The following is a 115,343-nucleotide window of genomic DNA, read 5'->3' on the forward strand; positions in this document are numbered from 1 at the left end:
CAAAAGACTTGAACGAGAAGAAAAACGAAGGCGAAAAAGTTTGGGTTATTGGTGTAGACCGTGACCAAGTTGATGAAGGTAAATACACTTCAAAAGATGGTAAAGAATCTAACTTCGTATTGGCTTCTACTTTGAAACAAGTTGGTAAAACTGTTCAAGAAATCGCAACTCAAACTGCTGACGGTAAATTCCCAGGTGGAAAAGTGATTACATTTGGTTTGAAAGATGGTGGTGTTGATTTGACAACTTCTAATCTTTCAGAAGATGCTAAAAAAGCAGTAGAAGATGCTAAAAAACAAATTATTGATGGTAGCGTAAAAGCACCTGAGAAATAAGAACCTTCGGGAAGCGATCCATCCTTCTTGGGTCGCTTTTTTTCGAGGTGTTGAGACATTTTGTCTCAATAGAACTTACTAACTTGTTTAGCAGGTCCTACTGAAATAAAATATAGTTTTCTAGAAAGGAATATTCGAATGGCACACGAAAACGTCATTGAGATGCGTGAAATTACCAAAATTTTTGGTGAATTTGTCGCAAACGACAAAATCAACCTCGAATTGCGTAAAGGTGAAATTCATGCACTTCTTGGTGAAAATGGAGCTGGGAAATCAACCCTGATGAATATGTTGGCTGGTCTTTTGGAACCAACGAGCGGAGAAATTGTGGTCAATGGGAAGTCTGAAAAATTAGATTCTCCTTCAAAGGCTGCTTCTCTAGGGATCGGGATGGTTCACCAGCACTTCATGTTGGTAGAAGCTTTCACTGTTGCAGAAAATATCATTCTTGGTAGCGAAGTAACGAATAAAGGTGTATTAGATTTGAAAAAGGCTAATGCAGATATCCTTGAGTTGTCAGAACGCTACGGCTTGGCTGTGGATCCTACAGCAAAAGTTGAAGATATTTCTGTTGGTGCTCAACAACGTGTAGAAATCTTGAAGACACTCTATCGCGGAGCTGATATTCTGATTTTCGACGAGCCCACAGCGGTGCTAACTCCTGCTGAAATTTTGGAGTTGATGGATATCATGAAAGCCCTTGTTAAAGAAGGGAAATCTATCATCCTCATCACCCACAAACTGGACGAAATTCGTGCGGTTGCGGACCGTGTCACAGTTATTCGTCGTGGGAAATCCATTCAAACCGTTAGCATCGAAGGTGCTACCAATAAAGATTTGGCAGAGATGATGGTTGGGCGTTCAGTTTCGTTCGTAACGGAAAAGGAAGAAGCGCAACCGAAAGAAGTGGTTCTTCAAATTTCTGACTTGATCGTGAATGAAAACCGCGGAGTTCCTGCAGTCAAAGAACTATCTCTTGATGTTCGTGCAGGCGAAATTGTAGGGATTGCAGGGATTGATGGTAATGGTCAGAGTGAATTGATTCAGGCTATTACTGGACTACGGAAAGTCAAATCAGGCAGTATTAAAATTAAAGGACAAGAAGTTGTTGGCCTTTCCCCACGTAAGATTACTGAAATGAATGTCAGCCACGTTCCTGAGGATCGTCATCGTGATGGTCTTGTTCTCGAAATGATGCTTTCTGAAAACATCGCACTTCAAACTTACTACAAAGAACCACTTAGCAAAAACGGTGTTTTGAATTACAATCAAATTAATTCATATGCCCGCAAGTTGATGGAAGAATTTGATGTTCGTGCAGCCAATGAGATTGTTCCAGCAAGTGCTCTATCAGGAGGAAATCAACAAAAGGCTATTATTGCTCGTGAAGTTGATCGTAATCCGGATTTGTTAATCGTTAGCCAACCGACACGTGGATTGGACGTTGGTGCGATTGAGTACATCCATAAACGTTTGATTAGTGAACGTGATAAAGGAAAAGCCGTCCTCGTTGTCAGCTTCGAATTAGATGAAATTCTAAACCTATCAGACCGGATTGCTGTTATTCATGATGGAAAAATCCAAGGTATTGTGAAGCCATCTGAGACCAACAAACAAGAGCTTGGTATTCTAATGGCTGGTGGAGAAATCAAGGAGGCTTCAAATGAATAAAAACACAAGACAAATTGCTATTCCTTTTATTTCTGTAATCCTAGGAATCATCCTCGGAGCCATCATCATGTGGATCTTTGGTTATGATGCCCTTTGGGGTTATGAAGAACTCTTCAAGACAGCTTTTGGTTCTATTAAAAATGTGGGTGAAATTTTCCGCGCCATGGGACCACTGGTTTTGATCGCTCTCGGATTTGCAGTAGCTAGCCGAGCTGGATTTTTCAATGTTGGCTTACCAGGACAGGCCTTGGCTGGGTGGATTGCGGCAGTATGGTTCGCTTTATCTTTTCCAGATATCCCTCGTATCTTAATGATTCCTTTAACAGTCCTTGTGGCTGCAATTGCAGGTGGTTTCGTTGGTTTGATTCCAGGTATCTTGCGAGCATTTTTGGGAACGAGTGAAGTCATCGTTACCATTATGATGAACTACATCGTCCTGTTTGCTGGAAATGAAATCATCCGGAACTTCCCTAAAAAGTTCATGGTCGATTCTGAATCTAGTATCACAGTAGGGGCAAATGCAAGTTATCGACTAGGTTTTCTGACTGAATTAACCAAGTCACGGATGAATATTGGTATCTTTATCGCCTTGATTGCTGTTGCAGTAGTTTGGTTCATTATTAAGAAAACAACCCTTGGTTTTGAAATCCGTTCCGTTGGTCTTAACCCGAATGCTTCAGATTATGCAGGGATGTCAGCTAAACGAATCATCATTCTTTCCATGGTGATTTCAGGTGCCCTCTGTGGGATCGGTGGAGCAGTAGAAGGGATCGGTACCTTCCAGAACATTTATGTTCAACCTGGTTCCTTGGCTATTGGATTTAATGGGATGGCGGTGGCCCTCCTTGCTAGCAATTCTCCTATTGGGATTGTCTTTGCGGCCTTCTTGCTTGGAACCTTGCAAACAGGTGCGCCAGGTATGACCACAGCGACCATTCCACCAGAACTTGTCAATATTGTGACAGCTTCGATTATTTTCTTTGTAAGTGCTCATTACATTATCGAAAAATACATCAAGCCTAAAAAACAAATGAAAGGAGTAGAGTAAGGATGAATACTGTTGCTATACTAACGATTCTTGTATCGAATATGCTGGTCTATGCTGCTCCCCTCATTTTCACTAGTATCGGAGGAGCCTACTCCGAACATGCTGGTGTTGTTAACGTTGGTTTGGAAGGTATCATGGTTATGGGAGCTTTCACAGGAGTCGTGTTTAACTTGACTTTTGCTGACTCTCTTGGTGGCATGACCATCTGGTTATCTCTCCTTGCAGGTGGTTTGGTTGGTCTTATTTTCTCTGCTATCCATGCTGTAGCTACTATCAACTTCCGTGCTGATCACGTGGTGAGTGGTACGGTATTGAACTTGTTGGCTCCTGCCTTAGCTGTCTTTTTGGTAAAAGCAATCTACGGAAAAGGTCAAACCAACAATATCGATTTGTCATTTGGTAAATTTGATTTTCCTTTCTTGTCTGATATCCCTGTCATTGGAGATATCTTTTTCAAGAATACAAGCTTAATGGGATATGTCGCGATTGGATTTTCATTTGTAGCATGGTTTATCATGTTTAAAACGAAGTTCGGTCTTCGACTTCGCTCAGTTGGTGAACATCCACAAGCTGCGGATACCCTTGGGATTAATGTATACCTCATGCGTTACTATGGTGTGCTCATCTCTGGATTTTTAGGAGGAGTTGGGGGTGCCTTGTATGCGCAATCTGCTTCTGTTAATTTCTCTGCAACTACCATTGTAGGACCTGGATTTATCGCCCTAGCGGCTATGATCTTTGGTAAATGGAACCCAATCGGTGCCATGTTATCCAGTCTATTCTTTGGTCTTTCACAAGCCTTGGCGGTTGTGTCTACGCAGATTCCTTTCCTTGCCCATATTCCAGGAGTCTACCTCCGTATTGCGCCGTATGTATTGACCATCATCGTCCTAGCAGCCTTCTTTGGTAAGTCGGTTGCACCAAAAGCAGATGGTGTGAACTACATCAAGTCTAAGTAAAAGCCTCCTTTATGGAAAAAGAAAGCACGAGTCGCTCGAACTCGTGCTTTTTGTATGCTTATGGATTGGTTTGCATTTCTGCAAGTAGGTTTTCGGCCGTCGTAGTAGGCAAGATACGCAGACGATTTAGCGAGTAGAGGCCATCATCTAAACTAGCTAGTCCATTGTTGGTCGTCAAGCCCATTTTGTAGCCATTGGTTTTTGCTAGATCCATGGTGACGTCAGAGTAGCGACCAGCGGGGTAGACAATGGTGGTCGTGGTTTGATTGAGTTTCTTGTCTAATACTTGTTTGGAATTGGCTAGTTCAGCTTTTTGAGTGGCAGTATCTGATTGGGCCAAATCTGGGTGGGATACCGTATGGCTCTCAAAAGTAAGGCCTTGTGCTTTCATTTCTTTGATTTGATCAAAGGTTAGAACGCTTGGTTTTTCCTTTTCAGAAAATGAAGTAATGATATTATTGGTTGCGGTCATTTGGTATTTTTTTAGGAGTGGATAGACTATGGTATAAAAGTCTGAAATTCCATCATCGAACGTCAACCAAACGACTTTGCCACCTTCAGGCAGTTCATTTTTTGTAAGTGCGCGATAAGCTTCTTCAGGCGTCAGGGTGTAGTAACCGGCCCCTTTTAAGGCTTTGAGATGACTCTCGAAGGTTTCTGGTGCTACAATGAGGTTGGCATTGGCCTCTTCCGAAGGGGCCATCGTGTGAACAGCGTGGTACATGAGAATTGGGATTTTCACAGGTTGCTCTTGTTTTACCCATTTGGTAGTAGAACCTTGCTGTTTCATCGTCTGACTTGTATTTGTTTCTTGCTTGTCAGCAATAGTCCCCTGTTTCAATAGGAGGAACCCTAAAAAGAATATGCAAGACAGAAGAAAAGCATTTAAAATCAGTAGTAATCGTATTTTCTTTGGGACACGTCTTTTTCGGTGATTCATAGAGACCCCTTTCTTTATCAATATCATTATATCATAGGGTCATGAAATCTCTTAAAGACAAAGTTACAAATGGCTTAAAATTTCAGGAGCTCTAGGCTGTTTTTGAAGGCATGGGTTGCTAGTTAGTTTGAAGAGGAGGTCTAAATCTCAAAAAGTAAAGTTCTTGTAGAGGAAGAAGGGCAAAGAACTAGTCAGAAAGGGCTAATTTTTGATATAATGGAATATATTAGATGTTTAAGGAGACCAACATGTCTGTTAAGATTGCCTTACTAGGATTTGGTACTGTTGCCAGCGGCGTACCATTTTTATTAAAAGAAAACCATGAAAAGATCAGCCAGGCTGCTCAAGATGACATTGAGATTGCTAAGGTCTTGGTTCGCGATGATGCGGAGAAAGAAAGCTTGCAAGCAGCTGGCCATGACTACAATTTTGTAACCAATGTCGATGAGATCATTGAAGACAAAGATATTGCTATCGTGGTTGAGTTGATGGGCCGGATCGAGCCTGCCAAGACCTTTATCACCCGCGCTTTGGAAGCAGGCAAGCACGTGGTCTCTGCCAACAAAGACCTCCTTGCCGTTCATGGAAGTGAGTTACTAGTGATTGCAAAAGAACACCAAGTAGCCCTTTATTATGAAGCTGCCGTAGCGGGTGGAATTCCAATCCTTCGGACCTTGGTGAATTCCTTGGCTTCTGACAAGGTGACCAAGGTTCTTGGTGTGGTCAATGGTACTTCTAACTTCATGATGACCAAAATGGTCGAAGAAGGCTGGACTTATGAGGATGCTTTAGCAGAAGCACAACGCCTTGGTTACGCTGAAAGTGACCCTACCAATGACGTCGAAGGAATCGATGCAGCTTATAAGATGGTGATTTTGAGCCAATTTGCCTTTGGGATGAACATCCAATTTGACCAAGTAGGTCACAAGGGAATCAGCCAGATCACTCCTCAAGATGTCTCAGTAGCCCAAAGCCTTGGTTATGTGATCAAGTTGGTCGGCTCGATTGTTGAAACAGAGTCAGGGATTGCAGCAGAAGTGACACCAACCTTCCTTCCTAAAGAACATCCACTTGCTAGCGTGAACGACGTCATGAATGCGGTCTATGTGGAATCGATCGGGATTGGTGAGTCTATGTACTATGGACCAGGGGCAGGTCAAAAACCAACTGCGACTAGTGTTGTAGCTGACATCGTTCGCATTGTTCGTCGTTTGAATGAAGGAACAATCGGTAAAGCCTTCAACGAATACAGCCGCCCGCTTCAATTGGCTAAGCCTGAAGATGTGAAGAACAATTATTACTTCTCAATCAAGGCACCAGATGCGACTGGTCAAATCTTACGTATTGCGGAAATCTTTAATGCAGAAGGAGCTTCCTTCAAGCAAATCCTTCAAGAAGACTCAGATGGTCAATTTGCAAGTGTGGTTATCATTACCCACCAAGTCAACCAGACGCAATTCAAGAACTTGGTTGAAAAACTGGATTCAGAGCCAAATTTCAAACTTATGAATACCTTTAAAGTATTGGGAGAATAAGATGAGAATTACAGTACCAGCGACTAGTGCCAATGTAGGGCCAGGATTTGATTCTGTTGGGATCGCTGTTTCTAAGTATTTGACCATTGATGTGCTAGAAGCGCAAGAAAACTGGTGGATTGAACATGATTTAGGAGAGGAGATTCCAAGCGATGAAGAGAATCTCTTGCTTCAAACTGCTCTCCAAGTCGCATCCGATTTGCCTCCTCATCGTCTCAAGATGACTAGTGAAGTGCCTTTGGCGCGTGGTCTAGGTTCCTCTAGCTCTGTTATTGTAGCGGGGATTGAGTTGGCTAATCAACTGGGCAACTTATGTCTTAGCGATGAAGATAAACTAGAGATCGCGACAAAAATCGAAGGTCATCCGGACAATGTAGCGCCAGCTATTTTTGGAAATCTGGTCGTAGCAAGCTATGTGGATCAGCAGACCAATCATTTGGTTCTTCCATTTCCTGAGTGTGCACTAGTGGCCTTTGTTCCGAATTACGAACTCAAGACCAGCGATAGCCGAAATGTCCTTCCTAGTGAATGGTCTTATAAGGAAGCTGTGGCAGCTAGTTCCATTGCAAACGTGGCCATCGCTGCCCTTGCTAAGGGGGACTTAAGAGTCGCAGGAAAAGCCATCGAAGCGGATCGCTTCCATGAACGCTACCGTCAACAACTAGTTGCAGAGTTCCCTCAAGTGAAAGAGGTTGCGCATCAACATAAAGCTTATGCGACTTACCTTTCTGGTGCAGGTCCAACCATTATGACCATGCTCCCCGTTGAACATGCAGAAGCCTTTGCCAAAGACTTGGAGTCTAAGGCTTTAAATGGTCAGGTTTTCTCATTAAAGATTGACACAACTGGTGTGAAGGTAGAAGCATAGTGAATCTTGATTCAAAGAAAAAAATGATTAGATAGGCTAAATTAGTCTATCTAATTTTATTTATCTATGATAAAATAGTTTTATAAATCATTTGTCTATCAAATTATTTTAGGATAATAAACATTTATTCAAAAGATAGATAGAAATGTAAAGGAGATTGTAATTCTAATGAAAGACTTTGAACGTCATCAACTTGCTACGGAACTTGGATTCCAGTTTGATCCTCAGACCTCATCTATTTATGGTGAGAACTCTGGGTATTTCTTCTTAATGAGAGAAACAGACACAAAAAATGTCTTCAGCATTGCTCTTTCTGTTTCTCGTGATGATGCGGAAGAAGCAGCGGCTCAATTGCAGCAAATGGTGAAAGAATCTTCTGTTCTGAAGAGTGTGAGCCTCAACCAATATGTCACAACTTTCACTGTAAAAGCTGGGATGACCAAGGCAAAAACGATTGAGAATATTCACCAAGCCTTAACAGAAATCCTGCAATTTTTACAAACCAATGGTTTCTACACTGTATGTGGCTACTCTGGTGAAAAAGGTCCGGTTGGTCTCTACCAGATTGGAGATTCCCTCTTCTTGATGAATGAAGAAAACTATCAAATTGTGAGTTCCCAACTAAAAATTGAAACCGATTCATATAATAGTCAGAAAGAAAATGTCCTTCTTGGATCAGTAGGTGCCTTTATTGGTGCCATTATCGGAGGAGCTGTGACTCTTTTTATTGCCCGTCTCGGCTACGTAGCTTTTTATGCTGGTTTCATCCTTGGGATCTGTGTTGTCAAAGGCTATGAGATCTTAGGGAAGAAATTTAGCAAACTTGGTGCAGTTATTTCTAGTATCCTCTTGTTGGTGACTGTTGTTCTCGTTCACCAATTTGACTATGCCTTAGAAGCAGCTAAACAGCTTGGACTCGACTTTAGTGATGGATTTGATTTGATCAATTCCCTTGTTCTAAATGGTGAAGCACCTGAGAAATACTTCTTTAACTTCTTTATGTTGGCAGTCTTTACCATTATTGGGGGTGGGATTGCCATTGGCTCAGCCTTGTCCACTCAAGAAACACGTGGCATTGCGCGTAAGATTGGCTAATTTAATAAACCCTTGTTTAAAAAAATTAAAACAGAAGTGGTCTTTTGGCTGTTTCTGTTTTTTTACTTCTTAGTCGAAAAGTGGGCTGGTTTTTGTTATAATGGATAAGATAACGTATAGAAGAGAGTTGTGAGATGGAAATTGTAAAGCAAATCAAAGAGGAGTTGGCTGGCATTGAAATTTTGTTCGATGAGCCACTCAAACAATATACCTATACCAAGGTTGGAGGGGCTGCAGACTATTTGGCCTTTCCTCGCAATCAATATGAATTAAAACGAATTGTCACCTTTGCCAATGCTCATGAAATTCCTTGGATGGTCTTGGGGAATTCTTCGAATATTATCGTCCGTGACGGTGGGATTGAAGGCTTTGTGATCATGTTTGATCATTTCCATGATGTCCGAGTCAATGGGTACGTGATTGAAGCAGAGGCAGGTGCTAAGCTGATCGATGTGACTCACGTAGCCCGCTACCATAGCTTGACAGGCTTTGAATTTGCTTGTGGGATTCCTGGTAGCATTGGGGGTGCTGTTTACATGAATGCTGGTGCCTATGGTGGCGAGATTGCCCATATTCTCCAATCGTGTAAGGTCTTGACGCCAGAGGGTGAAATAAAAACCCTATCCGCAAGTGATTTGGCCTTTGGTTATCGCCATTCCAAGATCCAAGAGACAGGGGATGTGGTGATTTCGGCTAAGTTTGCCTTAGCACCTGGCAACTATGATCAGATCAATCAAGAAATGGCGCGCTTGACTCATTTGCGAGAGCTAAAACAACCTCTCGAATACCCGTCTTGTGGCTCTGTTTTCAAACGTCCAGTCGGTCACTTTGCAGGACAGTTGATCAGTGAGGCAGGATTAAAGGGACACCGGATTGGTGGTGTAGAAGTTTCTGAAAAGCATGCTGGCTTTATGATCAATGTCGATTATGGGACTGCCAAAGATTATGAAGACTTGATTGCTCATGTCATCGCGACAGTTGAAAAATCGGCTGGGGTGACCTTAGAGCGGGAAGTCCGTATTATTGGGAGAGATTAACGGTTCGAGATGGAATAGGGGCTACTCTTGGGTAGACCCTTCCTACTTTAGAAGGGGGGTGAGTGCCTATCGATACCGAAAATAGGTGGGGCAGTCTTATAAGTCCCCGAGAGGTGTTGGTGGCCTGACGGGTATTCTCGTCAGCCTATGAGACTAGTGGTTGGTCTCAGATGGAAACGCATGAAAAAGAAGGAATTTATGTGAATTGAAAAAACCAATTATTGAGTTTAGAAATGTCTCAAAAGTATTTGAAGACAGCGATACAGTGGTTCTCAAAGATATCAACTTTGAGTTGGAAGAAGGGAAATTCTATACCCTCCTCGGTGCTTCAGGATCTGGTAAATCGACGATTTTGAACATTATTGCCGGTTTGTTAGACGCTTCGACAGGGGATGTCCTCTTGGATGGTGTTCGGATCAATGATTTACCGACTAACAAACGGGATGTCCATACCGTCTTCCAGTCCTATGCCCTTTTCCCACACATGAATGTGTTTGAGAATGTTGCCTTCCCTCTTCGTTTGAAGAAGCTAGACAAGGCGGAAATTCAAAGACGAGTGACTGAAGTCCTTAAGATGGTGCAATTAGGAGGATTTGAGAAACGCTCCATCCAGAAACTTTCTGGCGGTCAACGCCAGCGGGTGGCCATTGCACGAGCGATTATCAATGAACCGCGAGTGGTCCTTTTGGATGAGCCTTTGTCTGCCCTCGATTTGAAGTTGCGGACAGACATGCAGTATGAACTCCGTGAATTGCAACAACGCCTGGGTATTACCTTTGTTTTTGTTACCCATGACCAGGAAGAAGCGCTTGCTATGAGTGACTGGATCTTCGTCATGAACGAAGGAGAAATTGTCCAATCAGGAACACCAGTCGATATCTACGATGAGCCGATCAACCATTTCGTTGCGACCTTTATCGGTGAGTCCAACATCCTTCCAGGGATCATGATCGAAGACTACCTAGTAGAATTCAACGGTAAACGCTTTGAGTCAGTCGATGGAGGGATGAGACCAAACGAACCGGTCGAAGTCGTTATTCGCCCTGAAGATTTGCAAATCACACTGCCCGAAGAAGGCAAGCTCCAGGTGAAAGTGGATACCCAACTTTTCCGTGGGGTACACTATGAGATCATCGCCTATGATGAATTGGGCAATGAGTGGATGATTCACTCAACGCGTAAGGCAATCGTAGGTGAAGAAATCGGTCTGGACTTTGAACCAGAAGATATCCATGTCATGCGTCTCAATGAAACGGAAGAAGAGTTCGATGCACGGATCGAAGAGTACGTAGAAGTAGAAGAGCAAGAAGCCGGATTGATCAATGCCATCGAGGAGGAAAGAGATGAAGAAAACAACCTCTAACCTCTTTGTGGTTCCCTATTTTCTCTGGATCCTCCTCTTTGTCTTGGCTCCTGTAGCCTTGATTATTTGGCAATCCTTTGTTAATGTCCAGGGACAGGGTTCCTTAGAGAATTACCAAACCTTTTTTACAGCGCAGAATTGGACCTACCTCAAGATGAGCTTCAACTCCATTCTCTATGCTGGGATCGTTACCTTTGTGACGCTCTTGATTTCTTACCCGACAGCTTATTTTTTGACCCAGCTCAAGCATCGTCAGCTCTGGCTCATGCTCATCGTCCTTCCGACCTGGGTTAACCTCTTGCTCAAGGCTTATGCCTTTATCGGGATCTTTGGTCAAGGGGGATCTATTAACCAATTCTTGAGCTTCATCGGAATCGGTCCTCAACAGATCCTCTTTACGGACTTTTCTTTCATCTTTGTCGCTAGTTACATTGAGTTGCCCTTTATGATCCTTCCTATCTTCAATGTTTTGGATGATTTGGATCCAAATCTCATCAATGCTAGCTATGACCTAGGAGCTAATAAGTGGGATACCTTCCGTCGAGTTGTCTTCCCGTTGTCTATGAACGGGGTTCGCTCTGGAGTCCAATCGGTCTTTATTCCAAGTTTGAGTCTCTTCATGTTGACGCGTTTGATCGGAGGAAACCGGGTGATTACTCTGGGGACTGCCATCGAGCAGCATTTCCTCACGACACAAAACTGGGGAATGGGATCAACCATTGGAGTGGTCTTGATCCTTGCTATGCTCTTAGTCATGTGGGTAACGAGAGAAAGGAGTGAACGATGAAAAAGATTTCACGTATCTATTTAGGATTGGTTTTCCTACTCCTTTATCTGCCAATCTTTTACTTGATTGCCTATGCCTTTAATGCTGGTGGGGATATGAATGCTTTTACAGGCTTTACCTTGGAGCATTTCCAAAGTCTCTTTGAGGATACGCGTCTTATGTTGATCCTCTCACAGACCTTCCTCTTGGCCTTCCTGTCAGCCTTGATTGCGACCATTATTGGGACCTTTGGGGCAATTTATATTTACCAATCTAAGAAGAAGTTTGAAGGACCGTTTTTGTCTGTCAATAACATTCTTATGGTGGCACCTGACGTTATGATCGGGGCTAGCTTCCTGATCCTCTTTACGACGATCAAGTTCCAGCTTGGCTTTGCCTCTGTCTTGATGAGTCACGTAGCCTTCTCTATTCCAATCGTAGTCTTGATGGTCTTGCCACGCTTGAAGGAAATGAACCGTGATATGATTAATGCGGCCTATGACCTAGGAGCTACTCAGGTGCAGATGTTGAAAGAAATCATGCTTCCTTATTTGACACCTGCGATCATTGCCGGTTACTTCATGGCCTTTACCTACTCCTTGGATGACTTTGCGGTGACCTTCTTTGTCACAGGAAATGGCTTTACGACCTTGTCTGTTGAGATCTACTCACGGGCTCGCCAAGGGATTTCGTTGAATATCAATGCCCTTTCTGCCCTGGTCTTCCTATTCAGTATCTTACTGGTGGTCGGCTATTACTTCATCACTAGAGAGAAGGAGGAGACAGTATGAAAAAACTCTATTCATTCTTGTTAGGGATTGTGGTGGTAATCCTCGTTTTAGCGGGGCTAAGTGCCCGTCTTGAAGCCAAGACCAATCCAAAAGACAGTGATAAGCTGGTCATCTACAATTGGGGAGATTATATCGATCCAGAATTACTTAAGGAATTTACCAAGGAAACAGGCGTTCAAGTCCAATACAATACCTTTGATTCCAATGAAGCCATGTACACCAAAATCAAGCAAGGGGGGACGGCTTACGATATTGCCATCCCAAGTGAATATATGATCGCTAAGATGATGGACGAAAACTTGCTTGAAAAGTTGGATAAGTCCAAATTGAAAGGCTTAGACAATATCGATCCACGCTTCTTGGACTTGGACTTTGACCCTGACAATCAGTATTCAGTCCCTTACTTCTGGGGTACCCTTGGTATCATCTACAACAGTAAGATGGTTGATAAGGCACCCGAACACTGGGCGGATCTATGGAGACCAGAGTACAAGAATGACATCATGATGTACGATGGGGCGCGTGAGGTCATGGGGATTGGACTCAATAGCTTAGGTTATAGTCTCAACTCCAAGGATCCTCAGCAATTACAAGAGTCTGTTGATAAGCTTTATACCTTGATGCCCAATATTAAGGCCCTTGTAGCCGATGAAATGAAAGGCTACATGATCCAAAATAATGCAGCCATTGGGGTGACTTTCTCCGGTGAAGCTAGTCAAATGCTGGAAGCCAATGAGGACCTCCGCTATGTCGTCCCATCAGAAGCCAGCAACCTTTGGTTTGATAATATCGTTATTCCAAAGACGGTGAAGAATAAAGAAGCAGCCTATGCCTTTATCAACTTTATGCTTCGCCCAGAAAATGCTTATAAGAATGCTCTCTATGTCGGTTATTCTACACCGAACAAAGAAGCTAAGAAGATGCTACCAGAAGAGGTCCAAGAAGACCAAGCCTTCTACCCAAGTGATGACACGCTAAAGAACTTAGAAGTCTACGAACAACTTGGCAAGAAGTGGTTAGGCGTTTATAACGACCTCTACCTACAAGTGAAGATGTATCGCAAGTAGGAGAGCATTTCTATAAAATCTAAAGCAAGTTTCTAACGGTTAAAAACCGGATTGAAACTTGCTTTTTTGTGTGAAAAGAAGAATTGAAAACTATAATATATTTCTCATAGGCCCTTTCAATTATCTCAACTTTCAGAAAGATTATATTTTTATGATGCCTTTTTATTTGATTTGACTATAAAGTTTACAGAGACTACAATGGAATTGTAAACGCTGTCATTTTGTTTGAAGGCTTTCCTTCTCACAAATCTCTTAAATTTAAAGGAGTTTCATTATGAGGAAAAAGAATCTTTCTTTTATCTTGTCTGCTTTATTACTTTCACCTATAGTGATAGCCACTCAAGTTCGGGCTGATGAAGTTTCCGAAAAGGCTACAGGAGCAGATACTGAACTAGTCGGTTCGCCAGAACTTGTCTCTATAGAAAAGCCTCAGATTAATCCCCAACCTGAAGCTTCAGGTCTAGAGTCAGGTGGGAGGGCAGAAGCTGAGAGTGGATACTTACTTGAGGAGGAAGCTAGCAAGTTAACTGAAACAAATGATTCTTTAGGAGACCTACCGAAACCTTTATTGGTATCAGAAACGCCTGATAAACTATCGACTCTGATTGAAAATCCACATGTCGCAAATCAGAATCTGAGTATAGGGGATACAGCAATCGAGTTACTCAAATGGGCAGAGGCCAAACCGGATCAAACTGGTTCAACAGCAGAAGATCGTCTTGAGTTCGCAAAAAGCTTGGGGATGATTCCAAATGGGGTAGGCAAGGATGAGCCCGTCCAGAATCTAAATCATATGATTTCGGTCGCTAAGAAATTAAAAGAGGCCTATCGTGCAGAGAAAAAAGAACCTCTCATCCTTAATGGTAAGACCCAGCCTATTTTTCCTTTTACTCCGGGTGATGTAGAAACTGGCTACTCGAATGAAAAGAGTGATATCGTCCGCTTTGTTGTCTATGTCGAATCAGACTATGATACAGATGGAGACGGAAAAAGGGACCTGATCAAAACTTTTGTTCAACTACCGAAAGCTGTTGCCAATGGGGATTTTAAGGCTTCAACGATCTATGAGGCAAGTCCTTACGTAGCGGGAACGACTAATAAGGAAACCCTTGGCGAAATTGGTCTAAAAGAAGAGGGTGAGTTTGACAACAAGAACCTCTATCGCTATGTAGATCCTCGTCGTCAAACCGGTTCTACCACGACTTTAGAACATGCTAAAAAGGCAGATTCTAAAGACTGGTACTATAAAAATCCAAACGAGAGTGATTCTACCTTCACTCGTTACGATTATGAAAATATTAACTGGTACAACTATTTCTTAGTACGAGGCTATGCCGTCGTTACCACATCTGGATTGGGAAGCTATCAGTCCGAGGGAATCAATACAACAGGAAGTGACCTAGAAGTAGCTGGTTATAAGAGTGTCATTGAGTGGCTAAATGGAAAACGAGTTGCTTATACAGATAAGACATCGAATATCGCTATAAAAGCAGATTGGTCGAATGGAAAAGTCGGTATGACAGGCCTGTCATGGGCAGGAACCACTACTTTTGGAGTCGCTGCGACAGGAGTAGAGGGCTTAAAGACTATCGTCCCTGCAGCTGGTATTGCAAGTTGGTATGATTATTACAACAGTCAAGGAACGACTTTTAATGTCGGTGCTTATAGAGATCTGTCTCATTTGTCTGTCTATGTATCCAACAGGATTCTAGATCCGGCTGATTGGAACAAGATTAAAGAGGACTATGCCCGCTATATCACTCAATTGAATCGCGACCAACATAAGCATGGTTATAATTATAGTGACATTTGGAAAAATCGCGATTATACTCTTCATCCAGAAAAATTCAAGGCCAGCGCTCTAGTTATGCATGGGCTAAATGATGATAATGTCAGAACCAAACACTTTGAGCTGATGTATCAAACCTTGAAAAAAGCTGGGCAGCCTGTGAAGCTCTACCTATATCAAGGGGATCATATTTATCCTGTCAATAAACGCTTCGGAATTAAAGAGGGCCAACAAAGTGTCAGTGACCTTCTCAATCAATGGTTTAGTCACTACCTATATGATGCAGAAAATCAGGTAGAATCTTTACCAGAAGTAACCGTGTCTAATAACTACGACCCATCTAAATGGGAACACTATTCTAGCTGGGAGTCTAGTAATAAATTGACCCTGAAGACTCTTTCTAGACGAGAGGAAGAAACTATCGATAATGATTACTACAGTGCAGGGATGGATTGGACCAATCGTGATTCACATACCACTAAGCAATCTTCAACTGCTAATGCTTTGTTTACAGCAGAAGCGACAGAGGATGTGACTATTAAAGGGCATATTCCTGTCCATTTCCAAGCTGCCTTAGCCAAGCTGACCAATCAAGAACTCAAAGACTACCAAGTTAATGTACAACTGGTCGATCTCTCAGATGAGGAATTTGATGTCGCATCCAATAAGATTACCTACGATGAAGCTGGCTACAAGTACCAAGAAATGCCTCTCAATACGCTTTCTGAAACAGGTTACTGGATGGGAAGCAATCTTAAGAATATCGCCAACAAACAATTTGGAACCATTAAAACCAAGTATAAGGTCATTTCTTCTGGTTGGATCAATCTAGCAAATCCAGATGCAGGCTATGCCTCCTCTAGCTCTAGCAAGAGCATAGATCCCAAGCTAGGAGAGTTTCGAAACTATACGGTTTATCTACAGCCAAATCTTTACACGGTCAAGAAGGGGCATAAGCTAGGCCTAGTCTTTACCACCTTCGATAGTAACTATGTCTGGACTGATGATCCGTATTCCTATCGCTTGAAAACACGGTCCATCGTGGCAGAAATACCAACCGTTCAAAAGAGTAGTCTTCACTATGCTTGGTATGTTCCAAATGAAAAGGATGAAACTTATCAGGTCCTTCCACTCGTTGAAGAGCCCCTACCAGAGTTTCCACTGGACACCCTCGTGCCATCCGTGGATCATAAGGAGCAGATACCAAACAAGGATTATACACCATACAAGCCAGGTTCATTAGCAGTTGAGTCTAGCAAGAAAGACACGCTGGCGCCACTAGCTGTCAACTACCAACAAGAAACATCAGAGACGGTGGATAAAGAATACTCTCAAGTGAGCAGTAGTCATAAGGAAGGCCTTTATTTGCCGCAAACTGGAATGACCACCAGCTTTGAAGTCACTTCCAGCGTGTTAGGAATCGTTCTTTTAGTCGGAATGGGAATCGTCCGACTAAAAGAAAGAGAAAATTAAGAATACCCTTAATACGGAAATTGAGATAGTAGAAAAGCCATAACCATCGTAGAAAGAAGGTTATGGTCTTTTTACTAATAAGTAAGGGAGACGCTTTTGGGCGGTATTGAAAATTTTTGAAAAATATTAACATTTGTGGGATAATGAATGTAATTCATTTAACTGGAGTTGTAAAATGTATCATAAAATATTAGTAACTGGTGGGGCTGGGTTTATCGGTTCTCATACCACCATTGAGTTAGTAAATGCAGGTCATGAAGTTGTCATTGTTGATAATTTAGTAAATAGTAGTGAGAAAAGTATACAAGAAGTAGAAAAAATTCTTGGAAAATCTATTACTTTTTATAATGAAGATATTCGTGATAGATCAAAGCTTTTAGAAATTTTTCTAAAAGAAAAACCGACTGGTGTGATTCATTTTGCTGCATTGAAAGCAGTTGGAGAGTCAGTTCAAATTCCACTTACTTATTATGAAAATAATATTAGTGGAACGTTGACTTTGCTTCAGGTGATGGAAGAGGTGCAGTGTAAAAATATTATCTTCAGTTCATCAGCAACTGTCTATGGAGATCCACATACTGTTCCTATCTTGGAAGATTTTCCTTTATCCGTTACAAATCCATATGGTAGAACGAAACTCATGATAGAAGAGATGCTTCAAGATATATACAAGGCGGACCCTTCATGGAATATTGTATTGTTACGCTATTTCAATCCAATTGGTGCTCATGAAAGTGGGAACATTGGTGAAAATCCAAATGGTATTCCAAATAATCTATTGCCATATGTAACACAAGTAGCAGTTGGAAAATTAGAGTCTGTTAATGTGTTTGGGAACGATTATCCAACTCCAGATGGAACTGGAGTACGCGATTATATCCACGTAGTTGATTTGGCGAAAGGCCACGTTGCTGCATTGAAAAAAATGAACCCTGATTCAGGCTTGAATATCTATAATCTTGGCACCGGTAGAGGTTACTCTGTATTAGAAATTATTTACAATATGGAGAAGGTTGTGGGAAAACCAATTCCATTCAAGATTGTTGATCGACGACCTGGTGACATTGCAACCTGTTATGCAGATCCATCCAAAGCACGTGAAGAACTAGGATGGAGTGCTCAATTTGATATTCATCGGATGTGCCAAGATGCTTGGAGATGGCAGAGTAAACATCCAAATGGATTTGAACAATAACTAATCTTAACGATTCGCTTGATATTTATAACTAATATCAAGCTTTTTTTGCTTTTAATAATAGTAATTGATAGTATTAAGTTTCGAGATTAGTGGATAAAACATTATGGTTATTGTATAATGGTTAAAAAGAATTTTAATGGAGGACAAAGGAGATTGAAATCCTCAGATTTATTGATTATTATACCAGCTTATAACGAGGAAGGTTCTATTCAAGCGGTAGTAGATAATATTATTCAAAATTATTCCCAGTATGATTATGTGATTATCAATGACGGTTCTCGAGACCGAACTTCAGAAATTTGTCATAAAAATGGCTATAATATTATTGATTTACCAGTTAATCTCGGTTTAGCTGGAGCTTTTCAGACAGGATTATTATATGCTTATCAACATGGCTATGAAAAAGCTGTTCAATTTGATGCAGATGGTCAACATCTCCCAGAATATATTGCTGCTTTAGAAGAAGAAATTGATAAAGGCAATAAAATGGTTATAGGTTCTCGTTTTGTTTCGGAGAAAAGACCAAATTCATTTCGTATGTTGGGGAATACACTCATTAGTTTTGCTATTAAATTAACCACTGGGAAAACGATTAATGATCCAACTTCGGGAATGAGAATGTTTTCTAAAGATCTAATACAAGTTTTTGCAAAGAATATTAACTATGGACCTGAACCAGATACTGTTTCCTATCTATTACGTAAAGGTGTTCCAATTTCAGAAGTTCAAGTTCGTATGGAAGAGAGACAAGCAGGAGAAAGCTATTTAACTTTTTCACGTTCTATTAAGTACATGATTCACATGTTCGTGTCTATTTTATTCATTCAGAATTTTAGAGAGAGAGGAGAATAGAATGTCAATCTGGTTTCAAATTGTATTAGTTGTTGTTTCATTGGGAACATGTGGGTTTATCCTTCAGAACATTAGAAAATCTCGTGTGCAGATTAATGATGCCTTGTTTTGGATTTTCTTTTCATTAATTCTATTAGTTTTTAGTATTTTTCCAAAGTTAGCAGAGATTATTGCAGCATCCTTAGGGATTGCATCTGCTGTTAATTTTATTTTTCTTTTCATTATTTTCTTGTTATTAATGAATCAGTTCCAGTTAACCGTACGGTTGTCAAAATTAGATACCAAGTTTAAAAATCTTGTACAAGTTATCGCTTTGAACAAAAATGAGGAGAAAGATGAATAATACTCCTTCCCAAAAAAGTATTTACATTTGGAATCTACTAGGCAATTTAGCAGCTGCAGCAGTTTCAGTTTGTTTTCTTATTATAGTTTCTAGATTTCAAAATTCTACAATTGCGGATCAGTATAGTTTGACTATTTCTATCGGGAATTTATGGGTTATAATAGGACTCTTTCAAGTCAGAAATTATCAAGCAACAGATATTGTTAATAAGTTTTCATTTAAAAATTATTATACAGCTAGGATTATTTCTACTATATTAATGTGGATAACTCTATATCCTTATTTAGTTTATATTCATTATGATTTAAGTTCGAGTTTTGTTATAGGTTTAACTTTTCTTATTTTAGCTTATCGCACATGTGATGTATGGTCTGATCTTTATCAAGGCTTGTTTCAACAGAAATCAAGACTTGATATTGCTGGTAAATCAATGTTTTTTAGGTATCTTATAAGTGTAGTTATCTTATTTGTATCCTTAATGATTCAGAAAAATTTATTGGTTGGCTTTCTTCTGGTGCTCATCTTTAATATTTTGTTTATAGTCGGTTTCGATATTAAATTTTCAAAGTTATTTCATTCTTCGGATAATAAACGAACATTTTCGATAAATGATCTTATACAAGGACTTTTAATTTTAAAAGATTGTTTTTCTTTATTTATATATGGTTTTCTTATTAACCTTATTTTTAACGAACCTAGAATTATCATTTCACAACAACTTCTTAGCCAAAAAATGCAATCAGGTGTACAACGTGATTTTAATATATTATTTATGCCAGTGTTTTTCATGAGTTTGTGTATTCTAGTAATAAGACCTCTGATTACTTCGTTAGCAGAAAAAAGACAAGCCGGTGAAATGGTCCAATTCTATAGTATTATAAAAAGAATATTTGTTTTTTTGATTCTTGTTGGTTTTCTTACTACTTTAGTAAGTTATTTAATCGGTACACCAGTTCTTAGTCTTATTTTCGGAGTTGACTTAAATCGTTACCGACTAGAATTAACCGTTCTAGTATTTTCAGGGATTTTGTATTCAATTGCTTTAGTATTTGAAAATATTTTAACTATTTATAGGAAACACAATTTATTATTGGTAGTTTATATTGTTATGTATATTGCGAGTATCCTATTAAGTAAACCCTTCATAATCTCTCAAGGAATACTTGGTGCATGTTTAAGTTTTATGCTGGTAATGGTAATATATGTTATCGGGGGATTTAGTTTATTTCTTTATGTGAAAAGGAGATTTTAAATGAATTTGAAAGAAATTCATACTTTTGTTATCTGTGCATACGGGAATTCCTCCTATTTAGAAGAATGTATGCTTTCATTAGTTAATCAACATAATCAATCTTCTATTATTTTATATACTTCAACACCTAGTCTTCAAATTGAGGAATTATGTAAAAAATATAATATTGCATATTATCATGGTAGTGGTGGTTCAATAGGAAAAGATTGGAATAATGCATTGTCATTTGTAAAAACAAGATACGCGACAATCGCCCATCAAGATGATTATTATGAGCCTCAATATTCAGAATTAATTATTAAAAAATTCCAATCAAATCCAGATGCTTTAATAGCATATTCGGATTATTTTGAAGAAAAAAATGGAAAGAAAATTGAACGTACACTCAATCTTAAGATAAAGAGATTTATGTTGAGAACTATAAATTTATTTCCAAAAAGTAAATTTTGGAGAACTAGAGTCCTAGCATTCGGGAATGCAATATGTTGCCCTTCTGTTTCATATGATTTATCTGCATTGAATGGGTTTAAGTTTGATGAAAAATTGAAAGGAAATCTGGACTGGATCGCTTGGTATCAGATTGGAAAAATGAAAGGCTCATTTGTATATGTAGACAAACCATTAATGTGTCATCGTATTCATGAAGAATCAGAAACTTCTAAAACAATTTCTAATAATACTCGTAGTCAAGAAGATTTAGAAACATTGGAAATTTTTTGGCCCAAATGGATTGCTAAGTTGCTGATGAGACAATATGTGAAGAGTCAAAATTCGAATAATTAGGAGTAAATGATGAGGTATTTTGTTGATAGTTTTGAGCGGAATAAGAAGTATGTAGTAGCTTTCATCCTTCTGGCCTTTTGTATGACAGTCATTTATACAAAGCGTTTGGTAGATTTTCCTAAAATTGGTGTGCTACTATTTGTAGTATTTGCTCTCCTCATTTTTCTTTTACCGAAGAAAAATGTAGGGACCTTCATTGCTATGCTCATTGGCGGTCTTTCCTTTGCTTTCATTACACCCGTTTTGAATACGCCCGATGAACAAGTTCATCTTTCAAGAACCATTCATATTGTTGAAGGTGATGTAAATATGGGAAATAAGAATATCCATATTACAGAAGATTATTTTGATGTATATAAGAATTTCAAAAAACCATTTACCAAATCTACTTTGTTTGAAGAAGGACAGACGACCAAACAAGTGAAGTTTGGTAAAGAAACGGATTACAGGGCAACCAACTCCTATTGGTTTATCGGCTACATTCCTCAGGCTCTTGGATTCGGGATTGGTAAGTTTTTGAACTTGAGTGTCGGCGTCTCTTATTATCTTGGTCGCATTTTCAATGTCATCGCTTACTGTATTTTAGCTCTCATTGCCATTAAATTAAGTGGTAAAGCGAAGCAGTTGATGACAATGGTAGCAATGTTTCCAATGAATCTGGTCCTTGCTGCTTCTTACAATCAAGATAGTGTAGCTTTAGGGTTGACCTACATCATTATTGGATTGTTCTTGAACTATGTAACAGATGATGAAAAAGTTGTTAAAATAAAAGATTTATTGCTGTATGCTTTGCTTTGTATCATCCTTGTAACAATGAAGCTTCCTTATGTCTTGCTAGTAGGACTATTGCTCTTTATACCGAGAAAGAAAACGCAATGTAAAAACTACTATCTCGTCTCTCTCGCTTTGATTATCGTAGTCTTTCTCTTTACGATTTTTTGGTACGTTCTTACCCAGCAAGTTCGAATTGAGAACTTTAAACTCGAGGGTGCAGATGTCAAAGGTCAAATTATTAGTATCATTTCAAAACCTCATTGGTATCTACCAGTGATTTTGAAGGAGATGTTATTATCAGTCAGTCATTTAAATCAGCTCTATACCTTTGGTTGGTTAGATTTATCGATGTCGGAGGTTCTTATTCCAATCTATGCTCTTTATACCTTGATCACTTTTTCAAATTTTGGGAAGATCAAGCTTCCGAAAGTATCAGTAGTAGGAGCAAGTTTGGTTTCTTTTGCAATTGTTGGGTTAATCACTTTAACCTTGTATCTAACCTGGACACCAGTAGGAAATTTTGAAGTTTTAGGAGTTCAAGGTAGGTATTATCTAGGAGTTGTCGCTCTGTCTCTACCAGTTATTTGCAGTTTGTTTAAGCAAAGAATTTCAGATGAACAAAGGTTCACGGATCATTTTGTAGTAGAAAGTAGTCTTATTATTATAGGTTTAACTATACTACAAACAATCTCTGTTTTATATGCTGTTGTATAATTGAAAGACTAAAATAAGTTATTACTAGGGGAAACCCTAGTTTTTTGTTACAATAGAGAGTGAATAAGTCAAGGAGTAAGATATGGCAATATCAGTTGTAGTCCCATGTTTTAATGAAGAAGAATCAATTCCATTGTTTTATAGGGAGATGGAGCGAGTTCGGATGGAGATGGGAGAAAAGTTTGAATATATTTTTATAAACGACGGTTCGTCAGATCGCACACTATCTGTACTTCGAAAGTTGCATCTTGAAGATTCAAATGTGCACTATCTTTCTTTTTCTCGTAATTTTGGAAAAGAAGCGGCATTGTATGCCGGACTTGAGCGTGCCAAGGGTGAATATGTAACTGTTATGGATGTGGATCTTCAGGACCCTCCAGAACTATTGATCGAAATGAAACAGAAGTTGGATCAACAGCCAGATTTGGACTGCGTCGGTACACGACGAGTAACTCGGGCAGGTGAACCCCTGATTCGCTCTTTCTTTGCACGCATGTTTTATAAATTGATCAATCATATTAGCCAAGTAGAAATGGTAGATGGCGCGCGTGATTTCCGTTTGATGCGACGCCAAATGGTTGATGCCATTATGGAATTATCAGAGTATAATCGTTTTTCAAAAGGAATCTTTGCATGGGTAGGCTTTGAGACGGAATACCTAGAATATAAGAATGTAGAGCGAGTAGCAGGAGAGACTTCTTGGAATTTTTGGTCACTTTTCAAATACTCTATTGAAGGGATTGTAAATTTTTCGGATGCTCCACTAAACATTGCCTTTATCGGTGGACTCCTATCTTGGATTTCAGCTTTTATCATGGTGATTTTGATTGTGATTCGTACCTTAGTCTTTGGGGATCCAACTTCTGGATGGCCTTCATTAATGACTGTGATTCTTTTCTTAGGAGGATTCCAATTACTTACCATAGGGATTCTAGGGAAATATATCGGTAAGATCTTCATGGAAACCAAGAAACGTCCAATCTATGTTATTAAAGAGAAAAGTGAATAATGAAGAATATCATTAGTTTGAAAGTTACTGCCAAGCAAAAAATAGATACACTTTACCAAGGAGTTGATCGAGTCCTAGAAAGAATATATCAGTTGGATATGATAAAAGTGATACGCAGTCATATCGACCAATTTGTCAATACTTTCAATCAAATCAGCAATAAGATAATCTATTTATTATTAACAACGTATTCGGTCATCTTTACCTTTGTATCTTTTAATCTAATCAATTTTCAAAGTCGTTCATATGACTATGTGTTTCATTTAACTCGAATTGTCGGCTTAGCAGAATCGATTGAACACTGGGATTTACTCCCTAATCTGAACTTTTTATTTGCATTTGGAACGGGATACGCATCACCCATGTTTTATGGCAATTGGCAGTTTTATCCTTCTGCCATCGTTTATATGATGACCAACGATGGGAATCTTTCCTATTCTATATTTGCCTTTTTGATTACTCTTTGTACATGCCTATTAAGTTATATTGTAGTTTCAAAAATAGTAAAAAATAAGGTGACTGGTATAGTAGTAGCCTTAACCATTCCATGTTATTACACTTTATTTGGATTTGGAATGACCATGGTAATACCACTCGTCCCTATTCTGATTTATTCTATTTATCGTGTACTCTACTTAAATAAAAAGAACCCTCTCTATTTAGGGATCGTAGTAGCGCTTTTGATTCAAACCCATATTTTATCTACTATCATACTAGCCATTTCTTCTGCAGTGTTTTTATTATTAAATTATAAGAAATTGACACTTGATAAGGTAGTCTCCTTTGTGATTTCTATCTTATTTGCTTTATTTTTGTCAGCAGGCTACATTTTTCAATATCTTGAACAGGTTTCATCGCAAAAGTTTTTCTTCACTTGGGTAGCGAGGAGTTTTCCTGTGAATGTGAAAGATACATTTTTTGCTCCATTCCCATTTCAGGCAGATAGATATGGTTTTTATAAGCCCTTTACACCATTAGAGTGGCCAATCCATCAGTTTATACGAGATGGACTATTTTATACGAGTATAATTGTATTCTTATTCTATCGTCGTCTAGGAAGTTTAAGTAAGACCATATTTTGGTCTTGCTGGATTTTATATTTTTCTGCGACGAGTCTTCTACCTTGGAATTCAATATTGAAATACACTTTTTTAGGGAGTATGCAGTATTCAGGACGTCTATTATTTTTCATTCCACTATTTTTCTTGCTTTTTCTTGCCTTTACAAATAGAAATGGTTTCTTATCTATTGTCTTATGTATCTTGAGTCTATCTTTCTATTTTAATCATGTTATCCCTCAATTTGATTCATCTTCAAAAAATTACAAACAGATGCGTGAGGATAACATAAAAAATGAGAAGTTACTAAAATCTGTTTACAAAGGAGACAAATCGAAATATATCGATCCTGTAGGTGATGAATACTACAACCTTGATATTAATAATCAAGATGTACGCTTGCCTCAATTTACAGAATTTAAAACTGAAAAAGGCGTAAAAATATCAAATATTAAAAAGAAATACAACATTTTAGAATTTGATATCATGCTTTCTGATGATAAAAATGAAAGTACCATTTCGATACCGCTTATTTGGTACAAAGGATACCGTGCGGAGTATTCTAAAGGTGCTGAAGGATCGCAACCTATGCTGAGCCAGCGTTCTTTTACTGAGTCGGAGTTAAAACAAAATAAAAAATCTCGTAAACCAGCAGTTCCTGAAAAAACATTAAATAACGGGAAAATTCATCTATCCATTAGAAATTCAGGTCACGTAAAAGTTTCATATCATAAGACTTTTCTTCAGTATCTTGGTTTCTTTATTGAATGGATTTCCTGGATATTTGTATTCTTAATTTTTAAGAAAAAGTACTCAAAAAATAGGGAACAATTCTCATCCTAAAAAGCAGAAGTTTTCTGCTTTTTTTGCTATAATGATAGGGAAAAAGCAATTGAAAGGAATTTACCATGATTTTAATTACAGGTGCAAATGGGCAACTTGGAACTGAGCTGCGCCATTTGTTAGATGAACGAAATGAAGATTATGTTGCTGTCGATGTGGCGGAAATGGACATCACAAATGCAGAGAAAGTAGATGAAGTATTTGCGGAAGTGAAGCCGACCTTGGTCTACCATTGTGCTGCCTATACCGCAGTTGATGCAGCAGAAGATGAAGGAAAAGAATTGGATTACGCCATCAACGTGACAGGTACGGAAAATGTAGCAAAAGCGTCTGAAAAACACGGTGCAACCTTGGTTTATATCTCGACCGACTACGTTTTTGATGGGAATAAGCCAGTTGGTCAAGAATGGGAAGTGGATGATCAGCCAAATCCTCAAACAGAATATGGTCGGACTAAACGTATGGGGGAAGAGCTAGTTGAGAAACATGTTTCCAACTATTACATCATTCGTACAGCTTGGGTCTTTGGTAACTATGGTAAGAACTTTGTTTTCACGATGCAAAACCTTGCTAAAACTCACAAGACGCTTACAGTCGTTAATGACCAACATGGTCGTCCAACTTGGACACGTACGTTAGCAGAGTTTATGACCTATCTAGCTGAAAACCGTAAGGAATATGGTTATTACCACTTGTCTAATGATGCGGCAGAAGATACAACTTGGTATGACTTTGCAGTTGAAATCCTCAAAGATACGGATGTTGAAGTGAAGCCAGTGGATTCTAGCCAATTTCCAGCTAAGGCAAAACGTCCGTTTAACTCAACGATGAGTTTGACAAAAGCGAAGTCCACAGGATTCGTTATTCCAACCTGGAAGGATGCTCTAAAAGAGTTTTATAAACAAGAAGTGAAATAAGTGTAAATAGAATGCGGCCCTAGGGTCGCTTTTCTGTTTGGATTAGGCAAAAAGCCTAGAAAATGGTATAATTGAATAGATTGTAAATTGTTAGAAAGGGAATCATATGCAACATGTTTTTATTATCGGAAGTCGTGGGCTTCCGGCTCAATATGGCGGTTTTGAGACTTTTGTGGACCAATTGGTTTCCCATCAAGTGTCTCCAGATATCCAGTACCATGTTGCCTGTCTTTCTAATGATCAAGCCTATCATCATTTTGACTACAAGGGTGTTGATTGTTTTACCATTAAAGCACCGAAACTTGGGCCTGCACGGGTCATTGCCTATGATATGATGGCCATCAACTATGCCTTGAAGATTATCAAGAAGCAAGGAATTGTACAGCCGATTTTTTATGTTTTGGGCAATACAATTGGTGCCTTCGTATCACCTTTTGCTCGTAAGATTCATAAAATGGGTGGCCAATTCTATATCAATCCAGATGGACTAGAGTGGAAGCGGGCCAAGTGGGCCAAACCGATTCAAGCCTATCTCAAGTATTCTGAAAAGATCATGTCACGTCATGCGGATTTGGTGATTTCTGATAATCCAGGAATCGAGTCCTATATCAAGGAAGCCTATCCCTGGTCCAAGACAACTTATATTGCTTATGGAACGGACTTGTCTCCGACTATTCTGACCAGTCAGGATAGGAAAGTCAGAGAACTTTATCAGAAGTGGCAGACACATGAGAAAAACTATTACCTAATCTTAGGTCGCTTTGTTCCAGAAAATAATTACGAGACAGCCATTCGTGAATTTATGTCTTCTTCAAGCAAGCGGGATTTGGTCGTCATTTGTAACCATGAAGGCAATCCCTATTTTGAAGAGCTTCGAACTCGAACAGGCTTTGATCAGGATCCACGCGTCAAGTTTGTAGGAACGGTTTATGATCAAGAACTATTGAAGTATATCCGTAAAGAAGCCTTTGCCTATATTCATGGTCATGAAGTGGGCGGGACCAATCCGGGCCTCCTAGAAGCACTTGCCCAGACGGATCTTAATTTGGTTCTAGGTGTTTCCTTTAACCAAACGGTCGCAAAGGACACAGCCCAATATTGGACCAAAGAAACTGGGAATTTGGCGCATTTGATCAACCAGGTTGATTCTTTAGAAGATGTATCTGAATGGGGTCGGCTTGCCAAAGCTAATATGAAGCAAAACTTTACCTGGGAAAAAATTGTAGGTGAGTACGAGGAATTATTCTTATCATGAAAGTAAATATCTTGTTGTCCACCTATAATGGTGAGCAGTATCTAAAAGAGCAGGTCAAAAGTATTCAAGACCAGACTTATCAAGACTGGCAACTCTTGATCCGGGATGATGGGTCAACAGATGGTACGGTGGAGATCATTCAAGAGCTGGTTGCTCAGGATGAGCGCATTCGCTTTATCAATCAAGGGGCCATCGAAAATCTGGGTGTCATCAAGAGTTTTCACACACTCTTAAAATATGAAAAGGCTGATCTTTATTGCTTTAGTGACCAAGATGATGTCTGGCTTCCGGAAAAGATTGCGCTCCAAGTAGCAGAAGCTGAGAAGCACCCTCAAGAAGAGCCTTTGCTGGTCTACACAGATTTAAAAGTGGTCGATGAAAACTTGAATGTGCAACATGAAAGTATGATTCGTACCCAGTCTGATCATGCCAATACAGAACTCATTCAAGAGCTGACCGAAAATACGGTAACTGGTGGAGTAGCCATGATTAACCATGCGCTGGCTGACTTATGGACAGGTCAAGAAAAGCATGCGCTCCTCATGCATGATTGGTACCTAGCCTTGTTGGCCGCTGCCTTTGGGAAGCTTATCTATATCGATCAGCCTACGGAATTGTACCGTCAGCACAGTAGCAACGTTCTTGGAGCTCGTACCCTGAGAAAACGGGTCAAGAATTGGGTTCGTCCTCATGTCCTTTTTGCTAAGTATTGGAATCTCATCGAATCTAGTCAAGAACAAGCGAAAAATCTATTGGATCTGCCTATCAGTTCCCAAAATAAAGAAATTATTGAAAACTTTGTGACCATTATGGATGTTTCACTAAAAGAACGTCTGAGACGGATTCGTCAGTATGGTTACCGTAAGAATCGAGCCTTCCACACCTTTGTGTTTACCAGCTTAATTCTGACAAAGTTTGCATATCGAGGTAAAAAATAATGTTTGACGTTTTTAGTCAGAAAAATCGAATTTTATTACGAGAGTTAATTAAAACAGACTTTAAATTACGCTACCAAGGGTCAGCGATTGGTTATCTTTGGTCCATTTTAAAGCCATTGATGACCTTTAGTATCATGTATATTGTCTTCATCCGATTCTTACGCTTGGGTGGAGATGTACCCCATTTCCCAGTTGCTCTCTTGTTGGCCAATGTAGTCTGGGGATTCTTCTCAGAAGCGACCTCCATGGGGATGGTGTCGATCGTTAGTCGAGGTGATCTGTTGCGGAAGTTAAACTTCTCCAAACATATCATTGTCCTGTCCGCGATTTCAGGAGCAGCGATTAACTTTGTCATTAACCTTGTTGTCGTCTTGATTTTTTCATTCTTTAATGGGGTGACATTCTCTTGGACAGCCTTGATGGTGATTCCGCTCTTTCTTGAGTTATTCTTGATGGCGACAGGATGTGCATTGATCTTAGCAACATTTTTTGTCCGTTTCCGTGACCTAGGTCAAGTCTGGGAAGTACTCTTGCAAGCGGGTTTGTATGCGACGCCAATTATCTACCCGATTACCTTTATCGCAGATCGCAATCCATGGGCGGCTAAGTTGGTCATGATGAATCCTCTGGCTCAGATCATTCAAGACATGCGTTATTTCTTGATTGATAAGGCTAACACCCCTGTATGGCTTTTGGTGGAGAATAAGTTCTTGGTATTGATTCCTTATGTCTTGCCAATTCTTATTTTTATCGCTGGCTTTGCTTACTTTAACAAACATGCTAAGAAATTTGCGGAGATTCTCTAATGACTGATAAACAAATTGCAGTAAAAGTAGACCATGTCAGCAAGTACTTTAAGTTGCCAACAGAGGCAACCAACAGCCTTCGGACTGCCCTGGTCAATCGTTTCAAAGGAATCAAAGGCTATAAAGAACAACATGTTCTTAAGGATATTTCTTTTGAAGTAGAAAAAGGAGATTTTTTCGGGATCCTAGGAAGAAATGGTTCTGGAAAGTCTACTCTCTTAAAAATTATTTCTGAAATTTATGTACCTGAAAAAGGATCTGTCACAATCGATGGGAAACTAGTATCCTTTATCGAACTTGGCGTCGGCTTCAATCCAGAGTTGACTGGTCGTGAAAATGTCTATATGAATGGAGCTATGCTAGGCTTCTCTACAGCTGAAATTGATGCCATGTATGATGACATCGTAGACTTTGCCGAGTTGCATGACTTCATGAACCAAAAGCTTAAGAACTATTCATCCGGGATGCAAGTTCGTCTGGCCTTTTCGGTTGCGATTAAGGCCCAAGGTGATATCTTGATTTTGGATGAGGTCCTTGCAGTAGGAGACGAGGCCTTCCAGCGCAAGTGTAATGATTACTTCCAAGAACGGAAGAAATCAGGAAAAACCACTATCTTGGTTACCCATGATATGGGAGCTGTCAAGAAATATTGTAACAAGGCTGTTTTGATTGAAAATGGTTTGGTGAAGGCAATTGGTAGTCCAGAAAATGTAGCTAACCAGTATAGTTTTGATAATACAGCCCCTTTGCAACAGGGAGGAGAAGCTGGTGGAGCTGGTAAACCCAACCAGGAAGAACAAGTCTTGGTTGAAAACTTTCAGCTTCAATTGTTAAGTTCAAACAAGTTACGTCCCCAAGATTCGATTCAGTTCCAAATCGATTTTGATGTTCGTGAAGATATTCAGACCTATATCGCACTGTCGTTAACAGATATCGATCGGAATATTTGGATCTATAATGATAATTCTATGGATCAACTGATGAGTGGGGCTGGACATAAAACAGTTCATTACACTTGTTCCCTTCCAACGGTGAATGACTTGAAAATGAAGTTAGAAGTGACAGTAAGGGATGCTGAAGGGCAGATGCTGGCCTTTTCAGATGCTACGCAAACCCCACTAATTTTTATCAATCGAGATGATATCGATTTGGATGATAAATCAGCAATGGATGCAGCAAGTGGCTTAATCCAACGCAATGGAACATGGTCAATGACTGACTAGACTGAGGGAGATATGGAAACGACGCCTTTTGTTTCGATTATTTGTACAGTTTTTAATAAAGAACCCTGGCTAAAGAAGACGATCGATAGCTTCTTAGCACAAAAAACAGAGTTTCTTTTTGAAATTATTTTAGTGGATGATGCCTCAACTGATGGATCTCGTAAAATCATAGCAGATTATCAGGCTAGCCATCCTGATTTGATTCGTGCTTTTTATCAGGACGAAAATCTTGGGATTGCCAAAACCTGGGTAACAATCTGTAAGGAAGCGCGTGGGCAATACATTGCTCGCTGTGACGGAGATGATTTTTGGATTGATCCTTTAAAACTTCAGAAGCAAGTTGACTTATTAGCCAGCAAACCTGACTGCAAATGGTCTAATACCGATTTTGATATCTATGATGAGCATGGTAATTTTGTTTCTAAGGCTGGCTTTGCTAACCAGACGATTCCATTAGCAGATACCTACGAAAAAATGCTTGCGACTAGAGGCTTTACCATGGCATCGACCTGGTTAGTAGATCGAGATTTGATGATAGAAGTCAATCAAGAGTTGGATCTTACGACATCAGACGATACCTTCAATCTACAACTGGAGCTCTTTCAACGGACTTCTTTAGCCTATCTGAATGAAGCAACAGTCGCCTATACTATAAACCAAGGATCGGATTCTCGTCCTTGCGATTTTAGAAAATTGGAACGACGTTTCCATAAGCTACTGCAAACTCAATTAACCTATCTTGATAAATATCCAAATGCAGATTTTAAAGAGATGACAAAAATTCTCTTAGATCGCACTAATACTTACGAGATTCGGTTATCTAAACCAATGGACTCTCTTTCACATATTGGGATGGAATCTGTTACGATTTATTTCGGAGATGAAGAAAACACCTATTCGGAAGATCGTACCATGACCAAACTGCTTCAAAAAGAAGATAATTTCATCATCGATATTCCGAAAGGAACGTCGGTCATTCGAGTGGATCTTTCAGAACGTCCTAGTTACTACTCTGAGGTTGAATTGAAAGATACAAGTGGGAAGCTTATTCACCCAGTCTATACGAATGGTGTCATCTCTGAAGGTTATTATCTATTTAGCGAGCCTGATCCACAACTGATCTATGATGTTGAGCCAGAAGAGGCATACCAACTAAACTATAAGATGATTTCTTTGGATAATCCCTCCGAACCGGATTATATTGGGAAGGTTTTTGCTGCTGAAATGTTAGACTGTCAAAATAGATTGAAAAATCTTGAATCAGAGTTAGAAGCTACGAAAGAAGCATATAATACAGTCATCCATTCTCGCCGTTGGACCATTCCAACAAAGATTTTAAAATTCTTAAGAATAAGGAAATAATATGCAACGTTTACTTTTATATGTCCACTTCAATAAATTTAACTTTATCAGTGGACATGTACTCTACCAATTAGAAAAAATTCACCCCTTGTATTCACGAGTGGTATTTATCTCTAATAGTCAGTTACCAGAAGATGTGAAGTCTAATTTAGTAGAACAGCAACTGGTAGATGATATTCTAGAACGTCAAAATACTGGTTTTGACTTTGCGGCTTGGCGGGACGGAATGAAGACAGTAGGCTTTGATCAACTGACTCAGTTTGATTCTGTTACCCTCATGAATGATACTTGCTTTGGCCCTCTTTGGGATTTAGAGCCAATCTATCAAAACTTTGAGAATGATGATAAGGTTGATTTCTGGGGAATGACCAATTACCGGAAAGACAAGGATTTTAATGAGCATATTCAGAGTTATTATCTTAGCTTTAAAAAACAGGTTATTGAATCAAGTGCTTTCCATGAATTTTGGCAGGGTGTTCAAGACTTTACCAATGTTCAAGATGTCATTGATAACTACGAGACTAAGGTGACAACGAATTTCTTGGATGCTGGTTTTCGCTATAAAACTGTCTTTCATACCATCCATGAAGATACAACAGGGATGCTCTATCCAGATTTTTCTTACTACAATCCTACAGCCATTCTCAAACATAAGGTTCCTTTTATCAAGGTCAAAACCATTGCAAATAATGAAGGAATCATGCCCTATATTTTTGATGAATTGGAGCGTGTATCGGACTATCCGTTGGATTTGATTATCAACCACATGTCTATGATTGATCGTCCGGACTATCCTTATCTCTTGTCTCGTAAGTACTTGAAAAACCGAGAATTGGCTGGAGATTTTGATAAAAAAGTTGCGGTCCATCTCCATGTCTTTTATGTAGACCTTTTGGAAGAATTTCTAGATGCTTTCCAAGCTTTTCATTTTGCTTATGACCTATGGATTACAACAGATGTAGAAGAGAAGAAGCAGGCTATTGAGCAAATTCTTTCCAATCGGGCTCAAGTTGCAACGGTTGTGGTGACTGGAAATATTGGACGAGATGTGTTACCCATGCTGCTCTTAAAAGAGCAACTCTCTCGCTATGATTATGTCGGCCATTTCCATACCAAGAAATCCAAAGAAGCAGATTTTTGGGCGGGTGAATCCTGGCGGAAAGAATTGATCGAGATGTTGGTTAACCCTGCAGATCAAATTGTTGCCAATATGGAGGCCAATCCAAAAGTCGGAATCACCATCGCAGATATTCCAACCTTCTTCCGCTACAATCGAATTGTGGTTGCCTGGAACGAGGCCTTAATCTCACCAGAGATGAACAAGCTCTGGCAACGGATGGGAGCGACTAAGAGTATTGATTTCAAGAATCTCAATACCTTTGTCATGAGTTATGGGACTTTTGTTTGGTTTAAGTATGATGCTTTGAAACCACTCTTTGATTTGAATTTGACAGCAGCAGATGTTCCAGCTGAACCTCTTCCTCAAAATTCGATCCTTCATGCGATTGAACGCTTATTAGTCTATATTGCTTGGGATCAAAAATATGACTTTAGGATTTCCCAAAATCCACACGTTCTCACACCATTTATCGATAATAAGCAATTGAACAATCGTGAGGATCTCCAACCACATACCTTCGTGGACTTTAATCAAATCGGTGGGATTAAAGGAGCCTTAAAGTATATCGTGATTGGTCCAGCAAGAGCTGTGAAATATATAGTGAAAAGAATTATTAAGAAAGTGAAATAATGAAACGGAAAAAGAAGTTTAATTTTTATACGTTTTTAAAAAACTTGAAATCCAAAATTTCGAGGACTCAATTTTATTATGCAATCACCTTTGTCTTATTTTTCTTTTTGAATTTTTACTTAGCACAAAATAATTTAGCCATACATAACAAAGCGACAGGGACTGTACTTAAGTACGTTAACCATTTGGGATTATTATTTGGAATTAGTTTTTTATTGTTAATTGTATTAATGTCACAATTTAACTTTAAAAAATGGTTTCCTCTGAAATTACTGATTAGTTACTTAATTTATAATGTACTTTCTTATATTACGGAAATCTCTCTGTTTCTAAACAATCCCAAATATAAGGTTTGGAACTTTCAAAAAAATCCATTTTTTAGAACGGATTCCTTTGTAGTTATTGGTACTCTATTTTTATTAACAACGATTCTTGTTCTATATAGGTATCATTCTGATGGATTATTTTCTAGAAAAAAAGATTTAGAAGAAATAAAAGATAACTATCAATACGTTATACTGTCGCAGATTTTAATAAGTTTTATTGTTACAGATAAAAATTTTTCATTATTAGTTTACCGAACAGATAGCTTCTTGTATAAAGCACTAGAAATTGGTAAATATTCTGCTCAACAGTTTTGGCTGACAAATGAATTTTTAATGCTTGCTTTTCCGATTCTTTCCATATTTGGTTTTTTCTATACAAAAGGCCAAAGAGATTTCGTGAAAAATAAACCCAGTTTATCATTAGCATTTTTCTCAAGTGTAACCATTGCAATCGTTCTAAATTATTTTTTCCAATTTAGTTTAGGAAGAACAGAACCATTTTTAGGGATACATTTTACAATCCCAGATGCGATCTTGTTCCAGATTTTAGTGCTGACAGCAATCATCTTATTTGTCTATATTGTTATCAACCAGTATTGGATAGCCTCTTGTTTGATTTTGCTGGTATCTGTATCTTTTGTCATTGCGAATTTTATTAAATTTGGGATGAGAAATGAGCCAGTTCTACCAAGTGATTTAAATTGGTTATCCAAGCCAGTTACCTTACTCAGTTTTGTTGATACTTCTCAAATAATATATACAATTGGTGGATTAGTAGCCATTGTGCTTCTTTCTCTTCTTGGAATGAGGTACTTTTTCAAAGGTAAAATTATTTCTTCTTGGAAAGTACAAGTTCCACTTGTATTGTCAATGCTTCTTTTATTTATACATGTAACATCTGTTTTTTCTGATAAAGAAAACGGGAAAATAAAATCGAATGTTCCGATTATTAGTACCCTCAATAATTATCAAGATATCGATTGGTTAGGGAACACCTCCAACGCTCGCTATAAAGGACTTACATACGTTTGGATGAACCAATTGACAACGGAAGTTATTCAGAAGCCAGAAGGTTATTCAAAAGATCGTATGGCTAAGATTGAAGCGAAGTACAATGAAGTAGCGAATGGTATAAATAAGGAGAGACAAAACTATTTAAATGATCAAACTGTTATTTATGTCTTAAGCGAAAGTTTTTCAGATCCGAGAAAAATTGAAGGAGTTGAATTAACTCAAAATCCAATTCCTAATATTGAGAACGTTATGCGTAACCATACGAGTGGCCAAATGCAATCAGATGGCTATGGTGGTGGAACGGCCAATATGGAATTTCAAACATTGACTGGTCTACCTTTCTATAATATTTCTCAAACAGTATCCGTTTTGTATACAGAAGTATTTCCAAAAATTCATGATGTTCCTTCAATTAGTAATTCTTATGAAACAAAGAACAAAATCGCCATTCACCTCGCAGAGAAGTCAAATTATTCTAGAGATATCGTTTATTCTCGACTAGATTTTAAGGATTTTATCACGACGAATACAAAGGGAATCAAATATAGAAAAGAAGGGATTAGTCCAAGTGACGAATCTACCTACGATATAGTGCTAGAAAACATAACTCCTCAAAAAGGCCAATTCTTTTCAGTAATGACTATGCAGAATCATTCGCCTTGGTTAGAGGCTAATCCAGAAACTTTGGATGCAAAAGGAGTTGGATTTAGTGATGAGGAGAACTCTAAATTAACCTTCTACAGTCGTCTACTATACCAAACTGACAGTGCCACCCAAGATTTCCTAGAAAAGCTATCCAAAATCGATAAGAAGATTACAGTCGTCTTTTACGGAGATCATTTGCCTGGTTTGTATCCAGAATCTGCCTTTAAGAACTATCCAGAAGGTCAATACCAAACGGACTACTTTATTTGGAGTAATTTCGATGCTCCGAAGTTGGATTATCCTTTGGTCAACTCGAGTGACTTCTCTGCCATGGTTTTTGAACAGACCAACTCTAAGGTATCTCCATACTACGCTTTGCTTACAGAGGTTTTGAAAAAAGCCAGCGTGGACAAGAAGGCTTTGGAAGGAGAAGCGCAAGAGATTGCTGAAGATTTGAAGATGGTGGAGTATGATTTAATTAGTGGCAAAGGCTACTTATCCAAAGATTTCTTCGATGTACCATCGGCGAAAAATTAGTGGAAAGAGACTCTCTTTCATGAAGCTGTCATTCAGTTATTTGATTACTGAAATTATTAAAAATAGAACAGGCTTTCCTGTTCTATTTTTGTTGATTTTATGCTAAACTAATAGGAGGGGGTTCCGCATATGATTAAGATTTTTGGGAAAATCCGATACCATTGGCAGCCTGATTTATCCATGCTGATTATCTATTGGTCCTTATCGGTTATACCTGTCTTTATTGGACTAGCTCTGATGTATGAGAGTTCTAATATTCCGACAGTGGTACTCTTTTCATTCTTTCTCTTTATGGCCTTGCTGGCTGTAGGAGTGCATCGCTATTTTACGATTTATGATGATGGGATTTTACGTATTATCACGGCGAATCCGTTAACTCCTATAAAAGTTCCGATTTCATCGATTGAAAAAGTGGAAGTCACAAAGAATTCCATCAAGTTAATTTTCAACGATGGATCAAGAAGTCGGACTTTCTGTATGCGTAAGTGGCCCAAAAAATACTTTATTAATGCTTTGGCCTTGAACAATCATTTCAAGGGTGAGATTGAGTTGACTGATAACTTCATCCATGTGGACTATTATCAACTCTACTACTCTAATAATGAAAAAAGCTCTTAATCTTTGATAAGAGCTCGGGTCGGACAATTTTTAACAGCTTCTTGGATGGTTGCATCGGTAGGAAATTCTTTTTCCAACAGTTCATCTTCCGAAGCGAACTTAACGATGCCATTATCGTGATAGTCAAAAATGTCCGAGTAAGTTTGGCAAAGGCCACATGCGATACAACGTTCAGGTATTAAGGTTATTTTCATATCTATATTGTAATGATTTTAACAGGAAAACACAAGGAGGAAGTTATGCCGAAAGAGCCATGGGAAGAAGAAATTTATGATGACGGAGAAGAAACATTGAAACGAACTAACAAATTGAATGGAATAAAAGCTGATCGCTTGTTGACCATCTTGGCGATTATTTTCTTTATTATTATTGTAGCGATGGTCTGCTTCTTAATTTACCTTTCTACAGGTGGAAGCGATAAGAAGAAACAAATGAGTGGTTTCTATAATGGTGAAACAACAGTCGTTGCAGCGAGCAGTGCTCCAGCTGCAGAACAGACAGAGGAAGCAAGTGCTGAAGAATCTGAAGATGGGACGATTACAGTTCTAGCTGGTGAAGGAGAAGCAGCGATTGCGGCGCGTGCCGGAATTTCGATTTCCGAATTGGAGCAACTGAATCCATCTCACATGTCAACTGGTTCTTGGTATGCGAATCCAGGTGATGTGGTCAAAATTCGATAAAGGATAGACTATGAAACAAATTCAAATCGCAATTGATGGTCCAGCATCCAGTGGGAAATCAACTGTTGCTAAGATTATTGCTAAAAATTTAGGCTACACTTATCTGGATACAGGTGCCATGTATCGAGCAGCTACTTATTTGGCTCTTCGTCATGATCTGACGGAAGCAGATGTTGACCAGTTGGTTGATTTATTGAATCAATATCCTGTTAGTTTTGGTCGTTCTGAAGATGGTCAGCAATTAGTCTTCGTAGCTGATGTCGATGTGACCCATCCAATTCGTGACAATGAAGTGACCAATAATGTCTCTTGGGTATCTGCCCTGGCTCCTGTCCGAGAGCGCTTGGTGGCCCAGCAACAACAGATTGCAGCTCTAGGTGGGATCGTCATGGACGGTCGTGATATTGGAACAGTTGTCTTACCAAATGCAGAATTGAAGATTTTCCTAGTGGCCTCTGTAGAAGAACGTGCAGAACGTCGTTATAAGGAAAATTTGAGTAAGGGAATTGAAACAGATTTAGAAGTATTGAAAAAAGAAATTGCTGAGCGGGACTATAAAGATAGTCACCGAGAGGTTTCACCATTGAAACCAGCAGCAGATGCCATTCATTTTGATACGACTGGTGTCGGGATTGATCAAGTGGTTGCATTTATTGAAGAAAAAGCAAAAAAAATCCTTGACAATCCATCATAAACTTGATATCATATAAAAGTTGAGAAAAGCAGAAGTGAGAACTTCTCGCCTTGCGACTAACGTTGTCTGGCCCCTACGGATCAAGTTTCAGAAATGAAATATAATCATGTAGTGCGGGTTTGCGTTAGCAAGTCCGCTCTTGTTTTTCTCTAAAATAAAAAAAGAGGTGAAAACCATAGCAAAGCAAGACTTATTCATCAATGATGAAATTCGTGTACGTGAAGTTCGCTTAATCGGTCTTGAGGGCGAACAATTGGGTATCAAACCACTTGGTGAAGCGCAAGCACTTGCGGACGACGCTAATGTGGACTTGGTTCTCATTCAACCTCAAGCTAAACCTCCTGTTGCGAAAATTATGGACTACGGTAAGTTCAAATTTGAGTACCAGAAGAAACAAAAAGAACAACGCAAAAAACAAAGCGTTGTGACCGTGAAAGAAGTTCGTTTGAGCCCAGTTATTGACAAGGGTGATTTCGATACGAAACTTCGCAATGCTCGTAAGTTCCTTGAAAAAGGGAACAAAGTGAAGGTTTCCATTCGCTTTAAGGGTCGTATGATCACCCATAAAGAGATTGGGGCAAAAGTTTTAGCCGATTTCGCTGAAGCAACTCAAGATATTGCTATCATCGAACAACGTGCTAAAATGGATGGTCGTCAAATGTTCATGCAGTTGGCACCAGCAACTGACAAGAAATAATCTGTCAGAAAGTTAAAAAAAGGAGAAAATATCATGCCAAAACAAAAAACACACCGCGCATCAGCTAAACGTTTCAAACGTACAGGTTCTGGTGGACTTAAACGTTTCCGTGCTTACACTTCTCACCGTTTCCACGGAAAAACTAAGAAACAACGTCGTCATCTTCGTAAAGCATCTATGGTGCATTCAGGAGATTTCAAACGTATTAAAGCAATGCTTACTCGCTTGAAATAATCGCGTATTTGTAAGTAAAGAATTCTAGGAAATATTGGAGGAAATATAAATGGCACGTGTTAAAGGTGGCGTTGTATCACGCAAACGTCGTAAACGTATTCTTAAATTAGCTAAAGGTTACTATGGAGCTAAACACATCTTGTTCCGTACTGCAAAAGAACAAGTAATGAACTCTTACTACTATGCATACCGTGACCGTCGTCAAAAGAAACGTGACTTCCGCAAATTGTGGATCACACGTATCAATGCGGCAGCTCGTATGAACGGTCTTTCATACTCACAATTGATGCATGGTTTGAAATTGGCTGAGATCGAAGTAAACCGTAAAATGCTTGCTGACTTGGCTGTTAACGATGCAGCAGCTTTCACAGCTCTTGCAGACGCAGCAAAAGCAAAACTTGGTAAATAATTGATAAAGAGATCCATTTGGGTCTCTTTTTTTAGATGAAGGAATCGGTTGTGACAATGACTTCTTTTATTTCAGCTGATTTCGTGCTATAATGAAAAAAATTAGAAGGTTTATGAAGGAGGACAAGACTGTGGGACACAAACGGTTAGCCTGGGATGAGTATTTTGCAGCACAGGCTTTGTTAATATCAAATCGAGCAACCTGTAAGCGAGCCAAGGTGGGTGCTGTATTGGTCAAGGATCATAAGGTGATTGCGACGGGCTATAATGGCTCTGTCTCTGGTACAGAACATTGCTTGGATCATGACTGTCTCATGGTGGAAGGACATTGTGTTCGGACCCTCCATGCAGAAGTCAATGCCATTTTACAGGGAGCGGAACGGGGGATTCCCAAAGGTTTCACAGCTTATGTGACCCATTTCCCTTGCCTCAACTGTACCAAGCAACTGCTTCAAGTTGGCTGCAAGCGGGTTGTTTATATCCATCAATACCGCATTGACGAATATGCTCAGTATCTCTATCGTGAAAAAGAAGTAGAACTGGTCCACCTCCCATTGGAAGAGGTCAAAGAAGCTATTGCAGAGGCAGATTTTATTTAAAAAAGAAACTTTGTTTTTGAGATCACGCTTCACTGATTCGTCTAGAGAAAAGAGATTGTGATGACATGTCAAATTTGCTACCAAATTATCTTGCTTGTTTAGGGTTTTGGTGCTCTTTATCAAGTAGTCATACTCTTATCCGGACAGCCTGAAAATGGAGAGAATCTCCCTGTCATCGTGCTGTCATTGCTTTTGCTTCTTTTATGGCTGACATTTCAAGTCATCTTAACAGTAAGTATCATGAAAAGAATGATGAAATCATGTATAATGGTGTTAAAAGAAAATATAAAAAAGAAGGGTAGGGAAAGCTATGACAGACCAAGAGAAACATTTTGAAGAAAATAAAGAACATAGCAGTATAAGTGAAGATGGTTTTACTTCTGCATCTATTCAGAATCATCCAACAAAAATCGGATTTACATCCATTCTTCTTTCAGCGGCCTTTTACTTATCCATTATCTATCTTGTATTGTTTATCTATTACTTTAATATCGCGGTACTTTTCATGTTGATTTTTCTATCACCAAACTTCTTAGGTGTTGCTATTGGTGCCATTTTACTTCGACTAGGGATGAAGAGAAGAAACAAAAACTTGCTCTATACAAGTTTCGTACTTTATCTGCTGTCTATCATCTTGGGTATTGATCTAGACTTGGAATTTTTTCGAATTGCACAGTTACTGCTAGTTATTCTGGTTTTAATTGGAAACCTCTTAGTTGAAGACGAAAATAGCTATTAATGAAAAGATAGGGATGGACAACTCTACTCAATAAAAAGTATTCGGGCCGATCCAAGCTATAATTAAATCAATTCTTCCTGTCGATTTTTGAGTGCTATTCTTTGAAAGAATAAGGAAGTACTTTAGGAGAAAGTTATGACAGATCAACAAAATTCTGAATCAAACCAAGAGCACCAAAGTGTGCCTGAGGGGGCTGTTCAGCCACCCATGGTGGGGGAAGAGCAGAATCCCCAAAATAATAAAGATAAAGAGGCATATGTTTTAGGAGATAGTCTCCTTTCTAACAATGAGATGAAGCTAGAAAAAAGAGTCGGAAGTACGCTAGTACTATCTATTGCACTTTTTTTGGCAACTATATACCTAGGATGGTCTCTACTCGGCGCAATCGTACTTATAGAATGGACAATTATGCAACAGCTCCATTTTCTCTGTATTATCATTGCGACCCTCCTGCTTTGGAACGGAAAAACGATGGGTAATAGAACAACTCTCTATACATCCGCAGTTTTATATTTTGTTTCGATGATTCTAGCGTATGACCCAGCTGGGGGATTATTTTTCCTTATGCCTCTTATAATAGCTATTGTGGTTTTTTTCGGAACTGTAATGTTTGAAAATGGAGAGTAATGATAGAAGATAGGGCGTAAAATCCTATCTTTTTTATATAGCGAGAAAAGATAGAGAAAGCGATTACAAATTGTGGTATAATGAGAGGTAATAAATCAAATCATACTTTACTTTGAAAGTGGAGGGAAATAAATATCTAGAAAAAAATAGTATCAGGGCCTAATTTATGTTGTAACCTTTCTTTATATTTCGACTGTTTGGATAGCAGGTAGGGAAAATGGATTGGGTACGATTATGTTCTTCAATTATTAAAGAAAACACCTGGTATCCAATCGTTCCGTTGGCTTCTTTGAGCGTCACTATCCTGCATATGCTAGATCGGATTCCTCTTGTCTTACGGTTAATGAAAAAAAGATGGAATTGTGTATAATTGATTTAAGAGAAAACATAAATAAAGTAATAAGAAAAGCTAGGAGAATGCTATGGAAAATCAGCAGAATAATTTTGAAGGAAATAAAGATAGGATGGGGATAAGTGAAGCTGGTTTTAATTCTGCATCTATTCAGAATTATCCAACAAAAATCAGATTTACTTCCATTCTTCTTTCAGTCGCTTTTTACTTATCCATTATCTATCTTGTATTGTTTATCTCTTACTTTGCACTTTCGGGTAATGCTTGGGGACTTTTCATTTTGATTTTTCTAGGACCAAACTTATTAAGTATCGCTATTGGGGCCATCTTTCTTAGAATAGGGATGGAGAAAGGAAATAAGGCGCTACTCTATACGAGTTTCCTACTTTATATGCTCTCGATTATTTTGGCATATGATCCAGACTGGGGAGTTTACCGAATTGCACCGATAGTTTTAGGTATTCTTGTTTTAATAGGAACACTCCTAGCGAAAGAAGATAAAGAAGTATTGAGATATTAAGAAGGGGGAACTCTTTTAAATAAGTATTGCTTGCTCAATGATCTTATCGAGTTAAGAATTTCTGCCAAGTTGTATATTTTTGAAGTATCAATAGATGCATGGAAGAATTCAGTGAATATCATTTAGAAAATCGTTTATTCCAGTTTTTAAAAAAAAGTAAAATATTATAGAAAAATGTTAGGAGAAAATTATGACAGATCAAGATTCACAATATCAATCAAACCAAGAGCATAATAATGTGACTGAAGGTACTGTTCAGCCACCAATGACGGAACAAAGCCTAGAAAATCCTGTTCAGCCACCAATGGAGGATCAAGGCCTAGAAAATCCTGCTCAGCCACAAATGGGAGATCAAGCCCCAGAAAATCCTGCTCAGCCACAAATGGGAGACCAAGGCCCAGAAAATCCTGTTCAGCCACCAATGGCGGATCAAGCCCCAGAAAATTCTGTTCAGCCACCAATGGCGGATCAAGGCCCAGAAAACCCTGCTCAGCCATCAATGGCGGAACAAGGTTTAGAAAATTCTGCTCAGCCACCAATGGCGGAACAAGCCCCAGAAAATTCTGTTCCTAATAGGGGCCTTCTAACTCTTGTATTTTTCGTAAACATGGGCTTACTGATGCTTTTTATAGGTACTGCTGTGTTAATGGGAGGATGGGCGATTGTCTTTTTGTTCTTTTTGGGCTATTACCTTACTTGTTATATTGCTGCGACAGTCTTACTTGGTATTGGAACAAAAACGGCTAATAAGACGATGCTATTTGTTTCAGTAGCTCTCTATTTTGCCTCCATACTTTTTGCTGGTGATCCAGCTTGGTTAGCTATTCAAATTCCATCTATGATTTCAACTGTCCTAGTATTAATAGGGACCTTGCTACTGTAAGGATTAGAGCTAAATTATTGTTTCACTAAAAAAGATATAGTTTCAAACTATATCTTTTTCTTTTGATAAAAAAAGGATACTGGTGCAAAATCGTGTTATAATAGTTAAGTTATATGGTCCCGATAAGGTGGTAGGATTGTTTGTGAATACTCTTCCTACCAGTTCTTTGTAACTCTATAACGAATATTTTTTAAGGGGGGACATTTTTATGTCAGAACGTAAATTATTCACGTCTGAATCGGTATCTGAGGGGCATCCAGATAAGATTGCAGACCAAATTTCAGATGCTATCTTGGATGCTATTTTAGAGCAAGATCCAGAAGCCCACGTTGCTGCTGAAACAGCTGTTTATACTGGTTCAGTACATGTTTTCGGTGAAATTTCGACAACTGCTTATGTAGACATTAACCGTGTGGTACGTGATACAATCGCAGAAATTGGCTATACCAATACAGAATATGGATTCTCAGCGGAAACTGTAGGAGTACACCCATCATTGGTAGAACAATCTCCTGATATCGCCCAAGGGGTTAATGAAGCCTTGGAAGTTCGTGGAAATGCCGATCAAGATCCACTTGACTTGATCGGAGCTGGAGACCAAGGTCTCATGTTTGGTTTTGCGGTGGATGAAACTGAAGAACTCATGCCGTTGCCAATTTCCTTGAGCCATAAGTTGGTCCGTCGTTTGGCTGAACTTCGTAAGTCTGGTGAGATTAGCTATCTTCGTCCAGATGCTAAATCTCAAGTTACGGTTGAGTATGATGAAAATGACCAGCCAGTGCGCGTGGATACGGTTGTTATTTCAACCCAACACGATCCAGAAGTCAGCAATGAACAAATCCATGAAGATGTGATTAACAAGGTGATCAAGGAAGTGATTCCTGCTTCTTATCTGGATGATGAAACGAAGTTCTTTATCAATCCAACAGGTCGTTTCGTTATCGGGGGGCCTCAAGGAGACTCAGGTTTGACGGGGCGTAAGATCATCGTGGATACCTATGGTGGTTATTCACGTCACGGTGGTGGTGCTTTCTCTGGTAAGGATGCGACTAAAGTAGACCGCTCTGCTTCTTATGCAACTCGCTACATTGCCAAGAATATTGTAGCTGCAGGTCTTGCTAAGAAAGCAGAAGTGCAATTGGCTTATGCGATTGGGGTGGCTCATCCTGTATCTGTGCGTATCGATACCTTTGGTACTAGTACGGTAGCTGAAAGCAAGTTGGAACAAGCAGCGCGTCAAATTTTTGACCTTCGTCCTGCAGGAATTATCCAAATGCTGGACCTCAAACGTCCGATTTACCGTCAAACAGCAGCATATGGCCATATGGGACGGACGGATATTGATCTTCCATGGGAACGCTTGGATAAGGTAGAAGCCTTGAAAGAAGCAGTTAAGTAAGTAGATAGAAAGAGAGAGTGGGACAGAAATCGGTCATTTGTTAGAATTCGATTTCGTCGTCCCACCTCCGCGTAGTTGAGTAGGGCTATAAAAGCTGATGAAATCAGCGTAGTAGAGCCCACTCAACCACTGCGTCTTGCTCGACAATCCAAAGACAATTGAGAGGCTGGGACTTTTGTCCCAGCCTCTTTTTTGTAAAATAAATCTACAAATGTAAACAAAAGTATTGACAAGAAAAATAGGAAGTGTATAATAAAACTACAAACGTAAACCAATTATCCATGATAGGAGATAGAAAGGAAAATGAATGGCTAAGATTTCAAGTGCTGAATGGGAAGTCATGCGGGTCCTTTGGACCAAGGGAGAAACGACTTCTACAGAAATAACTAAGATTCTTTCCACCAAGCAAGACTGGTCAGCTTCAACGGTAAAAACTCTTTTAGGACGATTGGCTGATAAGGGCTATTTGACGAGTCGAAGAGAAGGTCGGACATATTTGTATCAGGCGGTCCTCAATGAAGAAGAGGCAAATTTAAGAGCTGTCTATGAAGTTTTAAGCAAGATCTGCTTGACCAAGCATAGTCACATATTGGAGCAACTAATCCAGCAAACACCAATGATGAAAGAACAGATCAAAGACTTGCAAGAGATTCTCGCATCCAAAGAGAGCGTGGAGCGGGTTCAATGTGATTGCCAACCTGGGCAATGTCACTGTGTCAGTCATGTGGAGGAAGATCAATGAAAGAAGAAACCTTTGTCGTCAATGGGATGACTTGTGCATCCTGTGTGATCAATGTGGAGAAAGCTGTCAATCATCTGGACGGTGTTGAAAAAGCGACGGTAAATTTGACCACTGAAAAAATGACAGTGGAATATCAAGGGGAGCCCTTGAGTCCAGAGGCTATTTCAAAGGCGGTAGCGGATGCTGGCTATGAGGCAGTACTTTACAATCCAGATACAGCTAAGAGTCAAGAGGAACGGGAAGGAGACAAGCTACAATTAATCCGAAACCGGCTCCTTTGGTCTTCCATCTTCACCCTGCCACTCTTTTATCTAGCAATGGGTCCCATGATTGGCCTGCCTGTACCTGCTTTTGTCTCACCTGATCGAGCACCCGTAGCTTACACCCTTGTTCTTTTGGCCTTGACTATCCCCGTGATGGTCTTCGGACGAGCTTTTTATCGAAATGGTTTCCGAACTCTTCTAAAAGGTCATCCAAATATGGATGCCTTAGTAGCTTTGGCTACCAGTGCAGCTTTTCTTTATAGTCTCTATGGAACTTATCATATCTTGCTTGGTCACCATCATCATGTTCACCAGCTTTACTATGAGTCTGTAGCCGTGATTTTGACCCTAATTACGCTAGGTAAATATTTTGAAACTCTGTCAAAAGGACGTACTTCTCAAGCCATTAAAAAACTCATGCATCTGGCTGCCAAGGAGGCGACGGTCTTACGGGATGGAAAAGAAGTGAAATTGCCTGTAGAAGACTTGGTCATTGGAGATCACATTCTGGTCAAACCAGGTGAAAAAATAGCCGTTGATGGTCAAGTGGTTTCCGGACAATCAGCTATTGATGAAAGCATGCTAACGGGTGAATCGATCCCAATCCAAAAAACTGAAGGAAGTCCAGTTTATGCTGGCTCCATCAATGGTCAAGGAAGCTTGGTCTATGAGGCTGAGAAAGTTGGTCGGGATACCTTACTAGCACAGATCATTCAGCTGGTGGAAGATGCCCAACAAACCAAAGCACCGATTGCCAAGATTGCCGATCGAGTGGCCGGAGTCTTTGTTCCTGTAGTCATGGTGATTGCCCTCTTATCTGGACTGTTTTGGTATTTCATCATGGGCGAAACCTTTACCTTTGCTATGACGGTAACGATCAGTGTCTTGGTAATTGCCTGTCCATGTGCTCTAGGTTTGGCGACACCAACCGCTATCATGGTAGGTACTGGATTAGGAGCAGAGCATGGGATCCTCTACAAGAGAGGGGACGTCCTTGAGTTAGCTCATCAAGCACAAGTAGTGGTCTTCGATAAAACAGGGACCATCACTCAAGGAAAACCTCAGTTGTCCTCATCCTATCTCTATAGTCAAACGAAGGATGCCTTACAAATCCTGGCATCTCTGGAAGCTAAGTCCGAGCACCCGCTGGGACAGGCTATTCTGGATGCTGCAAAAGAAGCGCCTGTGGACTTATTAGAGATGGAAAACTTCTCCAGTCTAACAGGAAGGGGCCTCACTGCTAGATATGCAGGGAAGGTTTATCTAGCTGGGAATCAAACTCTAATGGAAGAGGAAGGAATCGATGTTCGTCTTGCCAAGGCTGACTTGGAAGTCTTAACCCAGGATGGACAAACCCCGATTTTCTTAGCTGAAGATGGGCAATTAATGGCTCTATTTGGGGTAGCAGACCGCATCAAGGAAGATAGTTTAGAAATGGTTGCTAGTCTTGAAAAAATGGGCAAGAAGGTGATCATGCTAACTGGGGATAATGAACGAACTGCTCAAGCGATTGCCAAGAAGGCTGGAATCCAGCAGGTCATCAGTCAAGTCCTTCCTCAAGAAAAATCACGAGTGATCCAAGAATTGCAAGCAGAAGGCAAGTCTGTGATCATGGTGGGGGATGGGATCAACGATGCACCAGCCCTTGCAACTGCAGATATCGGGATTGCCATGGGGTCTGGAACAGATATTGCCATGGAAAGTGCAGATATCGTAGTTATGAAACCCCAATTGATGGATGTAGTCCGAGCCTTGGAAATTAGTCGCTACACGATTCAAACGATTAAGGAAAACTTGTTCTGGGCCTTTATCTACAATGTATTAGCTATTCCGGTGGCGATGGGCCTTCTCTATCTCTTTGGTGGTCCCCTCTTAAATCCTATGCTAGCGGGTCTAGCCATGAGTTTTAGCTCAGTATCCGTCGTCGTCAATGCTCTAAGATTAAAGCGAAAAAAATTGTAAAATCTAGGAGAAAAAATGATCTCCTTGTAAGAAAGAAAGGACAAAAATATGTCAAAAACATATGAAATTACTGGAATGAAATGCCAAGGTTGTGCCAATGCTGTCACTGAAAAATTATCCGGAGTAAAAGGTGTAGAAGAAGTAAGAGTAGATTTAGAGAAGAATCAAGTAACCATTGAAGGGAAACCTTGGAAATGGTCCTTGAGCCGAGCTCTAAAAGACAGTAAATATGAACTAGGAAATGAAGTAAAATAAGCTCAAAAAAGGTGGTCTGAAAAGAACTGCCTTTTTTGATAAAATACACATACAGCGAATGAGTATATAGCATAGATAAACTAGGTAAGGAACCGAAAATATAAAAAAATAGTAAAAGATATAGCTTAAGTTTTCAAGGATTGCATCGACTGATCAAAAGATAAGAATGAGTGGAAAATGAAGCGTTTTTATGATATAATAGATGCGGTAATTTTTTACTGAATGATTGAAAGAGCTTATATAAATTAACATGAAAAAAATTATAATTAATGGTGGTCGCCCATTAAAAGGTGAGGTGACCATTAGTGGTGCAAAAAATAGCGTGGTGGCCCTTATTCCAGCTACTATTTTAGCAGACGAAATTGTGACACTTGATGGTGTTCCAGATATTTCAGATGTGGCTAGCTTGATTGACATTATGACTCTGATGGGAGCAAAAGTGGAGCGAGATGGGGAGACCCTTGTCATTGATCCACGTGGTGTGCAAGATATGCCAATGCCATTTGGAAAGATCAATAGTCTTCGTGCTTCTTACTATTTCTATGGAAGTCTTTTGGGACGTTATGGCCAGGCAACTGTAGGTCTACCAGGGGGATGTGACTTAGGTCCGCGTCCAATTGATCTACATTTGAAAGCCTTTGAAGCGATGGGGGCTAAAATGACCATGGATGGTTCTAGTATGAACCTTTCTACTAATGGGAAGCGTCTTCGTGGGGCAGTCATCTATATGGATACGGTTAGTGTTGGCGCAACGATTAATACCATCCTAGCTGCTGTCAAAGCGGAAGGTCGTACTGTTATTGAGAATGCCGCTCGCGAACCTGAGATCATTGATGTCGTAACCCTTCTTAATAATATGGGTGCTCACATCCGGGGAGCTGGTACAGATATCATTACGATTGAAGGAGTAGACTATCTCCGCGGGACGCGCCACCAAGTAATTCCAGATCGCATCGAAGCAGGGACTTATATCGCTCTTGCTGCAGCTGTGGGAGAAGGAATTCAAATTACGAATGTTCTCTATGAACACCTGGAAAGCTTTATTGCCAAGCTAGAAGAAATGGGAGTTCGCATGACCATTTCTGAGGATAGTGTTTTTGTTGAAAAGCAAGAAAATCTAAAAGCTGTTCACATTAAAACCTCTCCTTACCCTGGATTTGCAACTGATTTACAGCAACCCTTGACCCCTTTGCTCTTGACAGCTAATGGAAAGGGAAGCATTATAGATACTATTTATCAAAAGCGGGTCAACCATGTGGCTGAACTGATGCGGATGGGGGCTAGGATTGAAACAGTTGGTGATCGCATTGTCTACCAAGGACCAAATCAATTAACGGGTGCTCCAGTTAAAGCGACAGACCTTCGTGCAGGAGCTGCCTTGGTGATTGCAGGCTTGATGGCACAGGGGAGAACAGAGATTACCAATATTGAGTTTATCCTTCGTGGCTATTCGCACATCATTGAAAAATTGCAACAATTGGGCGCTGACATCAAGTTAATTGATGAAGCATAACGAACGATTTTTATGAACATTTGGACGCAACTAGCAGCATATTCATGTTTTGAAACAGAGCGCCTCTTCTTGAGGCCCTTTCTATATAGTGATGCAGCTGACTTTTACAAGATATCCTCCAATCCAGATAATTTGCCTTTTATTTTCCCGGCACAAACTTCTCTAGAGGAATGCCAGTATGTCTTGGCTAATTATTTTTTAAAGAATCCTCTGGGAATATGGGCGATTTGTGATAAGGAAACCGGTCATGTGATTGGATCGATTAAATTTGAAAAATTGGATGAAATTAAGAAAGAAGCAGAACTTGGTTATTTCTTACACAAGGATTATTGGGGCAAAGGCCTCATGACAGAGGTTGTAAAAGAAATTACCTTCTTGTCCTTCCAGGAATTTCATCTCAAACAAGTCCGAATTATTACCCATGTTGAAAATTTAGCCAGCCAACAGGTAGCTTTACATGCCGGTTATACGTTAAAACGACAATTCAAGGGAAGCGACCGCTATACGCGAAAGATGCGGGATTATTACGAGTTCTGTATAGATAGAGGAGATCTCAATGAGTAAACACCAAGCGATCTTAGATTATTTGGAGAAACTACCAATTGGCAAGCGTGTCAGTGTGAGAAGTATCTCGAACTATTTACAGGTGAGCGATGGGACCGCCTATCGGGCTATTAAAGAAGCCGAAAATCGTGGAATTGTTGAAACGAGACCTCGTAGTGGGACTGTTCGTGTTAAGTCCAAAAAGGCTGTCCTGGAACATCTGACTTTTCGAGAGATTGTAGAAATAACCGGTTCGGAAGTCTTGGCAGGTAAAGAAGGACTGGAACGAGAGTTCAATAAGTTTTATATCGGTGCCATGACAGAAGAGCATATTTTAGATTATGTCTCTGAAGGTGGGCTCCTCATTGTTGGAGACCGAACCAATATCCAATGTCTGGCCCTTAAACACGACAATGCTGTTCTTGTAACTGGTGGTTTCGATGTCGATCCTTCTATTTTGGAACTAGGTAACAGTGGTCAAACTCCTATCTTACGTACCAAGCATGATACCTATACTGTGGCGACAATGATCAATCGCGCTCTCGCCAACATGCAAATCAAAACAGACATTTTAACGGTTGAACAAGTCTATTCACCCATGCATGAATATGGGTTTTTACGGGAAACAGATACCGTACGTGACTATCTAGATTTGGTAAGAAAGAGCCGTTTTAGTCGCTTTCCTGTCGTCAATCAACACCAAATGGTTGTTGGAGTGGTGACTATGCGAGATGCTGGCGATAAGGCACCGCAGACAACTCTGGACAAGGTCATGTCACGTACCGTCTTTACGACAAACCTTTCTTCTAGTATCGCCAATGTCAGTCAACGCATGATTGCAGAAGACTTTGAGATGATCCCTGTTATTCGGAGTAATCAGACCCTCTTAGGGGTCATTACCCGTCGTGCAGTCATGGACCGGATGAGTAAGGAACAATTGTCTGGATTACCAACCTTTAGTGAACAAATTAGTCAAAAAGTCGTTCTGCAAGCCAATCATTTTGAACTGACGGTTGAACCGAGCATGTTAGAAAAAAGTGGCGTTCTCTCGAATGGCGTTCTCACTGAAGTTTTAACAACGGTCACTCGCCAGTTCATGATGAATTCTGGAAAAAATTTAATTATCGAACAGCTGTTGGTCTATTATCTTCAAGCTGTTCAAGTGGACGATACCTTGCGGATTGAAACGCGTATTGTTCGCCAAACAAGACGATCGGCTATTATAGATTTTGATTTGTATTTGAATCTGCAGTTGGTCACGAAAGCTACCGTTACTTTGAAAATTAATTAGAATGGATGTAGGAATAGATGATTACATTGAAATCACAGCGTGAAATCGAAGCCATGGACCGTGCAGGAGACTTTCTTGCCAGTATTCATATTGGCCTTCGGGATTTGATCAAACCAGGTCTTGATCTTTGGGAAGTAGAAGAGTATGTTCGACGTCGCTGTAAAGAAGCCAATGTCTTGCCCCTCCAGATCGGTGTGGAAGGAAGTCTGATGGACTATCCCTATGCAACTTGTTGTGGGATCAATGATGAAGTAGCTCATGCCTTTCCTCGCCACTATCTGTTAAAAGAAGGTGACCTCTTAAAGGTGGATATGGTCTTATCAGAGCCATTAGATAAGTCTGTTGTTGATGTTTCAAAACTAGACTTTGATAATGTAGCTCAGGTGAAAAAGTATACTGAAAACTATTCTGGTGGTTTGGCGGATTCTTGTTGGGCTTATGCAGTTGGGAATGTATCCCAAGAAGTAAAAGATCTCATGGATGTCACCAAGGAATGTCTCTACAAGGGGATTGAGCAAGCAGTTGTCGGAAACCGCCTAGGTGATATCGGAGCAGCTATTCAAGAATATGCTGAAAGCAAAGGATACGGAGTGGTCCGTGACTTGGTCGGTCATGGAGTCGGTCCGACAATGCATGAGGAACCAATGGTTCCCCACTATGGACGTGCAGGACGCGGGTTGCGCTTACGTGAGGGGATGGTTTTGACCATTGAACCAATGATTAATACTGGAACTTGGGAAATCGATACCGATATGAAGACAGGTTGGGCCCACAAAACTCTTGACGGTGGTCTTTCTTGTCAGTACGAACATCAGTTTGTGATTACGAAAGATGGTCCTGTTATTTTGACCAGTCAAGGCGAAGAAGGAACCTATTAAAAAAAGTAGAGAGGAAAGAATGGAGCTGAATAGATAAAACGGTTTCGCTCTTTTCTCTTTTTATGAGTTTGTTAGGGAGGGGAAGATATGAAAAAGTTTCTAAAATGGCTAGGCGAACGACCGTTTATTAAGGGATTCCTACGCTTTTATATGGCCTCTGAATCGGATATCACTAGTATAGCAGTAGCCTATTATTTATTGATTTCGATTCTCCCTTTATTGTTGATTGCAGCCAATATCCTCCCTTACTTTCAGATTCGTCCGACTCAGATTTTGCTGACCTTGCGTGAAGTCTTACCTCCTTCCATGTACCGCATTGTTTTGCAAGTGATTTCATCAGTGCTTACCAAGCCGTCTACTGGTTTGCTGAGTTTCTCCATCATTTCTGCTTTATGGGTCTCTTCACAGTGTATCGCTTACCTGCAAAGAGCCTTCAATAAAAGTTATGGAGTGGAGAAGGAGAGGGGGATTATCTGGGCGAGAATTTTCAGTATCTTGATTAGTTTTGCTCTACAAGGTCTGTTCGGTCTATCTCTCGTTTTGACTATGTTTGGCCGTATGATTATTCGTACCGTCTATCAGATTTTCAAGTTTGACGAAAGTCTCTACCTTCGTCTCCTAAATATTTCCGGTCCTTCAGTTTACGTCCTTCTCTTTTTGACCTTGCTCTTGCTCTACTACACCCTACCCAATATCAAAATTCCTAAGTTTCGCTATGTTTTTCCAGGAGCCATCTTTGTGACAGCAGTCCTTTATTTGACCTTGAATATTTTCTGGAAATATGTCGATCGCTATATCACGAGTTTCTTAGATGCTCGTTTCTTCGGGTCTGTCCTTTTAGCAGTTATTATGTTCTGGTTTATCTTGGTAGCCAAGGTGTTGATTGTTGGATGTATCTTAAATGCTAGTATTCAGTATGCAATTGAAGCACGATTCGAGACAAAAGACGGGGATGTGGTGGCCAAGTATAAGTCAGGTCAAGTAGCTTTTCACCAAAAGGAAGCTTCACTCAAGCGTCGTTTTCATCTTAAAAATTTGAGAAAAAATCAAGAATAATCTTAAAGAAATAAAATAGGAAAAAGCCGGTTTTCATCCGGCTTTTTGTTATTTTTGAATTGTTTATTGCAAATGCAACAAAAATATGATAAACTCCATTTAAAGGAAAGGAGGAGCAAATGAAGGTTTTAAGAGAGATTGGCATCATAGCCCGCGCCTTAGATTCGATTGCTAATATTGAGTTCCGAGATTTGGAGCTAGCAAGAGGCCAATACCTGTATTTGGTACGGATTGGGGAGCACCCAGGGATTATTCAAGAGGAGTTATCCGATTTATTAAAAGTGGACCGTTCAACAGTAGCTCGCTCTGTCAAAAAATTAGCGGATAAAGGATTTATCCGAGAATTAAACGATCATTCAAATCAAAAGATAAAAAAATGGATCCTAACGGAACAGGGACAAGCGCTTTATCCTTTCATACTTGCTGAGCATGCTTATTCTGAGAAGACTGCCTTAAAAGGTTTTTCACAAGCAGAAATTCTTCAATTAGAAAAATGGCTGGCAAAAATGAGTGAAAACGTCGCAGCGGATTGGGAGCTAGTGAAAAAAGGCCAAAAAAGAAATTATAGTGAGGAAAAGAAATGAAAGTTACAATAGATCAAGAGTTTTGGGATTTGTTTCCCCAAGCACAAGTAGTGGTAATGACTGTAGAAGGAATCGACAATCATGTCGACGAGGGCAAGGATCCCTATTTTAAGGATCTACTCGACAAGGGAGTGGCTCGATCAAAGGTCTTCATTGATGATGAACAATTCACTGCTAGCCCAGTCGTTCAGGAATGGCGTCAGGCTTTTAGCAAATTTAAGACCAAAAAAGGTGCCCGTTCTTCCATTGAAGCCTTATTGAAACGTGTTTCGCAAGGACGGGAGTTTTATCCCATTAATCCTTTAGTGGATTTGTATAATAGTGTATCTCTTGCCTATGCTATCCCATGTGGTGGTGAAGATATGGAAAAGTTAGCAGGAGGCTTATCTTTAGGAAAAGCAAAGGGGGGAGAGACATTCTTCCCATTAGGAGCTGAGGAAGATGCTCCAGCTTTGCCGGAAGAGATCATCTATTATGACCAAGAAGGAGCTGTTTGCCGGTGTTTAAATTGGCGGGAAGCTAAAAGGACGATGCTGACAGAAGAAACTCGTCAGGCTATTCTTGTTATGGAAGCAGTGACTGAAGAGCAAGCGAACCGTGCCAAAGAGGCGATGGACGAATTAAAAGGCTTAGTCAAGGACTATTTTGGTGTAGAAGGAAAGATTTCTTATTTAAGCGCCCAAACATCTAGTTTAGAAGTATAAAAAAATGAGAGTGAGACAGAAATCGGTCATTCGTTAGAATTCGATTTCGTCGTCCCACCTCCGCACAGTTGAGTATGGCTGTAAAAGCTGATGAAATCAGCGTAGTAGAGCCCACTCAACCACTGCGTCTTGCTCGACAATCTAAAGACAATTGAGAGGCTAGGACTTTTGTCCCAGCCTCATTTTGGTTTTTTCACGGAAGTTACTTCTTATTTCGGAAGACAAAAAGTTTACTGAAGACATAGTTTAAAATGACAATCATAACTTGGGCAGCAAATGTTTCGATAGTATTGATAGCCGTGCGATTCATATTGACAAACTGACCAATGATTTGCGGATACTGGGTCACAAAGATGGTAGTCATCAGGAGATCCAGAACGAGGGTGCCCATCCGAGCGAAAGAGAAGACAATTAATCGCTTAAACCAGCCTTTTCTTTCTTGTTTAAAGACAATAGTATCGTTGGTAGCAAAGGCAAAGAGAATCCCTGCAATATTTCCAATCAAGGTAGCTAGTTGTTCCTGGTCCGTCAGTTGGAAAACAATCAGCCGGGTAGCAACAGAGACAATAGTAGTAGCAACACCAAAAATCAGGTAGGCTAAAATTTCATTATTAAAGATGCGATGGACTAGTTTTTTCATACAATTAGTCTATCATAATTCCCTTATTTGTGCTATACTTATAAAGTTGGTTTGTGGAATGCAACTCTATCAAGAGGGGTTCATTGGCAAAGATCAACCCTTGGTGCTTAGCTTCTTTCACCAAGCATATTAGACGCGGAAAAACCGCTAAAGGAGAAAACGATGAAAAACTATACTGTTCGTGACTTGGCACAGATTGCTCTAGTTGCAGCTCTCTATGTGGCCTTGACCATTACTCCCCCATTGAATGCCATCGGAAGCAATGAGATCCAATTCCGTGTTTCTGAAATGCTCAATTTCATGGCTTTCTACAATCGGAAATACATTTGGTCGGTGACAATTGGCTGTATGATTTCTAACTTCCTGAGTTATGGGATTGTCGACGTGGTCGTTGGTGGCGGATCTACTTTGGTCTTCGTCACACTTGGAGTATACCTCTTTAAACGTTACGAAAAGACAGATCTCTTTAATGGATGGATTCGCAAGGATCATTTCTTATTCTCAATTTTCTTTGCCCTCTCTATGTTTACGATTGCCTTAGAATTGCATATCTTGAACAAAACACCATTCTTCTTGAATTGGTTGACAACTGGTTTGGGTGAATTTGCTTCCCTGATTGTCGGAGCTATTTTGATTAAAAAGATTGCCCAACGTATTGATTTGACTCAATAGTCTACTAGAGAGTGGAACAGAAATCGGTCATTCGTTAGAATTCGATTTCGTCGTCCCACCTCCGCACAGTTGAGTAGGGCTGTTAAAGCTGATGAAATCGGCGTAGTAGAGCCCACTCAACCACTGCGTCTTGCTCGATAATCCAAAGATAATTGAGAGGCTAGGACTTTTGTCCTAGCTCTTTTTTTGTTGCCATTGCCGAATCCGATTCATTCAAATAATAGATATTTTTCGCTAATGGAGTAGTCAGAAAGGCCCCAGTAAAGCGTTTTTATGGTAAAATAGGGATATGGAAACCAGAATAAAAGAGCTAGTGACACTCCTGAATCACTATGCAGAAGAATATTATACAAAAGATGCTCCGTCCGTATCGGATTATGAGTACGACCAACTTTATCGGGAATTAGTCGCCTTAGAGGAAGCCCATCCGGAGTTGGTCCAGCCCAATAGCCCAACCCATCGGGTCGGAGGAACTATTCTTAAAGGGTTTGAAAAATACCAGCATGCTTACCCGCTATACAGCTTGCAGGACGCCTTTTCTTATGAAGAATTAGTGGCCTTTGATCAACGGGTTCGCAAAGAATTTCCTGCTGTCACCTATGTATGTGAATTAAAAATTGACGGCCTGTCTATTTCACTATCTTATGTCGATGGAGTTCTTGAAACGGGTGCTACACGTGGGGATGGGAGCATTGGAGAAAATATCACAGAGAACCTCAAGCGAGTTCGCGATATTCCTCTAGTCTTGCCAGAACCTCTTACATTAACAGTTCGCGGAGAATGTTATATGCCCCGTGCATCTTTTGATGCTGTCAACTTGTCTCGCCAAGAAAATGGGGAAGCAGAGTTTGCGAATCCTCGAAATGCGGCAGCCGGTACTCTTAGACAGTTGGATACAAAGATTGTTGCGGAGCGAAAACTCGCGACCTTCCTCTATCAAGAAGCTAGTCCAACTGACCAAACGAGTCAAGAGAAGGTGTTAGCCAAGTTAGATCGACTCGGTTTTGTCGTCAATCCGCATCACAAGACAGCGACTAGTATCGAGCAAGTCTGGGACTATATTCAAGAAGTGGCAGCCATGCGTGACCAGCTTCCTTATGATATCGATGGGGTCGTGATAAAAGTGAATGACCTGGCTGTCCAAGAAGAACTTGGCTTTACTGTCAAAGCTCCCAAATGGGCAGTGGCTTACAAGTTCCCAGCTGAGGAGAAGGAAGCAAAACTCTTGTCAGTTGATTGGACTGTTGGTCGGACAGGAGTGGTGACACCAACTGCTAATTTGACTCCCGTTCAACTAGCAGGGACGACTGTCAGTCGGGCTACTCTCCATAATGTAGATTACATTGCTGAGAAAGATATTCGCAAAGACGATACCGTCATTGTCTATAAAGCAGGGGATATTATTCCAGCTGTTCTACGGGTTGTTATGGATAAGCGCGTATCAGAAGAAAAATTAGAGATTCCCAGTCACTGTCCAAGTTGTCAGAGTGAGCTCCTTCATTTTGAGGATGAAGTGGCCTTGCGTTGTATCAACCCCCGTTGTCCTGCTCAAATAAAGGAAGGGCTCGCTCACTTTGCCAGCCGGGATGCCATGAATATAACAGGGTTGGGGCCAGCTGTGGTGGAAAAACTGTTTGCCAAAGAACTGGTACAGGATGTGGCAGGTATTTACCGGCTGACGGTTGAGGATCTTTTACAATTAGAAGGTTTTAAAGAAAAATCTGCCCAGAAGTTAGTAGATGCTATTCAAGCATCTAAGGGGAATTCTGCTGAAAAACTATTGTTTGGACTGGGAATTCGTCATGTAGGAAGTAAGGCCAGCCAGCTCTTGCTCCAAGAGTTTCATTCCATTCCAGCTTTAGCAGAAGCAGAGGTTGAAACGATTGCAGCGATAGACAGTTTAGGAATGGTCGTTGCAGAAAGTCTCCAGCGTTATTTTGCTCAGGAAGGCTCTCGGCTTCTTTTAGAAGAGCTTAAGGATGCTGGGGTAAACTTAGAGTACCTAGGACAAAAGGTTGCAGCAGACGCACCATTGTCCGGTAAAACAGTCGTCTTAACAGGTAAACTGGAACGTCTGACACGTTCTGAAGCTAAGGCTAAATTAGAAGCCTTAGGGGCTAAAGTCACAGGCTCCGTGTCCAAGAAAACTGACCTGTTGGTTGCAGGTAGCGATGCGGGAAGTAAATTAAGCAAAGCGCAGGAATTATCGATTGAAATACAGGATGAAGCCTGGCTTGAGAGTTTATAGAGGCATGTATGGAAAATAAGATTAAAAAAGCACGAGTGATATATAATCCGACCTCTGGTCAGGAAATCATTAAAAAGAACATCGCAGAAGTCTTAGATGTGTTAGAGGATGTCGGCTATGAAACAAGTGCCTATCAGACCACTCCAGAGCCCTTATCAGCCCAATTAGAAGCAGAACGGGCTGCTAAGGCAGGATTTGATTTGATCATTGCCGCTGGGGGAGATGGAACCATTAATGAGGTAGTTAACGGGGTTGCTAGTCTCGAACACCGTCCAAAAATGGCTTTTATCCCTACGGGAACAACCAATGATTACGCGCGTGCTCTGAAGATTCCAATGGGAGATCCTGTAGCTGCTGCAAGGATTATTGAAAAGAACCAAACCATCCAAATGGACATTGGACGGGCATACGGAAGTAAATATTTTATCAATATTGCTGCTGCAGGGACCTTGTCTGAATTGACCTTTAGTGTACCGAGTGAGGTGAAGTCGCGTTATGGCTACTTTGCTTATGTGGCTGAAGGGGTGAAGAAGTTCCCCAAAAATAAAACCCGCAAGGTGCGGATTGAACACGATAATGGGGTCTATGTTGGACCAGTTTCTCTTGTTTTCGTGGCTTTGACCAATTCAATCGGTGGCTTTGAAAGTGTAGCACCAGATGCTAAATTGGATGATGGTAATTTCACTTTGATTTTAGTGAAAACCGCTAAATTATTTGATATGTTGTCTTTGATTATGCAAGCCGTCAATGGTGGAAAACATGTCAAGGATTCAAATATTGAATACCTCAAAACATCTAAATTGAAGATTGAAGTTTTGGATAAGAAAGAAGAGTTTAAGATCAATCTAGATGGTGAATACGGGGGAGATACACCGGTGGAACTGGAAGTCTTCCACAATCACTTAGAATTTTTTGCCAACATCGATGAAATTAATGACGATGCCTTGGTCCATTCGGAATATAAATCAGAAGAATAATGGAGATTCATTGCTGAGAGTGGGCAATGTTCATTTCTTCTTAGTTAGGAAATAGGAAATACAATAAGATGCATCAGTATCAAGTTAAAATCCACTACCATCATCCTGTAGGCGATTATTTTGCACGTGATATGTGGAAGTGGCATGAAGGGGTTTTGGGGGAGGAAGTATCCTTCTCCAAGCTCGATTATTTTGGAGTTGAGGGGCTCTTAGTATATAACTGTGAGACGCCTCAACGGTTTGGTCATGTCATCATCAAGGAAGGAAACTGGATCAGTCAGTCAGACGAATACCATATCGAGCTTTTGCCTGAAGGGCATTTGCGAGAAGTCTGGTTAATTCAAGGGGATGATACCGTTTATTATTCCTTACAGGCTGCAATGACTAGTCATGAATACAGCCGTCGGAAGCCACATGCTTTTGATATGGCGACTCATTACCAGGAATTTGATGCCAAATGGGGATATCAAGGATGGTTGGGCTATCGCCAGCAGGATGATGATTACCGCTTTAAACTCTGGGCACCTACTGCCAATAAAGTAGACCTCCTCATCTATGATTCTGTTGCTAATGACAGCAAGGTTTGGAAGATTGTTCCAATGGTTCGTGGCCAGCGTGAAGATAGTGACCATGTTCGAAATAATTGTGGTGTCTGGTATGCTGATGTCATGGGGAACCTCAGTGGACTAGCCTATCAGTACAAGGTTTATTTTGATTACCATACGGAGATTGCGCGTGATCCTTATACGATCGCTACCAGTGAAAATGGGAAAAAATCAGCCATTCTTTCCCATTATGATCGCATCTTCCCTGCCTTTCAAACAGAAGCGTATGAGAAGGCTGACTGGCGGCTGGATAATCCCTGTCAGGCGGTTGTCTATGAAATGCATATCCGGGATTTGACCATTTCTCCAACTTCCGGTGTGGACGAAGCTTATCGAGGAACCTACCGAGGGGCTCACCAAACAGGAACGAAGAATGCTCAGGGTGATGCTTCTGCTTTTGACTATATCAAGGAATTAGGGGTTAATGTGGTGCAACTGCAGCCAGTTACCGACCGCTATAAGTCCTACGATGAAGAAGGCAATGTCCTCTACAACTGGGGATACGATGTGCAGAATTATTCAGCACCTGAGACTTGGTATTCGACCAAACCTCACGACCCTAAAACCACCATGCGCGAATTAAAAGAAATGATTCACGCCTACCATCAAGCAGGAATCTCAGTGGTTATGGATGTCGTTTATAACCATATCTATTCGACAGAAGATGGCGCCTTCCAAACAACTGTTCCTGATTATTATTACCGGATGAATCCAGATGGATCCTTCCAAAATGGTACAGGAGTTGGGAATGAGACAGCCAGTGAGCATGAGATGTATCGCAAGTTCATGATTGATTCCTTGACACATTGGGTAACGGAATATAAGATTGACGGTTTCCGCTTTGACTTGATGGGGATTCACGATGTGGATACGATGGATGAAATCCGTGAAGCCATGGATGCGATTGATCCACGGATTCTCCTCTATGGAGAAGGTTGGGATATGGGGACAGGCTTAGCTCCAGAAGATAAGGCCAAGAAGGACAATGCTTATCAGATGGCACAAGTCGGATTCTTTAATGATACCTCTCGAGATGCCATTAAGGGGGCCGAGGTCTTTGGCTCTATCAAACGTGGCTATGTTAGTCGGAAGTCTACAGAAGACATCATTGCGCGGTCTGTTCTGGGTAGTGCAGAGTTGGGATCCTTCCTAACTCCAAGTCAGGTTCTCAACTATGTAGAAGCCCATGATAACTACAACCTCTATGATTTACTTTCTTATGTCCATCCAGATGACTCTCAGGAAAAAATTAAGAAGCAGGTAGAAGTGGCGACAGCCATGAACCTCCTCTTCCAAGGGATGGCCTTTATGCAAGTTGGCCAAGAGTTCCTACGAACCAAGTTGGTTGCAACGGGTGAAGATGGAGAAGTGACCCAGGCAGATCGAGAACGCGCTATGAATTCCTATAATGCGCCAGATGCCGTCAACCAAGTCGATTGGAATCTGGTGTCTGTCAACAAGGATACGATTGACTATATTCGTCAAATCATTCATTTGAAGAAGACCTTACCTGCCTTGTCTCTTGAGTCTTATGAGGAAATATACCAACATGTCTTTGTGCATACAGCGGATATGGGTAGTGGTGTCATCGTCTTTGAATTAAATTGGGATAAACACTATTCTGTCATCTTTAACACCAGTGGACTTCCATTCTATCTCCAGAACGCAGATCATCTTGAGCTTCTTGTTGGAAATAGTCGAAATAAACGACCATTCTATGTTGAGAATCTAACAGCCTCCGTCTTTGAATGGAAGAAATAAAAAAATAAGATTGGGAAATCCCAATCTTTTTTTAGAATGTAGAAACACAATTATTTCTATATAATAGCTAGTTGTTTTTGAAAAATAATCCAGCTACCTTAAGTAAAAATAGTTTATCTACATTTAAAAATGAGGCTAGGACAAAAGTCCTAGCCTCTCAATTGTCTTTGGATTGTCGAGTAAGACGCAGTGGTTGAGTGGGCTCTACTACGCTGATTTCATCAGCTTTTACAGCCCTACTCAACTGTGCGGAGGTGGGACGACGAAATTGAATTCTAACGAATTACCGATTTCTGTCCCACTCTTATTTTTTTTCTGATGAAGATGAACTGGAACTACTTGAGCTAGAATCGTCACTCGATGATGAAGAAGAACTGAACTGTTCAGGATGGAGTTCCTTATAGCTAGGTGCCTTGAAGAGATCAACCGTTGACTGATTGCCTTTTTGGCTATAGAGACTGGTTGATGCATCCCCTTTTTCTTTTTCGATTTTCTTCAATGCTTTCATCGAGTTATTGTAAGAGTAATCATCTGGGTTGACTTTTCCAAGATCATTACCGGTATAGAACCGTAAGAGATCACCAGTTTGAATACTATCACTAATCTTGAGTTGAAGATTGGCTGCCTCGCGGATCTTATCGAGTTGCTCTTTCGTTGTTTCGTCTGGATTGGTGATTTCTTCACCAGTCTTGGTGTAATAGGTCCGGCCACTGTAACTTGTATACTCAGGGGTTACAAAGTAGTTGGATGAACGGAAGGCAACGATTTGACTATGATCTGGAGATAATAAGTCTTGTCCAACTTGAAGGAAGTTCTTAGAATCAATTCCTAACAAGTGTTCCAATGTCGGAAGCATATCAATCTCTCCACCGTAGGTTTCAATAACTTTCCCCTTGTCCATACCTGGAATCACCACCATATAAGGCACGCGTTGCAACATGGCATTGTCATAGCTAGACCATGTCTCCGAGTTCTTATCGAGCAGAGGAGCTAGGGCTGGATTCCGAGAGTTTGAAATACCGTAGTGGTCACCATAGAGGACAATGATTGATTTCTCATAGAGTCCAGAGGCTTTCAAATAGTCAAAGAAGGCCTTGACGGAAGCATCCAAGTAGTTGGCTGTAGCAAAATACCCATTAATTGTTTCATCTTGCGTTTCTGCCAGAGGGAAGCCGACTTCGTCACCAATCAGACTCGTCGTATAAGGATAGTGGTTGGAAACTGTAATGAATTTGGTGTAAAACGGTTGTTGCATGTGTTCCAAGTACTTGATGGAATCCTTAAACATGATCTTATCGTTGAGTCCATATTGGAAGGAATTGGTATCATCTTGCTTGGTAAAGTAAGAGGCATCAAAGAAGTAATGGTAGCCCCATTGTTTGTAAGCTGTATTACGGTTCCAGAAGCTTCCGGCATTTCCGTGGAAAACAGCACTGGATTGGTAGCCATTCTTAGAAAGAATAAAAGGAGCTGCTTGCTGGGTGTTGGTGCCACCGTAGTTCACCATAAAGGAACCTTGGTTCAAACCAAACAAGCCTGTTTCAATCATGGTCTCTGCATCTGATGTTTTACCAGCTTTTACCTGGTTGAAAACATTAGCAAATGCAAAGGTTTCATTTGAATGGTAAAGTGAGTTGATAAAAGGGGTTACTTCGTATTCTTTGCCATCGACCTTCAATTTATAATCGATCAAGAATTGTTGGAAACTTTCCAAGTGGATATAGATGACATTTCGTCCCTTAGCTAGACCAAAGGTTTCAGGATTTGGTTGAGCATAGTGGCTAGCAACATACTCTTCAACTGGCTTCAAGTCTACTTCAGAGGCTTTTGAGCGTTCTTTATTTGCCATGTAAGTCTGGTTGGCACTGTAACCTAAGAAGGCTGGTAAGCCAAGCGCACGGACTACATAATAATTTGAGAATCCACGCGTTAACAACTCCGGACGGTCAATTTCTGCCAAGAAAAGGTTGGCAGAGAAGAGCATAGCAGAGAGAGAAGTAACTGCAAAACTTGCCCGTTTATTAAATGGACGGGGATCTAGTTTGACCAATTTTTTAAAAAAGAGGAAAGCTAGAATTGGAAAGTCTAGAATATAGATGATGTCCCAAGGTCGGAACAATTCTAAGGCTGCTGCCCCAAGACCAGCGGATACCTTACTAGAGGCTAGCATGGTATTGACAGTTACGAAATCTGTAAACTCACGATAATAAATCGAATTGGATATCAACCAGATAAATAAAATGACATAGATGCTAAAAGATAGCAAATAGAAGAGTTTGGTTCTCTTAATATAAAAAGCGAGACCGATGAATAAGAGACTTAACGGTATCGGGTTAATGATTGCAAGAAAAACCTGATAGAAGCCTTGAATATCTAGATTAAAGTCTACCGTATAGGCCCACATGGTTTTAAACCAATAAAGCAACAGTAGGGTAAAGACAAATCCTAGTCTGGTACTCATAGCATCGAGTATCGTTTTGGTAATTTTTTTCACAAAAATATACTTCCTTGCCTTATTTCCTAAAAATTTTCTTACAACAGTATACCATAATTTAGATCGTTTTGAAAATAAAGCAAGCAGATAATGAGGGATAGAAAGTCTAAGATTGAGATTTGTAATCTATTACTAAACAAAAAGAGCAAGAATGTTTAAAACGATGGAGATCACTTTGTTATTAATCGTATTTTTAAGGAAGAGACTTTGTGAAATTTTGAAAATTTTGATACAATAGAGAGTATGAAAAAGCTGACAATTAACCGACAAGTTGAGAAGAAAATCCATAAAGGTTATAAGATTTTAGAGAAGGTTGACTTTGGGCAGCTCCCCTTTGACAATGAGGTTGTCGAGCTGGTTACAGCTTCGGGCCACTTTGTTGGGACAGGTTACCTTTCCGAGCAAAACAAGGGACTTGGTTGGGTCATCTCTCCGAAGAAAATCACCTTGGATCAGGCTTACTTTTGTCACTTATTTGCTGAGGCTAAGTCAAAACGTCAGTCTTATTATCAGTCGGAATTGGATACTGCTTTTAGAATTTTTAATCAAGAAGGCGACGGATTTGGTGGTTTAACCATTGATCTCTATGAAGATTATGCCGTCTTTTCTATTTACAATGCCTTTGTCTATCAAATCAGAGACTTGATCGTTGCAGCTTTTCAAGAAGTTTTTCCTGAAGTCTTGGGAGGATATGAAAAAATCCGTTTTAAGGATCCCGGTTATGAGTCAGCTCATCTATTTGGTCAAGAAGCTCCAGAGACCTTCTGTATTTTGGAAAATGGAGTTCGTTACCAAGTTTTTCTGAATGATGGCTTGATGACAGGAATCTTCTTGGACCAACATGAAGTGCGCGCTAGTTTAGTAGATGGTTTAGCAACAGGCAAAACCTTGCTCAATATGTTTTCCTATACGGCGGCTTTTTCAGTGGCAGCTGCTATGGGAGGAGCACTGGAGACGACCTCTGTGGATCTCGCCAAGCGTAGTCGGGAACTATCTGAAGCTCATTTTTTGGCAAATGGTCTAGAATTAGACCAGCACCGCTTTATTGTCATGGACGTTTTTGATTATTATAAGTATGCCAAGCGTCATGGTTTGACCTATGATGTGATTGTTTTAGATCCGCCGAGTTTTGCTCGCAATAAGAAGCGTACCTTCTCAGTTGCGAAGGATTATCACAAACTAATTGAGCAGTCCCTAGAGATTTTAAATCCAAAAGGTATTTTGATTGCTAGTACCAACGCTGCGAATGTCAGTCGAGACAAATTTAAAAAAGAAATTGAAAAGGGCTTTAAAGGCCATAAACATCGCTATATCAGTGAGGTAGGACTTCCAGCTGATTTTCGATACAATGAAAAGGAAGAAAGTAGTAATTACTTGAAAGTTTTTACAATTAAGGTGGATCAATGAAATTAGTTGTTTCTGTAATGCCAAGAAATTTTGAAGAAGCACAGGCCATTGATGCCAGTCGGTATCAGGAAGCAGATGTCATTGAATGGCGTGCGGATTATTTGGATAAAAATGATATTTTACAAGTTGCGCCTGCCATCTTTGAAAAATTTGCCGGTCGTGAGATTGTATTTACCCTGCGGACACGGGAGCAGGGAGGAGAAATTGAACTTTCTGGTGAAGAGTACGTAGCCATTATCCATGATATCAATAACATCTATCATCCGGATTATGTCGATTTTGAGTACTTTGGTCACCAGGCCGAGTTTAATCAGATGATGGATTATTCCAATCTTTGCTTAAGCTACCACAATTTCCAGGAAACCCCTGAAAACATGATGGAAATTATGTCGGAATTAACCAGCTTTACACCGAAATTGGTAAAGGTCTCTGTGATGGCTCATACTGAGCAGGATGTTCTCGACTTGATGAACTATACACGTGGCTTTAAAACGCTAAATCCAGAACAAGAGTTCGTTACAATTTCTATGGGGAAAATTGGCCGAATTTCTCGCATTGCTGCTGATTTAACTGGTTCTGTTTGGTCCTATGCTAGTGTTGGAGAGGAAAGTGCTCCAGGTCAAATTAGTTTAGCAAGCATGCACAAGATTCGGGAGATCTTAGATGAGGATTGATGGCTATACGCGAATGGCGGCCGTCATTGCTAAGCCCATTCGTCATAGTATCTCGCCCTTTATTCACAATTATGCTTACCAACTAACCGCCACCAATGCGGTCTACCTTGCTTGGGAAGTGGCAGAAGAACAAGTTGAACAAAGTCTTCAACAGTTACGAGTACTGGATATGTTGGGCGCCAATATTTCCATGCCATATAAGAAAAAGGTCCTACCCTACTTAGATCAGGTAGATGAAAGTGCCCAACTCATCGGTTCGGTCAATACAATTGTTCAGAAGGATGGTTGCTTAACAGGATACAATACTGATGGACTTGGTTTTTTAAAGAGTCTACCCAAGACTTTTTCTATAAAGGATAAGAAACTTGTCCTTTTGGGAGCAGGTGGGGCAGCAACTGCCATTGTCCTAGAAGCTGTTCGACAAGGAGTGGCAGAGATACATTTATTTGTTCGCCCAGAAAGTTTAGCCAAGTATCAGGCTACCTTCTCTCCACTATCTGAAGCTCTCTCTTTTTCAATTATCCTCCATGACTTATCCAGTTGGGACCAGGTCAATGCAATGATGGTGGGAGCGGATTTATTGATCAATGCTACAGGACTTGGAATGGACGGGGTTTCCCTCCCTGTTCCTAAGGAGTTTACCTTTCCTAAAGGATGTCTAGTAGCCGACTTAGCTTATTTTCCTGCCAAGACACCTTTTCTTCAATTAGCAGAAGAACAAGAGCTGCAAACGGTAAATGGGCTTGGAATGCTGTTTCATCAAGCTGCCCTAGCCTTCGAACTGATGACGGAAAAAACCTTCCCAGAGCAGGAAGTCTGGCAAGCCTTGAAATTGGAATACCCTGAATATGTATTAGAAAAATGATGGAAGAAAACAGAAAAACTTAATCAAGTGACCTCTGTTTTCTATTTTTATACAATGGTGAAATTGTAATATTTTTCACATGAATTTGAAAGGAGATCCTTATGAAGGTGAATGTTGATCTACCAAAGAATGGTTATGAGATTGTCATTGAGAATGGAGCAATCCAAAAGGTTGGAACTTGGCTCAGTCATTTATGGAAACCTCAAAAAATAGCAGTCATAACAGACAACCATGTGGGATCCCTTTATGCAAGTCAGGTAGTGAAATGCCTTGAAAGTAAAGGATTTACAGTTGTTCATTATGAATTTCTAGAAGGGGAATCTAGTAAAAATCTGACGACTGTTCAGAAAGTTTATGAATTCTTAGCGAAGAATGGCATGACACGATCGGATGGGATCCTTGCTCTGGGTGGTGGCGTTGTTGGAGATCTAGCTGGTTTCGTGGCTTCCACTTATATGCGTGGGATTCATTTCGTCCAAGTACCAACTAGTTTGACTGCTCAAGTCGACTCTTCTATTGGAGGCAAGACCGGAGTAAATACGCTCTATGCTAAAAACATGATAGGAACCTTTGCCCAACCTGATGGAGTCTTGATTGACCCTGAGGTACTGCGGACCCTGGGCCAACGTGAGTTGATCGAGGGCATGGGGGAGGTCATCAAGTATGGACTCATTGAGGATCCAGAATTATGGGAAGAATTGGAAGGAATGGATGGCTCCGTCGAGTCTATTTATGAGCATGCAGAATCCCTGATTGCCCATTCCTGTCAAGTCAAGCGCAAGATGGTTGTTGAGGATGAGCTAGACCAGGGCATCCGTCTTTATCTGAATTTTGGTCATACCCTTGGACACGCCATTGAAGCAACTGCAGGTTATGGCCAGGTCATGCACGGAGAAGCCGTAGCGATAGGGATGGTACAAGTCACTAAGGTGGCAGAAGCCAAGGGACTCGTCCAAGCCGGTTTAACACAGGCCATTCGTCAAATGTGTCAAAAATTTGGCTTACCGGTAGAATTCCATGGATGGAATAAGGAAGAGCTTTATCAAGCCTTAACCTTGGACAAGAAGGCAAGGGGCAATCAATTGAAACTCGTTTTGGTACCAGAAATTGGGACTTGTCAGATTTATCCAGTCCCATTGGAAGAAATGAGAGACTTCTTAAACTAGAAAACCGACAAAGGAGATACCATGCGTTATTTAACAGCAGGAGAATCACACGGACCACGACTAACAGCCATTATTGAAGGGGTGCCTGCAGGACTCCCTTTGACCGCTGATTTTATCAATGCTGAGTTGAAACGTCGCCAAGGGGGCTACGGTCGTGGAGCACGGATGAAGATTGAAAGCGATCAGGTCGAGATCACCTCCGGAGTTCGCCATGGCTTGACCATGGGAGGCCCCATCACCTTGAATGTCACCAACCTAGACCATCAAAAATGGCTGGAGATCATGTCTGTCAGTGATGTGGAGGAAAAGAAAAAGGGGCTTCGGAAAATTACTAAGCCTCGTCCAGGCCACGCTGATTTGGTCGGTGGGATCAAGTACCGTTTCGATGACTTACGCAACTCCTTGGAGAGGTCATCAGCTCGGGAAACGACGATGCGTGTAGCAGTTGGTGCAGTAGCCAAACGGTTATTAGAAGAGATTGGGATCCAAGTAGCCAGCCACATCGTTAATTTCGGTGGCATCGAAGTAGAGGTTCCAGAAAATCTGACGGTTTCGCAAATCAAAGAAGCGGTCGCTCAATCCCAGGTTTCTATTGTCAATCGAGAGCGAGAGGAAGAAATCAAGGCCTATATCGATAGCGTGAAGAAAGAAGGAGAGACCATCGGAGGGATCGTTGAAACCATTGTAGGTGGTGTGCCTGTTGGTCTAGGATCTTTTGTCCAATGGGACAAGAAATTGGATGCCAAAATTGCTCAAGGGGTTGTCTCCATCAACGCCTTTAAAGGAGTAGAATTCGGAATGGGCTTTGAAGCTGGTCGTCGCAAAGGCAGTCAGGTCATGGACGAAATCCTCTGGTCCCAACAAAATGGTTATACCCGTCGAACCAATCATTTAGGCGGATTTGAAGGAGGCATGACTAATGGGGAGCCGATTATTGTCCGTGGGGTTATGAAACCTATCCCGACCCTTTATAAGCCACTCATGAGTGTCGATATTGAAACACATGAGCCCTATAAGGCAACGGTGGAGCGGAGTGATCCAACAGCACTTCCAGCGGCGGGAGTTGTCATGGAGGCTGTGGTGGCAACGGTCTTAGCCACAGAAGTCTTGGACAAGTTCTCTTCTGATAATCTGGAGGAATTGAAGGAAGCTGTCGAGCGTCATCGGGCCTATACCAAAGCTTTCTAACTGGAGAAATAAATGGAAGAAAAGGTTGTATATATCGTCGGTCTAGGACTGATTGGAGCTTCGTTAGCCATGGGGATTCGGAAGGCCCATCCAGAAGTTACTCTATTAGGTTATAATCGCAGTCAAGCCTCGCGGGATATTGCTTTGAAGAATGGGATTGTTGATAAGGTGACGGCCAATCTTGAAGAGTTTGCTTCTATAGCAGATATCATCATCGTCTCCTTACCTGTGAAACAAACGATTGAAACCTTTCAGCATTTGTCAAAAATCCCACTGAAAGAAGGGATTATTGTTACGGATGTGGGTTCGACCAAGGGGGCGATTGTAACAGCAGGTCAAGAAGCTTTTAACCATATCCCAGTCCGTTTTGTCGGTGGGCATCCCATGGCGGGGAGTCACAAGACGGGAGCTGCCTCGGCTGACTCTACCCTCTTTGAAAATGCTTATTACATTTTTACTCCAACTCTTGCGACTGATCCCAGTGCTATTTTGGAAATGAAGGAGTTGCTTTCAGGACTTGGAGCCCGTTTCATCGAGGTGGATCCTATTGAACACGATCGAGTCACTTCTCAAATCAGTCACTTTCCTCATGTACTGGCTGCAACCCTGATGGGACAAGCAGCGGCTTATACTGAGGATCACAGCCTAGCAGGTCGCTTTGCTGCAGGTGGATTCCGTGATATGACGCGGATTGCAGAGAGTGAGCCAAGCATGTGGACTTCTATCTTGCTGTCCAATCCAAGTGCTGTTCTTGATCGGATAGCGGACTTTCAAAATCGCCTTGATCAAGTTGCTGATATGATAAGACAAGGGCAAGAAGATGACATTTGGTCCTTCTTTGATCAGAGTCGGGAGCAACGCCAGCACATGCAAATCCACAAACGAGGCGGGGTGGAAAGTACCTTTGACATTTTTGTGGATGTCCCAGACGAAGAAGATGTCATCCTTCGGATCTTGGAGTTGCTTCGCGGGACTTCCTTAGTCAATATTCATATTAATGAGGAAAACCGGGAAGATGTTTATGGAATCCTCCAAATTTCCTTTAAGACAGCTGCAGATCAAGCAAGGGCTGAAGCCCTGATTACAGAGCAAACGGATTATAGCGTAGTGATCAAATAGGTCTCAAGTAGGATTTTTTTAAAAACATCAGTTTCTAATACAATATGTAAAATATTCTTTGTATAATAGAATGAAATCAAACCTTTAAGGAGAAATCAGATGTCAAATATTTATGATGTAGCCAATGAATTGTCACGTGGAATTCGTGACTTACCAGAATACAAAGCTGTCCTTGCTAGTAAGGAAGCCATTGATGCAGATGCGGATGCAAAAGCTTTATTCGGAGACTACCTTGCTTTCCAACAAGAAATCCATGGGGTCATCCAGTCTGGACAAATGCCAACCGAAGACCAACAAAAGAAGATGCAAGATTTTGCTGAAAAATTACAAGGAAACCCAATTGTGAATGAATTTTTTACCAAACAACAGCAACTATCTGTTTATCTAGGAGATATTGAACGGATTATTTTTGATCCAGTTCAAGATTTATTTAAATAAGGGAGAGGCTGGGACAAAAGTCCTAGCCTCTCAATTGTCTTTGGATAGTCGAGCAAGACGCAGTGGTTGAGTGGGCTCTACTACGCTGATTTCATCAGCTTTTACAGCCCTACTCAACTGTGCGGAGGTGGGACGACGAAATCGAATTCTAACGAATGACCGATTTCTGTCCCACTCTCTTTTTCTCCCTCCTCTTGGAGGTCCTTCCAAGTGAACGTTGAAAATGGCTTTTTTTTATGGTAGAATTTTTAGAAAAGCTTGAAGGGGTAAGCCATGAAATTACAAACGAATTGTAAGGGTTTAAATGGAATTATTCGTGTTCCAGGGGATAAATCAATCAGTCATCGGTCGATTATCTTTGGTAGCCTTGCGCATGGAACCACTAAGGTCTATGATATCTTACGTGGTGAAGATGTCTTATCCACTATTCAAGTATTTAGGGACCTAGGCGTCTCTATCCAAGATGATGGTCAAGTGATCACCATTGAGGGGAAAGGCTTCGAAGCCTTTCAACAACCTAAAAATGATCTGGATATGGGAAATTCAGGCACCTCTACTCGATTGATAGCGGGTGTCTTAGCGGGAAGTCCCTTCCCAGTTACCATGGTTGGAGATGATAGCTTGTCAAAACGACCAATGGACCGAGTGGCGATCCCTCTTCGAGAGATGGGAGTCACGGTCCAGGGCCAAACAGATCGAGACATGTTGCCCCTTCATCTGCATGGATCAAAAGAGTTACAACCAATCCATTATTCATTACCGGTAGCTTCTGCGCAGGTCAAGTCAGCTCTTCTTTTTGCAGCTATGCAAGCAGAAGGGGAGTCAGTCATTCTAGAGAAGGAACTGACACGAAACCACACCGAAGATATGATCCAGCAGTTCGGTGGCCGGATCAGCGTGAAGGGCAAAGAGATTCGCTTACGTGGGCCCCAGAGCTTCCAAGCCTGTGAGGTGACGGTACCAGGTGATATTTCCAGTGCGGCCTTTTGGTTGGTAGCTGGTTTGATTGTTCCTGATAGCAAGATTCGTCTGGAGAATGTCGGGATCAATGAGACCCGTACAGGCATTCTAGAGGTTATTGAAAAAATGGGTGGCAAGCTTCAAATCTTGGATCTTGATCCAGTTGCTAAGGCTGCGACCCTTGTCGTAGAGACTTCTGATCTCCATGGAACGGAAATTTCAGGTGATTTGATTCCTCGCTTGATTGACGAGCTTCCTAGCATTGCTCTTTTAGCAACGCAAGCTTCTGGCAAAACCATTATCAAAGATGCTGAAGAATTGAAAGTTAAAGAAACGGATCGCATTCAAGTCGTGGCAGATAGTCTAAATGCCATGGGAGCTTCCATCACTCCAACAGAGGATGGCATGATCATTGAAGGGAAAACGCCCTTGCATGCTGCTAGTCTGCAAACCTTTGGCGATCACCGGATCGGCATGATGGGGGCGATTGCAGCCCTGCTTGTGAGAGAGGGTGAAGTGGAACTCGAGCGTGCAGAAGCTATTAATACCAGCTATCCTTCCTTCTTTGCAGACTTAGAAAAGGTGTCCCATGCCTAAAGTACTACTCGGCTTTATGGGAGCAGGGAAAACAACCATTGGCCGTTTATTGGATCCAGCTTTTGTAGATATGGATGCGCTCTTGGTTCAACGCTTAGAAATGCCGATTTCGGCCTATTTTGCTCGCTTTGGAGAAGAGAGTTTTCGCCAGCAAGAGTCGCTTTTGTTGCAAGAATTGCTAAATGGACAGAGTTCCGTCATTTCAACTGGTGGGGGGATTGTCTTGAGGTCTGAAAATCGTGAGCTCCTCAAGAAGAATCCTTGTAATATTTATTTGCGGATTGATTTTGATCGCATCTATCAACGACTGGCAACTGATCCTGTAAATAAGCGGCCTCTCTTTCTTGATAAGACTCAAGAGGAGTTTCATGCCTTGTATGAACAACGCCTGCCCCTATATGAAGAAGTAGCCACACATGTGCTTGATGTTGCTGATAAGACACCTGAAGAAATTGTGGAGATGATTCGATGCTTGTAGCTTATCTCGGTCCTAAGGGATCCTTTACCCATCATGTAGCTCTAGAAAGTTTTCAAGACGCTGCATTGTGTCCTTATGGTTCTATTACTGAGGTATTGAAAGCCTATGAATCCCATCAAGTAGACTATGCAGTCATCCCTGTTGAGAATTCCATCGAGGGCAGTGTCCATGAGACCATTGACTATCTCTTTCACCAGGCCAGTTTCCAGGCTATCGCAGAAGTGGTTTATCCCATTAAGCAACAACTCTTAGCCGTTAAGCAGGATCAAGTCATTGAAGTCATCTATTCGCATCCACAGGCATTAGCCCAGGGAAAAGCCTATGTCCAAGAACATTTTCCTCAAGCCAGACTGGAGATGACAACTTCGACTTCCTATGCAGCTCGCTATGTCTCACAACATCCCGAACTACCTATTGCAGCCATTGCGCCTTTGGAGGCCAAGGATGAATATGGTCTGGAAGTTGTAGCCAGTAATATTCAAGAGATGGATCAGAATTATACCCGCTTTTGGATCCTTGGTCAGCGACCTTTTGAAGGCAGTCGCTCCTTAAAGAGTGTTGCCTGCAAGGATAGTCTGGCCATCACGTTGCCAAGTAATATTGCAGGTTCCTTATGCCAGGCCCTATCTACATTTGCTTCAAGAGAATTAAATTTAACAAAAATTGAGAGTCGTCCTTTAAAGACGGCCCTAGGGGAATATTTTTTTATCATCGATGTGGTGGATGCTGACGAATTACTGTTTGCTTCTACCTATCAAGAACTGGAGTCCCTAGGAGTTTCCATCAAAACCTTAGGCCACTATTCGGTCTATGTGCTAAAAGACAATGAAACGGAGAACGTATGAGTAGAGAATCAGAAAACCTATCCTATCATGAACAAAAGAGATTGGATTACCTTTATTCCAACTACCATTACCTGAACGAGAAAGAGCAGTCGGAATACAAGTACCTAAAAAATAAATCAGAGGGACGTTTCCAAGATGACCCCGTTTCAGCAATTGCTGAAGAGTCTGAGGCTTCTTCAAGTAGAGGAGAAAATGAGTCTGATGAATTACCTGTCTATCCATCACGTAGTCGAAAGGATAAAGCCAAATCCAATAAAAAGAATCGAGAGGAAGTAACAGGTCTTCCCAAACGTAAGAAGGGAAGAAAAATCCGCGTCAAACGGATTCTCAAGTGGATTGCTCTCTTTTTCTTGCTCATTATCGGTGGCATGGTCTTCATGTTTGTGAAAGGCCTCAACAGTAAGCCGACAGGTCCAGATGCCAAGCCAGCTGTCGTTGAGAAATTTAACGGCAAGAAGTCGCGAGATGGGGTCAATATCCTGATCTTGGGGACAGATGGTCGGATCGGTGAGAAATCGGACGAGACCCGGACAGACTCCATCATGGTGGTCAATGTCAATAACAAAGAAGGTAAGATCAAGATGGTCAGCTTCATGCGGGATACACTGGTCCATATTGATGGAGTGAGCCAGCAAAATATTCCTGAATATGATGGCTACTATGACCAGAAGCTCAATACTGCCTTCACCATCGGGGAGCAAAATAACAACCAAGGGGCTGAATTGGTGCGTCAGATGCTCAAAGACAACTTTGACATTGATATCCAATATTACGCCATGGTCGATTTCAAGACCTTTGCGACAGCGATCGATACGCTCTTCCCAAATGGGGTCGAGATGAATGCGCAGTTTTCAACGGTTGATGGCGAAAAGGTCAGTGAAGTTGAAGTACCAGATGATTTGAACATGAAAGACGGTGTCGTTCCGCAGCAAACCATCAAGGTTGGAAAACAACGGATGGATGGCCGGACCCTTCTCAATTACTCGCGTTTCCGTAAGGACGATGAAGGAGACTTTGGTCGGACCCGTCGCCAACAAGAGGTCATGTCCGCTATCATGCATCAGATCAAGGATCCAACCAAACTCTTTACGGGATCTGAAGCCCTTGGGAAAGTCTTTGCCATGACGTCTACCAATGTTCCTTTCTCTTTCCTATTGACCAATGGACTTGGACTAGTCGGAAGTGCTGGAAAAGGAATTGAACGAGTGACCATCCCAGAAAATGGGGATTGGGTCGATGCTTACGATATGTATGGTGGTCAAGGCTTGCTGGTCGATTTCGATGCTTATAAAAAGAAATTGTACCAAATGGGACTGAGATGATATAATAAGGGGATAGGAGTTTTGGACTCCACCCCTTTTAATTTGTAGAAAGATAGAAAACGATGTTAAAGAAAAATGAAATTGTAACGGTTGAGATTGTCGATTTGACACACGAAGGAGCAGGAGTGGCTAAGGTCGATGGCCTGGTCTTTTTTGTGGAGAATGCCCTGCCAGGAGAAGTCATCCGCATGCGCGTGCTCAAGGTCAATAAGAAGATCGGCTACGGAAAAGTAGAGGAATACCTGGAAAAATCCCCTCACCGCAATGAAGAACTAGACCTGGCTTACTTGCGAAGCGGTATTGCCGACTTGGGCCACCTAGCTTATCCGGAGCAGCTGAAATTCAAGGCCAAGCAGGTAAAGGATAGCCTCTACAAGATGGCAGGAATCTCTGATATCGACGTGCCCCTGACCTTGGGGATGGACCATCCTGTACAATACCGCAACAAGGCCCAGGTCCCTGTCCGTCGTGTCAATGGTCAGGTAGAGACAGGCTTCTTTCGGAAGAGCTCTCACGATTTGATGCCGATTGAGGACTTTTATATCCAAGATCCAGTCATTGACCAAGTGGTCTTGGCACTTCGGGATTTGATTCGTCGGTTTGACCTCAAGCCTTATGATGAAAAGGAACAATCAGGCCTGATCCGCAATCTTGTGGTCCGTCGAGGTTATCATTCAGGAGAAATCATGGTCATTTTGGTGACCACTCGTCCCAAGGTGTTCCGTGTCGACCAGTTGATCGAGCAGTTGATCAAGCAATTCCCAGCCATCAAATCCGTTATGCAAAATATCAACGACCAGAATACCAATGCCATTTTTGGAAAAGAATGGCGGACACTTTATGGTCAGGATTACATTACTGACCAAATGTTGGGCAATAGCTTCCAAATCTCTGGACCAGCCTTTTACCAGGTCAATACCGAAATGGCAGAGAAGCTCTATCAGACAGCCATTGACTTTGCGGAGTTAAGAGAAGATGATGTCGTGATTGATGCCTACTCCGGAATTGGGACCATTGGCTTATCTGTCGCTAATCATGTCAAGGAAGTCTACGGAGTGGAAGTTATCCCAGAAGCAGTAAAAAATAGCCAGAAGAACGCAGAATTGAACGGTATCACCAATGCCCACTATGTCTGTGATACAGCTGAAAATGCCATGAAGAATTGGCTCAAGGAAGGCATCCAACCAACTGCCATCCTGGTCGACCCACCACGCAAGGGCTTGACCGAAAGCTTTATCAAAGCAAGCGCTCAAACAGGAGCTGACCGCATCGCCTATATCTCCTGTAACGTAGCCACCATGGCGCGTGATATCAAACTCTATCAAGAATTGGGCTACGAATTGAAAAAAGTCCAGCCGGTGGACTTATTTCCGCAGACGCATCATGTCGAGTGTGTGAGTTTGTTGGTTAAACGCAGCTAATCCTCAAAAGGTTCACTGAACCTTTTGAGTCCCACAAACGCACCATGTTGAGGCGGTTTCACTGCTTGTACGAGATACGAAGTAGCATAGTAGAAACGGAAGGCCCACCATATTGAACTAATATAAGTATTAAAAATCCAGTAGACCAATGCAAATTTTGGAGGTGTAGATTATGTCTTCAAGTAAAGAATATTTAGATTTCATTTTAGAACAATTATCCGAGTTGGAAGAAATATCATATAGAGCAATGATGGGTGAATATATAATTTATTATCGTGGGAAAATCATTGGTGGAATTTATGATGATAGATTTTTAGTGAAGCCTGTCAAATCCGCAATAGCATACATGCCAAATGCAAAGTATGAGTTACCATATGATGGAGCAAAGGAAATGCTATTGGTAGATGATGTTGACAACAAAGAATATTTAACCGGCTTATTTAATTCAATGTATGATGAGTTACCTGCACCAAAACCAAAGAAAAAGAAATAATAAAATCTCAGTTTATCTAGGTAATACCATTTAACGATAACCTTATGCTATCGTCAAAAAGTTTATAGAACAGACAAGATTACCTGGCATAATTAGTGTTCGCTCGTTTCATGCTGAGGCCGTACCACTGCTTGTCCGAGCTGAGGCATCAGCGAAGTAGAAGAAGATGTTCTGCCCATGGGATAGGACTCGTAGAAAGAGGAGAGAAACCGACGAAATGATACGGTAAGTCCGAACCGCTGAGTGCGTGGCTCTGCTCTTCCTATCTGAGACAGTCGAAAAGTAGAAAGGGATGGTATTGGTATCAATTAATGAGTAACAAAGTAACAGCATGATTCGAAACATTTGCTTGTAATTTGCGGAGGAACATCAATATGGATGGAATAACAAATGATTCTATAAAAACGGCTAAACTAATGAAACAATTATGGCCCCAATTGACCGATAAAGAAGCTATTGATGAAGTAAAAAAATATACGAATGGCAAAAATACTGCAATCTTTACTGAAGTTGAAGGTGACACAATTGTAGGTCTAGCACTATGTTCACTAAGATTTGATTATGTTGAAGGTTGTAAATATAGTCCTGTTGGATTCTTAGAAGGGATTATTGTCGACGAGGAATATCGTTTAAAGGATATTGCTAAAAATCTCTGTACAAAATGTGAGGAATGGGCGAAAAATAAAGGATGTAAGGAATTTGCAAGTGACTGTACTTTAACGAATACCGATTCTATAAGATTTCATCTCAATATTGGATTTCAGGAGGCAAATAGAATTATTCATTTTAAGAAAAAATTATAATTTCAGAACGTGGCCAACATTTATGTATCTTTAGAAAGTGTGATAACTTGAAAGAACAAATTTTTTTGATGGGTGGGAATCCGCCGATAAAGAACCATACGATTGTTAATAAAATTGTGTCATCAAGGAAGATCGAAAGAATTATCATTTTTACAGTTTTTCGTGAAAATTGGGAACCGTACATGAAAAAGTACACGGAAGTTTTTCAAAGTCATTTTCCTAATCTAAACGTTGATTACCTGCTCCTGGACACTGAGCAGATTGATTTTGATAGCTATCTAGATGCTGATCTAATTATTATCGGTGGTGGAAATACGGAAAAATATATAGCTACTTATGTCAATCAGGAGTTCAAAAAATATATCGATCATATGCTTAAAAAAGAGGCGAAAATTATAGGATTTTCTGCAGGAGCCCTATTATTAGGAGAAAAAGTCTATGTCTCACCAAATGATAATTCAGATCATCAGATAAAGATAAAAGATGGATTAGGACTCTTTAATCAGTTTTTAATTAGTGTCCATTACGATTCATGGAATGATAAAGCTAATAGGGATAAAGCTGAAGAACTCGTTAATGTTCCCATAATTCCACTAAATGATCATTCCTGTCTTGTATTAGATAAACTTGGAAATATTATTGAGAAAATTGACTAGTTTTCATTATCTAAATCTTGATTTAGGTAACTAAAGTGTAAACGAACATTTAGATGAAAGGTTTAGAGTAAACATGAGTCTCTTATTTGAAGAATTTAAAACCATTTGTTTCCATTTAAATCGAGTCGGAATTATACCGACACTGATGGGTTCTTTGGGATTGGAGTTTAGAACGAAAGAAAATTGGGGGCCGTCTGACATTGACATTCATGTGCCTGGTGACCCTAGAGGTTGGGAAGCACCTGATCATCTCAGAATTTATGACTGGGACAAGATAATGAAAGTGATGAAAGACTTAGGCTACGTCTTAATAGATATTCATGAGCATGAATTCCAAAAGGATCGAGTGAGTGTTGAATTTGGAAGTATCGATTCCTTACCTGATTTTGCAGGAGTTTCGGAATCGGATATAGATCTTATTCACATTGAAGGAATCACTTTTCGTCTTCCAAGTATGGAGCAGTATCTAAGTATTTACAAAGCTTCTTCTCAAGACTCCTATCGAAATGATCACAATGACAATAAGGATTTTAAAAAGATCGAGTGGCTGGAAAGACATTTGTAAATTATCATATGAAAAGTAGTAAGTTGTAAAACTGACTGCTATGTTATTTTTATTGGTCATTAAATTTATACTATAGAAAAATCTGTCCAATTGATCTAATCATAATCAAATAACAAGTAGGAACATTCATGTTTAAATCCAATAAGCTGATTATTTTTTTAATTTCCCTTCCTTTCCAGTGCTTTCGACAAAGTCAAAGCAATTTTTGATGATGCTGGTGTTGATGTGGACTGGTTGTAAAAACTTACTAAAGAGGATCCATTGTTTTATTTAATCAAACTAAAAATTGAAATCTAAACCGAATTTCTATGTTTGTAACCGCTTTTTTCTGCTATAATAATACTAGATAGTAATGCGGGAGTTTATTATGGTTATAAAAGGTTTTTTTAAAAATGTCATCGTTGGGATAGTCGCGGTTTTCATGTCCTTAACCTTTGTTCATGGGGTTCAAGCTCAGCAAACTGGACTCGATTACCAAAGTCTTAACCTGTTACCTTTTACTGGTAGCAAGCAGCTCGTTCTAGGTGAGTTTGATCATTTAGGTCGTGCAACTTCAGCACATATACAGTTACAAGACAAGGATGAACCAAAGCAGAAAAGAGAGCCACGGCTTACCTACAATCCAGTAGGCTGGCATAATTATAAGCTGTCCTATGGAAACAAAGGGAAGAAGGCCTGGTTGTTCCATAGAGGGCATCTGGTCGGCTATCAATTTAGTGGCTTGTCTAATGAAGGGAAAAATTTAGTTCCCTTAACTGCCTGGACCAATAGTGGAAATTATAGTGGCACTGCTGATAGTAATAATGAGGGGATGCTCTACTATGAAAAGCGCTTGGATAGTTGGTTGGCGACTCACCCTCATTATTGGTTAGACTACAAGGTGACCCCGGTTTATGAGGGTGATGAATTAATTCCGAGACAAGTCATCTTGCAGTATGTTGGGATTGATCAAGAAGGAAATCTACTCCGTATAAACCTAGGAAGTCCAAAAGAATCTGTAGATGCTTATGGGATTACCACTGTTACCTTGGACAACTACTCTAAGAATGCAACGATTGATTATGTAAAAGGAACAGCAACTCCATCACTGGTTCCGACTGAGCCAAGTAGTCAAGCACAACCTGCCAGTCCTCCTGTAGAGACCCAACCAAGTCAAGCTCCTCAACCGAGTCAATCAGTAGAGCCAGCTCAGCCAGTTCAACCTGTGGAGCCTACAGAACCAAGTCGTCAATTGGCTCCAGTAGTATATGTGGCAAGAAATGGGAGTGCGGATGTTTATTGGTATTCTTTAGACAACATGCCTCGCAATACTAATTTTTCTAAGGTTGTTCAGATGTCAGAAGAGCAAGCACTAAGTCTCGGAAAGAGGCATACAAGTAAGGAATGAGGATCAGTTATTTTGATAATAAGAAAGCCCAATTGCTGGGCTTTTTGTTGTAGGGTAAGTACTAAATAGGAGAACTAAAATGATTGAAAATATGCTATAATAATAGGACGGAGGTAGAATATGACCTTAGATGTAGATAAAGAAAAAATGATGATTATGGGTGTGGTTTTTGACAACAAAAAGGTTTTTAAGAGCGTCTGGTTTGCTCTGAGCACCAATATGATTGAAGGATGGCATCCCACGGTAGAAGACGTGGAGCGACTGAGAGAAGAGGCAGTTGCATTAGGAGTTGGATAATGGTCAGAAAAATATATGATGGGTATGATTATATAGACCCTGATAATTTGTACACCTATCCCCATTCATCTGTTCTCATAAATAAATTTAATGAGAAAAATGATAATAAAGCACGAGAATTAGAATATCGTTTAGTAGCAAGTCAAAGTTTAAAACTGTTTATTAATCCAATTGAAGTAAATACTGTTTCAGATATTTTAAAGATTCATAAGTTTCTTTTTGAAGGAATGTATACTTGGGCAGGTCAATACCGTCAAGTAAATATCTCTAAAAGTGGAAATGCTTTTATGCCAGTTCAGTCTTTTGATATGGCAGAAAAATTTTTAAATACTTTGCTTTCAAACTATTTACTTAACGCAAATAATAAAATTGAGATTTGTAAAAGTTTAGCTGAGATATTAGATAATCTAAATTATTTTCACCCATTTCGAGAAGGAAATGGTCGTACTCAACGAGAAGTTATCCGTTCTTTAGCTTTGATGAAAGGTTATGAATGTGAAATTTCAATTGGTTTAGATGATGATATCTATCACTTATATATGGATGGAACAGTTTATGGAGATACTAGTAAGCTCGAACAACTGTTCAATAAACTATTAACAGAAATATAGAACTGTAGTATATTTTAGTAGGAAACAGTATAAAGTGATGCTTATAAGGTAAAGTCATTGCTTCAACAAAAATCTTTAAGCCCAATCGTTGGGCTTTTTATGTGCAATACAATCTTAAAAAAGTTAGAAGTTATGAATGATCTCCTCTAATATCTTGCAAACCTTTTCATAAAGTTGTATACTAATAAATGATTTTGTGTAATCGTTTGCATAAATTGATAAATGATGAGAAAAGAAATAAAAGTAGGAGACTAGACAGATGGAATTAACAGCTATTTATCATCGGCCTGAATCGGAGTACGCCTATCTTTATAAGGACGGCCAGCTCCACATTCGCATCCGGACCAAGAAAGAAGATATCAAACGGATTGTCTTGCACTATGGGGATCCTTTTATTTTTATAGAGGGTCTTTATGAGGCATCCAAGGAAATGGATAAAGTGACGACAGACGACCTATTTGATTACTGGCAAGTGTCGGTATCTGTTGGCCATGCTCGGATCCAGTACCTCTTTGAATTAGAAGATACAAAAGGACAGAAGGTCTTGTACGGAGATCGAGGTGTGGCTTCCTATAACAAGGAGAACCTTGAATTCGTCATGAACGGATTTAAGCTTCCTTTTATCCATGAGATTGATGGTTGTGCTGTTCCAGATTGGGCGGCGCAGACGGTTTGGTACCAAATCTTCCCAGAACGCTTTGCCAATGGGAATCCAGCCCTTTCTCCGGAAGGCGTTCGCCCTTGGGATGCATCAATTGCTCCTAAAATATTGGATTTCTTTGGTGGAGATTTACAAGGGATTATCGATCACTTAGATTACTTGCAGGAGTTAGGGATTACAGGGCTCTACCTTTGCCCGATTTTTGAATCTCCGAGCAGTCACAAGTACGATACCATTGATTATTTTGAAATTGATCGACATTTTGGTGATAAGGAGACCTTCCGACAGCTAGTGAAAGAGGCCCACGCGCGTGGGATGAAGATCATGCTGGATGCCGTCTTTAACCATATTGGCTATGATTCACCTCAATGGCAGGATGTGCTCAAACACGGGGAGAGTTCGATATACAAGGACTGGTTCCACATCAAGGAATTCCCGGTAGAGACTGATAATTTGTGGAATAGTCGCGACTTGTCTTACCATGCGTTTGCCTTTGCGGGCTATATGCCCAAGCTCAATACGGCTAATCCAGAGGTGAAGGCCTATCTCTTGAAGGTGGCGACATACTGGATTGAAGAGTTTGATATCGATGCTTGGCGTTTGGATGTGGCGAATGAAATCGACCATCAATTCTGGCGCGATTTCCGTAAAGCAGTCTTGGCCAAGAAACCGGACCTCTATATCCTCGGAGAAATCTGGCATTCGTCCCAACCTTGGCTCAATGGCGATGAGTTCCATGCCGTTATGAATTACCCGCTCTCTGAAAGTATCAAGGATTATTTCCTGCGAGGACATAAGGAGACACAGCGCTTCATTTGGGAGATCAATAGCCAGTCTATGTACTACAGGCAGCAGATCTCTGAGGTTATGTTTAATCTCTTGGACTCGCATGATACAGAGCGCATCCTGACGACGGCCAAAGGTGATCTCCAGTCTGTTAAGTCTGCTCTCGCTTTCCTCTATTTGCAACGCGGTACGCCTTGTATCTACTATGGAACAGAGCTAGCTCTCATCGGTGGTCCAGACCCAGATTGCCGCCGTGTCATGCCATGGGAGCGCGTGGCAGCTGACAATGACATGCTAAACTTTATGAAGGACTTGATCCAGCTCCGAAAAGAAGTAGCGGGCATGATTCAGTATGGTAAAGTGAGTCTGGAAGAAGTGGAGCCAGATGTGGTGGCAGTGGAATGGCAATATGAAGGTGATATTCTCAAAGCCTACTTTAACCACTCAAAGAAAGACGTTGTCTTAGAAAGAGGACAGGCAAATCTGATCAGTCTTGTGAATATATCCGATGGTCGATTGATCATTCAGCCAAATGGCTTTGTTATTTATAGAGAAGATAAGTAGGTTTGAAGACTGCAATTGCTAGATTGCAGTCTTTTTTTATAAATAGTTTCTTTATTCGTACCCTTATATTATAATGGAGATGAGAAAGGGGGAGACGGTGATGAAGATGTTAGCAATCAATCCTATTTCGGTTAAAAAAAGAATGATAGAATTTCTATTCGATTATCTTTTCATTCTAACTTATTTAGTTTTTCTGTTTATAGTTTCGATGCTTATTTACATTATTTTTTTTAATGGTGTCCCAGAGTTTACAGAAATTCAGTCGCAGTGGCTCGTATTTTTTACCTCTATTTTACCAATCACACTCCTTTTCACATACTTGGATTATGCAAAAAATGGGAGTTTTGGGAAGGTAAAAGCAGGACTTGAACTGGTCTACCAGAAAAAAACAGTACAAGCTAGCTTGATCAGAAACACCATTAAATTTTTACCTTGGCAACTCGGTCATATGGGCACAATTCATGGCTTCTATAGTAATTTTGATGGATTATCCATTATCCTCTCTATTTCGGCGACTTTACTAGCAGTTTCCTTACTAGCAATGACGCTGTTTAGGAAAGATAAGAGGCATCTTGGAGACCTGCTAGCCCATACGCAAGTGCAACTAAAAGGTGACTAGGATACAGATTGTCTATTCTGTCCTAAAAGAAAAAATACACATAGTTAGGAAGTATCTGTATAAATGAGATCGTTGAGTTTACAATATTGCTTTATTAAGAACAAAATAACAAATTAATTTGACTACAAACAAGTAAAGGTATTCATTATGAAAGAATTTTTGAAATTTATTTTTTGGATGTTTGTTTCGATTTTTGTATTGATGGTAGTAGTTGTAGCTCTTATGTTAAATAGTTATGATAGAGCTTATGAGAATGCTCATAAGCATTCGAGTTATTCATGGAAAAAAGTAACTTATCCTGTAGAAAAATACTCTAATCCAATTGATGAATATAATGATAATTTCGAATTATTATTTAATTTGCTTGTTAAAAAACTTTTTTCTCCAACTTTAGTAGAAAAAGAATTTAAAAGGGCATATGAAACAGCTAAAAATCTGTCAGCGGATTCTCCTATTTCGATGCAGGCTATCAAAAATAAAATAAAGATTTATAATTATTCAGAAGGCGCTAACCAGTACGCTGTATATAAGCTTAATATAGACTGGAGAGAGCAGGCTGTTTTAGCAGCAAAATCACTTCAAAAGTATCGTTATTCAAAAGAAAAGTTAGTTGAGCAACTGATAAATGTTGCACTATTTACTCAAAAAGAGGCTGACTATGCTGTAGAACAAGTAAATTTCGATTGGAAGGAGAATGCTGTGAAAGAAGCGGAATCTTATGTAAACAGTGGCAAGATTTCGAAAGAAAAGTTATTAGAAATACTTGTTGAGAATAAAAAATTCACTCAAGAAGAAGCTGAGTATGCTATAGAACATGCCAAAATAGATTTGTTGGATTAGACAATAGTTCTAGTATTTATTTAAAGACCTTAAAAGAGGTTAATGAAGCTAAGATAGCTGCGGTAGAAAGTTATGAAAAGTGGCATAATGAGCATAAGGACACAATTACTATTTATGATCGCTATTTGAACAGTGATGATTTCAAAACAAGTTCAATGAAAACTATACAAGATCAACTGAAAACATTTTTAATGGACCATCACTACTATGAAGTAGCTATTCCCCTGATTAGACAATTAAGTAAGAGTTACGATCATTATTATAAAAAACTAACTGAGGCAAGTAACTATTATTTAAAGTAAAAGGAAGATGCACCACAGTAATTCGGAAATCAATATACTTCATAAGATTTAACGATGAAGAGATAGAGTGAGGGATGACTTGCCTTAGCTCTATTTTTCGGTTCCTTTAGTTGTACTTTTCCCCTACATAGGTGTATAATGTGTCCTTGGGTAAAGAAATTAGTAGAGTAAGGTGATTTATATGGAATTAAAAGATTTTACAGAAAAAGAACAAGAACAGATCAACCAAGGTTTGAGTACAGCTGAGATTTCTGATAAAGAAGCGGCGAAGAAGTTGCTTGCTCTTGTACCGCAAGAATGGGTCAAGCGTATTCCTTTCTTTGTCAGAGGGCATGCGACAACAAAGACGATCGAACGTGTGGCTATGCGCTATCCTGAACTCTATGCCGTGGCCAAACGCCAAGGAGACCTTCCTGAAAAAGAACGGGAAGAATTGCGTGTCATCATGACGGAAGTCTTTGAAGAAAAGATGAACAAACATAAGATTAAATAGGATTCATTATTCATTAAAGAGCTGGACAGTCTGCCAGCTCTTTTTTTGCTACCTATAAAGTTTCCTCATTTCGTGAAAAATAGTTGGAGCTAAGTCCGTTTTAAACTATAATATAGGAGAAGGAGATTCGATAGGAAAAAGAAATGAATCATGTTATGAAACGCGATTCCATATTACAAACCATCTTAGTATATAGAAAAGGAAAAAATTTATGAAACCATCTAAAAAAATCATGCTCCTTACTAGCTGTGCCTTGGCGATTTTTGCTTTATCGGCTTGTGGGACCAATCAAAAGCAATCCAAAGAAAAGCAGGAAACCTCCACTGTCCAGCAGTCCAGCTCAGACAAGGAGCACTACAAGGGTACCTACAGCAATCTCAATAGCAAGGAAAGTGTCGAAGAAGTACGGGCTCTCTTGTCTGCTTATTTGGATCAGGAGAGTGTAGACAAGTTTCTTGGTCTCGTAACGGACTATGATAATATCGTTGGATCTGTTGGCTTGACGGGCGACTTTACCACCTTCAAAAAGACGGAATACGATGTGGAGAAGATTAGTGACTTGTGGACCAAGAAAAAGGGAGATTTCGTCGGAACCAACTGCCGGATCAATAGTTATACCTTGTTGAAGAATCGCATCGAGATTCCTAAGCAAAAGGCGGATAGTGAACTCTTGTTCGTGGACAATGATGCGATTGAAAAAGGGAAAGTCTTCGATGAGGCAGACAAGGAAGCCTTTAACATTCTGTATTCACGGGTTCCGACAGAGGATACAACGGATGTCAAGGTCCATGCTAAAAAGATGGAAGAGTATTTTGCCAATTTCAAATTCAATGAAAATGCCCGCATGCTTTCCGTAATCGTTCATGATAACCTAGATGGCAATTCCCTATTTGTCGGGCACGTCGGTGTCTTGGTTCCTGCCAAGGACGGCTACCTCTTTGTCGAAAAGCTGACCTTTGAAGAGCCCTATCAAGCGATCAAGTTTGCGACCAAGGAAGATGTCTACAAATACTTGGAGACCAAATACCAGGATTACACAGGTGAAGGTCTAGCCAAGCCCTTTATCATGGACAATGAAAAATGGGTTGAAATGAAATAGAGGATGCAGGGTAGCGTGTTAGAAATTAGAAAGATGATGGAGAGTGCTCCGATTCTATTTGTGCTAGTTTTCTTGCTCTTTTTCAGTCTTCTCCTTTTCCTGAGAAGAAGACTAATCGTGAAACGTAGTGGCGGTCCCTTCTTTGCCCCTTTTCATATTAGCTATGGTATCTTCTACATTCATGAGCCTTGGTGTTTCAGTCGGCGAATGATCCCATTGAAAGAGATGAAGCAGATAACCTATTTATTGCTCCGTGGTCGCGCTGGTGGTGGGAGTCGCTATGCTTTCTATATCGAACTCAGAAATGGAAAGACCATTCCCTTCTTTTTTGGTAAAAGTAAACAGAATGAACTGTTGGTTGAAAAACTCAAGCAAAATGCTGGTAAGTATGGGTTTAAAGTACATTTTCAATGCTAGAATACAATCACCTGAAGAAAAAAAACTAGGATTTGATTCTCTGTAAAAACGAAAGTGAGCAATTCTATGAACGATTCTATTAAAGAATATATCCACTTAAAAAAACAGTTCCAAGCGCAAGATAAGGATTCATCCAGCGTGCTGGCTTTCTATGAATTTGCGGATCGGCTGACCGTACTGGGTACTCCAGAAGCTAAGCAGGTCTTGGTGGATGTGTATCAGGAGTTGGGCTTGTATGCCAGTGCCTTTGCTCTCTTTTCAGAGCTAGTAGGCAAGTCTGATCGCAAGCAAGTTAAGAAACTTTTCACCTTAGAAAAGATGAGTCTAAGTCATGGAGATCGCTTTGCTCTCTCTCGTCCCTTGACCGAAAAAGAAAAAGAGGCTCATAAGGAGAAAGTCAGTGAATTGCCAACCTTCCGCTATCATCCGGATCCACTAGCGACGGGTTCCTTTAAGGAAGGCGAGCCTAAGACCTGCCCTTCGTGTGGGGAAGATCACACCATCTATTATGCTCTGAGACCTTATTGTGTAGAAGAGCTAAGACATCTCTGTCCAACTTGTATTTCTACTGGTCGTGCTGCCCAAAAGTTTGAAGCAGAGTTTATCCAAGATGCTGATTGGCAAGGGGTAATGGATAAGGAAAAAGACCAGATCCTCTTCTGTCAAACTCCAGGCTATAGTAGCTGGCAAGGCGAAAATTGGCTCTCCTGTTGCCAAGATTATTGTGCTTATTTGGGAACCGTGGGCACTCGTGAACTGGAAGAGATGGGCATTGCAGAGCAAGTTTTGGAAGAATATGAGGCGCGTGATGAATTTCAGGATGTGGCTGAATACTTAGTCAAGGATGGTGACATGTGTGGCTACCTCTTTCGATGTCTCCATTGTGAACAATACCATCTTTGGGTCGATGCGGATTAGGGTGCAATCTATCTAATTGATTATCCCGTTACGGAGGAAAAATGAAAAAAATATTTTTAGAACAAGGCGTTGCCTTCTGGTATTCGGTAACTGCCCTCCTTGCTACTTTTCTAGTAGGGCAAAGTTGAACTATGGTTTTTCTCAGATGGAAGGAGTTTGGGAGGCTCTTTGCTTTTCATCCTGATGAATTCGATTCCTATGATAACGGCTATTTGCTTTTCCATCGTCTTAGGTGAAACCAGATCCCTTGGAGAATTTTTCAAACAAACTTTTTTACAGAAAGAGAGCACCAAGACTTGGTTTCTAACTTTGCTAATTCCAGTCATCTATTATGGGATCTCATTCTTGCTCATGAATGTTAGCATTACAGGGAACTCCCTCTTGGCCTTCTTCCTGTATTTCCCATGGACTTTTTTATATGGAGGTCTAGAAGAAGTTGGATGGCGTTGGTTTTTACAAGAGCATCTTTCCTTTAGCAAGCACTTTGTATCTAAAATGATGGCACTTTCCCTTGTTTGGTTCCTCTGGCATATCCCTATCTATCAACTTCCTTGGATTACAGCAGGTTCGTCCAACTATCTCATTTTTTACCTGATGATTTTAGGGAATACCTTCCTATTTGGAGCTCTCAAGGAGTATTCGAAAGGAGCTGTTCCCTGTATCCTCGCTCATATGCTGATCGATAGTCTGGCTGTTCTCATGCTAGTTCAGAGTTCACTTACTCAGATTATTCTTCTGGTTATTTTTGAAATTCTATTAGCCTCTTGGCTAGTAGCTATACGAAAATCATAAAAAAGCTTTCAATCTCTCATCCAATTTCGATGGGAGGTTTCTTTTTTATCAGGTGATAAAATAAAACTGTTTAGCTAATGACACAATCCATCATATAGGAGTCTGTAAAGTGATATAATCAATGTAACGAAGAAATCATAGATGGGACAAAATTTAACAACAGTGTCATTCTGATCCGTAATATGAGAGGGGGAAGACCATGCAAAAAACTTTTCAGTTATTGCGAAGAGGAGATATCGAAGGAGTCCGTCAGATATTGGATAGAAAGCCTGAAGAAGTCAATGCAGTTTCAGGTGATAAACCTAAGAGAGATCAAGGCCAATCCCTTCTGCAAGTCGCTATTAAATCGGGACATTTAGATATTGCGGACTTACTCATTGATAGAGGGGCAGATCTTAACTTTATTGAAGAGCCGACAGAGCTGAATCCATTTTGTCAGCCGGTCATCCAAACAGCCGGTGGAAGAGCTGTATTTGACTGTAGGCGGATGATCAAACGTTGGAATGGTCAATATGAGATGTATTCGTCTAAGGAAAAGGCTGACCAATCCTTCAAGGTTTTTAAAAAAATGTTGGAACTTGGAGCAGATATCTCTCAGAAGGATAGTCATGGGGGAACTTTATTACAAACTATTTTAATAGAAACGAAGGAAGTTCTGCCATTTTTTTCTTGGAGAACAAAAGAAACAAGCGATAATGTTCTCATAACGGATGAATTACGTCATGATTTAAATCGTATTTATGATCTTTTGATTCGTTACGGTGTGACTTCGGAAGAGATTTCTGTCTATTATAAAGTTCCTCTCAAAGAACTTTACCAAGACAGCCCGACAATGGAATTTTTAAATCGGTTGGATTCGAGCAGATCTTTATAAGCATTTTACATAAAAAGAAGAGCCTTAGGGCTCTTTTTGCTTATGCTGATGAGGATAGAAACAGATTGTTTTTTGTTTTGGCTAAATTATGGTACTCTAAGGATAGAATAATGGAAGGGTTTTCTGAAAATGCATTTAGCTGATTTAATGGAAAAAAGTGAGGGTGGGCAGTTTTTAATCTTGTCTCATCTGCTACAACATTCTCCAAGCAGTCTGTCAGAAGTGATGGCGGAGACAGATTTTTCCAAAGCAACCTTGAACAAATATCTTTCACTAATCAATGACAAGGCCCAAGAGAATCAGCTGGCCCTTTCCATTGAGTTAGAAGATGAACATCTTCGCCTTCTTGTGGGGGCAGATACAAAGGGGCGTGACATTCGGCGGGCTTTTTTGGACAATTCGATCAAGTACCAACTATTGATCTATTTACTTTATCATGGCCAGTTTCAAGCCCAGCAACTAGCTCAGGAACTCTTGATTAGTGAAGCGACATTAGGACGTCATATTTCGGGCTTAAACAAATTATTAACTGAGTTTCAATTTTCCATCCACAATGGGCGACTCAAGGGCCCTGAACATAAGATTCGTTATTTTTATTTTGGTTTGTTACGAAAGGTCTGGGCTAGTGCAGACTGGAAACAAGAACTTGACAAGAAGGAAAGACAAAGCGAAATTGAAACCTTAGAAGAACTCTGTGGTGCCAAGTTGTCTCAAGGCCAACGCTTGGATTATGTTCTCTGGTCCCATATTACTCAGCAACGACTTAAGGTCAATGCCTGTCAGTTTCAAGAAATTGAACAGAAGATGAAGGGCTATACGGACAACATTTATTACCAACGGTTGTTTGGTCGGGTAAACCAGCTCTTTTCTGGGAAACACATTGCTCTTAGCCATGATGATGGAGAGATGTTAGTCCTCTTTGCTTTCCTTGTTACCCATCGGATCCTTCCGCTTCATACGATGGAGTACATCTTAGGCTTTGGGGGCGAGATTGGTCATCTGACAACGCAACTCATTCAAGAGATGAAAACCCAGAAGTTATTAGGAGATTATATCGAAGGCCCAGTGACCTATGAGCTCAGCCAAATTTGTGGACAGGTCTATCTTTTTACAGGCTACCTTCTTCAAGATAAATATAAGTTCCAACTTGAAAACCACAATCCCTATGTCTTTAGTAGTCATGATTATAGAGAAGTAGCAGATACTATCTTTAGTAAACTTCCCATCTTTTGCCAAGGGACAGCTCTGGATAAAAAAATCAAATGGGAGTGGCTCCAATTAATAGAGTATATCGCAGAAAATAGTGGGAGACAAATTAAGATCGGACTAGACTTAACAGTGGGCTATCTAGGCTATACACGGATGACTGAAACCCTCAAGCGCTATCTAGAGTACAATCGTTTTATTACCATTGAAGCCTTTGATCCATCTTCAACTTACGATTTGATCGTGACCAATAATCCGATTAGTCTTACCCAGCGGATTCCTGTCTATTATTTAAAATATGATTTAGATATGATCGATCTAGCCAATATTCGCCAGATGATCTACCAAGAAGAAGGTTAATAAAGCTATTCAATGCTTGATGAGACTTTTATGATATTATTGAGCTGAATTAGTAGTAATTAAAAAATTGAGGTTAGGAAGAACAGATTCTAAACGAATTGTTCTGCCTAGCTTTTTTATTAGATTTTTCTAAAAATTTCATTTTTTCTAAGTCTTAGAAATCCTTATGAAACAAGGGTTCTGAATCCATCTACTCAAATTTTTTAAAATTCTTAAAAAAATTGATGGACATGAAAGCGGTTTATTTTGTATACTAGACAATGTAAGGAGTACGTCTCCTAAAGAATATTTCTTTTTCCCAGGAGGACAGTTCATGTCACAAGAAAAATACATTATGGCCATTGACCAAGGAACAACAAGTTCAAGAGCCATCATTTTTAATAAAAAAGGAGAAAAAGTAAGCTCTAGCCAAAAAGAGTTCACGCAAATTTTCCCTCAAGCTGGTTGGGTTGAACACAATCCAAATGAAATCTGGAACTCTGTTCAGTCTGTTATCGCTGGTGCCTTTATCGAGAGTGGCATCAAACCAGGACAAATCGAAGCTATCGGAATTACCAACCAACGGGAAACAACCGTTGTTTGGGATAAGAATACTGGACTTCCAATCTACAATGCCATTGTCTGGCAGTCTCGCCAAACTGCTCCTTTAGCTGAACAGCTTAAGAGCCAAGGGTATGTCGAAAAATTCCACCAAAAAACAGGTTTGGTCATTGATGCCTACTTCTCAGCAACTAAGATTCGCTGGATCTTGGACCATGTAGAAGGAGCACAAGAACGTGCTGAAAAAGGAGAATTGCTCTTTGGAACCATCGATACTTGGTTGGTTTGGAAGTTGACAGACGGAGCTTCTCACGTAACAGACTATTCAAACGCTGCTCGTACCATGCTCTACAATATTAAAGACCTAAAATGGGATGATGAGATTTTGGAAATTCTTAATATTCCGAAGGCTATGCTTCCAGAAGTTCGTTCTAACTCTGAAATCTATGGGAAAACAGCTCCTTTCCATTTCTACGGAGGAGAAGTGCCTATCTCTGGTATGGCAGGTGACCAACAAGCAGCCCTCTTTGGACAGTTGGCCTTCGAACCAGGTATGGTCAAAAACACTTATGGTACTGGCTCTTTCATCATCATGAATACCGGTGAAGAGATGCAGTTATCTGAAAACAACTTGTTGACTACCATTGGATATGGAATCAATGGTAAAGTCTACTACGCTTTGGAAGGATCTATCTTTATCGCTGGTAGTGCCATTCAATGGCTTCGTGATGGTCTACGCATGGTGGAAAGCTCACCTGAATCTGAACAATATGCACGTGATTCTCACAACAACGATGAAGTTTATGTGGTACCGGCCTTCACAGGTCTAGGAGCACCATACTGGAATCAAAATGCTCGTGGTTCTGTCTTTGGCTTGACTCGTGGAACAACCAAAGAAGACTTTATTAAGGCGACTCTTCAATCCATTGCTTACCAAGTACGGGATATCATTGATACTATGCAGGTTGATGCTAAGACGGCTATTCAAGTCCTTAAAGTGGACGGTGGAGCAGCTATGAATAACTTCTTGATGCAGTTCCAAGCGGATATTCTTGGTATTGATATTGCTCGTGCTAAAAACTTGGAAACAACAGCTTTGGGGGCAGCCTTCCTTGCAGGTCTATCAGTCGGCTACTGGAAAGACCTAGATGAATTGAAAGAACTCAATGCAACTGGTGAACTATTCGAGCCTTCTATGAACGAATCTCGTAAAGAACAACTCTACAAGGGATGGAAGAAAGCTGTTAAAGCAACCCAAGTCTTTGCAGAAACAGAAGACTAGTCAAGACTCCAGTAGGATAGAAAGTGAAGAATTATGGAATTTTCAAAGAAAACACGTGAATTATCGATTAAGAAAATGCAAGAACGCACCCTGGATCTTTTGATCATCGGGGGTGGGATAACAGGTGCTGGGGTAGCCTTGCAGGCAGCAGCCAGTGGTCTTGAAACTGGTTTGATCGAGATGCAGGACATTGCGGAAGGAACCTCCAGCCGTTCAACAAAATTGGTCCACGGTGGACTTCGCTACCTCAAACAATTTGACGTAGAAGTGGTATCAGATACGGTATCAGAACGTGCTGTAGTGCAACAAATTGCTCCTCATATTCCAAAACCAGACCCAATGCTCTTACCTGTCTATGATGAAGCTGGGGCAACTTTCAGCCTCTTCCGTCTCAAGGTAGCCATGGACCTCTATGACCTCTTGGCAGGTGTCAGCAATACACCAGCTGCCAACAAGGTTTTGACCAAGGAAGAAGTGTTGGCTCGGGAGCCTGAGTTGAAACAAGAAGGTCTTGTCGGTGGTGGGGTTTACCTAGACTTCCGAAACAATGATGCTCGTTTGGTGATTGAAAATATCAAACGTGCCAACCAAGATGGGGCCCTCATTGCCAATCACGTAAAAGCAGAAGGATTCCTCTTTGATGAATCTGGTAAGATCACAGGTGTAGTGGCGCGTGATCTCTTGACAGATGAGGTCTTTGAAATCAAGGCTCGTTTGGTGATTAATACAACTGGTCCTTGGAGCGATAAAGTGCGTAATCTCTCAAATAATGGAGAGCAGCATTCACAAATGCGTCCAACCAAGGGTGTTCACTTGGTCGTAGACTCAAGCAAGATCAAGGTTTCTCAACCTGTATACTTCGACACTGGTCTTGGAGACGGTCGGATGGTCTTCGTCTTGCCACGGGAGAACAAAACTTACTTTGGAACAACGGATACAGACTACACTGGGGACTTAGAGCATCCAAAAGTAACCCAAGAAGATGTCGACTACTTGTTAGGTATCGTAAATAACCGATTCCCAGAAGCTCACATCACCATAGATGACATCGAAAGTAGCTGGGCTGGTCTCCGTCCTTTGATCTCAGGAAATAGTGCTTCTGACTACAATGGTGGTAACAACGGAACCATCAGTGATGAAAGCTTTAATACTTTGATTACAACAGTTGAAGGCTATCTTTCTAAAGAAAAATCTCGTGAAGATGTTGAATCAGCAATCAGCCACTTGGAAGGTAGCACTTCTGAAAAACACTTGGATCCATCTGCTGTCTCACGTGGATCAAGCCTCGATCGCGATGACAATGGTCTTTTGACCCTTGCTGGTGGGAAGATTACAGACTACCGTAAGATGGCTGAAGGGGCTATGGAGCGTGTCTTGAACATTCTTAAGGAAGAGTTCGACCGTCAGTTTAAGTTAATCAACTCTAAGACCTATCCAGTATCAGGTGGAGAAATTAACCCAACGAACGTGGATTCTGAAATCGAAGCCTTTGCTCAACTTGGCGTATCTCGTGGTTTGGATAGCAAGGAAGCTCACTACCTAGCTAACCTATACGGATCCAATGCACCTAAGGTCTTCGCCCTTGCTCATAGCGTGGAACAGGCACCTGGATTGAGCTTGGCTGATACCTTGTCACTTCACTATGCAATGCGCAATGAATTGGCACTCAGCCCAGTTGATTTCCTTCTTCGTCGTACCAACCACATGCTCTTTATGCGGGATAGCTTAGATGCGATGATCGAACCTGTTTTGGATGAAATGGGCCGCTTCTATGAATGGTCAGAAGAAGAAAAAGTTGGCTACCGCAAAGACTTGCAAGTCGCTTTGGAAAACAATGACTTGGAAGCATTAAAAAACTAAGAAAAACAAAAAAGGGGTTGGAAAGAAGACTGTCTAACCTTCCCCTCTTTATAATGGAGAATTAAATCATATGAAAGAATTATTTGGTGAATTTTTAGGAACTTTAATCCTCATTCTTCTGGGAAATGGGGTTGTAGCAGGAGTGGTTCTTCCAAAAACGAAAAGCCACAACTCAGGTTGGATCGTCATTACTCTTGGTTGGGGGATTGCGGTTGCTGTCGCAGCCTTCATCTCTGGTAAGTTAAGTCCGGCCCATTTGAACCCTGCAGTAACAATTGGGGTTGCTCTTAATGGTGGCCTAGCTTGGGCATCTGTCATTCCTTATATCCTTGCACAATTTGCCGGAGCCATGGTCGGTCAAGTCCTTGTCTGGTTGCAGTTCAAACCGCATTACTTAGCAGAAGAAAATCCTGGAAATATCCTTGGAACATTCAGTACTGGTCCAGCAATTAAGGACACTACTTCAAACCTCATCAGTGAAATCCTTGGAACCTTTGTCTTGCTACTAACTATCTTTGCGCTTGGTCTTTATGACCTTCAAGCAGGGCTTGGTACCTTTGCTGTAGGTACCTTGATTGCGGGGATTGGTTTGTCTCTTGGTGGAACCACAGGTTCCGCTCTCAACCCAGCTCGTGACTTAGGTCCTCGTATCATGCACAGCCTCCTTCCTATTCCTAACAAAGGAGATGGTGACTGGGGTTACGCTTGGATCCCAGTAGTTGGTCCAATCATCGGTGCAGTACTTGCAGTAGCAGTCTTTAAAATGTTTTAAAAAATGAAAGAGGCTGGGACAAAAGTCCTAGCCTCTCAATTGTCTTTGGATTATCGAGCAAGACGCAGTGGTTGAGTGGGCTCTACCACGCTGATTTCATCAGCTTTTACAGCCCTACTCAACTGTGAGGAGGTGGGACGACGAAATCGAATTCTAACGAATTACCGATTTCTGTCCCACTCTCTTTTAAAATACTGTATCAGATAAAGAGAGCTTTGTACGTTCTAACTTAAAACAAGCTATAAGAAATGTAAAACGCAATAAAGAAAATAATGATCGCAATAATGTATTGAACTGGTTTAGGTAGGTTATTCAATTTATCCATGAATTCTTTCATTGTTAGATCTCCTTATTATTTGATTGTCTTATAATTAGTGTAGCATGAAATAAGGCCCAAAACAATAGGCAATAGGAGTGTTTTTGTCAAGATATAAAACCCTTTTCAAAATTATTATAATCAGTTAATCTATTACTAAATAAAGATAAGATAGATTGTAAAATACTTTAGAAAATAACAGGCTAGAGTTTGACACTTTTTTCACAAAGGAGTATACTGTTAGCATAGTTTTGGAAGGAACTTATGATAGATTCACCCAAAACTGACTGTCAACCTTTGCTGTTCTTCTATGAACGTTTGCTGGTATCGGGGATACCAAGGAGGAATCATATGTCTAAAGTAGCTATTGTCACAGGTGCAGGTCAAGGGATCGGTTTTGCGATTGCAAAACGATTGGTACAAGATGGCTTCAAGGTCGGAGTCTTAGACTACAATGCTGAGACAGCAGAAAAAGCAGTGGCTGAATTGTCAGCTGAAAATGCTTTTGCGGTCGTTGCTGATGTCTCCAAACAAGCTGAAGTGGCTGCAGCTTTCCAAAAAGTTGTGGATCATTTCGGAGATTTAAATGTTGTCGTTAACAACGCTGGTGTTGCTCCAACTACACCACTTGATACGATTACAGAAGAACAATTTGAACGCACTTTTGCCATCAACGTTGGTGGTGTCATCTGGGGTGCTCAAGCTGCACAAGCTCAATTCAAGGCGCTTGGCCATGGCGGAAAAATCATCAATGCAACTTCACAAGCAGGTGTTGTAGGTAACCCTAACTTGACTGTCTATGGTGGTACTAAGTTTGCAGTTCGTGGTATCACTCAAACTTTGGCACGTGACTTGGCTGATTCAGGTATTACTGTCAATGCGTATGCACCTGGTATCGTTAAGACTCCAATGATGTATGATATCGCTCATGAAGTTGGTAAGAACGCTGGTAAAGATGACGAATGGGGTATGCAAACTTTCGCTAAAGATATTACCCTTAAACGTTTGTCCGAACCCGAAGATGTCGCTGCAGCGGTTAGCTTCCTTGCTGGTCCTGATTCAAACTACATTACAGGACAAACCATCATCGTGGATGGTGGGATGCAATTCCATTAACATTCAAATAGGGGTTGGGATTTTTTCCACCTCTTTTCTTATGTGCACCTTATTCCTCTCGTTCGCTTTTTTTGAAAAATTAGGGTAGAATAGAAGTCGTATTTTAAAAAGAATAGATCAATAGTGATAGAGGTGAATTCTCTTCTATCCATCAAAACGAAAAGAGGTGACCATATGTGGAAATGGATCAAACGACTCATCGGACTGACCTTCCTCCTAGTTATTGTCTTAGCAGTTTTCTTGATACCAGCAAAGGTTTCGACTCAAGAGCAATTTAAAAATGTAACAGTGAATACTTCGCTGGTAGATCTGGCTCAAGAAGGCTTCTCTACAGCAGACGTGACTGCTTCTGGCCTGCAAACAGAGCTTCAACTGAATTCTCCTCAATTGCGCCAAGTTATTAAATCCATGGCAGGGGGAATGACAGATGAAACTCTCCTCAATACAGCAGTTGCTATGAATGGAGAGTATATCAATGTTCAGGTTCCGATTGAACTGGGACCGGTGGAAACCATGGTGAGCATGGACTTTTCAGCTAGTGTGACGGATCAGCAATTGACCTTGAACTTAGAACGAGCTCGACTAGGTCATCTGCCGATTCCACGTAGCTTGGTCGCTTCAAAGATTGCAGAAAAAGTTAACCAAGAGGGAACAGGAGCTACTATGACAGGGAATCACATTCAACTGACCTTGCCGACAAGTGGCTACCAAATCCATTCTGTCAAGGTCGAAAAAGGGAACATGCTACTACAAATTATTGTTCCAATTTCTTATTAAGGATCAACCATTGGTTTCTGATGATGCCGATGGTTTTTCTAATTGACAAAGCATTGAAAAAAGAGTAAGGTAGAACAAGAAAACGATTTCAAATACAGGGAGATTTAGGATGCCGTTATATGAATTTTGTGCAGAGAACATAACACTGTTAGAGAAGGCTTTTCAAGCAGGAGCGCGTCGTGTAGAATTATGTGATAACTTAGCGGTTGGAGGTACGACTCCAAGCTATGGTGTGATCAAAGAGGCTGTGAAGCTTGCTAAAGATTATCAGGCAAAGGTCATCGTTATGATTCGTCCACGAGGTGGAGATTTTGTATACTCTGAGCAAGAGCTAGACATAATGTTAGAAGACTGGAAAATTGCCCGTGACCTGGGTGTTGATGGTTTAGCTGTTGGGGCTTTGACTGCTGACAATCAGCTGGATAAAGATGCCATGCTTCGTTTCATCGAAGCCAGTCAAGGATTTGAATTGACCATGCATATGGCATTTGACCAGATTCCTTTAGAAGATCAAGCTGCGAGTATCGAGTGGATGAAGAAAGTAGGCGTGACGAGACTATTAACAAGAGCCGGCAGTCCAGAAACAGACTTAGAACAACGGTTGCAACGCTACGAAGAGTATGCCCAGCTTGCAGATCGCCAGTTAGAAATCTTGGCAGGTGGAGGAGTCTCTTTGGAGAATCGTCAGCTTTTCCTTGATGTTCCAGGGGTGGATCAGGTCCATGGAACTCGTGTTGTCTTTTAAAGATATATGAGTTGAGGAAGAAATCTCAGCTCTTTTTTCTTGATTTTTGGTATACTGGAGGAAAGGAGTAGTACGTGTTTTTACCAGATTATTTTGAGAAATACAGTATAGACAATGAAAAAGCTCTAGCTTATGGGTTTTCAAAGCAGGGAGAGAAGTTTCACTATGATCAACAGATCCTGGATGGAGACTTCAAACTTTATGTGACTGTCCAAAGTAAGCAAGTGCATTTTTGGCTAGTGGATCAGGAGACAGGCGACGACTATGTGCAGCTTCATATGGACCAGATGGTTGGTCAATATGTTGGCCAAGTCAGAGAAGCTTGCCAGCAGGCCTTAGAGGATATCAGAAGCTCCTGTTTTGCTGTCAAAGATTTTTTGTATCCTCAGACCAAGCGCTTGGTGGATTGGATCAGCCGGCAATATGACCGTCCTATCGAATACCTCTGGGACCGTTCTCCGGACTCGGGCGTCTTCCGTCATCAAAAGGATCTCAAATGGTTTGGCGTCTTGATGAAGATAGACTGGTCCAAGCTAGATGCGAGGCAGGAAGGGAAGATTGAGGTCTTAAATCTTAAACAGGATCATGTCAGCCAACTCTTAGAAGAGTCTCCTTTCTATCCGGCCTACCATATGAACAAGAAATACTGGATTAGTATTCCCTTGGATGGACGAGTAGAGGATGATTATCTTTTCGACCTTGTGGCCAAGAGTTGGAACTTGACCAAGAAGTAAGGGTTTAACCCAATTGATTTGTGAAAGTGAATAAAACATAAAAAAAGAATGTTAAGGGGTCAACATTCTTTTTTTTATTGAAGAATTTCCTGCACTTATTGCTCTTTGGTCAATGAGAAGTGGAAATCTCTGTAATTGCTATAGTCAAACTCTGTATTGATATCTGTTGTGAAGGCTATCGGAGTATAATGACCTTCCTCAAGGATAAATCCTGGTTTGAAGCGGAAATTTGCTACTCCTAATCCAGTAATACCAGGAAGTAGTGCATCTGCGCCATTAAGACCTTCTGACTCCCAGTAATAAACATTACCAGATGCTTGAATAGCTCTTGCAGTATAGGTGGCTGTGCGGGTTGGTTCACTATCATTTTTAAAGCTAACGACAGTTGTAATATCTCCATTGGCTTCAATAGTCATTTTGATGCTATCTGCCTGAGGGCTAGATCCTACCCAAGTACCGACAAGTCCTGCAGGAACAACTGCTTGATCAGTTGAAGATGTATCTTCTGTCTTGTTCGGTTCAGTTGAAGCTGACGGGTTACTTGCCTGACTTGAAGGAGTAGTATTTTCTTTTGCTTGAGAAGAAGAAGCTGTAGCTTTTTTATTCAAGCTAGCTTTTGGTTTTTTCTCAACTTTCGAGCTAGAAGCTTTTTCGGATGAGGAAGTTGTTTTATCTTTTGAGCCACACCCTCCCAAAGCAAGTCCAAATGATGCAGCCACAAGAGAGGCTGCAGTCCAACGAATCAAAGATCGTTTCATAATATCACCTCTTTATCTTTCTGACTTAGATTATACTCCTATTGTTACAGATGTCAAGTGATATTTGTAATAAATGTAATTTTTTTGTAACATAGTTTTATATATAAAATAACTCAAGAAATAGAAAGGATAGGATGAATTATAGATAAGCGATAATTTGGGGTAATACCTCTTCCAGTTTGTCCTGATTGATACGGGCAAAGGCATAGGGACAGCTTTGAATATAGGCAGATTCGAAGAAGTGGAGAGGGAGACCGCTATGTTTCAGACGAGCGACCGAAGGGACCTGTCTCAAATCTAGTAAGACTCCTCCAATGACTGGCCACACGGGGACGGACAGGGAATGTTGCTGGAGTAGGGAAGCAGCTTGCTCTTTTTGGATGACTTGTTGTTGGTGAAGGAGCCCTTTGTTTTTTACAAACATGCCATTGTCAATATAGAGGCTCAAGGCCTTCTGCATGACCAAGTTACTTTCGTAGTCGAGTGTACCCTTGAGTTTTAAGACAGGGGAAAGAAGTGCTTGGGGCAGGACCATAGAAGTAATGCGGAGGGCAGAAAAGAGGCTGGTAGAAAAGGACTTGATGTAGATGACCCGGTCAGATGCATCCAGATAATGAAAGCTAGGAGAAAAATGTGGATCATAATCTCCCAAGTAATCGTCCTCGACAATATAGACATCATAGAGTTCTGCTAAGGCCAAAATCTGTTCCTTCTCTTGTTTGCTATAACTATGTCCCAGAGGATAATGGTAGCGGGGAATGGTATAGAAAAATTTGATCCTGCCACTTTTGAAAATGGCTTCCAGTTGGTCAAAGTCAATTCCTTGAGGCAAGCGATTGATGCTTTGATAAGGTAAGTCTTGCTCCTGAATTAATTTATTGATGCGGTAATAGGTTGGTTGCTCTACTAGGATTTCTTCTTTTTGGTTTGGGAAGGCGACCTGGCTTAGGAGGTAGAGGGCTTGCTGGGTTCCTGAGGTGATAACGATTTGTTGCTCCTGGGTATAAATCGCATCTTCTCGCAGGAGAGAAGCAATAGATTGACGGAGATCGACAAGACCTTCTTGTTTTTCATAGTAGTTGAAGAGGTAATTATCACGACCGACAAGGGTTTCGTTGATACAAGTCCGAAAGTCTTCAAAGGCCTGGAAGCGATCTTCCTTGAGGCGAAGAGGCAGGTCGGTATGCTTTCCAGTCTCTTCCTCCAGGACATAATAGCCGCTTTGGGGCTTAGCATAGATATAGTTCTTGTAGCTGAGCTCGAGCAGGGCCCGTTGGACGGTATCCTTACTGCAGGCATACTGACTGGCTAGTTGGCGAACGGAAGGCAGGCGGTCTCCAGTTTTTAGGATCCCCTGGTCAATCTGGTTTTTCAATGTAGTAAAAATCTTTTGGTATTTGGTTGTCATAACTGTCCCCGTACAATTTTTCTTTATTGTAGTCAATTGGGTGTAAAAAAGCAACTAAAAAGTGACTCCCTATAAGAGAGTCACTGTCTTACATGACATACACAATCGCGATATATTGGAGAGCAGAAGCGGCTAAGATGAAGAGGTGCCAAATCATATGGAAATAAGGTTTCTTTTTGGCGTAAAATCCAGCTCCAACTGTATAACACAGGCCACCCATCAGCATCAAACCCCAGAAGGTTGGACTTGTTTGGCTGATGATCTGTGGGATAATGAAAATCACCAACCATCCCATAATCAAATAGAGGGCCAAGCTGAATTTTTCATTTACCTTCTTAGCAAAAATCTTGTAGAGTATCCCAAAGATAGTCGTCCCCCATTGAATCAGGATAATGGCATAGCCGAACCAGTTGTTCATGAGAGAAAGAACGACGGGTGTATAGCTACCTGCAATGGCAATATAAATCATGGAGTGATCGATAATGCGAAGGACATACTTTTGAGGTGAGTCATAGGCCATGGCATGGTAAATTGTCGATGAGAGAAACATGAGAAAGAGACTGATGACAAAAATCGAGGTCCCGACAGCTGCTAAAGTCCCATGTGTTTCATAACTATAGATAGCAGAAGTTGGAATGAGAAAGAGCATCAAAACAGCCCCGACTGCATGGGTGACACTATTTGCGATTTCTTCTCCAAAGGATAATCGTTTACTTAATTTACTAGCATAATTCACTTTTATTTTTCCTCCTCAGAATGAACATGGATATAGGATAGGGTTTCTTGGTAGAGCAAAACGGTACGACAGGCAGATCCGATAATGGGTGCTAAAGGTTCTTTCTCTTCATGGAGAAAGTCCACAAAACTATTGTAGAGGTCTGCGGAGTTGGCTTGACTCTGCAAGAGGTTCAAGGTAGCCGCGATCTCTTGAATCGAAAAAACCGTCTTTAAGGTTGTAATAGCAATGAGACGGGCAACCTGCTGTCGCTTGTATTTCTTCTTATCTGGTTTTGGCAGGTAGCCGTGTTTAACGTAATTATTGACCATGGAAGCCGTTAAGCCCTTGTCTGTTTCTGAGATAAAAGGCGCACACACCTTATTGACATAGAGGAGGACTTGGTCCAAATAAAGATCAATATCAGGAATTTCTTCCCACTTGGGATAACTGTAGTTGAATAAAATAGTTATTACCTCTTTGTTATCTAGTTTTAATAACTAGATGATAACATGATGGTAATTTTATGTCAAGCGAAAATGAAATATGGTACAATAAATCTATGAAACTATTAATTCCAACTGCAAAAGAAATGAATCTGGATACCCCAGAAAAAACGGGTTATCCTGTATCAAATGAGACACAAGCGGTCATCGATGCCTTAGCTTCATTATCTCTAGAAGAGTTAGCCTCACTTTATAAGATTACTGAAGAGCGGGCAAGTGAAGAAGAGCAACGAATCCGAGCGCTCAAGTCGGGTACAGCTAAGACCTATCCAGCTTTGAATCTCTTCGACGGTCTCATGTACCGGAATATCCGCCGTACGGACTGGACGGAAGCAGAAGCGGCTTATGTGCAAGACCATCTCTTGATCACCTCAGCTCTTTATGGGGTGATTCCGGCCCTTACTCCGATTGCTCCCCATCGTTTGGACTTTCTCATGAAGCTTAAGGTCCAGGGGAAATCCTTAAAGACTTTTTGGAAGGCTAGCTATGATCAAGCTCTTCAGGAGGAAGATCTAATTATTTCTTTGCTTTCCAGTGAGTTTGAAACCGTCTTTTCTAAGGAGATTCAAGATCGGATGGTGACTTTTAAATTCCTTGAAGAGAAGAATGGGCTGTTGAAGGTTCACTCAACCATTTCAAAGAAAGCGCGTGGGGCTTTTGTGACAGCTTTATTAGAGAAGCAGATTACAAAGGTAGAAGAGATGAAGCAGCTAACCTTTAGTGGCTTTGCATACCAGTCTGACTTATCAACTGAAAAACAATTAGTCTTTGTGAAATATGAGTAAAATAGAAGGTACTAGTCAACAGAGACTAGTACTTTTTTTCAAGAATCAAAAAACGTGTTCATAGCTGGCAACTGTAGTTAGTTGGCTATGAACACGACTAATTGAATGGTTAGAATTTAGTGGGAGCCCTTTAATTTTTTCAGAAGAGTTTGAAGTTGTTTTTGCTCTTCTTCGCTAAAGACACCCATGACTTTTTGAACATTACGTATATGATCAGGAAGAACTTCGATAATTTTTTTACGGCCCTTTTCTGTCAAAGAAACGATACAAGCACGACGGTCATCTGGATCGATTTCGCGCTTGATCCATCCATCACGCACCATATTTCGAATCACGACGGTCATATTTCCAGAGGTCGCTAAAATACTGTCAATCAGGTTCTGGATACGGAGATCCCCCTTACTGTACAAGGTTTCCAAAACGGAAAACTGAGTAGGGGTCAACTGATGATCCTTAAAGACATGAGACTCTGCTGCACGAAAAGTCCGTTCCGCCTTGTGAAAGACAATCATGGTTTTTAATTCTGTTTGGGCTTCTTCAAATAGTTTTTCTAAATTCTTCATACTATCATTTTAGCAATAAATAGTATTAGACGCTATTAAGCCTTAATATCAAATAGATTACAGGCGGGTGACAAGATAATGGATTTATCAACAGAAGAAAAAATGACTGTTAACTTTAGTGTCAAATTATTTTTTTGTCGAATAGTAAGGAGTAGTAAAGTTTCTTTGAATCCTTAGTAAAATCTTGCTCCAAGTCTAATCTATGGTGTATAATATAGGTATTGTAGACAGTTTCTGGTAGAGTCTAAGTCTAAATTGGTTCGTCTGGAACTAGTCCCAGATAGAAAGTAGGTAAGGTATGAAAATTTCTGATCGTGTATTAAAGATGGAAGAAAGTGTCACCCTGGCAAGTGATGCCAAAGCAAAAAAATTAAAGGCAGAAGGAAAAGATATTCTCTTTCTAACCTTGGGCCAGCCTGATTTTCACACTCCTGAGAATATTCAAGATGCTGCAGTAGAAGCCATTCGGGATGGGCGGGCTTCCTTTTATACGGTTGCTTCCGGCCTGCCAGCATTAAAGGCTGCCGTCAATACCTATTTCGAACGCTATTATGGATATTCAGTATCACCAAACCAAGTCACTTTTGCGACTGGAGCGAAGTTCTCGCTCTATACCTTCTTTATGGCTGTGCTCAATCCAGGTGATGAGGTCATTATCCCGACACCGTACTGGGTCAGCTATGGGGACCAGGTCCTAATGGCGGAAGGGGTTCCTGTCTATGTCAAGGGGCACCAAGTCAATGATTTTAAAGTTTCCGTTGAACAATTGGAAGAAGCTCGGTCGGAAAAGACGAAGGTTTTGGTCTTGAATTCTCCATCTAACCCGACAGGTATGATTTATAGCAAGGAAGAACTCTTAGCCATTGGAAATTGGGCTGTTGAGCATGATATCCTCATCCTTGCAGATGATATCTATGGTCGCCTGGTCTATAACGGGAATGAGTTCGTTCCAATCTCAAGCTTATCCGAAGCCATTCGCAAACAAACCGTTGTCATCAACGGGGTTTCCAAAGCCTATGCCATGACTGGTTGGCGGGTTGGTTATGCGGTGGGTGACCCAGAAATCATTGCAGCCATGAGTAAGCTAACCGGTCAGACAACTTCCAATCTGACAGCTGTTTCTCAGTATGCTACGATTGAAGCCTTGACAGGTCCACAAGACTCAGTAGAGGTGATGCGTCAAGCCTTTGAGGAGCGCTTGAACACCATTTATCCTCTTTTGTGCGAAGTTCCAGGTTTTGATGTGATCAAGCCACAGGGAGCTTTCTATCTCTTCCCAAATGTCAAAAAAGCCATGGAGATGAAAGGTTATACGGATGTGACAGAGTTTGCAACTGCCATCCTGGAAGAAGTGGGAGTTGCCCTCATCACAGGTGCTGGATTTGGAGCTCCAGAGAATGTCCGTCTTAGCTATGCGACTGACTCGGAGACCCTGAAGGAAGCTGTTCGCCGCTTGCATCAATTTATGGAAAATTAAAAGAAAAGAGGCTGGGACAAAAGTCCTAGCCTCTCAATTGTCTTTGGATTGTCGAGCAAGACGCAGTGGTTGAGTGGGCTCTATTACGCTGATTTCACAGCTTTTACAGCCCTACTCAACTGTGCGGAGGTGGGACGACGAAATCGAATTCTAACGAATTACCGATTTCTGTCCCACTCTCTTCTTTATTGACTTATAAGTAATCAACAGAAAGAATTGTGCTTCCTTTTTTCACAGCTACACGGGTCTTAGCCCCATTGTTCCCTTTTGGAAGGCGGAATTTCTTTACTTCTGGTGTTGAAGGTTTTGATTGAGTCTTCTTACTAACAGGTACACGTGTTTTCACTCCCTTATTTCCTTTTGGAAGACGCAGTTTTTTAACAGGTTTTTCTGGAACAGAAGGTGTTGACGGTTTCTCAACAATTGGTGTGGTGACTTCTTTATAGAAATAGGTCACAGTAACCAAGTTAGAAACATGAAGTTTGTGGGAGGTCAATTCTTCTTTGTCAGCTGATTGGAAGGTATAAGTTTTTCCATTAGCTTGGATTTGAGCGGGTGCTGTTGGTAGACCAGCTTCATAAGCCAAATCGAGGCTCCGCTCGACGCTGTTTTCTTGGGAAGGTGCAATTTCTTGTCCCTTTTCGTCTACAAAACGAGCACGTTTTACAACTTCCGGATTCAAATCGATATCATCATAGAGATGGATGACTTCAATGACGGGCGCGGTGGCAGTGCCTTTTTCAGGAGCGCTATTGTATGAAAATCCATCTTTGATATCGAGATCAGAATATCTTACTCGATACCATGTTTTTCCGTTTTCGTCTGTAACCGTTGCTGGTCCATTTCCAGAGACGTCATATTCAGTAAAAGCACGGGCATTAACTGTCTTGTATACGATATCTGTTGAAGATGCAACTGGTGAAAAGTCTGGTTTCAGAGTCCGACGACGATGGATGACACGAATTTCAGAGATTCGTGGATCAACTGGAGTCTCAGCAGGAGCTGGGGTTGATTCCTCAGCCGTCAGGCTAGCTGTTTCTTCGCTCGGAAGTGGGGATATTGTTTCATTGGTAATTGCAGTAGCTGAACTCTCTGAAATGACTGAAACAGGAGCAACCGTATCTTGTCGTTCAGAGATAGGAGCAGTGACAGGGGCTGTCTGCTCATCAGCAAAAGTGGTTGTTGCGAGACTGAGGGCTAAAACAGCTGCACACAATCCCGTGGTGAGTTGAATTTTCTTTTTCATATTTTCCTCCTTATACATACTGATAGTATAACTTGCAAGCTTTTTACTTGTCAAAAATGACTGCTATTGAGACTTAAAATGACAGGATTTTCCTTTGAAAAATCAAAATATAGGATAAAATATTTAAATCGGTTCAAGAATTTGAAAAAGTTGATTTATTTTTTTATTAAAAGTCAGTTTTCGTAAAAAAAGCCGGATTTTTAGATTGTGAGAGATAGCTATCGGCTCTTATTTGTGGTAAAATGAAAGGTGATCATGTCTTCGGACAAGTTTAACGAGAAAAGGAAGATGTATTATGACAAAACGGATTACCATCATTGAAGTTAAAGACTACGTCGGTCAAGAAGTGACTATCGGTGCTTGGGTTGCTAACAAATCAGGAAAAGGGAAAATTGCTTTCTTGCAATTGCGTGACGGGACTGCCTTCTTCCAAGGTGTAGCTTTCAAACCAAACTTTATCGAAAAATTCGGTGAAGAAGTAGGTCTTGAAAAATTTGATACCATCAAACGCTTGAGCCAAGAAACGTCTGTCTTTGTGACTGGGATTGTCAAAGAAGATGAGCGGTCAAAATTTGGTTATGAGTTGGATATTACAGACATTGAAGTCATCGGTGAATCTCAAGATTATCCAATCACTCCAAAAGAACACGGTACAGACTTCTTGATGGATAACCGCCATTTGTGGTTGCGTTCACGCAAACAAGTAGCAGTGATGCAAATTCGTAACGCAATCATTTATGCAACTTATGAGTTCTTTGACAAGAATGGCTTCATGAAATTTGATAGCCCAATCCTTTCAGGAAATGCTGCAGAAGATTCTACAGAACTTTTTGAAACAGACTACTTTGGAACACCAGCTTACTTGAGCCAATCAGGACAGCTTTATCTTGAAGCTGGGGCTATGGCTCTTGGTCGTGTCTTTGACTTTGGTCCAGTATTCCGTGCGGAGAAATCAAAAACTCGTCGTCACTTGACTGAATTCTGGATGATGGATGCGGAGTACTCATACTTGACACACGACGAGTCACTTGACTTGCAAGAAGCTTATGTTAAAGCGTTGCTTCAAGGTGTTCTAGATCGTGCTCTTCAAGCCTTGGAAACCTTGGAACGTGATACAGAGCTCTTGAAACGCTACATTGCAGAGCCATTCAAACGCATTACTTACGATGAAGCCATTGATCTTTTGCAAGAACATGAAAATGATGAAGACGCTGACTATGAACATCTAGAGCATGGAGATGATTTCGGTTCACCACACGAAACTTGGATTTCAAATCACTTTGGTGTACCAACCTTTGTGATTAACTACCCAGCAGACATCAAGGCCTTCTACATGAAACCAGTTCCTGGGAACCCAGATCGCGTGCTTTGTGCAGATTTGCTTGCACCAGAAGGTTACGGAGAAATCATCGGTGGTTCCATGCGTGAGGAAGACTACGATGCCCTTGTCGCTAAGATGGAATCACTTGGTATGGATCTTACAGAGTATGAATTCTACCTTGACCTTCGTAAATACGGTACAGTCCCACACGGTGGATTTGGTATCGGTATCGAGCGTATGGTAACCTTCGCAGCTGGAACTAAACACATCCGTGAAGCCATTCCATTCCCACGTATGTTGCACCGTATCAAACCTTAATAGCCATAAAAACGCCGTCTGGCGTTTTTATACTCTTCGAAAATAAAATTCAAACTACGTCAGCTTCACCTTGCCGTACTCAAGTACAGCCTGCGGCTAGCTTCCTAGTTTGCTCTTTGATTTTCATTGAGTATTACTTTAAATGAAAGAGGTGGAGAAAATGTAGGCAACTCTCAGTAAGTCTTTTAGAAACAGTCATACTACATATTGAAAGAGAGAAAACAATGTTTAAAAGAACTTACAAAGGCAATATTCCACTCCTAGCAGGTCTGGAATTCACATCTTATTTTGGGATTACCAGTTTTTGGATTTTATTTTTTATCCAAAATGGTCTATCCTTGCTTCAAATCGGTTTACTAGAAAGTATCTTTCATGGGACCAGTCTCTTGTGTGAAATCCCCTCTGGTATGTTGGCCGATCGATTTAGTTACAAAACCAATCTCTATTTGGCTCGCTTGGCTAGTATTGTGTCCTCTATCTTGATTTTGTTTGGTCAGGGGAGTTTTTGGATTTATGCGATTGCCATGATGGTTAATGCTTTGTCCTACAATTTTGACTCGGGGACCAGTACCGCTTTCTTATATGATTCGGCGGTTGAAGCGGGTCAAAAGGACCGATATCTTCAGATTTCTAGCTTTTTGTCTGGTGTGGCAGAAGTCACCCGAACCTTAGGTACAGTTGTGGCAGGCTTCTTTATTCACGGAGCATTGGCTTGGACCTATCTGATTGCTATTGTCCTTTCATTGCTATCCATTCTCTTGATTTTTCTAATGAAAGAGCCAGAGAGCAAGAGTGGTGAAAGAAATCACTTGACCATAAAGCGTATATTGGTGGTAGTCAAACAAGAGTGGCAGGAAAAACCAGTCTTGTTTTACTGGATGTTCACCTATCAGCTGGTAGGAACCATCATGTGTATGTTTTATTTTTACTACCAACAGAAAATCAGTGACCTAGTCAGTTGGCAAGTTTCGCTCATCATGTTGATTGGTAGTGGCTTCAATCTTCTAGCGGTTTATCTAGCTAGTCAAATTGGGAAGAAATGGAATAGCAATCAAGTCTTTCCAATTCTGGTTGCACTGACAGGTTTGTCCTTGCTTTTGGTAGGCTTGAAGACTCCATTCGCCTATCTAAGTGTCTATCTCTTGACCAATGCCCTTTATGCAGTGTATCAACCCATTTACTACAATGATTTACAAGCTTATTTGCCTTCTAGTGTACGAGCAACCATGCTTAGTATCAATTCGATGATGTTTAGTTTGTCTATGATTGTGATCTTCCCACTGACTGGTTGGTTGATTGATACTTGTGGATTTGTAGCTGTTTTCCTTGTGCTAGGCCTGATAACACTTTTTTCTTACCCTCTCTTACTGATTGGATTAGGGAAAATGGGCAAGCTCTTAAACAAGGGGACAAAGAAGGAATAAAATTGCTGACCTTCATCAGGTCGTTTTTCAACTCTCTCTGCTTTGCAGGGAGAGTTTTTTTATCTTCCGAAATTGTGGTAAAATGAATACATCCTTAACAAGAGAATCGAGTAGTATGAAAGACTTATTGAAATACTTCAGGAATAATAAAAAAGAAACCATACTGGGACCGTTTTTCAAGTTGTTAGAAGCAAGCTTTGAATTACTGGTTCCACTTTTAATTGCCCAGCTTGTCGATCAGCTGATTCCCCGTCAGGACCAAGGTGGAATGCTTGGGGTGGTTGGACTCTTATTTGTTTTTGCTACTTTTGGCGTTCTTGTAGCGATCACGGCCCAATATTATTCATCAAAAGCAGCCGTTGGTTTTACGAAGGAATTGACCAATGATTTGTATGAGAAAATTCTCAGCTTGTCTAAGGAGCAGAGGGATCGCCTAACCAGCTCAAGTCTAGTGACGCGACTAACCAGTGATACCTATCAGATTCAAACGGGGATTAATCTATTTTTACGTCTATTCCTTCGAGCGCCGATTGTCGTGTTTGGCTCTATTTTTATGGCCTTCACTATTAGTCCTCAATTGACAATGTGGTTTATTGGAATGGTTGCTCTCTTGACCCTGATCATTGTCGTCATGTCTCGTCTGGTCAATCCTCTTTATGCACGCATCAGGAAGATAACGGACCGAGTGGTTACCATCACGCGTCAGCAGTTACAAGGAATGAGGGTTATCCGCTCTTTTGGGCAGGTAGCTCATGAAGAAGCAGAGTTTAATGAGGTCAACCAAGACTATACCAAATGGCAATTACTAGTATCCAAATGGTCTAGTTTGATTAGTCCTATGACTTTCTTAGTCGTGAACGGGACTTTGATTTGTATTCTTTGGCAGGGACAAGCCTCCATTCAAATGGGGAGGCTCAGTCAAGGAATGTTAGTAGCCTTGGTTAATTATCTCCTTCAAATCTTAACAGAATTATTGAAGTTAGCCATGCTTGTGACCTCGCTCAACCAAAGCTATATTGCTGCTGGTCGGATAGTCCAGGTATTTGATGAGAAGAGTGAAGATTTGGATCAAGAGTTAGATGAGCTATCTGCTTCAAATCCTCAACTGGCTCTCGAGATCAAAGATCTTGTCTTTACCTATCCCTTAGCGGCAAAACCGTCTTTAGAAGGCATTCACTTATCTTTGAACAAGGGACAAACCCTAGGAATCATTGGAGGGACAGGATCAGGGAAATCTACCCTGGTTCAATTGTTAGGATATCTTTATGGCCCAAGTCAAGGAAATCTAATCATTTTTAAAGATGGACAGAGTCCCAAGACTCTTGGTCAGTGGCGTGACTGGATAGCAGTAGTTCCTCAAAAAGCAGAGCTCTTTAAAGGAAGCATTCGTTCGAATTTAACGCTAGGATTAAACGAGGAACCGAATGAAGAGCAGTTGTGGTGGGCCTTGGAGGTTGCGCAAGCAGCTGATTTCGTCCGTGAGAAAGAAGGGGGGCTAGACGCTCTGGTAGAAGCATTTGGACGAAATTTTTCCGGCGGTCAACGGCAACGGTTGACCATTGCTCGAGCTGTCCTTCGCAAAGCTCCATTTTTGGTGTTGGATGATTCCACTTCGGCTTTGGACTATTTGACAGAAGCACGACTCTTACAGGCTTTAAAAGAGGAGTTGACGGAAACCAGTCTCATCCTCATCTCGCAACGGACCAATAGTCTGCGAAGAGCTGACCAAATTCTCGTCTTAGATAAAGGCAAACAGGTCGGCTTGGGAAGTCATGAAGACTTGGTGGCAACCAATCCTTTATACCAAGAGATTCATTTCTCCCAACAGAAGAGAGAGGAGGGAGCAGAATGAAACAGAAGACTTATTTACGGCGCTTGCTTGCTGATATAGGCAAACAGCCCATCTGGCTCATCTTAGCCAGTCTGGGAACCATCTTACAAGTCTTGTTAACCGTCTATATCCCTATCCTAATCGGGCAGGCAATAGACTTAGTGGTGCTCCCTGATGCAGCACATCTCTTGCTCCCACTTATCTTACAAATGGGTCTAGTAATTCTTTTTTCAAGTCTGATTCAATGGTTGAATCCCTTGGTTTACAATCAGATGATCTATCGCTACAGTAAAGACTTAAGAGAGAAGGTCATCCAGAAAGTCCATGTCCTTCCTTTATCTTACCTGGATCGTCAAGGTACTGGGGATTTGGTCAGTCGCTTGACCACGGACGTTGAACAACTGAACAATGGTCTATTCATGGTCTTTAATCAGTTCTTTGTTGGTCTTCTCACGATTTTAGTGACCATCGCTAGTATGGCCCGATTGGATTGGATGATGATGGGAATGGTTTTGATCCTGACTCCTTTATCTCTCTTTATCGCTCGTTTTATTGCCAAGCGTTCCTATCATCTCTTTCGGATGCAGACCCAAGCACGTGGGGCTCAGACACAGATGATTGAAGAATCTCTCAGTCAAGAAAGCTTACTCCAAGCTTTTAATGCACAGGGTCAGTTTAAAGACAAGTTTATTGAGATCAATGGCGACTATGCTGGTTATTCTCAAGAGGCGATTTTTTATTCCTCTACAGTTAATCCAGCGACGCGCTTTGTCAATGCCCTGATTTATGCGTTGGTGACGGGATTTGGAGCCTTCCGAATCCTATCGGGTACTGGCTTTACTGTTGGCCAGTTGGTGACCTTTCTCAACTATGTCAATCAGTATACCAAACCCTTCAATGACATCTCCTCTGTTCTTGCTGAGTTGCAAAGTGCCTTGGCTTGTGCGGAACGTCTCTACAGTGTCTTGGATCAAGAGGAAGTGAAAGAAAGTGGCAAGAAAGACTTGCAAGAAGAGGCTGTAGAAGGAGCTGTCCAATTTGATCATATTAGCTTTGGGTATCGCCCTGATCAGCCTCTCATAAAGGACCTCTCCGTTTCCATCCCGCCGGCTAGCAAGGTAGCCATTGTCGGTCCAACTGGGGCTGGGAAATCTACACTGATTAACCTTCTCATGCGTTTTTATGATGTGGATCAAGGAAAATTATGCTTAGACCATGAAGCCGTAGACGCTTATAGCCTAGCTAGCTACCGCAAGCAGTTTGGGATGGTGCTTCAAGAGACTTGGCTCAAAGTTGGAACGGTTCATGAGAATATCGCCTTTGGTCGACCTGATGCAAGTCGGGAAGAAGTGGTCCAAGCAGCAAAAGCTGCCAATGCTGATTTCTTTATTCAACAGCTTCCAGAAGGTTATGATACCTATCTAGCGGATGCGGGAGACTCCCTCTCTCAAGGACAAAGACAGCTTCTGACTATTGCTCGGGTCTTTCTTGCAGTACCTAAGATTCTGATCCTAGATGAGGCGACCTCTTCCATTGACACGCGGACAGAGTTGCTCATTCAGGATGCCTTTCATAAGTTAATGGTGGGTCGGACCAGCTTTGTAATCGCCCACCGCCTGTCTACAATTGAAAATGCGGATCTCATCCTAGTCATGGTAGATGGAAATATCGTTGAACATGGGAATCATAAGGAGTTGATGGCTCAAAGAGGTGTTTATTACAAAATGCAAACTGCCCAACTTTCTAGTAATTAAGACAGAAAAAGACTGGATGTTTTTCCAGTCTTTTGTGTTTAATCCTGCTGATCTTTTAAAAGATAGAGAAGAGAGAAGGCTAGGAGTGCCATAGCAATACCTAATACGGTAAAGATGAAAGCGTTGCTGTCGGAGATGAGACCGATGGTATTGAGGGCGAAAGGTGTAATGGCCGCTCCAAAGCTACAACCCAAGACGGCTACAGAGGTCACTTGGTTTAATCGTTTGGCAGGAATCTTGGCTGACAAGATTTGGAAAACCATGGTGAGGGCAGTGCTATACGTATAGCCAGAGAAGAGGGCGGATAGAGCAAGAAGAGGGATGCTTGGAGAAAGGGCTACAGCCATCATTGAGAAACCGTAAGCAATCCCGGCATAAGTGATCAATTTGCTCTTGAACAAATGTACAAGGCCAGAGAAGGTGAGACCAGCTAGAATTCCGATTAATTGCATAGCACTTAGAATGAAGCTAGCTGAGTTGTGCTGATCCTTGAAAGTGTAAGCGACAATGCTTGGGATACGAAGAGTTATTCCAACATTACATAAGACAATCACGGCAGCCACAATAGCCAAGATAATGGTTAATTTCCATTCTTCTTTTTGGAGTGGTTCTTTATGTTTGGCTTGTGTATGCTGGCTTTCTTCTTGCTGGTGGTAAGGGACAAAGGCCATGAAGAGAAACAGAACGATTAATCCAGCCCCGTAGGCTAAAAAGCTAGAAGTCCAGCCGAATTGGAGAAGGAAGCCGACCAATAAAGTGACCAGGGCTGTCCCTACGACTTCAGCAGAACCACGAAATCCGAGAGTTTGGATCCGTTCACGTCCCTGGTAGCGTTCGCTGATAATAGAAATGGCTTTAGCGTTGATCAAACCGACCCCCATCCCAAAAATGAAACGAGAAATGAAAAGAATTGGATAGGCTTGGTTAAAGAAAGGGACCATACCAAATAGTGAGAGAATCAAGAGTCCTGTAATAATCATCTTCCTCTCATCCAAGTAGCGTTCAATAATGGTATTTAGGAAGAGGGTGACCATAATCCCTGCGGATGGAAGAGATACCAAGAGTTCGATTTGACTTTTGGGGAGATCCTTATAGTATTCGAACATATAAGGAAGAGCACTAGAAATCGAAAAAGACGTCGTTAATACAAGAGATAAAGAAAGGATACTAACCTTTTCTAATAATTTTTTCATAATCATCCTTCAGTCACATATTTGGTCAAAAGACACTCTACTATGGTATAGTTTTTTGCTTCATTTAGCAAGTTATTTAAATGAAATTTCTTAATATTTTTTATATTTTGAAGAAGAAAAAGAGAGTGGGACAGAAATCGGTAATTCGTTAGAATTCGATTTCGTTGTACCACCTCCGCACAGTTGAGTAGGGCTGTAAAAGCTGATGAAATTAGCGTAGTAGAGGCCACTCAACCACTGCGTCTTGCTCGACAAACCAAAGACAATTGAGAGGCTAGGACTTTTGTCCCAGCCTCTTAATTTCTATTAAACGTCTAACACTTTATCCAGGAATTCTTTCAATCGCGGGTGTTGTGGATTATCGAAGATTTGGTCTGGTTTCCCGTCTTCGAGGAATTCCCCATCAGCTGTGAAGATCACGCGATTGGCCACTTGGCGAGCAAATCCCATCTCGTGGGTGACGATAATCATGGTCATGCCTTGCTTAGCCAAATCCTTCATAACGTTGAGTACATCCCCAACCATCTCTGGGTCGAGGGCAGAAGTCGGTTCGTCAAAGAGCATAACATCTGGCTTCATTGCCAAACCACGCGCAATGGCTACCCGCTGTTTCTGTCCACCGGAGAGGCTGTCAGGAGAAACATCTGCTTTATCAGCAAGACCAACCTTTTCCAAGAGTTCCATCGCTAGTTCTCTAGCTTCTTC

108 protein-coding genes, 1 pseudogene, 1 riboswitch and 1 other annotated feature (2 of these 111 running past the window's edge) are annotated in these 115,343 nt (G+C 40.8%); of the genes and pseudogenes, 97 read left to right on the forward strand and 12 right to left on the reverse strand.

The features are described 5' to 3' along the window. The 4 genes from DW930_RS00810 to DW930_RS00825 form a co-directional block, all read left to right on the forward strand. Nucleotides 1-335: the 3' portion of a BMP family protein gene (locus tag DW930_RS00810; RefSeq protein WP_120701814.1), read on the forward strand. Its footprint begins 721 nt before the window's first position; only the last 335 of its 1,056 coding nucleotides appear in the window; its start codon lies beyond the left edge, outside the window; it ends in the stop codon at nt 333-335. Nucleotides 336-473: 138 nt separating this feature from the next. Further along, nucleotides 474-2,006 carry an ABC transporter ATP-binding protein gene (locus tag DW930_RS00815; protein ID WP_120701815.1) on the forward strand — a complete coding sequence of 511 codons (1,533 nt, stop codon included), beginning with the start codon at nt 474-476 and terminating at the stop codon, nt 2,004-2,006. Next, entirely contained in the window at nt 1,999-3,054 is a 1,056-nt protein-coding gene (locus tag DW930_RS00820) for an ABC transporter permease (RefSeq protein ID WP_023023702.1), read from the forward strand. The genes DW930_RS00815 and DW930_RS00820 overlap by 8 nt, the downstream gene beginning before the upstream one ends. Nucleotides 3,055-3,056: 2 nt before the next feature. Next, a complete protein-coding gene (locus DW930_RS00825) occupies nt 3,057-4,013 on the forward strand; it encodes an ABC transporter permease (protein ID WP_023023700.1) in 957 nt (318 codons plus the stop codon). Between the two features lie 58 nt (nt 4,014-4,071). On the opposite strand, the gene DW930_RS00830 is transcribed toward DW930_RS00825, so the two are convergent. Next, a complete protein-coding gene (locus tag DW930_RS00830) occupies nt 4,072-4,980 on the reverse strand; it encodes a polysaccharide deacetylase family protein (RefSeq protein ID WP_042507471.1) in 909 nt (302 codons plus the stop codon). A 221-nt stretch (nt 4,981-5,201) separates the two neighbouring features. Between DW930_RS00830 and DW930_RS00835 the strand changes: the two genes are divergently transcribed. The 26 genes from DW930_RS00835 (at nt 5,202) to DW930_RS00960 (ending at nt 36,954) form a co-directional block, all read left to right on the forward strand. Further along, nucleotides 5,202-6,488, forward strand: coding sequence for a homoserine dehydrogenase (locus tag DW930_RS00835; RefSeq protein ID WP_123159080.1), 1,287 nt, complete (start codon nt 5,202-5,204; stop codon nt 6,486-6,488). Between the two features lies 1 nt (nt 6,489). Next, nucleotides 6,490-7,356 carry a homoserine kinase gene (thrB, locus tag DW930_RS00840; RefSeq protein ID WP_123159081.1) on the forward strand — a complete coding sequence of 289 codons (867 nt, stop codon included), beginning with the start codon at nt 6,490-6,492 and terminating at the stop codon, nt 7,354-7,356. 168 nt (nt 7,357-7,524) lie between these two features. Next, the gene (locus tag DW930_RS00845) at nt 7,525-8,451 is read left to right on the forward strand and encodes a hypothetical protein (protein ID WP_123159082.1); all 927 of its coding nucleotides are present in this window, start codon (nt 7,525-7,527) and stop codon (nt 8,449-8,451) included. A 134-nt stretch (nt 8,452-8,585) separates the two neighbouring features. Further along, complete coding sequence (murB, locus tag DW930_RS00850) at nt 8,586-9,488, forward strand: UDP-N-acetylmuramate dehydrogenase (RefSeq protein ID WP_120701819.1); 903 nt, start codon at nt 8,586-8,588, stop codon at nt 9,486-9,488. Nucleotides 9,489-9,693: 205 nt separating this feature from the next. Next, complete coding sequence (locus tag DW930_RS00855) at nt 9,694-10,851, forward strand: ABC transporter ATP-binding protein (RefSeq protein ID WP_023023687.1); 1,158 nt, start codon at nt 9,694-9,696, stop codon at nt 10,849-10,851. Further along, nucleotides 10,832-11,638, forward strand: coding sequence for an ABC transporter permease (locus DW930_RS00860; protein ID WP_023023685.1), 807 nt, complete (start codon nt 10,832-10,834; stop codon nt 11,636-11,638). Before DW930_RS00855 ends, DW930_RS00860 begins: the two co-directional genes overlap by 20 nt. After that, entirely contained in the window at nt 11,635-12,408 is a 774-nt protein-coding gene (locus tag DW930_RS00865; protein ID WP_123159083.1) for an ABC transporter permease, read from the forward strand. The genes DW930_RS00860 and DW930_RS00865 overlap by 4 nt, the downstream gene beginning before the upstream one ends. Beyond that, complete coding sequence (locus tag DW930_RS00870; protein ID WP_123159084.1) at nt 12,405-13,475, forward strand: ABC transporter substrate-binding protein; 1,071 nt, start codon at nt 12,405-12,407, stop codon at nt 13,473-13,475. The genes DW930_RS00865 and DW930_RS00870 overlap by 4 nt, the downstream gene beginning before the upstream one ends. A 274-nt stretch (nt 13,476-13,749) precedes the next feature. Next, nucleotides 13,750-16,737 carry a CocE/NonD family hydrolase gene (locus DW930_RS00875; RefSeq protein ID WP_120701820.1) on the forward strand — a complete coding sequence of 996 codons (2,988 nt, stop codon included), beginning with the start codon at nt 13,750-13,752 and terminating at the stop codon, nt 16,735-16,737. A 175-nt stretch (nt 16,738-16,912) separates the two neighbouring features. Further along, nucleotides 16,913-17,932 carry a UDP-glucose 4-epimerase GalE gene (gene galE / locus DW930_RS00880; protein WP_120701821.1) on the forward strand — a complete coding sequence of 340 codons (1,020 nt, stop codon included), beginning with the start codon at nt 16,913-16,915 and terminating at the stop codon, nt 17,930-17,932. Nucleotides 17,933-18,088: 156 nt separating this feature from the next. Beyond that, the gene (locus DW930_RS00885; protein WP_120701822.1) at nt 18,089-18,787 is read left to right on the forward strand and encodes a glycosyltransferase family 2 protein; all 699 of its coding nucleotides are present in this window, start codon (nt 18,089-18,091) and stop codon (nt 18,785-18,787) included. 1 nt (nt 18,788) lies between these two features. Beyond that, nucleotides 18,789-19,130: a DUF2304 domain-containing protein gene (locus DW930_RS00890; RefSeq protein WP_120701823.1), complete on the forward strand. Its 342-nt coding sequence runs from the start codon at nt 18,789-18,791 to the stop codon at nt 19,128-19,130. Next, a complete protein-coding gene (locus DW930_RS00895; protein WP_120701824.1) occupies nt 19,123-20,382 on the forward strand; it encodes a lipopolysaccharide biosynthesis protein in 1,260 nt (419 codons plus the stop codon). The genes DW930_RS00890 and DW930_RS00895 overlap by 8 nt, the downstream gene beginning before the upstream one ends. Next, nucleotides 20,383-21,165, forward strand: coding sequence for a glycosyltransferase family A protein (locus DW930_RS00900; RefSeq protein WP_120701825.1), 783 nt, complete (start codon nt 20,383-20,385; stop codon nt 21,163-21,165). It begins immediately after the preceding gene. Between the two features lie 9 nt (nt 21,166-21,174). Next, on the forward strand, nt 21,175-22,653 hold the full coding sequence (locus DW930_RS00905; RefSeq protein ID WP_120701826.1) for a DUF2142 domain-containing protein: 1,479 nt from the start codon (nt 21,175-21,177) through the stop codon (nt 22,651-22,653). Nucleotides 22,654-22,735: 82 nt separating this feature from the next. Continuing rightward, a complete protein-coding gene (locus DW930_RS00910; protein ID WP_123159085.1) occupies nt 22,736-23,662 on the forward strand; it encodes a glycosyltransferase family 2 protein in 927 nt (308 codons plus the stop codon). Beyond that, nucleotides 23,662-25,563, forward strand: coding sequence for a hypothetical protein (locus tag DW930_RS00915; RefSeq protein ID WP_123159086.1), 1,902 nt, complete (start codon nt 23,662-23,664; stop codon nt 25,561-25,563). The genes DW930_RS00910 and DW930_RS00915 overlap by 1 nt, the downstream gene beginning before the upstream one ends. Nucleotides 25,564-25,628: 65 nt before the next feature. Further along, the gene (gene rfbD / locus DW930_RS00920; protein WP_123159087.1) at nt 25,629-26,480 is read left to right on the forward strand and encodes a dTDP-4-dehydrorhamnose reductase; all 852 of its coding nucleotides are present in this window, start codon (nt 25,629-25,631) and stop codon (nt 26,478-26,480) included. A 106-nt stretch (nt 26,481-26,586) separates the two neighbouring features. Continuing rightward, on the forward strand, nt 26,587-27,735 hold the full coding sequence (locus DW930_RS00925) for a glycosyltransferase family 1 protein (protein WP_123159088.1): 1,149 nt from the start codon (nt 26,587-26,589) through the stop codon (nt 27,733-27,735). After that, on the forward strand, nt 27,732-28,673 hold the full coding sequence (locus DW930_RS00930) for a glycosyltransferase family 2 protein (protein ID WP_123159089.1): 942 nt from the start codon (nt 27,732-27,734) through the stop codon (nt 28,671-28,673). The genes DW930_RS00925 and DW930_RS00930 overlap by 4 nt, the downstream gene beginning before the upstream one ends. Next, nucleotides 28,673-29,479 carry an ABC transporter permease gene (locus tag DW930_RS00935; RefSeq protein ID WP_120701832.1) on the forward strand — a complete coding sequence of 269 codons (807 nt, stop codon included), beginning with the start codon at nt 28,673-28,675 and terminating at the stop codon, nt 29,477-29,479. Before DW930_RS00930 ends, DW930_RS00935 begins: the two co-directional genes overlap by 1 nt. Next, complete coding sequence (locus DW930_RS00940) at nt 29,479-30,702, forward strand: ABC transporter ATP-binding protein (RefSeq protein WP_120701833.1); 1,224 nt, start codon at nt 29,479-29,481, stop codon at nt 30,700-30,702. The genes DW930_RS00935 and DW930_RS00940 overlap by 1 nt, the downstream gene beginning before the upstream one ends. A 12-nt stretch (nt 30,703-30,714) precedes the next feature. After that, nucleotides 30,715-32,064, forward strand: coding sequence for a glycosyltransferase family 2 protein (locus DW930_RS00945; RefSeq protein ID WP_120701834.1), 1,350 nt, complete (start codon nt 30,715-30,717; stop codon nt 32,062-32,064). Nucleotide 32,065: 1 nt separating this feature from the next. After that, nucleotides 32,066-33,814 (forward strand): rhamnan synthesis F family protein, encoded by a 1,749-nt coding sequence (locus tag DW930_RS00950; protein WP_120701835.1) that lies wholly within the window; start codon nt 32,066-32,068, stop codon nt 33,812-33,814. Continuing rightward, complete coding sequence (locus DW930_RS00955) at nt 33,814-36,336, forward strand: LTA synthase family protein (protein ID WP_123159090.1); 2,523 nt, start codon at nt 33,814-33,816, stop codon at nt 36,334-36,336. The genes DW930_RS00950 and DW930_RS00955 overlap by 1 nt, the downstream gene beginning before the upstream one ends. 129 nt (nt 36,337-36,465) lie before the next feature. Then, complete coding sequence (locus DW930_RS00960) at nt 36,466-36,954, forward strand: EbsA family protein (RefSeq protein WP_123159091.1); 489 nt, start codon at nt 36,466-36,468, stop codon at nt 36,952-36,954. Here DW930_RS00960 and DW930_RS00965 read toward each other — a convergent pair. Next, entirely contained in the window at nt 36,951-37,148 is a 198-nt protein-coding gene (locus tag DW930_RS00965) for a ferredoxin (protein ID WP_023023647.1), read from the reverse strand. The two genes, DW930_RS00960 and DW930_RS00965, sit on opposite strands and share 4 nt — an antisense overlap. Nucleotides 37,149-37,193: 45 nt before the next feature. On the opposite strand from DW930_RS00965, the gene DW930_RS00970 reads away from it, so the two are divergent. The 21 genes from DW930_RS00970 (at nt 37,194) to DW930_RS01070 (ending at nt 54,577) form a co-directional block, all read left to right on the forward strand. Further along, on the forward strand, nt 37,194-37,634 hold the full coding sequence (locus tag DW930_RS00970; RefSeq protein ID WP_123159092.1) for an SAG1386/EF1546 family surface-associated protein: 441 nt from the start codon (nt 37,194-37,196) through the stop codon (nt 37,632-37,634). 10 nt (nt 37,635-37,644) lie between these two features. Then, complete coding sequence (gene cmk, locus DW930_RS00975; protein ID WP_023023645.1) at nt 37,645-38,328, forward strand: (d)CMP kinase; 684 nt, start codon at nt 37,645-37,647, stop codon at nt 38,326-38,328. A 20-nt stretch (nt 38,329-38,348) separates the two neighbouring features. Next, nucleotides 38,349-38,479, forward strand: a sequence feature (ribosomal protein L20 leader region). 15 nt (nt 38,480-38,494) lie between these two features. Beyond that, a complete protein-coding gene (infC, locus tag DW930_RS00980) occupies nt 38,495-39,025 on the forward strand; it encodes a translation initiation factor IF-3 (RefSeq protein ID WP_006597373.1) in 531 nt (176 codons plus the stop codon). Nucleotides 39,026-39,058: 33 nt separating this feature from the next. Further along, the gene (rpmI, locus tag DW930_RS00985; protein WP_001125942.1) at nt 39,059-39,259 is read left to right on the forward strand and encodes a 50S ribosomal protein L35; all 201 of its coding nucleotides are present in this window, start codon (nt 39,059-39,061) and stop codon (nt 39,257-39,259) included. Between the two features lie 49 nt (nt 39,260-39,308). Continuing rightward, complete coding sequence (rplT, locus tag DW930_RS00990) at nt 39,309-39,668, forward strand: 50S ribosomal protein L20 (protein WP_000124834.1); 360 nt, start codon at nt 39,309-39,311, stop codon at nt 39,666-39,668. A 130-nt stretch (nt 39,669-39,798) separates the two neighbouring features. Next, complete coding sequence (locus DW930_RS00995) at nt 39,799-40,266, forward strand: cytidine/deoxycytidylate deaminase family protein (RefSeq protein WP_123159093.1); 468 nt, start codon at nt 39,799-39,801, stop codon at nt 40,264-40,266. Between the two features lie 310 nt (nt 40,267-40,576). Then, the gene (locus DW930_RS01000) at nt 40,577-41,005 is read left to right on the forward strand and encodes a hypothetical protein (protein ID WP_023026979.1); all 429 of its coding nucleotides are present in this window, start codon (nt 40,577-40,579) and stop codon (nt 41,003-41,005) included. Nucleotides 41,006-41,140: 135 nt separating this feature from the next. Then, nucleotides 41,141-41,632, forward strand: a complete 492-nt coding sequence (locus tag DW930_RS01005) for a hypothetical protein (RefSeq protein WP_123159094.1) — start codon at nt 41,141-41,143, stop codon at nt 41,630-41,632. A gap of 422 nt (nt 41,633-42,054) precedes the next feature. After that, entirely contained in the window at nt 42,055-42,504 is a 450-nt protein-coding gene (locus tag DW930_RS01010) for a hypothetical protein (protein WP_023023635.1), read from the forward strand. A 190-nt stretch (nt 42,505-42,694) separates the two neighbouring features. After that, the gene (locus tag DW930_RS01015; RefSeq protein WP_123159095.1) at nt 42,695-43,387 is read left to right on the forward strand and encodes a hypothetical protein; all 693 of its coding nucleotides are present in this window, start codon (nt 42,695-42,697) and stop codon (nt 43,385-43,387) included. 208 nt (nt 43,388-43,595) lie between these two features. Next, the gene (gene metK / locus DW930_RS01020) at nt 43,596-44,786 is read left to right on the forward strand and encodes a methionine adenosyltransferase (RefSeq protein ID WP_123159096.1); all 1,191 of its coding nucleotides are present in this window, start codon (nt 43,596-43,598) and stop codon (nt 44,784-44,786) included. A gap of 307 nt (nt 44,787-45,093) precedes the next feature. Further along, nucleotides 45,094-45,528 (forward strand): CopY/TcrY family copper transport repressor, encoded by a 435-nt coding sequence (locus tag DW930_RS01025; RefSeq protein ID WP_117744382.1) that lies wholly within the window; start codon nt 45,094-45,096, stop codon nt 45,526-45,528. After that, nucleotides 45,525-47,753, forward strand: a complete 2,229-nt coding sequence (locus DW930_RS01030; protein WP_123159097.1) for a heavy metal translocating P-type ATPase — start codon at nt 45,525-45,527, stop codon at nt 47,751-47,753. Before DW930_RS01025 ends, DW930_RS01030 begins: the two co-directional genes overlap by 4 nt. Nucleotides 47,754-47,801: 48 nt before the next feature. Beyond that, nucleotides 47,802-48,008: a copper chaperone CopZ gene (gene copZ, locus DW930_RS01035; RefSeq protein WP_123159098.1), complete on the forward strand. Its 207-nt coding sequence runs from the start codon at nt 47,802-47,804 to the stop codon at nt 48,006-48,008. A gap of 250 nt (nt 48,009-48,258) precedes the next feature. Beyond that, on the forward strand, nt 48,259-49,521 hold the full coding sequence (locus DW930_RS01040; RefSeq protein WP_123159099.1) for a UDP-N-acetylglucosamine 1-carboxyvinyltransferase: 1,263 nt from the start codon (nt 48,259-48,261) through the stop codon (nt 49,519-49,521). A gap of 12 nt (nt 49,522-49,533) precedes the next feature. After that, nucleotides 49,534-50,085, forward strand: coding sequence for a GNAT family N-acetyltransferase (locus tag DW930_RS01045; protein ID WP_120701847.1), 552 nt, complete (start codon nt 49,534-49,536; stop codon nt 50,083-50,085). After that, nucleotides 50,078-51,355, forward strand: a complete 1,278-nt coding sequence (gene spxR / locus DW930_RS01050; RefSeq protein WP_123159100.1) for a CBS-HotDog domain-containing transcription factor SpxR — start codon at nt 50,078-50,080, stop codon at nt 51,353-51,355. The genes DW930_RS01045 and spxR overlap by 8 nt, the downstream gene beginning before the upstream one ends. Before the next feature lie 17 nt (nt 51,356-51,372). Beyond that, nucleotides 51,373-52,233 (forward strand): methionyl aminopeptidase, encoded by an 861-nt coding sequence (locus DW930_RS01055; protein WP_117744377.1) that lies wholly within the window; start codon nt 51,373-51,375, stop codon nt 52,231-52,233. A gap of 87 nt (nt 52,234-52,320) precedes the next feature. Continuing rightward, nucleotides 52,321-53,289 carry a YihY/virulence factor BrkB family protein gene (locus tag DW930_RS01060; RefSeq protein WP_123159101.1) on the forward strand — a complete coding sequence of 323 codons (969 nt, stop codon included), beginning with the start codon at nt 52,321-52,323 and terminating at the stop codon, nt 53,287-53,289. 119 nt (nt 53,290-53,408) lie between these two features. Then, the gene (locus DW930_RS01065; protein ID WP_123159102.1) at nt 53,409-53,873 is read left to right on the forward strand and encodes a MarR family transcriptional regulator; all 465 of its coding nucleotides are present in this window, start codon (nt 53,409-53,411) and stop codon (nt 53,871-53,873) included. Next, on the forward strand, nt 53,870-54,577 hold the full coding sequence (locus DW930_RS01070; protein ID WP_123159103.1) for a phenylalanine--tRNA ligase beta subunit-related protein: 708 nt from the start codon (nt 53,870-53,872) through the stop codon (nt 54,575-54,577). The genes DW930_RS01065 and DW930_RS01070 overlap by 4 nt, the downstream gene beginning before the upstream one ends. A 202-nt stretch (nt 54,578-54,779) precedes the next feature. Here the strand turns inward: DW930_RS01070 and DW930_RS01080 are convergent, their stop codons facing one another. Then, nucleotides 54,780-55,217 (reverse strand): GtrA family protein, encoded by a 438-nt coding sequence (locus DW930_RS01080; protein ID WP_023023611.1) that lies wholly within the window; start codon nt 55,215-55,217, stop codon nt 54,780-54,782. Between the two features lie 28 nt (nt 55,218-55,245). Then, a riboswitch (PreQ1 riboswitch) is annotated at nt 55,246-55,382 on the forward strand. On the opposite strand from DW930_RS01080, the gene DW930_RS01085 reads away from it, so the two are divergent. The 4 genes from DW930_RS01085 (at nt 55,380) to pulA (ending at nt 61,480) form a co-directional block, all read left to right on the forward strand. Further along, complete coding sequence (locus DW930_RS01085; protein WP_006596069.1) at nt 55,380-55,889, forward strand: QueT transporter family protein; 510 nt, start codon at nt 55,380-55,382, stop codon at nt 55,887-55,889. (Overlaps the previous riboswitch by 3 nt.) Before the next feature lie 289 nt (nt 55,890-56,178). Then, nucleotides 56,179-58,137 (forward strand): NAD-dependent DNA ligase LigA, encoded by a 1,959-nt coding sequence (gene ligA, locus DW930_RS01095; RefSeq protein WP_023026966.1) that lies wholly within the window; start codon nt 56,179-56,181, stop codon nt 58,135-58,137. Between the two features lie 8 nt (nt 58,138-58,145). Next, nucleotides 58,146-59,114, forward strand: coding sequence for a diacylglycerol kinase family lipid kinase (locus DW930_RS01100; protein WP_023023607.1), 969 nt, complete (start codon nt 58,146-58,148; stop codon nt 59,112-59,114). 68 nt (nt 59,115-59,182) lie between these two features. Then, nucleotides 59,183-61,480 carry a type I pullulanase gene (gene pulA / locus DW930_RS01105; protein ID WP_123159104.1) on the forward strand — a complete coding sequence of 766 codons (2,298 nt, stop codon included), beginning with the start codon at nt 59,183-59,185 and terminating at the stop codon, nt 61,478-61,480. Nucleotides 61,481-61,784: 304 nt separating this feature from the next. On the opposite strand, the gene DW930_RS01115 is transcribed toward pulA, so the two are convergent. Further along, on the reverse strand, nt 61,785-63,974 hold the full coding sequence (locus DW930_RS01115; RefSeq protein ID WP_117744370.1) for an LTA synthase family protein: 2,190 nt from the start codon (nt 63,972-63,974) through the stop codon (nt 61,785-61,787). 243 nt (nt 63,975-64,217) lie between these two features. Between DW930_RS01115 and DW930_RS01120 the strand changes: the two genes are divergently transcribed. The 36 genes and pseudogenes from DW930_RS01120 (at nt 64,218) to DW930_RS01310 (ending at nt 99,339) form a co-directional block, all read left to right on the forward strand. After that, nucleotides 64,218-65,381: a class I SAM-dependent rRNA methyltransferase gene (locus DW930_RS01120; RefSeq protein WP_123159105.1), complete on the forward strand. Its 1,164-nt coding sequence runs from the start codon at nt 64,218-64,220 to the stop codon at nt 65,379-65,381. Next, a complete protein-coding gene (gene aroD / locus DW930_RS01125) occupies nt 65,378-66,055 on the forward strand; it encodes a type I 3-dehydroquinate dehydratase (RefSeq protein ID WP_123159106.1) in 678 nt (225 codons plus the stop codon). Before DW930_RS01120 ends, aroD begins: the two co-directional genes overlap by 4 nt. Then, on the forward strand, nt 66,045-66,920 hold the full coding sequence (gene aroE / locus DW930_RS01130) for a shikimate dehydrogenase (protein ID WP_123159107.1): 876 nt from the start codon (nt 66,045-66,047) through the stop codon (nt 66,918-66,920). Before aroD ends, aroE begins: the two co-directional genes overlap by 11 nt. A 101-nt stretch (nt 66,921-67,021) precedes the next feature. Then, nucleotides 67,022-68,086: a 3-dehydroquinate synthase gene (gene aroB, locus DW930_RS01135; RefSeq protein WP_123159108.1), complete on the forward strand. Its 1,065-nt coding sequence runs from the start codon at nt 67,022-67,024 to the stop codon at nt 68,084-68,086. 21 nt (nt 68,087-68,107) lie between these two features. Further along, complete coding sequence (gene aroC / locus DW930_RS01140; protein ID WP_123159109.1) at nt 68,108-69,274, forward strand: chorismate synthase; 1,167 nt, start codon at nt 68,108-68,110, stop codon at nt 69,272-69,274. Between the two features lie 12 nt (nt 69,275-69,286). Continuing rightward, entirely contained in the window at nt 69,287-70,393 is a 1,107-nt protein-coding gene (locus DW930_RS01145; protein ID WP_123159110.1) for a prephenate dehydrogenase, read from the forward strand. A gap of 99 nt (nt 70,394-70,492) precedes the next feature. Beyond that, on the forward strand, nt 70,493-70,831 hold the full coding sequence (locus DW930_RS01150) for a YlbF/YmcA family competence regulator (RefSeq protein ID WP_123159111.1): 339 nt from the start codon (nt 70,493-70,495) through the stop codon (nt 70,829-70,831). Nucleotides 70,832-71,104: 273 nt separating this feature from the next. Next, a complete protein-coding gene (gene aroA, locus DW930_RS01160) occupies nt 71,105-72,388 on the forward strand; it encodes a 3-phosphoshikimate 1-carboxyvinyltransferase (RefSeq protein WP_123159112.1) in 1,284 nt (427 codons plus the stop codon). Next, nucleotides 72,381-72,866 carry a shikimate kinase gene (locus DW930_RS01165; RefSeq protein WP_123159113.1) on the forward strand — a complete coding sequence of 162 codons (486 nt, stop codon included), beginning with the start codon at nt 72,381-72,383 and terminating at the stop codon, nt 72,864-72,866. The genes aroA and DW930_RS01165 overlap by 8 nt, the downstream gene beginning before the upstream one ends. Further along, nucleotides 72,857-73,711 carry a prephenate dehydratase gene (gene pheA, locus DW930_RS01170; protein ID WP_023026959.1) on the forward strand — a complete coding sequence of 285 codons (855 nt, stop codon included), beginning with the start codon at nt 72,857-72,859 and terminating at the stop codon, nt 73,709-73,711. The genes DW930_RS01165 and pheA overlap by 10 nt, the downstream gene beginning before the upstream one ends. Further along, on the forward strand, nt 73,708-75,033 hold the full coding sequence (locus DW930_RS01175; RefSeq protein ID WP_123159114.1) for an LCP family protein: 1,326 nt from the start codon (nt 73,708-73,710) through the stop codon (nt 75,031-75,033). Before pheA ends, DW930_RS01175 begins: the two co-directional genes overlap by 4 nt. Nucleotides 75,034-75,095: 62 nt before the next feature. Continuing rightward, on the forward strand, nt 75,096-76,454 hold the full coding sequence (gene rlmD, locus DW930_RS01180; protein WP_123159115.1) for a 23S rRNA (uracil(1939)-C(5))-methyltransferase RlmD: 1,359 nt from the start codon (nt 75,096-75,098) through the stop codon (nt 76,452-76,454). A gap of 172 nt (nt 76,455-76,626) precedes the next feature. Next, complete coding sequence (locus DW930_RS01185; protein ID WP_023026913.1) at nt 76,627-76,947, forward strand: TfoX/Sxy family protein; 321 nt, start codon at nt 76,627-76,629, stop codon at nt 76,945-76,947. 374 nt (nt 76,948-77,321) lie between these two features. After that, nucleotides 77,322-77,750 carry an aminoglycoside 6'-N-acetyltransferase gene (gene aac(6'), locus DW930_RS01195; protein ID WP_023023578.1) on the forward strand — a complete coding sequence of 143 codons (429 nt, stop codon included), beginning with the start codon at nt 77,322-77,324 and terminating at the stop codon, nt 77,748-77,750. A gap of 47 nt (nt 77,751-77,797) precedes the next feature. Next, nucleotides 77,798-78,406, forward strand: a complete 609-nt coding sequence (locus tag DW930_RS01200) for a Type 1 glutamine amidotransferase-like domain-containing protein (protein ID WP_042507467.1) — start codon at nt 77,798-77,800, stop codon at nt 78,404-78,406. Nucleotides 78,407-78,479: 73 nt separating this feature from the next. Continuing rightward, the gene (locus DW930_RS01205; protein WP_023023574.1) at nt 78,480-78,971 is read left to right on the forward strand and encodes a phosphoribosylanthranilate isomerase; all 492 of its coding nucleotides are present in this window, start codon (nt 78,480-78,482) and stop codon (nt 78,969-78,971) included. A 367-nt stretch (nt 78,972-79,338) separates the two neighbouring features. After that, nucleotides 79,339-80,358, forward strand: a complete 1,020-nt coding sequence (locus DW930_RS01210) for a DNA/RNA non-specific endonuclease (protein WP_123159116.1) — start codon at nt 79,339-79,341, stop codon at nt 80,356-80,358. A gap of 120 nt (nt 80,359-80,478) precedes the next feature. After that, nucleotides 80,479-80,655: a hypothetical protein gene (locus DW930_RS10425; RefSeq protein WP_023023570.1), complete on the forward strand. Its 177-nt coding sequence runs from the start codon at nt 80,479-80,481 to the stop codon at nt 80,653-80,655. After that, nucleotides 80,655-81,266 carry a Fic family protein gene (locus DW930_RS01215; RefSeq protein WP_023023568.1) on the forward strand — a complete coding sequence of 204 codons (612 nt, stop codon included), beginning with the start codon at nt 80,655-80,657 and terminating at the stop codon, nt 81,264-81,266. Before DW930_RS10425 ends, DW930_RS01215 begins: the two co-directional genes overlap by 1 nt. Before the next feature lie 259 nt (nt 81,267-81,525). Then, nucleotides 81,526-83,277 carry a glycoside hydrolase family 13 protein gene (locus tag DW930_RS01220; protein WP_120701865.1) on the forward strand — a complete coding sequence of 584 codons (1,752 nt, stop codon included), beginning with the start codon at nt 81,526-81,528 and terminating at the stop codon, nt 83,275-83,277. A 79-nt stretch (nt 83,278-83,356) separates the two neighbouring features. After that, nucleotides 83,357-83,896 (forward strand): RDD family protein, encoded by a 540-nt coding sequence (locus DW930_RS01225; protein ID WP_120701866.1) that lies wholly within the window; start codon nt 83,357-83,359, stop codon nt 83,894-83,896. A 147-nt stretch (nt 83,897-84,043) separates the two neighbouring features. Continuing rightward, entirely contained in the window at nt 84,044-84,736 is a 693-nt protein-coding gene (locus tag DW930_RS01230; RefSeq protein ID WP_117744348.1) for an Ltp family lipoprotein, read from the forward strand. Between the two features lie 483 nt (nt 84,737-85,219). Further along, the gene (locus DW930_RS01240) at nt 85,220-85,531 is read left to right on the forward strand and encodes a hypothetical protein (protein WP_117744347.1); all 312 of its coding nucleotides are present in this window, start codon (nt 85,220-85,222) and stop codon (nt 85,529-85,531) included. A 211-nt stretch (nt 85,532-85,742) separates the two neighbouring features. Then, on the forward strand, nt 85,743-86,630 hold the full coding sequence (locus DW930_RS01245) for a DUF4300 family protein (RefSeq protein WP_123159117.1): 888 nt from the start codon (nt 85,743-85,745) through the stop codon (nt 86,628-86,630). A 3-nt stretch (nt 86,631-86,633) separates the two neighbouring features. Further along, nucleotides 86,634-87,047 (forward strand): hypothetical protein, encoded by a 414-nt coding sequence (locus DW930_RS01250; protein WP_123159118.1) that lies wholly within the window; start codon nt 86,634-86,636, stop codon nt 87,045-87,047. A 66-nt stretch (nt 87,048-87,113) separates the two neighbouring features. After that, complete coding sequence (locus tag DW930_RS01255; protein ID WP_123159119.1) at nt 87,114-87,965, forward strand: CbrC family protein; 852 nt, start codon at nt 87,114-87,116, stop codon at nt 87,963-87,965. Nucleotides 87,966-88,006: 41 nt separating this feature from the next. Further along, a pseudogene (locus DW930_RS01260) lies at nt 88,007-88,757 on the forward strand (CPBP family intramembrane glutamic endopeptidase). Nucleotides 88,758-88,956: 199 nt separating this feature from the next. Then, nucleotides 88,957-89,631: an ankyrin repeat domain-containing protein gene (locus DW930_RS01265; RefSeq protein ID WP_120701868.1), complete on the forward strand. Its 675-nt coding sequence runs from the start codon at nt 88,957-88,959 to the stop codon at nt 89,629-89,631. A gap of 129 nt (nt 89,632-89,760) precedes the next feature. Continuing rightward, nucleotides 89,761-91,197 (forward strand): helix-turn-helix domain-containing protein, encoded by a 1,437-nt coding sequence (locus tag DW930_RS01270; RefSeq protein WP_123159120.1) that lies wholly within the window; start codon nt 89,761-89,763, stop codon nt 91,195-91,197. Nucleotides 91,198-91,510: 313 nt separating this feature from the next. Continuing rightward, nucleotides 91,511-93,019, forward strand: coding sequence for a glycerol kinase GlpK (gene glpK / locus DW930_RS01275; protein ID WP_048788803.1), 1,509 nt, complete (start codon nt 91,511-91,513; stop codon nt 93,017-93,019). 33 nt (nt 93,020-93,052) lie between these two features. Continuing rightward, nucleotides 93,053-94,879 (forward strand): type 1 glycerol-3-phosphate oxidase, encoded by a 1,827-nt coding sequence (glpO, locus tag DW930_RS01280; RefSeq protein ID WP_123159121.1) that lies wholly within the window; start codon nt 93,053-93,055, stop codon nt 94,877-94,879. Nucleotides 94,880-94,949: 70 nt separating this feature from the next. Then, complete coding sequence (locus tag DW930_RS01285) at nt 94,950-95,651, forward strand: MIP/aquaporin family protein (RefSeq protein ID WP_123159122.1); 702 nt, start codon at nt 94,950-94,952, stop codon at nt 95,649-95,651. A gap of 667 nt (nt 95,652-96,318) precedes the next feature. Continuing rightward, the gene (locus DW930_RS01295; protein ID WP_023023545.1) at nt 96,319-97,083 is read left to right on the forward strand and encodes a (S)-acetoin forming diacetyl reductase; all 765 of its coding nucleotides are present in this window, start codon (nt 96,319-96,321) and stop codon (nt 97,081-97,083) included. Between the two features lie 174 nt (nt 97,084-97,257). Continuing rightward, nucleotides 97,258-97,860, forward strand: a complete 603-nt coding sequence (locus DW930_RS01300; RefSeq protein ID WP_123159123.1) for a hypothetical protein — start codon at nt 97,258-97,260, stop codon at nt 97,858-97,860. Nucleotides 97,861-97,969: 109 nt separating this feature from the next. Continuing rightward, complete coding sequence (locus DW930_RS01305; protein ID WP_023023434.1) at nt 97,970-98,605, forward strand: copper homeostasis protein CutC; 636 nt, start codon at nt 97,970-97,972, stop codon at nt 98,603-98,605. A gap of 74 nt (nt 98,606-98,679) precedes the next feature. Further along, nucleotides 98,680-99,339, forward strand: a complete 660-nt coding sequence (locus tag DW930_RS01310; RefSeq protein ID WP_117744335.1) for an MmcQ/YjbR family DNA-binding protein — start codon at nt 98,680-98,682, stop codon at nt 99,337-99,339. A 95-nt stretch (nt 99,340-99,434) separates the two neighbouring features. Here the strand turns inward: DW930_RS01310 and DW930_RS01315 are convergent, their stop codons facing one another. The 4 genes from DW930_RS01315 to DW930_RS01330 form a co-directional block, all read right to left on the reverse strand. Continuing rightward, a complete protein-coding gene (locus DW930_RS01315; RefSeq protein ID WP_123159124.1) occupies nt 99,435-100,097 on the reverse strand; it encodes a hypothetical protein in 663 nt (220 codons plus the stop codon). Between the two features lie 139 nt (nt 100,098-100,236). Continuing rightward, nucleotides 100,237-101,505: a PLP-dependent aminotransferase family protein gene (locus DW930_RS01320; RefSeq protein WP_123159125.1), complete on the reverse strand. Its 1,269-nt coding sequence runs from the start codon at nt 101,503-101,505 to the stop codon at nt 100,237-100,239. An 88-nt stretch (nt 101,506-101,593) separates the two neighbouring features. Then, on the reverse strand, nt 101,594-102,241 hold the full coding sequence (locus DW930_RS01325) for a hemolysin III family protein (RefSeq protein WP_023026889.1): 648 nt from the start codon (nt 102,239-102,241) through the stop codon (nt 101,594-101,596). A gap of 2 nt (nt 102,242-102,243) precedes the next feature. Beyond that, nucleotides 102,244-102,687, reverse strand: a complete 444-nt coding sequence (locus tag DW930_RS01330; protein WP_042361110.1) for a DUF1836 domain-containing protein — start codon at nt 102,685-102,687, stop codon at nt 102,244-102,246. Nucleotides 102,688-102,782: 95 nt separating this feature from the next. On the opposite strand from DW930_RS01330, the gene yaaA reads away from it, so the two are divergent. Beyond that, nucleotides 102,783-103,511 carry a peroxide stress protein YaaA gene (gene yaaA / locus DW930_RS01335; protein ID WP_023026887.1) on the forward strand — a complete coding sequence of 243 codons (729 nt, stop codon included), beginning with the start codon at nt 102,783-102,785 and terminating at the stop codon, nt 103,509-103,511. 116 nt (nt 103,512-103,627) lie between these two features. Here yaaA and DW930_RS01340 read toward each other — a convergent pair whose 3' ends face one another. Continuing rightward, the gene (locus tag DW930_RS01340; protein WP_023026886.1) at nt 103,628-104,074 is read right to left on the reverse strand and encodes a MarR family transcriptional regulator; all 447 of its coding nucleotides are present in this window, start codon (nt 104,072-104,074) and stop codon (nt 103,628-103,630) included. Nucleotides 104,075-104,372: 298 nt separating this feature from the next. Here DW930_RS01340 and DW930_RS01345 point away from each other — a divergent pair, with 298 nt between their 5' ends. Further along, nucleotides 104,373-105,551: a pyridoxal phosphate-dependent aminotransferase gene (locus DW930_RS01345; RefSeq protein ID WP_120701871.1), complete on the forward strand. Its 1,179-nt coding sequence runs from the start codon at nt 104,373-104,375 to the stop codon at nt 105,549-105,551. Nucleotides 105,552-105,744: 193 nt separating this feature from the next. Here DW930_RS01345 and DW930_RS01355 read toward each other — a convergent pair whose 3' ends face one another. Next, nucleotides 105,745-106,797, reverse strand: a complete 1,053-nt coding sequence (locus tag DW930_RS01355) for a cell surface protein (protein WP_123159126.1) — start codon at nt 106,795-106,797, stop codon at nt 105,745-105,747. Nucleotides 106,798-107,089: 292 nt separating this feature from the next. On the opposite strand from DW930_RS01355, the gene asnS reads away from it, so the two are divergent. From asnS to DW930_RS01375, 4 genes are all read left to right on the forward strand, one after another. Then, nucleotides 107,090-108,436, forward strand: coding sequence for an asparagine--tRNA ligase (gene asnS / locus DW930_RS01360; RefSeq protein WP_162471228.1), 1,347 nt, complete (start codon nt 107,090-107,092; stop codon nt 108,434-108,436). Between the two features lie 224 nt (nt 108,437-108,660). Further along, nucleotides 108,661-109,860, forward strand: coding sequence for an MFS transporter (locus DW930_RS01365; protein WP_123159127.1), 1,200 nt, complete (start codon nt 108,661-108,663; stop codon nt 109,858-109,860). 115 nt (nt 109,861-109,975) lie between these two features. Continuing rightward, the gene (locus DW930_RS01370) at nt 109,976-111,712 is read left to right on the forward strand and encodes an ABC transporter ATP-binding protein (RefSeq protein WP_123159128.1); all 1,737 of its coding nucleotides are present in this window, start codon (nt 109,976-109,978) and stop codon (nt 111,710-111,712) included. Continuing rightward, a complete protein-coding gene (locus DW930_RS01375; protein ID WP_123159129.1) occupies nt 111,709-113,445 on the forward strand; it encodes an ABC transporter ATP-binding protein in 1,737 nt (578 codons plus the stop codon). The genes DW930_RS01370 and DW930_RS01375 overlap by 4 nt, the downstream gene beginning before the upstream one ends. A gap of 38 nt (nt 113,446-113,483) precedes the next feature. Here DW930_RS01375 and DW930_RS01380 read toward each other — a convergent pair whose 3' ends face one another. Further along, nucleotides 113,484-114,638 (reverse strand): MFS transporter, encoded by a 1,155-nt coding sequence (locus DW930_RS01380; protein ID WP_207801594.1) that lies wholly within the window; start codon nt 114,636-114,638, stop codon nt 113,484-113,486. A 306-nt stretch (nt 114,639-114,944) separates the two neighbouring features. Further along, nucleotides 114,945-115,343 carry the 3' portion of an amino acid ABC transporter ATP-binding protein gene (locus DW930_RS01390; RefSeq protein WP_123159131.1) on the reverse strand. It continues 342 nt past the right edge of the window, so the window shows 399 of its 741 coding nt (coding positions 343-741); its start codon lies beyond the right edge, outside the window; its stop codon occupies nt 114,945-114,947.

Origin of the sequence: Streptococcus sp. AM43-2AT (genome assembly GCF_003603405.1) — a bacterium.
In the GTDB taxonomy this organism is placed as follows: Bacteria; Bacillota; Bacilli; order Lactobacillales; family Streptococcaceae; genus Streptococcus; species Streptococcus ilei.

Coding starts and splice junctions, on each gene's coding strand:
- DW930_RS00815 (WP_120701815.1), top strand. CDS start 474: ATGGCACACGAAAACGTCATTGAGATGCGTGAAATTACCAAAATTTTT.
- DW930_RS00820 (WP_023023702.1), top strand. CDS start 1,999: ATGAATAAAAACACAAGACAAATTGCTATTCCTTTTATTTCTGTAATC.
- DW930_RS00825 (WP_023023700.1), top strand. CDS start 3,057: ATGAATACTGTTGCTATACTAACGATTCTTGTATCGAATATGCTGGTC.
- DW930_RS00830 (WP_042507471.1), bottom strand. CDS start 4,980: ATGATATTGATAAAGAAAGGGGTCTCTATGAATCACCGAAAAAGACGT.
- DW930_RS00835 (WP_123159080.1), top strand. CDS start 5,202: ATGTCTGTTAAGATTGCCTTACTAGGATTTGGTACTGTTGCCAGCGGC.
- thrB (WP_123159081.1), top strand. CDS start 6,490: ATGAGAATTACAGTACCAGCGACTAGTGCCAATGTAGGGCCAGGATTT.
- DW930_RS00845 (WP_123159082.1), top strand. CDS start 7,525: ATGAAAGACTTTGAACGTCATCAACTTGCTACGGAACTTGGATTCCAG.
- murB (WP_120701819.1), top strand. CDS start 8,586: ATGGAAATTGTAAAGCAAATCAAAGAGGAGTTGGCTGGCATTGAAATT.
- DW930_RS00860 (WP_023023685.1), top strand. CDS start 10,832: ATGAAGAAAACAACCTCTAACCTCTTTGTGGTTCCCTATTTTCTCTGG.
- DW930_RS00865 (WP_123159083.1), top strand. CDS start 11,635: ATGAAAAAGATTTCACGTATCTATTTAGGATTGGTTTTCCTACTCCTT.
- DW930_RS00870 (WP_123159084.1), top strand. CDS start 12,405: ATGAAAAAACTCTATTCATTCTTGTTAGGGATTGTGGTGGTAATCCTC.
- DW930_RS00875 (WP_120701820.1), top strand. CDS start 13,750: ATGAGGAAAAAGAATCTTTCTTTTATCTTGTCTGCTTTATTACTTTCA.
- galE (WP_120701821.1), top strand. CDS start 16,913: ATGTATCATAAAATATTAGTAACTGGTGGGGCTGGGTTTATCGGTTCT.
- DW930_RS00890 (WP_120701823.1), top strand. CDS start 18,789: ATGTCAATCTGGTTTCAAATTGTATTAGTTGTTGTTTCATTGGGAACA.
- DW930_RS00895 (WP_120701824.1), top strand. CDS start 19,123: ATGAATAATACTCCTTCCCAAAAAAGTATTTACATTTGGAATCTACTA.
- DW930_RS00900 (WP_120701825.1), top strand. CDS start 20,383: ATGAATTTGAAAGAAATTCATACTTTTGTTATCTGTGCATACGGGAAT.
- DW930_RS00905 (WP_120701826.1), top strand. CDS start 21,175: ATGAGGTATTTTGTTGATAGTTTTGAGCGGAATAAGAAGTATGTAGTA.
- DW930_RS00910 (WP_123159085.1), top strand. CDS start 22,736: ATGGCAATATCAGTTGTAGTCCCATGTTTTAATGAAGAAGAATCAATT.
- DW930_RS00915 (WP_123159086.1), top strand. CDS start 23,662: ATGAAGAATATCATTAGTTTGAAAGTTACTGCCAAGCAAAAAATAGAT.
- rfbD (WP_123159087.1), top strand. CDS start 25,629: ATGATTTTAATTACAGGTGCAAATGGGCAACTTGGAACTGAGCTGCGC.
- DW930_RS00925 (WP_123159088.1), top strand. CDS start 26,587: ATGCAACATGTTTTTATTATCGGAAGTCGTGGGCTTCCGGCTCAATAT.
- DW930_RS00930 (WP_123159089.1), top strand. CDS start 27,732: ATGAAAGTAAATATCTTGTTGTCCACCTATAATGGTGAGCAGTATCTA.
- DW930_RS00935 (WP_120701832.1), top strand. CDS start 28,673: ATGTTTGACGTTTTTAGTCAGAAAAATCGAATTTTATTACGAGAGTTA.
- DW930_RS00940 (WP_120701833.1), top strand. CDS start 29,479: ATGACTGATAAACAAATTGCAGTAAAAGTAGACCATGTCAGCAAGTAC.
- DW930_RS00945 (WP_120701834.1), top strand. CDS start 30,715: ATGGAAACGACGCCTTTTGTTTCGATTATTTGTACAGTTTTTAATAAA.
- DW930_RS00950 (WP_120701835.1), top strand. CDS start 32,066: ATGCAACGTTTACTTTTATATGTCCACTTCAATAAATTTAACTTTATC.
- DW930_RS00955 (WP_123159090.1), top strand. CDS start 33,814: ATGAAACGGAAAAAGAAGTTTAATTTTTATACGTTTTTAAAAAACTTG.
- DW930_RS00960 (WP_123159091.1), top strand. CDS start 36,466: ATGATTAAGATTTTTGGGAAAATCCGATACCATTGGCAGCCTGATTTA.
- DW930_RS00965 (WP_023023647.1), bottom strand. CDS start 37,148: ATGAAAATAACCTTAATACCTGAACGTTGTATCGCATGTGGCCTTTGC.
- DW930_RS00970 (WP_123159092.1), top strand. CDS start 37,194: ATGCCGAAAGAGCCATGGGAAGAAGAAATTTATGATGACGGAGAAGAA.
- cmk (WP_023023645.1), top strand. CDS start 37,645: ATGAAACAAATTCAAATCGCAATTGATGGTCCAGCATCCAGTGGGAAA.
- rpmI (WP_001125942.1), top strand. CDS start 39,059: ATGCCAAAACAAAAAACACACCGCGCATCAGCTAAACGTTTCAAACGT.
- rplT (WP_000124834.1), top strand. CDS start 39,309: ATGGCACGTGTTAAAGGTGGCGTTGTATCACGCAAACGTCGTAAACGT.
- DW930_RS01000 (WP_023026979.1), top strand. CDS start 40,577: ATGACAGACCAAGAGAAACATTTTGAAGAAAATAAAGAACATAGCAGT.
- DW930_RS01005 (WP_123159094.1), top strand. CDS start 41,141: ATGACAGATCAACAAAATTCTGAATCAAACCAAGAGCACCAAAGTGTG.
- DW930_RS01010 (WP_023023635.1), top strand. CDS start 42,055: ATGGAAAATCAGCAGAATAATTTTGAAGGAAATAAAGATAGGATGGGG.
- DW930_RS01015 (WP_123159095.1), top strand. CDS start 42,695: ATGACAGATCAAGATTCACAATATCAATCAAACCAAGAGCATAATAAT.
- metK (WP_123159096.1), top strand. CDS start 43,596: ATGTCAGAACGTAAATTATTCACGTCTGAATCGGTATCTGAGGGGCAT.
- DW930_RS01025 (WP_117744382.1), top strand. CDS start 45,094: ATGGCTAAGATTTCAAGTGCTGAATGGGAAGTCATGCGGGTCCTTTGG.
- DW930_RS01030 (WP_123159097.1), top strand. CDS start 45,525: ATGAAAGAAGAAACCTTTGTCGTCAATGGGATGACTTGTGCATCCTGT.
- copZ (WP_123159098.1), top strand. CDS start 47,802: ATGTCAAAAACATATGAAATTACTGGAATGAAATGCCAAGGTTGTGCC.
- DW930_RS01040 (WP_123159099.1), top strand. CDS start 48,259: ATGAAAAAAATTATAATTAATGGTGGTCGCCCATTAAAAGGTGAGGTG.
- DW930_RS01045 (WP_120701847.1), top strand. CDS start 49,534: ATGAACATTTGGACGCAACTAGCAGCATATTCATGTTTTGAAACAGAG.
- spxR (WP_123159100.1), top strand. CDS start 50,078: ATGAGTAAACACCAAGCGATCTTAGATTATTTGGAGAAACTACCAATT.
- DW930_RS01055 (WP_117744377.1), top strand. CDS start 51,373: ATGATTACATTGAAATCACAGCGTGAAATCGAAGCCATGGACCGTGCA.
- DW930_RS01060 (WP_123159101.1), top strand. CDS start 52,321: ATGAAAAAGTTTCTAAAATGGCTAGGCGAACGACCGTTTATTAAGGGA.
- DW930_RS01065 (WP_123159102.1), top strand. CDS start 53,409: ATGAAGGTTTTAAGAGAGATTGGCATCATAGCCCGCGCCTTAGATTCG.
- DW930_RS01070 (WP_123159103.1), top strand. CDS start 53,870: ATGAAAGTTACAATAGATCAAGAGTTTTGGGATTTGTTTCCCCAAGCA.
- DW930_RS01080 (WP_023023611.1), bottom strand. CDS start 55,217: ATGAAAAAACTAGTCCATCGCATCTTTAATAATGAAATTTTAGCCTAC.
- DW930_RS01085 (WP_006596069.1), top strand. CDS start 55,380: ATGAAAAACTATACTGTTCGTGACTTGGCACAGATTGCTCTAGTTGCA.
- ligA (WP_023026966.1), top strand. CDS start 56,179: ATGGAAACCAGAATAAAAGAGCTAGTGACACTCCTGAATCACTATGCA.
- DW930_RS01100 (WP_023023607.1), top strand. CDS start 58,146: ATGGAAAATAAGATTAAAAAAGCACGAGTGATATATAATCCGACCTCT.
- pulA (WP_123159104.1), top strand. CDS start 59,183: ATGCATCAGTATCAAGTTAAAATCCACTACCATCATCCTGTAGGCGAT.
- DW930_RS01120 (WP_123159105.1), top strand. CDS start 64,218: ATGAAAAAGCTGACAATTAACCGACAAGTTGAGAAGAAAATCCATAAA.
- aroD (WP_123159106.1), top strand. CDS start 65,378: ATGAAATTAGTTGTTTCTGTAATGCCAAGAAATTTTGAAGAAGCACAG.
- aroE (WP_123159107.1), top strand. CDS start 66,045: ATGAGGATTGATGGCTATACGCGAATGGCGGCCGTCATTGCTAAGCCC.
- aroB (WP_123159108.1), top strand. CDS start 67,022: ATGAAGGTGAATGTTGATCTACCAAAGAATGGTTATGAGATTGTCATT.
- aroC (WP_123159109.1), top strand. CDS start 68,108: ATGCGTTATTTAACAGCAGGAGAATCACACGGACCACGACTAACAGCC.
- DW930_RS01145 (WP_123159110.1), top strand. CDS start 69,287: ATGGAAGAAAAGGTTGTATATATCGTCGGTCTAGGACTGATTGGAGCT.
- DW930_RS01150 (WP_123159111.1), top strand. CDS start 70,493: ATGTCAAATATTTATGATGTAGCCAATGAATTGTCACGTGGAATTCGT.
- aroA (WP_123159112.1), top strand. CDS start 71,105: ATGAAATTACAAACGAATTGTAAGGGTTTAAATGGAATTATTCGTGTT.
- DW930_RS01165 (WP_123159113.1), top strand. CDS start 72,381: ATGCCTAAAGTACTACTCGGCTTTATGGGAGCAGGGAAAACAACCATT.
- pheA (WP_023026959.1), top strand. CDS start 72,857: ATGCTTGTAGCTTATCTCGGTCCTAAGGGATCCTTTACCCATCATGTA.
- DW930_RS01175 (WP_123159114.1), top strand. CDS start 73,708: ATGAGTAGAGAATCAGAAAACCTATCCTATCATGAACAAAAGAGATTG.
- rlmD (WP_123159115.1), top strand. CDS start 75,096: ATGTTAAAGAAAAATGAAATTGTAACGGTTGAGATTGTCGATTTGACA.
- DW930_RS01185 (WP_023026913.1), top strand. CDS start 76,627: ATGTCTTCAAGTAAAGAATATTTAGATTTCATTTTAGAACAATTATCC.
- DW930_RS01205 (WP_023023574.1), top strand. CDS start 78,480: ATGAGTCTCTTATTTGAAGAATTTAAAACCATTTGTTTCCATTTAAAT.
- DW930_RS01210 (WP_123159116.1), top strand. CDS start 79,339: ATGGTTATAAAAGGTTTTTTTAAAAATGTCATCGTTGGGATAGTCGCG.
- DW930_RS10425 (WP_023023570.1), top strand. CDS start 80,479: ATGACCTTAGATGTAGATAAAGAAAAAATGATGATTATGGGTGTGGTT.
- DW930_RS01215 (WP_023023568.1), top strand. CDS start 80,655: ATGGTCAGAAAAATATATGATGGGTATGATTATATAGACCCTGATAAT.
- DW930_RS01220 (WP_120701865.1), top strand. CDS start 81,526: ATGGAATTAACAGCTATTTATCATCGGCCTGAATCGGAGTACGCCTAT.
- DW930_RS01225 (WP_120701866.1), top strand. CDS start 83,357: ATGAGAAAGGGGGAGACGGTGATGAAGATGTTAGCAATCAATCCTATT.
- DW930_RS01230 (WP_117744348.1), top strand. CDS start 84,044: ATGAAAGAATTTTTGAAATTTATTTTTTGGATGTTTGTTTCGATTTTT.
- DW930_RS01240 (WP_117744347.1), top strand. CDS start 85,220: ATGGAATTAAAAGATTTTACAGAAAAAGAACAAGAACAGATCAACCAA.
- DW930_RS01245 (WP_123159117.1), top strand. CDS start 85,743: ATGAAACCATCTAAAAAAATCATGCTCCTTACTAGCTGTGCCTTGGCG.
- DW930_RS01250 (WP_123159118.1), top strand. CDS start 86,634: ATGCAGGGTAGCGTGTTAGAAATTAGAAAGATGATGGAGAGTGCTCCG.
- DW930_RS01255 (WP_123159119.1), top strand. CDS start 87,114: ATGAACGATTCTATTAAAGAATATATCCACTTAAAAAAACAGTTCCAA.
- DW930_RS01265 (WP_120701868.1), top strand. CDS start 88,957: ATGCAAAAAACTTTTCAGTTATTGCGAAGAGGAGATATCGAAGGAGTC.
- DW930_RS01270 (WP_123159120.1), top strand. CDS start 89,761: ATGCATTTAGCTGATTTAATGGAAAAAAGTGAGGGTGGGCAGTTTTTA.
- glpK (WP_048788803.1), top strand. CDS start 91,511: ATGTCACAAGAAAAATACATTATGGCCATTGACCAAGGAACAACAAGT.
- glpO (WP_123159121.1), top strand. CDS start 93,053: ATGGAATTTTCAAAGAAAACACGTGAATTATCGATTAAGAAAATGCAA.
- DW930_RS01285 (WP_123159122.1), top strand. CDS start 94,950: ATGAAAGAATTATTTGGTGAATTTTTAGGAACTTTAATCCTCATTCTT.
- DW930_RS01295 (WP_023023545.1), top strand. CDS start 96,319: ATGTCTAAAGTAGCTATTGTCACAGGTGCAGGTCAAGGGATCGGTTTT.
- DW930_RS01300 (WP_123159123.1), top strand. CDS start 97,258: ATGTGGAAATGGATCAAACGACTCATCGGACTGACCTTCCTCCTAGTT.
- DW930_RS01305 (WP_023023434.1), top strand. CDS start 97,970: ATGCCGTTATATGAATTTTGTGCAGAGAACATAACACTGTTAGAGAAG.
- DW930_RS01315 (WP_123159124.1), bottom strand. CDS start 100,097: ATGAAACGATCTTTGATTCGTTGGACTGCAGCCTCTCTTGTGGCTGCA.
- DW930_RS01320 (WP_123159125.1), bottom strand. CDS start 101,505: ATGACAACCAAATACCAAAAGATTTTTACTACATTGAAAAACCAGATT.
- yaaA (WP_023026887.1), top strand. CDS start 102,783: ATGAAACTATTAATTCCAACTGCAAAAGAAATGAATCTGGATACCCCA.
- DW930_RS01340 (WP_023026886.1), bottom strand. CDS start 104,074: ATGAAGAATTTAGAAAAACTATTTGAAGAAGCCCAAACAGAATTAAAA.
- DW930_RS01345 (WP_120701871.1), top strand. CDS start 104,373: ATGAAAATTTCTGATCGTGTATTAAAGATGGAAGAAAGTGTCACCCTG.
- DW930_RS01355 (WP_123159126.1), bottom strand. CDS start 106,797: ATGAAAAAGAAAATTCAACTCACCACGGGATTGTGTGCAGCTGTTTTA.
- DW930_RS01365 (WP_123159127.1), top strand. CDS start 108,661: ATGTTTAAAAGAACTTACAAAGGCAATATTCCACTCCTAGCAGGTCTG.
- DW930_RS01370 (WP_123159128.1), top strand. CDS start 109,976: ATGAAAGACTTATTGAAATACTTCAGGAATAATAAAAAAGAAACCATA.
- DW930_RS01375 (WP_123159129.1), top strand. CDS start 111,709: ATGAAACAGAAGACTTATTTACGGCGCTTGCTTGCTGATATAGGCAAA.
- DW930_RS01380 (WP_207801594.1), bottom strand. CDS start 114,638: ATGAAAAAATTATTAGAAAAGGTTAGTATCCTTTCTTTATCTCTTGTA.